Genomic DNA, 114,613 nt, shown 5'->3' with positions numbered 1-114,613 from the left:
TCTCCTGGGGTTGGGCACACGTATGAACGCGATCTTACCTGTACGGGTCGCCAACTACACTCTCCGGAGCGTCACGGTCCCGACACGATTTCGTCACACTTGCGTCAAGGCCGGTATGAACGCGGAATCGGCGGACCCGGCACCTGTCAGGGGCCTGTCACACGCCTGTCACCTGCCTGTCAGTGGCCTCTGGGGACTGTCTCCATGCAGCCTCCCGAGGCTGTCTACAGCGCAGCCAGGTACGCCTCGGCGTCCAGCGCGGCGCGGCAGCCCGAGCCGGCGGCGGTGATGGCCTGCTGGTAGTGCGAGTCCACCAGGTCACCGGCAGCGAAGACACCGGGCAGCGAGGTCGCGGTGGACGGCTCGGCGACCTTGACATAGCCGTTGTCCTGCAGCTCGACCTGGCCCTCGAAGACCGTGGTCCGCGGATCGTGGCCGATGGCGACGAACATGGCGTCCATCGGGACCTCACGGGTCTCGCCGGTGACGGTGTCCTTCAGCTTCAGGGCCCGGACGGTCCCCTCGCCGAGGACCTCCTCCACCGTGGCGTTCATGATCATGTCGATCTTCGGGTTGTTGCGGGCGCGCTCCTCCATGATGGCGGAGGCACGGAACTCGCCACGGCGGTGAATGATAGTCACCTTGTCGCCGAACTTGGTGAGGAAGTCGGCCTCCTCCATCGCCGAGTCGCCACCGCCGATGACGGCGATCTGCTTCTCCTTGAAGAAGAACCCGTCGCAGGTCGCGCACGCCGAGACGCCGTGGCCCAGCAGCGCTTCCTCGCCAGGAACACCCAGGTAGCGCGGAGCGGCACCGGTGGCGAGCACCACGGTGCGGGCGTGGAACTCCTCATCGTCGGTGAAGACCTTCTTGATGCCGCCGGCGAGCTCGACCCGCTCGACGTCCTCCATGCGCAGATCCGCACCGAAACGCTCGGCCTGGTTGCGCATGTCATCCATCAGCGCCGGGCCCATGATGGACGCCGGGAAGCCCGGGAAGTTCTCGACTTCGGTGGTCTGCATCAGCAGACCGCCGAAATCCATCCCCTCGAAGACCAGCGGCTTGAGTTCGGCGCGTGCGGCGTAGATGGCGGCGGTGTAACCGGCGGGGCCGGAGCCGATGATGATGATGTCGTGGACAGTGGGGGTGGAATCGCTCATGCAGATGATTCTAGCCATGTTGTCCAGCCCCCGAAGCACCTCGTGGTGAGTACGTCACCAGGCAGTCGCGAGTGACGCACGGCTCACTCCCCCGCTCACTCTTCGGTGAGCCGTTGTCGCAGATGCGCCCGGGCACGGGCACGCCGGGACTTCACCGTCCCCACCGGCACACCGAGATGCTCGGCTGTGCGGTCCAACGGCCAGTCGTGGACCTCGGTGCACATGAACACATCCCGTAGCCCCGGATGCAGGCTGTTCACCGCGTCATTCAGGACGAGACGCTGCACCGCGCGTCCGGCGTCCACCGCCCGACGGCACGTCAGCTCGGGCAGCGGAACATCCTGGTCGAGAGACTGGTGGGAGTCCTCGTTGCGCCGGGATATCCGACGGACGTGGCTCAATGCGGTATTGCGCGCGATGGTGCACAGCCAGGACGCCGCGGATCCGGCTCCCCGGAACGTCGCTGCGGTGCGGTGGACCTTCAGCAGTGCGTCCTGAAGCAGGTCGGCGCGGTCGTCGTACGGGACGCCCGCCTGGCTCAACGTCCAGTTCAACAGCACGCGGTGCCGGTCGACGAGCTGCGCGAACGCTTCCCCGCAGCCGGCGTGGTGGCGACGCAGTAGTTCGGCGTCGGACAGTTCAGGCGCAGATGGAACAGTCAATGCAATGGTCATGGTCACGAATCCCCCGGATTCTGTGTCTTCTCCCCTGCCCTCCACCGTCCCCGCGGTGAAGAGTCCTCCTACAGCACTTCTGCTGTGCCCTTCACTGTAGCGCGACTCTGCGGCCCGGTAAAGGTTTTGCGGAAAAATCTAGTTTTCGACTCCGCTGTCGTGCCCGGTCTCCCCGCTGAACTCCGGCTCCTCCATACCCGGCAGTCCGGCGACCTCCGAGGCAGAGACGGCCACCTGCGGATCCAGTGGTGAGCTCCACGTCCCCGCCGAGCCGAGCCATTCCACGGTGCGGCGGAAGGGGCGCAGCACCACACTGTCGGTGTCCAGGCCACGGAAGTAGGACGCCAGGTCCCCGGCAGTGGCCTCGCGCTCCTTCGTATCGCCTGTATCGCCTGTATCGCCTGCATCGCCACAGTTCCTGGTGCGGGTGGTTCCGTCAGGACGTCCCGAATCCAGATGCTCCAGCAGCCGCACCTGGCGGTCCACCGCACGCCGAACACGGCCGGGGTCTGCATCCGGAAGCTCCTGGTCCAGGTAAGCGAGATTACCGGCGGTATCGATGACCAGGGCCTCGGTCTTGCCCGGATGCGGAAGCATGGCCCGGCCGATCAGCTCGCGCAGTCGGGTCGGCGACCCGATATCGTCCAGCAAAACGATGTGGGTGATCTCCGGATCCGCGGCCGGCAGGGCATCGGTGTGCTCCGCCGGGTCGATCACCACCGTCCGCGCCAGCTCTCCGTCGATCCGGTGACCATGCTCCTCCAGGTAGGTCAACGCAGCGCTCTTCGCCGCAGCGTCCGAACCATCCACACCGGAGACGGACACGGTACGCGCCGGGACCAGCACCCCGGCCTCCACCGCATCCCCGGCGGTGAACTGGAATGTCGGCTGCCCCTCCGGCTGGCCGAACAGTGCGAACGTGCCCTGGTCGATCGGGTCGGGCGGGTTGCAGGTGAAGCCCAACAACAGTGCGTCGAAGTACTCGAACAGGACGTCGTGGGCACCCCGGACCGACGGAGCGGTCTCGTCCACCACCACCAGGTCGAAGAACCCCGGGCCGAACTCCAGACGCTCCACCCGGTCCATCAGCTGTGAATAGGTCATCGTGTAGATCCCCGGCCGGTCCAACTCCGCCAACGCAGTCCGGGCCCGCTCCAGGCGCCGGGCATCATCGGCCAGATAGGCGACCCGGTCGGCCCACCCGGCCTCGGCCAGCACGTCGACGATCGCCGCGGTGGTGGCCACCCGGCCCGTCCCCGGGGCCATGACCAGTAACGCCCCGCGTTGCCGGTGATCGAAGGCCGTCACCGTGGCCCTCACCGCCTGGCGCTGGTGGGCGGCGAGATCCTGAACCGCCGGACGCTGCGCGTCCGTACCGTCCGTACCGTCCGTACTGTCCGTACCGTCCGTACCGTCCGTACCGTCCGGTGCGTCCGACAGCACCTCAGCCAACGGCCGACCGCCCCGTCGCGCGACCAGATTCTCCAGCTCAGCGCGGGTGTAGAAGCCCTGCGTCCGACGCGGCGGATAGCCCTCCGTGTCATCCCACAGGTACGTGTCGACCCCGTTGGAGTAGAAGATCACCGGACGCACCCCGGACTCCTCGGCCAGCCGGTCGGCGGTCAGCCGCATCCGCCGACGCACCTCCCCCACCACCTCGCCGGTGCCGACCACCGCCAGCACGTCTCCCCCGGAGCCGGTGAGCTCATGGTCGGCATCCGCCGGGTCCGGATCCCACCCGGCCTCGTGCAGCAGCTCGTCCACCAGCACCCGACGGGTCGCCGCCTCGTAGTAGTCGTGCGTGTCACTGCCGGTGCGCCGCGCCCGCGCATCGGCGATCGCAGCACGCAGCTCCGTGATCTCCGCCTGTTGGCGTTCCGCCGTCCGCCGCAGGACGGTATGGTCGGCAGAACCCGTAGCGCCCGTACGGTCCGAGCTGATCCGCGACGGGCTGAACTGCGCATGCACCGGCACATCATCGGGGTGCACCGTGTAGCGCTGCGCCGCCCACACCACGACGTGGAACAACTCGTTGAGCAGCAGCCGGGCGGTGGCCTTCTTGACGTCTCCGCTGGCATGCACCGCAGTGTTACCGACCTTGCGCAGGACGTGGAACTTGTCGAGGATCGGCTGGTCGACGACATCCCGGAAAGGACGCGGACGCAGCAGGTTCAGGAAGTTCTTGTCGCGGACCCGCGGCAGGTCCTCGATGGTGTGGATCTCCTCGGCGACCAGCTCACCGGCCCTGCGGGCGTAGAAGCAGGCCGCCCGCGGATCCCGGGCCAGGTTCGCCTCGGCGCGGGTACAGGCATCGAAGATCCCGGGCCAGTCGTCCCGGATGAACCCGAAGTTGCTCACAAACCCGAAGCCTAACAGTCGCCCTGAACTTGCTCCGGGCAGGTGGCCTGACTAGGTTCAGGACAGTTGACACCCACGGAAAGTGGGTCCCAGAGGTACGACTTAAGGAGGTGGGGGCGCGAATGTCCAGTGACAGTATCCCGGATCGATCATCCAGCGCGCCCTCACGGCTGCACCTGGGCTGAGACCACACCTGGTCTTCACCGGCTTTGTTGCGTCATGGGGTGCGCGCGACCCCGACGTCCTGCGCTTTTCCCCGGATGATCCCCGGCACGGTAGCACCGTACAGCGCTCACCATGACAACAAGGACCGTGTATGACCACCCCGCAGAGCGATGTCATCGACCTCGTCGACACCATCGAGACCTTCATCGAGAACAAGAACCTTCCCGCGATCAGCGCCGCAATGACGGGGGTGACCCCGGATGAGCTGGCTCTGGTGCTGGAACGTCTGGCCGACAACGACCGCGCCATCGTCTACCGGCTGCTGCCGAAGGACCGGGCGATGGCCGTCTTCGACCTGTTCTCCCCCAATATGCAGGGTGATCTGATCCACGACCTGCAGGACGCCGAAGTCGCCGCCATCTTCGCCGAGCTGGATCCGGATGACCGCGTCTGGCTGCTGGACGAACTTCCCGCCACCCTGGCGCCACGGTTGCTGCGGGGCCTGTCGGCGAAGGAACGGGACATGACTTCCGAGGTCCTCGGCTACCCGAAGGGCTCGGTCGGACGCCGCATGTCCCCGGAGTCACTGAACCTCCGGGCGGACGCCACCGCCGGCGACACCCTGGAGCGGGTGCGCTCCGGACTCGACGATGCCGAGACGGTGTACGCCCTGCCCGTCCTCGACGACGCCCGCAAGGTCATCGGCATCCTCAGTCTCCGCGATGTGTTGCGCGCCGAGCCGGACACCCTGATCGGCGACATCATGCAGCGACCCGATGTGGCCTCGGCCTACCAGACCGCGGAGAGTGCAGCGCGAAAGTGCACCAACCTGGGACACTTCGCTCTCCCGGTCGTGGACAAGGAGGACCGTCTGGTCGGTGTGCTCACGTTGGACGACGCCGCCCAGATCCTCGAGCACGAGGAAACCGAGGACACCGCGCGTCAGGGTGGTGTGGAGCCGCTGCGTCGGCCCTACTTCGCCACCCCGGTGCGTTCCCTGGTCGGTTCCCGTGTGGTGTGGCTGTTGGTGCTCGCCATCGGAGCCACCCTGACCGTGCAGGTGATGTCCACCTTCGAGGACACCCTGGAACAGGTGACCGTCCTGGCACTGTTCGTGCCGCTGCTGATCGGCACCGGTGGCAACGCCGGCAACCAGGCGGCCACCACCGTGACCCGTGCCCTGGCACTGGGTGATGTGCATCCACGCGATGTGATGAAGGTGCTGCTGCGGGAACTGGGGGTGGGCGTCAGCCTCGGCGCCCTGTTGGGGACGCTCGGCGCGGTGATCACCGGACTGCTCTTCGAGCCGGACGTGGGCATCGTCATCGGCCTGACCCTGCTGGCCGTGTGTTCCATGGCCGCGACCATCGGTGGCGTGATGCCCATGATCGCCCGGGTGCTGAAGGTTGATCCGGCAGTGTTCTCGAACCCGTTCATCACCACCTTCGTCGACGCCACCGGCCTGATCGTGTACTTCCTCATCGCCCGCGTCGTGCTGGGGATCTAGTGCTGGGGATCTATGTTCCGGCACGGCGGACAGGGCGACGTTAGTTAGGTGGGATGGATCGTTGGCTTCTGGCGCAGATCACCGCAAATGATCCCACGGGTCTGACACCACTGATCCCACCTCTCCGACGTCTACTGGATACCGGTCACCGTCACCTCACCGACGCCCGCGGCGTCCGGCATCGGCAGCTCGGTGATCCACAGCAGCACCCGGTCGCCGGAGACCGCGTTCTCGAGCGCCTCGGCGTCAACGTCACCATCAGCACCCTCGGCGCCGTCACCACCGATGTCCTGCGAGAGCGTCATGGTCTCGCCCGACGCCGTCTGTGCATCCAGCAGCGTGGCCTGCTCCAGGGAGTCCAGGTCACCGCCGCGCGGAGCGAGCCGTAGCTCGATCCTGGTGCCCTCGGTCAGGCCCTCCAGCTCCACCTCCGTCACCGTGGTGGTGTCCGGCAGCTGCAACAGCAGGCCGATGCCCGGCTTCAACGACTCCGGACCGTCACCCAACTGGGCGAAGTACTCGGCGGAGCTCCACGTCGTCCCGGTGTCCCCGTCGATGATCAACGGGGCATCATCCGGATTGTCCAGCGTGCCGGTGCCGGCGTCCGTCGGGGCCCATTCCGCGGCCCACAGCGGGTCGATCTCCTCCGGGGTCGTGTTGCCCGGCGCCTCCGCCGTCGAGGAGGTCCCACCACCGCGGATCGAGTCGGTGGTCACCGGGGAATCCCGCCGGTCGCCACCGAAGAAGGCGACCGCCACCACGGCCAGCGCCACCACCAGGAAGATGCCACCGATGGTGATACCGGCGGACAGGGCGGTGCGTCCCGGCTTCTCCGGGGCAGCACCGAAGCCCGCCCGCTGCTCCGGGTCCGGTGCCACATCGACAGTGGTCACCAGGTCGGAGTCGAAAGTCTCGGTCGTCGCCTCACGCAGGCGTTTCGCCAGGGTGTGACCATCGATCCCGTCGACGTTCTGGGTGTCGTCGGCGATGGCACGTAGCCGCTCCGGCACCTCCGCCGGGTCCACCGAGGACAGCAGCAGATCCAGCGACACCCGGATCGCGTGGATGTCCTGGCGCGGCGAGCTGCTCGGCAGCACACCCGGGAAGGCCAGCACCGCACGGCCCTCGGAGCTGATCCGCACCCGGTTACGGTGGTCGATGCCGAGTGCGCCGTCGATGTCGGCGGCGGCGCCGGCGGCATCCGCCAGGTCCGCCAGGGCATGTCCGGCGGCCAGCGGGTCAGGGCCGGAGTCCGCGACGCGGGTCAGCGGCGCTCCTTCGGTCCAGTCGGACACCACGACCACCAGCGTGCGGGCGTCACAGATCTCCCGGATCGTCGCCACCGCCGGGGACTTCACCCGGGCCAGTGTGTCGGTGCGCTCCAGCAGTTCCCGGGGTCGGGCTCCGGCGAGCTGCGGGTCGAGGATGGTCAGGGCGACCAGGTCGCCGGACTCGTTGTCGCGGGCCTGCCACAGTCGGGCGGTCGGGGAACCACCATGGTCCGACAGCAGTCGGAACCGGCCGTGCAGGATCGGCGCACCCGGTACCAGGCGCGGGCCGCGGACCCGACCGGCGGACAGCGGCGGCATCGCCGCACCCACGACGTCCTGACCGGTCATCCCCGCCATACCGGACATGCCGGAAATGCCGGTGAGGTCCATCTCGGTGATTCGCGCACCCTGGCCGACCTCGGTGCCTGCCTTGGCTTCGGCGTCGGCGGTGGCGGCGCCGCGGAAGAAGCGGCCCACGCCCGGCAGGCGGGCGAAGGAGGCGCCGATGGTGCGGACCTCGGGCAGCTTGGTGAAGGACAGCAGCACCATCACGATCACCAGGAACAGCACACCGGTGATCAGGAGGCGGATCAGGAAGCCGAACGTGAAACCGTCCGGGATGAGGAAGCGGTCGACCAGTGCGTCGATCCGCCAGACGATCAGCGCGGAGATGACCGAGGCGCCCAGCGCCCATGCCGAGGTGCGCGCCACGCTCTTCATACCCAGGTGCCCCAGCGAGCGTTTCAGCAGCCGGTGGCCGATGATCGCACCGGCGACGAAGCCCATGCCGTTGGCGGCACCCAGCAGCACCACGACCAGGCGGGGTTCACTGGCGATATGCGGGGCGGCGAACGCCAGCGCCAGCTTGGTCACAGTAACGCCGGCGATGATGAACGTCGGTGTCCATACTTCCTCACGGGCGTAGAACACACGCAGGTGCAGCAGCACCAGGGCATAGGGGATCAGCGTGAAGGCGGAGAAACTGATCGTCCAGCCCAGGACATTCGCGGTCTCCATGGAGTACGAACCGTAGGCGAACAGTGCCGGCGCGATGAGGGTGCCGAAGGCGGTGAAGAAGGTGATGACCGGGACCAGGGCCAGCATCGTCAGCTTCGAGGCCATGGTCAGGTCCTTGACCACGGCCTTGTCGTCGCCGTCGGCGGCATTGCGCGACAGCCTCGGCATCACCGCAGTCAGCAGGGTCACGCCGATTACGCCGTAGGGCACCTGCAGCAGCTGCCAGGCCTGCATGTAGATGGTCGGGGCAGCACCCTGGTCCGATGCAATGCGGTTGTTGACGATCCAGCCCACCTGGGAGATCGCCACGTACACCACGATGGCCAGCGCCATCCCGCCGAACTGCTTGAGCCGGTCGTCCAGACCCCACAGCGGTCGCATGTCGATGCCGGCCTTACGCAGGTACGGCACCATGATGGCCGCCTGGACGATCACACCGACCGTGGTGCCCAGTCCGAGCAGCATGATGTGCGGGTCGGTGATGGTCACCGAGTCATTCGGCGAGAGTTTCGTGTCCCGTGGCAGGAGCCAGTAGATTCCCAGCACAGCCAGGGTCACACAGTTGTTGACCACCGGAGCCCATGCACCGGGTTTGAACACTCCCTTGGTGTTGAGGATCGCCATCATCACCGCGAACATCGCGTAGAAGACGATCTGTGGCAGCACCAGATAGGCGAAGGCTGTGGACATGCCGACATTCACGCCGCCGTCGGCGTCCAGTGAGACCCTGGTCAGTAAGGGTGCGGCGATGACGGCGATCACCGTGACCGTCATCATCAGGGTGAAGGTGATGGTCAACAGGCGTCTGATGAACGCTGCGCCGCGGTCCGGGTCCTCCTTCTCCGCGCGCACCAGCAGCGGCACCACCAGACTGGTGAGCACCGCACCGAGCACGAGCTCGGTGATCAGGTTCGGCAGGGTGTTCGCCGTATTGAACGCCGAGGCGATCTCCGCGCCGAGTGCGGAGCCGATGAGCACGGTCCGCAGGAAGCCGGTGATCCGGCTCAGCAGGGTGGCGATGGCCATTGAGCCGGTCGCGCTCACCACGTCCGTGTCGGACGCCTGGGTCACCGCGGAGCCTTCGTTGTCGACCGTTCCATCGGCGCCAGTGGCACCGCTGCCGGACGCACCGGCGGATCCACTACCCGACGCGGTGAGCGTCGCAGCGTCCGACCCACTGGCACGTAGCCGTGGGTCGGTTGCGGCGCGCTCGGCCGGAGACCTGTCCAGGTGTGAGTGGTCCTCGCCGGTCGCCCGTACGCCGCTCGCACCGCCGCCGGCTACGCCACCGGTCCCGGTGCCAGCACGCTGACCCGGGGCAGCCTTCTTCGGTGCCGGGACTTTCGCCGGAGGCATCGAGGCACGGAAACGGCCGCGTTCACCGGAGGAACCGGATCCTTCGGAGGTCTCTTGAGAATCAGTCACACGACCATCATCGTGTACGTTCCCGCTTTCCTGCCAACTCTCGACGGCGTTTCGTGACCCGGGACACGGCGAAAAGGCCGAAGACGAGCATCACCCCGACCACCACGGCCAGTGCCATCCCGCCCGGACCGGAGGCCAGACGCACCGTCACCGGATCAGAGATCTGCTGGTCATCGGGAGTCTTCAGCGTCATCGTCAGGTCGGTGTTCCGATTGCCCGAACCGGTCGTCGCCGTCATCTGGAGGGTCACACTGCCCTGCGCCGGAATCCTCTCCACCCCGGGCGTGTCCAGGGTGACATCCGAGTCCGACTCGTAGTCCACCCGCACCCGCACCGGCAGCGGTAGCCCGTTACGGGCCACGATGATCAGCGGGGCGCCGTCACTGGTGCGGGTGAGCACGCTGCCCGGCGGCAGCAGCGAGACGGAGGACCGCAGGGTCGACTCCAGCTCCTGCACCGTCTCCCGGCGTTGTTCGGACGCCCGCACGGTCGCCCGGTGCTCCGACTGCGCGTGCCGATGGGTGGTCGACACCGAGCGCAGGATGTCGTCGAACATCGGCCGGGTGAAGATCTGCGGGGTCAGGGCGAGGTTCTCGTCCTCCACCATGATCCGGGTGAACTGGTGCAGGTCCCCGGTGAGCTCCCGGGAGTCCTCACGCTCTGCGGCGCTGACCGGGGCGGGGTCGACGGCGGGGGCCACCGTCGTGCCGGGTTCGGCAACCCCGCGCAGGGCGGCACCGAAGGTGACCGGACGCGCCGAACCGTCCGACAGGTAGCGTCCGACGGCGCTGAGCCAGGTGGCCGCATCCTTGCCGTCGACCGTCCACTCCGCCGGCGGGACAGCGAGGACATTCGCCCCGGACGCGGTCGACCCGGCACCGCGCAGCTCCAGGTCAAGCACGCCGACGGCGGCAGCCATGCGCTCGGGGCCGGTGTCATCGTCGAGGGTCCGACGGTTACCCGGGTTGCCGTAGGCCGAGGTCGACGGCGTGTCCCCGGTCGCCGCCAGTGCGGTACCCAACTCCGCGGGGAAGCGCAGCGCCCGGGTGCCGCCGGGCAGGGTGACGACCCCGGCGGTGCTGCCCGGGGACGAGGTCGTGGACTGCACGGTGTTGTCCGCCACCAGGGTCGACAGCGGGGTCTCCCGCTCGGCCTCACCCAGCGCGGCGACCGTGGACTCCTCCAGGTATCCGGAGCCGGGGATGACGACCCCGTCGGCGGCATCGGTGCCGAGGACGTCCTCCACGGTGGCGGCACCGCGCGTGGAGAGCTCGGTCAGCCACGGGTCGTCGATGTCCGAGATGACGTTCGGGTCAGCCCCGCCGAACGGCAGCGGGACGATGCAGTGACCCTCGGTCAGTTCGCGCAGCTCATCGAGCCAGTCGGCGGCGGCCTCGGCCCCCGTGCCGGACTCCGAGGTGGTGCCCTCGGAGTCATCGGTCCACCGGTCACGCAGCCGGACGGGCTCCTCCACCGGGCTGGGGGCCTCGTCGGCCACCCGGTAGCCGCCGGCCATCCGGTCGACGGTCTCCAGCAGGTCGGGGTCGATGGCGATACAGGACGCCTCGCGCAGCTCATTGCCACCGGTGCCGGACAGGGCGTCGCGGTAGCTGGTCAGCAGGGTGGACAGCCGTCCGCCGGTGGCGAGCTCCTCGGCCAGTGTCTCGTCGGGGAGGTAGAGGGTGTTGGGGTCGGGGGCATCGCCGACCTGACCAGGGGTGGCGGAGGTGGCGGAGGACAGCGGCCACAGCATGGTGAGGCCCGACGGACGTGAGTTGTCTGTACCGTTCTGGTCGTCCCCGTCGTCCCGGACGGTGACCGTGGTCCGCGCCGCAGCGAGGAAGGACGTCCCGTCCTCACCATGGTCGGCGTTGAGGTTCAGCATCACCGGGTACACCCCGGAGTCGGTCACCCCCAGTCCGGGCAGGCTGCCCGAGCGGTCATCCACCGGCACCGTCAACCGGTACTGGCGGTCCTCGCCAGGGTCGATCGAGCCGTCCAGGTTCGCGAACGGCCCCACCCACGGGTACGCGCCCTGATTCGACAGCATCGACGTCGACACACCCGAGGAATCGTCCACGGCCTCCTGACGCTGGGTCCGCAACTGCAGATCGTCCACCGTCCGGTCGGAGGAGTTGCTGATGCGGACGGTCAGGTCCAGCGCACCGTCGAACCCCAGTACTGCTGGCTGCTGCGAGATGATCTCCACCGACACCCCGTTGTCCGGGTCCGCCGACCGTGCCTCCGGATTCGCCCAGCTTGGTCTGGTGCCGTCGGTGTCGACAGTGCCGTCTGTGCCGTCCATATCGACAGCGCCGCCGTCGCCCGGAGCGTCCTGCGCCACCGTCGCCGGGGCCAGCGCGATCCCGAGCGTCGCCACCAGCGCCGCCACCGCGGCGTACACCACCGGGACGCGCCCGCGGGAGTCACGCCAGCGCGGCCGCCACCTGTGCGCCGTCTGCGTCACGGACTGTGCCGCCGCGTGCCCCACCATCTGCCCCACTGCCTGCCCCACCGGCTACCGCGGGGTTCGACGTCCGGCCTTCGCCTCTTTACGGGCGAGGTCGGGCAGCTGGTCGTGGGCCTGACGGGCGAGCTTGCGCTCATCGGCGTAGGCGAGACGCTCCACCAGGTTGCTCACCGGCAGCCACGCCACCTCGGTGACCTCCGGATCCTCGTCGTTGAGGTCGCCGTCGACGTAGCGCAACAGGTGGTGGTGCACCGTCTTGTGGATCCGGCGGCCCTCGGAGACGAACCAGTAGTCGATGGTGCCCAGGTCACTGACGACCTCGCCGTACACACCGGTCTCCTCCCACACCTCACGCTCGGCGGTGGTGTGGCGGGACTCGTCCGGCTCGATGTGGCCCTTCGGGATCGACCACAGCAGCCGACCGCGACGGTCGAGCCGTCCGATCAGTGCCACGTACATCTTCGACAGGTCCACCGACCCGTCGCCGCGCACCGCCTCAGCCATGCCGGAGAGCACCAGGCCGCCGGCACTGGTCTCCACCGAGGTGGGTAGTTCACTGTGGTCACGCTGGTGGACCGGACGCGCCGGGGAGCGGCGGCTGTCCTGCCGCTGCCGGTTACGCGAGGACCCGCGGGACTCGCCCCGGGAATCTCCCCGGGAGGTGTCCGCAGATGTGCGTCGGCGCCGTTGGTTCATTGGGACAAGACTAGTGCCTTGGAGGCGGTTTGTGGCAACGCGGTGCGAACTGGTCCCCGCTGAGGGTGGCGCCGCGGTGTCCCTGCATTGTCCCCGCGGTATCCCCGCGGGCTCCCGGTGGCCGACTGCGCGCCGACTGGTGTCAGACGCTGTCCGGAGCGGACTGTAGAATCCGGGGGGTGACAAGCAGTGACAGGACCGCCGCGCAGATGCTCGCCACCGCCTGGGCGGCGGTGAAGGACGACGCCACCACCGACAGGACGCTCCGGAGCCTCGCCGGCGCCTTCGCCGCGGCCGGGTACCGGCTGTACCTCGTCGGCGGTTCGGTACGGGACGCCCTGCTCGGCCGCCTGTCCCACGACCTCGACTTCACCACCGACGCCCGGCCCGAGGCGGTCAGCGCGATCCTCGACGACATCGCCGAGACCGTGTGGGACACCGGCATCGACTTTGGCACGGTCTCCGCGATGTTCCAGGGCTCGATTGTGGAGATCACCACCTTCCGCGCCGACACCTACGACGGGGCGTCCCGAAACCCCGAGGTCACCTACGGTGACACCCTCGAGGGCGATCTGGTGCGCCGCGACTTCCGCTGCAACGCCCTGGCGCTGAAGCTGTCGGAGGAGGGCGAGCACGAGCTACGCGATCCGCTGGGCGGACTGGACGACATCGTCGACCGGGTGCTGGACACCCCGGCCGCCCCGGAGCAGTCCTTCCACGATGACCCGCTGCGTATGCTGCGGGCCTGCCGTTTCGCCTCCCAGCTGGGCTTCGACGTCCAGCCGCGGGTGCGCGAGGCGATGGTCGACATGTCCGGGCAGATCCAGCGGATCACCGTGGAGCGCGTCGCTGCGGAGCTCAACAAGCTGATGCTCGGCAGTGAGCCGTGGACCGGGCTCGACCTGGTGGTGGACACCGGACTGGCCGACCATGTTCTGCCGGAGCTGCCTGCGCTGAAGCTGACGCAGGACGAGCACCGTCAGCACAAGGATGTCTACGCCCACTCGCTGCAGGTGCTGCGCAATGCGACGGAGATCGAGGACAGGCTGCTCGGCGGGGAGTCCGACGAGGTGTCGGACGGTGCGTCCGGCAGTGAGGGTGCCGGTGACGGTGCCGGTACGTCCGGCGAGATCTCGGACGACGACCGTCTCGTCCTGCGGTGGGCGGCCCTGCTGCACGACATCGGTAAACCCGACACCCGCTCCTTCACCGACTCCGGCGCGGTGACCTTCCACCACCACGAGGTGGTCGGTGCGCGGATGACCCGTAAGCGCCTGAAGGCACTGAAGTTCCCCAAGCGGATGATCGAGGAGATCGGCCAGCTGGTGTTCCTGCACATGCGCTTCCACGGCTACGGCGAGGGCGCGTGGACGGATTCGGCGGTGCGTCGTTACGTCACCGACGCCGGGACGCTGCTGCCCCAACTGCAGGTCATCGTGCGTGCGGACTGCACCACCCGCAACCGACGCAAGGCCAACCGGCTGGCGCGTGCGGTCGAGGACCTCGACACCCGCATCGTGGAGCTCAAGGAGCAGGAGGACCTGGACGCGGTGCGTCCCGACCTCGACGGCAACGACATCATGACCATCCTCGACCTGCCGCCGGGACCGGAGGTCGGCAAGGCATGGGCGTTCCTCAAGGAGCTGCGGCTGGACCGCGGACCGATGGAGCGCGAGGAGGCCGTCGCCGAACTCAAGGCCTGGTGGGCGGCTCAGAACGGTACCGATAGCCCATGAGCGCGGGCGCTGAGGTCCGCAAGGGCATCGGCGACTCCTGGACCGTTGCTCTCGGGCTGATCCCACTGGGACTGGCCTTTGGCCTGCTGATGACGCAGATCGGGTTCGCCTGGTGGTGGACGCCGGTGTTCAGCATCGTCATCTACGCCGGCTCCATGGAGTTCCTGGCGATCTCCCTGGTCACCGGGGGTGTCGCTCCGCTGTCGGCGCTGCTCTACGGCTTCCTGGTGAACTTCCGGCACATCTTCTACGGGCTGAGCTACCCGGTGTCCGTGGTGCGCGGGCCGGTCGCGAAGGCCTACGGTATCTACTCGCTGACCGACGAGACCTACGCCATCCTGACGTCGAAGCGCGCCGCGGCATGGACGCAGCCGCGGGTGATCGCCGTGCAGCTGTTCTGCCAGTTGTCGTGGGTGGTTCCCGGGATCATCGGAGCACTCGCCGGCTCGGCCCTGCCCTTCGAACTGGAGGGTCTCGACTTCGCGCTGACCGCACTCTTCGTGGTGTTGGCGATCGAGGCGATGGACGTCAGCCGCGACATCTGGCTCCCGGTCGTCGCCGCGGTCGCCGGGATGGCCGGCTACCTCATCAGCGAGAGCCAGATGCTGTTGATCGGGCTGTCGGCCTACTTCGTGTACCTGGTGGGACGCTTCTTCTGGCAGCGCGCGCAGGGTTCGCAGGGTGAGGCAGGTGACCAGTCATGAGTGCCGGACTTCCCGAGGGCGTCGACCTGACCAACACCCTGCTGATCCTCGGCGGGGTCTGCGTGGTGACCCTGATCCTGCGCGCCCTCCCCTTCGCCGCGATGCGCTACTTCCGGGAGTCTGAGCTGGTCGCGTGGCTCGGCATCGCCATGCCGGTCGGCGTGATGACGGTGCTGGTGCTCTATACGCTGGTCGGTTCGTCCTCGAACCCCGGCGGCGTGGGCGCGGCACTGATCGCGGTGCTGTTCACCGTGGCCCTGCACCTGTGGCGACGTTCGGCGACGCTGTCGATCCTGCTCGGCACCGTGGTCTACGTGGTGCTCGTCAACTGGGTGTTCTGAGCGGCCCTGCAATGTGAGAGACCCGACCAAGAAGGCGGGCTCGCGGGCATGTCGGAAAGGTGGGGTAAATCGCTGCTCTCGGACGGAAGAAGCAGCATTTCATCCCACCTTTCTGACATCCGGAGCGATTCGGCTCCCCGCTTCCCTCCCCTAGCCCGGTCGGCGAAGTACGTCTGCGGCGTACCCTGATATCTATAGAACTACCCCAGAAGCAGGAAGGCACGACATGGCCAAGAAGAAGGACAAGAAGGACAAGAAGAACAAGAAGGACAAGAAGAAGCAGGCCAAGGCCCTGGGTAAGAGCAAGGGCCGCAACCTCGGCAAGATCGCGCTGGGTGCCTTCCTCGCCGGCGCAGGCATCGGGCACCTGACCGTCCTGCGCGACGAGTTCCAGGCACAGGTGCCGAGCTGGGTCCCCGCTGACCCGGACCTCGTGGTCCTCGGCTCCGGCGTGGCCGAGATCGGTCTCGGTGTCTCCAACCTGGCCGCCTGGCGTCAGCCCGCCAGGTCGCGGGTCGGGGCGCTCACCGCAGCGTTCTTCGTGGTGATCTTCCCCGGCAACATCGCCCAGTACCTCGAGCGTAAGGACGGTTTCGGCCTGGACACCGACGGCAAGCGGCTGATCCGCCTGTTCTTCCAGCCGCTGCTGGTGGCCGCCGCACTGAGCACCGGGGAGACCCGCAAGAAGCGCTGACCTCGGTGCCCAGGTGTTCGACCTTTCTGACATGCGCGGCGTTGTGGAGAAAGAGCAGCCGAGAAGAAGAGACGCTGGTCAGCTTCGTGAATGGGCTACCTGTTCTGAGTCTGACCCACCCCGACCCCGTGCGCAGTCCGAGAAGTGTCTGGTGAGTCCGCCGCGCTCCCGTCATGATCCTCACCGGACTCCGGGCCGCCCACACTGTGGTGGTCGGCGTGTGCCTGGCGGACGTGCCACAGGTTCCATGCGGTGACGCCGATCGCCAGCACCACGTGGATGATCGAGAGGACGTAGCGTCCCTCTACCCCGGTGACGACGAACTGCAGCGAGAACAGTCCCACCAGAAGCACCGCAGCCCAGCGGTGGAAACGGAGGGTGACCAGGATCGCCACACCCAGCAACGTCTGCGTCGCCGTCAGGGTGAACTCCTCGATCTGCCGGGAGTCCAACTGCATCGTCGCCGAACCGCCACCGAACAGGTGAGCCACCGGCAGGGAGCCGACCAGCAGGCTCCACTGGTTGATCTTCGAGGCGATGAGCGTGCCGATCGCGGCAGAGCCCATTCCGCGCAGGGCGAACAGCGCGGCCACGATGAACTCCGGGGACTCCGAGGCCAGCGGGGCCAACCACTGGACCAGCAGGTAGGAGTCGACGCCCAGCTGGGTCCCGGCTCCGACCAGGGCGTCCGCGAAAGGCTCGGCCGACATCAGGATGACCACCGCTGCGGCGATGAACATCGTGGCTACGGTGGCCTTGCGTACCCGGTCGGGAAGCTCGACGATCGCCGCGGACACCGAGACGTACTCGGGTTCCTCACTGCTCTCGGCCTTGGAGGCGACCGCGAGGTAGGCGATGAAGACGAGGATCAGCGCCACGCCGAACCACACGGGAATCGACCCGGTCAGCGGGATGAAGAAGCCTGCCAGGGCCAGGCCGCCGAGAACCAGCACGTCCCGACGCGAATCGTGCGGGAGGAGAAGTGTCTTCGGGGTGGGCATCCGGGTGGAACGACGGCGCCGCTTCACCGCCCACAGTGCGATCAGCACCACCAGCGGCCAGCCCAGGCCGAGCAACAGACGGTTGGAACCGTTCATGTTCGCCGAGGCATAGGAGATGTAGCTGTGGTCGGAGCCCGACTGGAAGGCGTAGTAGAGGTCCACGGCATACTCGGGCAGCACGGCGACCAGGGCGAGCAGTGCGATGGCCAATGGGCCGGAGATGTCACGGCGGGTCGCTTCGGCCGCCCAGGCCAGGACGAAGGACGCGGCGACGATGCCGGCGCCGTAGATCAGCATCTGCACGACGTCCGGGACGTTGTCGCCGAAGACTCCGAGGCGCAGGAGGATGGCGGGAACCGCGGCAGTGCCGCAGATCGCCAGAGGGCGGGTGAGCATGAGATGGTTCTCCGATTCCAGGTAGATCTTGGAGGAATCGAAGGTCTCGCTCGTCAGTCGGCCGGCGGAGCCTGTTCGGCCCGTTGCCGTGGTTTTGCTGACCCGGGCGCCGGGTCACCGATGGTGACCAGTGTGTCGACGTACCGGCAGATGGCAGGTCGTCGACCACGCCACCTGTGAGCTACTCCCCTTCGTCAGGGTGCCGCTGGCTGCGGCACCGTTTCCAGGTGTCTGCATGAGGTTGTGTTTGGTCGTCGGTGGCGGGACGCTCGAGGTTGTCGAGGGTGCCGTCCTGACGACCGGAAACAATGCTCGCAGCCTGATATCCGGTGAGTCGAGAGCCAGCGGGAAGTTTGAGCAGTCACATTTCCGGCTGAGACGGGTCGGATCGCGAAGTGTGACACGGGGTGCTGCAGCGGAGTGGTACGGCGGCTCAGTGCTGAGGGCGTACCCGCACCGCGGCCGCCACAGGTTCGGGCAGGTCGCGCTGGGTTCCGTCGACCTCCACGGTGACCGTGCCGATGGACGGTGCGGTGGTGATCATGCGGAGTCCGGCGGAGACCGTGATGCCGCGTCCGGTGAGGTAGCGGACCACCGCCGGGTCACTGTCCCGGATCCGGGTGACCGTCGCGTCCTCACCGTCGGGGAGCTGGGTCAGGGGCACCGAGGTCTCCTCGTCGGGCGACGGCATCTGGCCGTCCGGACCGGGGATCGGATCCCCGTGGGGATCGAAGGACGGGTTGCCGACCGCTGCCGACATGCGCTCGAGGACCCGCGCGGACACCGCGTGTTCCAGCAGGTCAGCCTCGCCATGGACCTCGTCGGGGCTCAGCCCGAGTGCTTCAGCGAGGTAGGTTTCGATTATCCGGCGCCGGCGCAGGACGCCCACCGCGATCGCGCGACCCGAATCCGTCAGGCTGAACCGGCCGTAGGGCTCGTAGTCGATGTGCCCTTCCCGGCTGAGCTTCTTCAGGGTGGCTGACACGGTGGAGGCCGTGACCCCCAACAGAGCGGACAAGTCACTGGTGGTGGCGGTGTCGTCCCACTCCTCCGACTTGAAGACGGCGGTCAGGTAGTCCTCGAACACCGGTGACACGTCGCCGGGAACCTGGGGCTGTTCTCTGTTCGTCACCTGGGACTGCCACCTTCCGTGGTTGTCAGGGGGTTTCTCGCGGGGGCTGATGAGACTTGGGTCCTGGCCTCGACTGCGCAGAGAACGAAGTTACCACTGCGTTTTGGCGGGTGGTCCGGTGACCATGTCAGAAAGGTGGGACCAAACGTCGTGATTTTTGCTGTCCACGACGTTTGGTCCCACCTTTCCGACAATCATGGGGCAGGCAGGGCCCGAGAGCCGCCTAGGAGGTGGCCTCCTCCAGCTGCGGCTGCAGCTCGTCGATGGCGTAAAGCATCGCGTCCGGGGTGCCCAGCGAGAAGGCGCTGGTCAGCTCCTCGTCGGCGACGATGCCGCGGCCGTCCTTCACCGCACCGATACGGTTCCAGCCGCTGGACTCCTCGAACTCCGTGGTATCGGAGCCGATCGGGAAGCCGATGACCACGTCGGAGTCGGTGACGTCGATGTTCTCCTCGGACAGGTCGACGTAGAAGTTGTCTTCGGCCATGTCGGCCACCTCGGAGTTCTCCTGGAAGCCCAAGGCGGTGACCAGGTCCATCCGGGCGTCCCCGGCGACGTACGCGCCCCAGCCGTCACCGAACTGCGTGACCACGGAGGCGGTCTTGTCCGACCAGTCCGGGTTGGCCTCCTTGGCCTCGTCGATCCGGCCGTTGACCTCGCCGATGAGCTCATCGCCGGTCTCCGGCAGGCCGAGGGCCGTGGAGATCATGGAGACCTGGTCCTCCCAGGTGGTGGTGAAGCTCTCGGAGCCCTCCGGTACCGACACGGTGGTGGCGATGTCGGAGAGCGTCTCGTAGGTGTCCTCGTCGCCGGCGGAACGGACGTCGAGGATCAGGTCGGGGTTGAGGGATGCGATCTCCTCGTACTCGACCTCCTCGGTGTCGAGGATCTCCGGGGACTCGTCGTAGGAGTCGTCGTTGAAGGGGCTGATGCCGTCGTTGTCCTCGCCGAAGCCGAGCCAGTCACTTGCGCCGACGGGCTGGACGCCCAGGTCGAGGGCGATCTCGGCGTCACCCCAGCCCAGTGCCACGACGCGCTGCGGGGCTTCGTCGATGGTGATCTCGCCGAACTTGGTGTCGACGCTGGTCGGGAACTCCCCGTCCGACGTTGCGGCGGAGTCGGCGGAACTTCCGCCGTCGCTGTCGTCGTCGGAGGAGCAGGCGGCCATTGAGACCGCGGTGGCAATGGCGGTGGCGGCTGCTGCCGCGCGGAGCAGTGTACGTCTCATGTAGGTGAGCCTACCGTCACCGGACGTGGTAGCGACAGTACTTTTGCAGTGGTCCCACAGAATTTACGCAGCGGGTGCACAGCGCATGTAAGGCACACCCGGTGCGTCCTGGACGAAGCCGGAATGACCCCGAGCGCGACCAGCACTAGACTCGTGCCCCATGGGAACCCCACCGTTCATCACCGAACTGCGCGAGAGCATCGGACACGCCCCGCTGTGGCTGCCGGGCGTCACCGCCGTCGTCGTCCGGGACGTCCCCGCCGACGCCCCCGTCTTCGCCACACCGGACGTCCTGCTGGTCAAGCGCGCCGACGACGGCCGATGGACGCCGGTGTGCGGCATCATCGAACCCGGTGAGGAGGTCTCCGCCGCCGCAGTGCGTGAGGTCGCCGAGGAAACCGGGTTGGAGGTCGAGGTGGACGCCCTGATCGGCACCGGCGCGGTCGGCCCGGTCACCTACCCCAACGGCGACGAGTGCAGCTTCATGGACACCACGGTGCGCTGCGTGGTCACCGGCGACACCCCCGAGACCACCGAACCGAGGGTCAACGACGAGGAATCCACCGAGGTCGGCTGGTTCCCCATGACCCAACTACCGCAGATGGACGCCAGGTTCCGCCTGGTCATCGCCGACGCCGTGGCCCAACTCAAACACCCCGCGGGTTTCCGGCCCCGGCTCGGGTACGTGAAGCGTTCCCGCCCGGTCACCGGCGACATCCGGGGCGTGTAGGCGCCGGGAAGAGAGAAGGGGGCGACAGCACCGTGGACCGCCAGCGCGCCCTGCCCCGGGACGTCTCCGAGGCACTCGACCGCATCCTCGACGGTGCGGTGGCCGATGACCTGGAGTCCGCCGTGCTCGACTTCAAGGAGGACCCGGCCCACACCCCCACGCGCAATCCTGAGCAGAAGGCGCACGACATGCTGGTCAAGACGTCCTGCTGCTTCGCCAACGGTTCCGCAGGACGCGGATTCATCGTCTTCGGCATCGCCGACCGGACCCCCGGGCCGGACGCCTTCAACGGCACCGAGCGCGACCCCGCCGAGATCGAGCACCTGATCTTCGCGGCGACCCGCCCGCACCTGACTGTCGACGCCTGGGCGGCCTACGCGCACGGTGCCCGCATAGTGGTGATCCGTGTACCCGCCGGGCTGGCGGTGCACACCGGGGTGGACGAAGTCGTCCGCCACCGCATCGGCGACGCTTGCCTGCCGCTCGAGGGACCGGCCCGCACCGCGTTGGAGAAAGAACGTGGCGATCCGGACGCCACCGCCGCCGCATCGGCGGTACCCGTGGCGTCCTACGATGCCGAAGCATTGGCGGAAGGACACCGCCTGCTGGACGCTGCGCGGGCCAACGGCTCCATGCCGGCGCGCTACGGCGCGGCGCCGGACCTCGGGGACGGTGGTTCTGGCCGTGGCTCCGGCGGACGGTCAGGTGCCGGTCGCCGTCGCGGCAGTCCCGACCAGACCCGCAGCGACATCGACCTGCTGAAGCAGCTCGACCTCTTCACCGACAACGGCGAACCGACGCTCGCCGCAGAGCTGCTCTTCCACCGTCGGGAGGACGCCCGTGTCCTCGCCCGGCACCTCTACCGCGCCGGGTCGACCGATGCGGCGAACCCGCCGACCGAGACCGAGTTGAACGACCCGCTGGTGCTCGCCGCCGGGACGCTGCGGGCGCTGGTACGCGCCCACGCGGACTCCGCGATCCCGGCGTCGGCGCAGGACGAGGCGCTGACCAATGCGCTGCTGCACCGCGACTGGACCCGTCCGGAGCCGGTGGTCGTGTACCAGTCCGCGCAGATGATGCGGGTCCACTCCCCCGGCGGCCTGCCCGGTGGGAGGACACCGGACCGGCTGCTGTCCGGGCCGTCGCAGCCGCGGAACCCGGCGTTGATGAATGCGATGCAGCTGCTGGGCCTGGACTCCTGGTCCTCGCGTGGTTTCGACCGGATGTGGCTGTCGATGCTCGCGGCCGGCTACGAGCCGCCGGTGGTCGACGCCTCGGGGTCGGCGGTGGACGTGGTCCTCTTCGACGGGGCTCCTGACCTGGAGTTCGTGGAGCTTCTGACCGCGATCCGGGCCGAGTACGGGCGCGGGGTGACCCGGGATGCGGCGACGCTGGTGGTGCTGCGCCACCTCATGGCGAAGGGGACGGTGGATCTGGAGATGGCGGCGTTGCTGCAGCAGGCCTCCGAGCCGGATGCCCGGACGCTGATGACCTGGCTGGCCCAGCGTGGGCTGCTGCAACGCACCGCCCGCCGCCGTGATGAGTGGAAGCTCTCGGAGCGGGTCGCCGCATTGGTGCCAGGTGTGGAGACCGAGGGCGTGCTGGACGCCCTGTGACGGCACGGGCACCGGCGTCCCCTCGTCAGAACTTTCTCACCCACAGTTCCGCAGCATCCCGGCCTATCGCACCTCTGCCGCACGATGCTCGGTGTCTGGAATGCCCTGACCTGCACTTATAGAGAGTCGTGTGGCGTTACCAATATTCCGATGTGCGATAATCCCGAATCGAACTGCTGGAATGGTGGTCTACTCACCGTGACGGCTACCGAAGCCACGGCAGCCCCCGCCATCAATTCATCACACCTCCCTGGATTCTCATATAGAGGGACGCGCAGGTCAGACGCTTATCATTGTCGGCGCTGCAACACCGCGGGTGTGATGGATGACCGGCAGCGAGCCAGGACAGGCCGCCGTCGGCCTATGGAGCCCTCCCGCGGCGTCCTCCCCCGCGGTCTACCAGGTGTTCTCTGGTTGCAGCTTCGCGTACTTCGCCGCACGCGAGGAGCAGATCATCAGCTGGATCTGGTGGAAGATCATCAGCGGCACGATGACCAGCCCGGCTCCCCCGCTGAACAGCACTGCGGCGATCGGCAGTCCGGAGGCCAGGGACTTCTTCGTCCCGCAGAACTGGATCGCGACCTGGTCCTTGTAGTCGAAGCCGGCACGTCGGGCCACGAAGGAGGTCAGCCACAGCATCGCGTACACGCCGATGACCGAGCCGATGCAGATGCCGACGATCGCCACCCACGACACCGACGACCACACGCCCATCACGATGCCCTCGGAGAAGGCCACGTAGACCACCAGGCCGATGGAGATCTTGTCGACGTAACTGGTCGGCTTCGCCCCGGCGACGGTCTTCACACCCGGCACCTTGCGCATCAACTGACCCAGGATGAACGGCGCGAGCAGCTGCAGTGCGATGTCGGTGAACACGGAGGTGTCCACGTGCATGCCACCGTTACTGCCACTCATCAGCAGCAGCACCAGCAGCGGGGTCGCGAAGACACCGATGAGGTTCGAGGCGGACGCACTGACGATCGCGCCGGGGATGTTGCCGCGCGCGATCGATGTGAACGCCACCGAGGACTGCACGGTCGACGGCACCAGGCACAGGAAGAGGATGCCCTGGTAGAGCTCGTCGCCGATGGCGTACTTCAGCGGCATCAGCGCCAGGCCGATCAGCGGGAAGACCACGAAGGTGAACGCCAGGATCAGCAGGTGGAGCCGCCAGTGCGTCAGACCGTTGAGGGCCTCGCGGGTGGAAAGACGGGCACCGTAGAGGAAGAACAGCAGCGCGATGGCGATCTTCACGACCCACTCCATGACATCGGCGAACCCGTCGCGGGCGGGGAAAACGAGCGCCACAACGACAGCCAGGACGATGAGCACGATCAGCAGATCGGGTCGGTATCCCAAGATGCGGTTAGTAAAGTTCCTCATGGTGAGACAGATTACCCGTGGAGGTGGTCTGACCGAAGTGCTTCCGTCAGGTCACCCGGTACCCCGCCTCCGGGGAGCGAAGGAACCGATGAGGGATACCCTCCATCTCATGGTCGCAGCGTTCCCGCGCTGGTTCCCAGTTCCCACAACGAGGAGACGGGCAATGCCCACATCCGGTCACCGAACCGGCCAGGTTCCGGCGCTGTCGACAGGACGATGCCGGCGATGAGCCGGTCTCCCAGCTCCTCCCGGAGGAACTCGAGGTGCCGGAAGTAGGTGGTTCGCACGGTCGACGATGCCTTGACCTCGATCGCGATCACCCGACCGTCGGCCAGTTCAATGAGGCAGTCGACCTGACGGTTGTTGCTGTTCCGGTAGGCATGCAGCCGGTAATCGTCCTCGGACCAGGTTTGCTGCCGGCGAAGCTCTGCTGCCACGAAGCCTTCGAGAAGCGCACCGAAGTACTCTTCGTGCGCTGTCAGTTGGTCCTCGGAGATGCCGGAGAGTTGCATTGCCAGCGCACTGTCCGGGAGGAAGACCTTCGGACGTCCGATCTCCCGGCGGGCAAGGTTGGGTGTCCACGGGGGAAGCTCGTCCGTGAGGTAAAGGGTGCGGAGCAGGGTGAGATAGGTGACCAACGAGCTCTCCGGGATTCCGGTCTGCTTCGAGATCCGCGCTCGGACCAGTTCCCCGGCCTGGTTCGCGGCCAACAGGCGCAGGGCCGACGTCACCCGAGCTGGATCGGTCAGGCGCATCAGTTCCGCCATGTCCCGGTTGACCAGGCTCGACACGTAGGCGTCCAGCCAGACGGACCGCATCCGGTTGGGCAATGAACGTAGTTCCGGGAAACTTCCGCGGGCAAGCAGTCCAGGGTAGTCCGACCTGGTGAGGGTGGCTGCTGACAGTGGTTCGGCCAGGGCCCCGGAGACGACGGCGTGGACGAAGTCCTCCCGAACATCGCGAAGTTCCCCTTGGCTGAAGCCGCCGAGTGTGACGGCGACGGAACGGCCGGCGAGACTGTCCGGGGTGCGCTCGATGCGGTGGAGGTCTGCGGATCCGGTGAGCAGGAACCGGCCGGGTTTACGGTCGGAGTCCACGGCCTCCTTGATTGCGAGGAGCAGTTCCGGGGCACGCTGGATCTCATCGATGACCAAGGGACTGTCGCTGTTCGGTACCCCGTGGACAGTCAGGAAGCCGGCGGGGTCGGTGGTGGCAGCGGTCCGGGCGTTGTCGTTATCCATCGTGACGATGTTGCCGTGGCGGTGTCCGGCGATGTCGGCAGCCAGGGTGCTCTTGCCGACCTGGCGCCCTCCCTGGAGGACGACGACCGGGAAATGGTCCAGGAGGTCACTGATCCACGGGGAGGCGTTGCGGTGGATGAGGTCATTCATAGTGCAAGTCTAGCGGATTCATTCCTTCACCGTGGATTTGCAGGAACCGACACCGTGGATTTGCAGGAAATGAATCGCCAGTTCAATAGGATAATCCTGGATATTTGGGACGAGTCACCGTGGATTTGGAGGCACTGGCACCGTGGATTTGCAGACAGTCCTGGCGCCGTCGCCTACTCGCCGTTTGTGCCGTCCTCGGCTCAGCTGTCCAGCTCCGTACATCGGCGGATGTCCTCGCGTCCGGCGTAGGACGCCGCCGCACCCCTCGAGCGCACCGCCAGGCTGCCCGCCGCGGACGCCAGCCGTGCGGCTTCACCGAGCGACTCCCCCTCGGCCAGTGACGCGGCCAGCGTGCCGCAGAAGGCATCGCCGGCCCCGGTGGTGTCCACGACCTGCGCCGAGTCTGTCCCCGAGTCGGTCGCGCCGACCGGAATGGCGTCGAGCATGGTCCGCTCACCCCCAGCGACGAGCAACGCGCCCTGGGCTCCCAGGGTCACCACGGCGGAGACCGCCAGGCCGCGTTCCACGGCGGCAGCGAAGGCGTCGAGCAGTTCGTCCAACAGGGCGTCGCGTGGCATACCGAGTACGTCGGCGGCCTCGGTCTCGTTGACGATCAGCGGGTCGGCGGACGCCAGCAGGTCCCGGTCGCGGGTGGTCACCGGCGCGAGGTTCAGGACGAACCGGGCACCCAGCCGCTCGGCCAGTGCGGGCAGTGCGGCGGAGTGCTCCGGGGTCAGCTCCCCCTGCGTCAGCAGTACCGCCGCGGAGTCCACGGCTGCTCCCCCACCCGAGTCCGGGTCAGAGTCTGCGCCGGAAGTCGCGCCACCGAGCGTCGCCGGGTTGGTGAGTGCATTGGCCCCGGAGGTCACCACGATGATGTTCTCCCCCGCCGGGTCGTTCATGATGAACGCCTGGCCGGTCGGGGCGTCGCCGGTGCGTCCCACTGCGGAGACGTCCACCCCGAACTCGGAGAGCTCGGCGACGGCGGAGTCACCGTCGCCGTCGGTGCCGACGGTGGCGTGGAACAGGACGTCCCCCTCACGGGCGGCATAGCGCGCCGCGGCGACGGCCTGGTTGGCCCCCTTGCCACCGAGCGCCGTGCCATTCGGGGCGGCGATGATGGTCTCCCCGGAGGTCGGGAACTGGTCCACGCCGACGAAGGTGTCGATGTTCACCGTGCCGCAGACGACGACCGCATACGTTGGCTCGCTCATTCCTCTGGGCTCCCGTCGGGATCGGCGTTCGGCGTGTTCAGGGTGTTCAGCTCCCACAGTACGGACAACGGCACCTCCCAGACCCGCTCGCCCAGACTGCGGTAGCCGCTCCCGTCAGCCCCGATGATGATGCCCGCGATGAACCGCTTCCCGAGGTTGTCGCGGAGAAACTCCAGGTCGGACGCCGCGTCCTCAGTGGGCGTGCCATTCTCACCGGGCACTTGGATCGCGATGACCCGACCGTCCCGCAGTTCCAGGATGGCGTCTGCTGCCCTACCGCTGCCGTTGCGGTAGGCGCGGATCCGGGACGGATCGTCAACGTCGACCAGTGAGGGGACGTCCCGGGTGACCAGATCGGTGAGATAGTCGCGGTACCAGCCGGCCGTGTCGCACGGATCAGACGGGTCGGTTGCGCCGAGACCGGGGTAGGACCCGCGGGCCAGCAGCTCCTGCCGGCCGGTGGGGGTCGGAGGAGGACGTGAGCAGGAACGTGCCGGGACGCCGGGTGTTCTCCGCGGCAGCGCGGACGGCATCGATGACCTCGCGGCCCGGAGTGGCATCGAAGATATCGTCGATGACCGTGAACCCGTGGCCCCGTCCCACGCCCGCGGAGGCGGCGCGCTCGGCGCGGGGTCAGCAGTTGCGGTTCACGTAGTTGTTGACGTTGATCGCGGCATCGCCTGCAGCTGCGGCCTCCGAGATTCCGGAGAGGACACCGCCGCCATTGCCATCGCCGTCGCCGCTGCCGCCGTCACCGTCAGAGTCCCCGTCCTCCTCCGAGGCACCGTCACCGAAAGTGTCGTTCAGCGTCTCGGTGTCCTCGAGGATGTCCTCCGGGGCGACCTTCGTCAGCTCCGGCCACATCCCCTGCAGGTCGGTGAAAGCGTCCGAGAACTGCGACATTCCGGTGTTGAAGTCCCCGCTACCCACGGTATTCATCGCACTGTCGAAGGACGCCCGGTTGTCGTCGATGACCTCGCAGAACGCCTCGACACTGCGCGTCTCACCGCAGGCAGTCAGCATCGGGACGGCGAGCCCCACCGCCGCAACGAGCACGGCCCCCTTGCGCACCGTGGGGCGCACGGTGGGTCGCACCGAGGTGCGGAACCCTGTGGTCAGCGTGTTCTTCTGCAGCGGCATACGGATGCTCCTTCGGTGATTTACTCCCCGTCGCGGGACGCCATGGCGCGCCGGGCGGCGTCCAGGTTCGGGGCGGGTGCGTTGGCGTGGGCATGACCGGCGTCCCCGCTGTCACCGCAGCTGCCGCAGCCGTCCCCGCAGCCACCGCCGGCGCTGCCGGAACCGCAGGACGACCCGGCCGCAGCGTCCGAACCAGCGTCAGCGTCCGACGAGCCGCCACTGGAGCAGCAGCCCGCGGCGGCGCGCGCCTGCTCCGCCTCCAACGCCTTGGCGTGGTCGATCTTCGCCAGCGTCTGTGCCGCCAGAGCGGCGCCCATGCCGATCAGGAATACCGCGCCGACGACCAGCAGCGCCACGATGATCCACATCCAGCCCCCCTGCAGGCTGACCACACCGGCGGCGATCAACGCCACACCCGCGCCAGTCCAGGTCGGGCCTGCGATGCGGTGCCCGGTGTCCCACATTTCGCGGTTCTTGCGGGCCTCCGGCACACGCAGGCCGACCCATTTGTTGCCGGGCAGCTTCGCCGTCAGAGCAAGCACCCCCGTGACCAGCACGGCAACACCGAAGACGAACAGCAGGACAGACAGAACGATCATGTCCCCCAGTCTATTACAATCAGTACCCATGACTAATTCTCGGAACAGTTCAGGCGAGGCCACCTCCTACCGCTACACCCCCGAACTCGCCGGCGCACTCGAGAACCGCTGGCAGCAGTACTGGCGGGACAACGGCACCTTCAACGCCCCCAACCCCGTCGGCGACCTCGCTGACCAGGACCAGGAACTGCCCGCGGACAAGCTGTTCGTCCAGGACATGTTCCCCTACCCCTCCGGAGCGGGCCTGCACGTCGGCCACCCGCTGGGCTACATCGCCACGGACGTCTTCGCCCGGTTCAACCGCATGCAGGGCCGCAACGTCCTGCACACCCTCGGCTACGACGCCTTCGGCCTGCCCGCCGAGCAGTACGCCGTGCAGACCGGCACCCACCCGCGCACCACCACCCAGGCGAACATCGACAACATGGAGCGCCAGCTGGGTCGGCTGGGTCTGGGCCACGACCGCCGCCGCGTCATCGCCACCACCGACACCGACTTCTACAAATGGACCCAGTGGATCTTCCTGCAGATCTTCAACTCCTGGTTCGATGTCGAGCAGCAGAAGGCCCGCCCGATCGCCGAGCTGGAGGAGAAGTTCGCCGCCGAGGGCGTCGACGGCACCGCGTGGGACGATCTGACGCCGAAGCAGCAGCAGGAGGCGCTCGACGCCCACCGCCTGGTCTACCGCTCCAACTCCACGGTCAACTGGTGCCCCGGCCTGGGCACCGTCCTGGCCAACGAGGAGGTCACCGCCGAAGGACGCTCCGACCGCGGCAACTTCCCCGTCTTCCGCAAGCGCCTGTCGCAGTGGATGATGCGCATCACCGCCTACTCCGACCGCCTCATCGACGACCTGGCGGACCTGGACTGGCCCGACAAGGTCAAGTCCATGCAGCGCAACTGGATCGGACGCTCCCGCGGTGCTGAGGTCGACTTCGCCGTCGAGCTGGCCGCGCCCAAGTCCGAGGCCCGCATCCGTGTGTTCACCACCCGCCCGGACACACTGTTCGGTGCGTCCTACATGGTGCTGGCGCCGGAGCACGAGCTGGTGGACGCCCTGGTCACCGACGCCCCCTACGCCGAGGGCACCAACCCGCTGTGGACCAACGGCGAGGCGACCCCGAAGGATGCCGTGGCGTCCTACCGCAAGGCCATTGCCGCGAAGTCCGACCTGGAGCGTCAGGAGAACAAGGAGAAGACCGGTGTCTTCACCGGCGCCTACGCCACCAACCCGGTCAACGGCGCGCAGGTACCGGTGTTCATCGCCGACTACGTGCTGACCGGCTACGGCACCGGCGCGATCATGGCCGTGCCCGCCCACGACGAGCGCGACCACGAGTTCGCCACGGTCTTCGGCCTGCCGATCCGCGAGGTCGTCGCCGCGCCGGAGTCCACCGGTGATGGTTCCTACGTGCAGGACGCCGCCTTCACCGGCGACGGTACCCTGGTCAACTCCACCAACGATCGCGGCCTGGCCCTCGACGGCAAGAACAAGACAGAGGCCATCGAGGCGACCATCGCCTGGCTCGTCGAGCAGGGCGCCGGTGAGGAGAAGATCCAGTACAAGCTGCGCGACTGGCTGTTCGCCCGCCAGCGCTACTGGGGCGAGCCCTTCCCCATCGTCTACGACGCCGACGGGGTCGCCCACGCGCTGCCGGACTCGATGCTGCCGGTGGAGCTGCCCGAGGTCGAGGACTACAAGCCGGTCAGCTTCGACCCGGACGACTCCGACACCGAGCCGCAGCCGCCGCTGGCCAAGGCCAAGGAATGGGTCGAGGTGACCCTGGATCTCGGCGACGGCGAGCAGACCTACTACCGCGACACCAACGTCATGCCGCAGTGGGCCGGTTCGTCCTGGTACCAGCTGCGCTACGTCGACCCGACGAACTCCGAGGCGCTGGTCGACATCGAGAACGAGCGGTACTGGACCGGCCCGCGTCAGGGCGTGCCCTCCGGTGGTGTGGACCTGTACGTCGGTGGTGTCGAGCATGCCGTGCTGCACCTGCTGTACAGCCGGTTCTGGCACAAGGTGCTCTTCGACCTGGGCCATGTCAGCTCGTATGAGCCCTACCACCGCCTCTACAACCAGGGCTACATCCAGGCCTACGCCTACACCGACGCCCGCGGCATCTACGTGCCCGCCGAAGAGGTCGAGGAGAAGGACGGCAAGTTCTACTACAACGGCGAGGAGGTGAACCAGGAGTACGGCAAGATGGGTAAGTCCCTGAAGAACTCCGTCTCCCCCGACGAGATCTGCGAGAACTACGGTGCCGACACCCTGCGCGTCTACGAGATGTCGATGGGGCCGCTGGACACCTCCCGTCCGTGGGCGACGAAGGACGTCGTGGGTGCGCAGCGCTTCCTGCAGCGCGCCTGGCGCCTGGTCGTCAACGAGGAGGACGGTTCGCTGGTCGTGTCTGGTGCTGGTGCTGCTGATAGCGCTGCGCTGACCGACGATGATCAGCGTGCCCTGCACCGCACCATCGCCGGTGTGCACGATGACTACACCAACCTGCGGGACAACACCGCCGTGGCCAAGCTCATCGAGTACGTCAACTACCTGACCAAGACCTACGCTTCCGCGGACTCGATCCCGCGGGACGCCGTGGAGCCGCTGGTGCTGATGCTCGCCCCGGTCGCCCCGCACATCGCCGAGGAACTGTGGTCCCGCCTGGGCCACGAGCAGTCGCTGGCGCACGAGGACTTCCCGACCTGGTCGGAGAAGTGGCTGGTGGATGACACCATCGAGCTGCCGGTGCAGGTCATGGGTAAGGTCCGCGGCCGGATCACCGTCGCCGCCGACGCCTCCCGTGAGGACATCGAGGCCGCTGCGCTGGAGGAGCCGAACGTGGCTTCCCACGTGGAGGGCAAGTCAGTGGCGAAGATCATCGTGGTGCCCGGCAAGATGGTCAACATCGTCGCGAAGTAGGCGCTGCGCTCCCCTGCCGACCTCAACCCAGGGCCGTCAGGTCCAGGGTCTCCGCGGTGTCGTTGAGCTCGACCGGCAGGGAGTTCCCCGAGACCTCAACCTCGTCACCGTTCCAGTGGAAGGTAGCGCTACCAGGCACATTCTCGTTCGCAGCGGCGGGCTGATCGCCATAGAAGGCGTAGTTCACCCGCACGGTCGCATCGTCGAGCCGCTCGACCGACTCAATGGCCCGGGCGAGGATCGGTGCAGGTTCGGTGACCATCTGCCCCTCGGCGAACAGCACCACGGTCTCCCGCGTGGCACCAGCCGTGCCGGCGGGACCTAGGTCGTGCTGCCCGTTGGCTCCTGACAGGGTGACCCAGTCGAGCCCCATGCAGGGGTCCGGCTGCTCTCCGTCCGGGGTGTAGTAGAAGCGTCCGTCGGTGTCGTCGATGCTGGTGAACACCACCGGGATGGGGGTGCCGCCGGTCAGCGGGTTGACCACCTCGGCGTCCCCACAGGAGGCGTCCGGATCCTGGCCAGGGTCGGATGCGTCCGACACCTCCGCCGACTCAGTGCTGTCGGGGCCCTCGCCCCCGGCATCCGCGTCTGACGACGGATCCGACTCCACGACGGTGCCGGTCACCTCGGTGGCAGCCCCGTCGGTGGCCGTCTCCCCCGAGCAACCGACCAGCAGTGCTCCGACGCATCCGAGCGTCGCCACTGAGGTGAGGAGGGATCGACGGCGGGAGGCATGTGTTCTCATGGCCCTAGGGTAGTCAGTTTTCCAGGGAGCCGGTCCCCTGTCCGACTTCTTGGGGCCGCAGCGCAGCAATCCATCACACCCGAGACGTTTTCTCACCGATCTCCACAATGCCCTGACCTGTAAGTCTCACATTGTGGGCAACGGGGCAGGTGTGATGGATGAAGGACGGGGCGGTGCGGAGAGACCGCAGGCGTCGCTAGTCCAGCATCAGCAGGGGAATCAGCGTGAAGTTGGTGAGCAGGAACACCGGGATCATCCACCACAGCAGGCCGATGAACGGCTGCCACCGCTGGTACCGGCGCCACTTGTACACCACCATGCCGATGGCGGTGCCCATGCCTACGAATGCGACCACCATCGGGACGACCTGGGTGATCACCCCTTCCCCCAAGGTGAAGTGCAGGATCATCCAGGACGCGATGATGACCAGCGGAAAGATGAGGCCGAGCCTGATGGCGAGCCTGTTGGATTCGCGCCGGTCGATGTCCTCGAGGTTCTCGAGCGGATCTGTGGGGTCAGGTGCGTTGGTCATGGTGCTTCCCGAGTCTACTGCCGGGACGGTCTGCGTTCCCACCCCGCGACCACGGCGCACCCCTCCCCTGACGCACACCCGTACCTGCCTTCACCCGGGCACACGAAAAGCGTGGAGGCCGTGAGGAGCACTCCACGCTGGGTTGATCGGCGCCTACACCGGGCTGACGAGCACCGGCGCCGGCGAGTTCGCCAGCAGCTGGTTGGTCGACGGCCCGATGAACACCCGGTTGAACGACCCGAGCACCGAGGAACCGACGACCAGCAGCTCCCCCTTCTTCCAGTGCACGTCGGACATCGCACCGGCCCAGCCCGGGCCGGACCCGACATCCGTGCTCACCTGCAGGTCGGGACGCCGCTCCAGCGCGCGCTCCTTCCCGCGGTCGAGGATCTCGAGGGCCTGGGTGCGCCACCGCTCATCGGCTTCTGCGGCATCGGGGTACGGCGTCAGCGTGGGATACATCGAGGCACCGGTGGGGCTGAACGCCACCAGGCGCAGCGGGACGCCCCATTTCGACGCCAGGTCGGTGGCCTTGCGCAGTGCCTGGTGGGATTGTTCATTGTCCACGTAGGCGCAGCTCACCCGGGTCACCCCGTGCTTGGACATGGTGGGTTGCCGGGGCACGGTGACGACCGGCAGTGGCGAGCAGTGCAACAGGGCGTCCGCGGTGGAACCCGCGCGGAACCGGCCGACGGGACTGCCGTGGCCGCCGTAGCGGGAACCGATGGCGATGACGTCGGCGTCGAAGTCCTCCGCAGCTTCGATCAGTGCGGTGGTCTCCGAGTGACTGTGCAGCAGGGTGTCGCTGGTGTCGATCATCTCGGCGGGCACCCCGGCGGCGGTGAGGGCGTCGCGGGCTGCGGCGTGGCAGGCCGAGGATTCGGCGGCGGCCCACTCCTGGAAGCGGGCTGCGCCGGAGGTGGCCGTGGCCTTGCGGTCCACGTCCTCCGGCCAGATTCGCGGGATCACCGTGACGGGTTTGACCAGGATATCCCTGGTCTTGGCCAGCCAGGACGCGAAGGCAGCGGTGTCTGCACCGCTGGTCGGACGCTGCGCGTCGTCCGTGGCGTCCGACTCACCGTCGGGTCGCCACGCCAGCAGTACCCGTAACGGGCGCGACCGGCGGGACGACTCAGCAGAGCCTGAGCCACGGGACGAGGAGCCACGGGACGCGGATCCCTGCGCCGGCGCCCCGAGGGCCGCGGAGACGCGGGGGCTCCTGTTGGCCGAGCCGGGCATCACGCCTGCTTCTCACCCATGCGGTGGCTGTCGAAGATGGCCATGCCTGATTCGAGGGTTGGCAGGAACTCCTCGAGCTTCTCGAGCTGGTCGGGCTCGAGGGCGGAGAGGATCCCGGTCATCTGCTCGTCGCGCTCGTCGCCGATGCGCTGCAGTTCGGACTCGCCCAGGTCGGTGAGGCGCACGCGCACGCCGCGGCGGTCACTGACATCGCGCACGCGCGAGACCAGCTCGAGGGACTCGAGGTGGTTGATCGCGTTGGACGCGGTGGGCATGCGGATCGACTCAAGTTCGGCGATCTGGCTGATGCGCAGTGCGCCGTGGGCCTTGAGGTTCATCATGATGGAGAGCTGTGCGGTGCTGATCGTGGACTTCGTCGTCTGACGGAAGTACAGGAGGTACATCCGGGTGATGACGGGTCGCAGACGCTTCGCGAGTTCGGAAGGAGTTGCGGTCATGTCCACCAACCTACCGTGGTTTGGCGCGGAAGAATATGTTACTACCAGTGTATTGTGACGGAAACAACAATGTTAGCGTGCTGACCAGTATGGATGTGAATACGGTTTACTTCGCGTTGATGAAATCTTCGAGGTCTGCGCGTCCCTTGTCGTCGGGATTCTGGATCCGCGGGGACTTCATCAGGTAGGTCGAGGCCGGGTCGACCGGGCCACCGATGCCACGGTCCTTCGCGATCTTCGCGGCACGCACCGCGTCGATGATGATGCCGGCGGAGTTCGGCGAGTCCCAGACCTCGAGCTTGTACTCCAGGCTGATCGGCACATCGCCGAAGGCGCGTCCCTCGAGGCGGATGAAGGCCCACTTGCGGTCGTCGAGCCACTGGACGTAGTCGGACGGTCCGATGTGGACGTTGCGGTCGTCGATCTTGCCGGCCAGCGGGCCGGTGAGGTTGGACGTCACGGCCTGGGTCTTGGAGACCTTCTTGGACTCCAGGCGGTCGCGCTCCAGCATGTTCTTGAAGTCCATGTTGCCGCCGACGTTGAGCTGGTAGGTCCGGTCGACGGTCACGCCGCGGTCCTCGAAGAGCTTGGCCAGTACGCGGTGGGTGATGGTGGCGCCGACCTGGCTCTTGATGTCGTCGCCGACGATCGGGACGCCGGCGTCCTCGAACTTCTGCGCCCACTCGGGGTCGGAGGCGATGAAGACGGGCAGGGCGTTGACGAAGGCCACGCCGGCGTCGATGGCGCACTGGGCGTAGAACTTGTCGGCGACCTCGGAGCCGACCGGCAGGTAGGAGACGAGCACGTCCGCGCCGGTCTCCTTGAGCAGGGCGACGATGTCCTCGGCCGAAGCGTCCGGCTCACCAGACTCCTCGATGGTCTCCTGGTAGTACTTGCCCAGGCCGTCGGCGGTGTGGCCGCGGGTGACCTTCACGCCGAGCTCGGGCAGGTCGCAGATCTTGATGGTGCAGTTCTGGCCGGATTCGGTGGCTTCGCCGGCGTCCTTTCCGACCTTGTCGGCGTCGACGTCGATGGCGGCGACGAGTTCGATGTCGCGCACGTGGTAGTCGCCGAAGCGGACGTGCATCAGGCCCGGGACGGTGCTGTCGTCCGGGGTGTCCTTGTAGTACTCGAGGCCCTGCAGCAGGGAGGTCGCGCAGTTACCGATGCCGACGATGGCAAGCTTGATGCCGTTGGCGGTGTTTTCCGTGGAAGTCATGGTGTCGGACGTTAGCCCTGTCCTCGGCGGAATACACCAGCTGAACGGGCTGATTGGCGGACTTGACCGTTCAACCCCGGAGCTTGACCGATTCAGCGTGGGGTGATCCCTGCCCCGACCAGGGGTGGCTACGGTGGCGGTTCGGTGGCGGCCCGGCGGGTCGTCACCGACCGGCCCGTCGGACAGGGCGGCGTTACACTGTGGGGACCATGCGTGAGCCGACCCGAATCTCCCACGACCTCGACCGCCGCCGGACGCTACGAGCGTTGCGCGCCGGCGAGTTGTCGCGCTCCGAGGTCTGTGACGCAGGTCGGGCACTGCGGTCCTCTGCGGAGGTGCTCGGCGTCCGCAGTGAATCTCCCTGCCCGCTGTGTGGCAGCTGTGAGGTGCGTGACGTGGCGTGGGTCTACGGGTCGGCGATAGCGGAAAAGTCAGGGACGGCGCGTAGTCTTTCAGAGATCAGGGCGATTCTCGCTACCCTGTTCCCTGACGGTGGCGTCCAGTCTGCTAAAGAGCTGACTGTCCACACCGTCGAGGTGTGCCTGCGGTGCGGATGGAACCACCTGCTCCGGGAAGACACGTACCGGGCAGGTACGGACCACCGCGAACATCAGTGAACATCAGTGAACAGAGATTGTTGACCACAGAAAGACCAGCAGAGAGACCAGCAAGGTGACTAACGACACGACCACAACAGCCGACGGCACCAAGCGCCAGCGGACCCGGAAGCGCAAGCCCGTGTGGCGGCGCCTCATCGCGTCCGCCGTCGCCGTGCTCGCGGTGCTCGTCATCGTGCCATTGGTGGCGTTCTTCGCCGCATACTCCGTCACGAAGGTTCCGGAGCCGGAAGAGCTGGTGACCAACCAGATCTCCCAGATCTACGCCAACGACGGCTCCACCGAGCTGGCCCGGATCGTCCCACCGGAGGGCAACCGGCAGAACGTCGACATCGACGAGATCCCCGAGGAGGTCCGCAATGCGGTCCTCGCCGCCGAGGACCGCAACTTCTACGACAACCCCGGATTCTCGATCACCGGTTTCGGACGCGCCGCGATCGGTCAGCTCACCGGTGACGACGCCGGTGGTGGTTCCACCATCACCCAGCAGTACGTGAAGCAGGCCGTGGTCGGTGACGAGCGCAGCCTGGTCCGTAAGGGCAAGGAGCTGGTGGTCTCGGCGAAGATGGCCAATGAGTGGTCGAAGGACGAGATCCTCGAGGCCTACCTCAACACCATCTACTACGGACGCAACGCCTACGGCATCTCCGCCGCGGCGCGCGCCTACTTCGCCAAGCCGGTCTCCGAGTTGACCGCGTCCGAGGGCGCGGTGCTCGCCGCGACGATCCAGCGGCCCAGCCAGCTCGACCCGTGGACGAACCGTCCGGAAGCCGAGCAGCGCTGGAACTACGTCGCCGACGGCATGGCCTCCATGGGCGCGATCAGCGACCACGCCCGTAGCGAGATGGTCTACCCCGAGGTCACCGACCCGTCACAGGACAACTCCGGCTCGGTCGCCGAGGGCACCAACGGGCTGATCAAGAGGCGGGTGCTCGCCGAGCTCAACGCCAACGGCATCACCGAGGAAGCGGTCAACACCGGCGGCCTGAAGATCACCACCACCATCGACGCGAACCACCAGCGGGCCATGGTCGAGCAGGTCCACGCGACGATGGAGAACCAGGCGGACTCCGTGCGTGCCGCCGGTGTGGCCATCGACCCGCGGACCGGTGGAGTGCGCGCCTACTTCGGTGGCGACGACCCGACCGGCCTGGACTGGGCGAACGCCGGCATGCAGACCGGCTCGACGTTCAAGATCATCACCATGGCCGCCGCCGTGGAGCAGGGCATCCCCACGTCCACGCCCTACGACTCCTCCCCCGTCACCACCGGTGCCACGGAGGTCGGCAACGTCGGCGGCGAGTCCTGCGGCACCTGTTCCATGGCCGAGGCTTTGAAGCGTTCGCTGAACACCTCGTTCATCCGTGTCGCCCGTGACCTGGAGAACGGTCCGCAGGACGTGGCGGACATGGCACACCGGCTCGGTGTCGCCAAGGAGCTCCCCGGCATCGGTGAGACGCTGCGCGAGAACGGCGGCACCCCGTACGAGGGCATCACCCTGGGTCAGTACCAGTCCCGTCCGACGGACATGGCGTCCGCCCTGGCGACGCTGACCAACCGTGGTTCGATGGTCCCCGCCCACTTCGTGTGGAAGGTCGAGACCGACGAGGGTGAGATGCTGATGGACAACACCGACATGGAGTCCACCCAGGTCATCCAGCCGGAGGTCGCCGACGAGGTGATCGGCGCGATGACCCCGATCGCCGGGTACTCGAACAACCACCAGCTTGCTGCCGGTCGGCCGAGTGCGGCGAAGACCGGTACCGCCCAGCTGGGTGACACCGGCCAGAACAAGGACGCCTGGATGATCGGGTCCACCCCGCAGCTGGCCACCGCGATCTGGATCGGCGACACCGCCGGCAACCCGTTGATCGACGCGACCCGCGGCGGATCGATGTACGGTTCCGGTGCCCCGTCCGACATCTGGCAGCGGTTCATGGACCAGGCGTTGGCCGACACCGAGATCGAGCAGTTCGAGTCCTCCGACGGCGTCGCCATCCAGGGCAGCGGATCCGGCGGCGGCGGAGACTGGACCGGCGGCGGCGCCGGAGAAGGCGACGCCGGTGACGGTGCCGGTGACGGCGGCGGCGACGGCGGTGGCGGTGACACCGGTGGAGACACCGGTGGCGGCAACGACGCTCCGCCGGCTGCCCCCGGTGGCCGCGGGAACGACGACTTCGGTCAGATGATCGAGGACTTCCTCAACAACTTCTAGCAGCGCCGACGGCGCCGTACCCGCGGGTGCGGCGCCGTTCGTGCGTCCTGCACCTTGTACTGCCCTGTGCATCCCGGTACTCCCCCGTACTCCCCCATACTCCCCCGTTGTCCCCTAGCTTCGTCCTGGGGGCCCTCCACCCCGTATAAATCGTGGAGGACCCAAAAAACACGACCCCGAAGGTGGACCCGTATCCATGTCGAGTGCTGAGCTGCTGATCACGATGGGCAGCGTTTTCATCGGATTCCTGCTGTTCGGAGGCGCCTTCGCCAGTTTCATGGCGAAGAAGCCGCCGAAGCAGGTCTGGTCCTTGTTCGCCGTGGCGATCATCTTCATCACCCTCGTCCCTGTGATCATCGCGGTATTTTGGGCGACCTGATATGCAGCGTGTATGCTGATCAGGTTGCTGACGCAACGAACCCTCCTGCCGTGCCCAACAGGGGTGCGGCCGAAAAAACACTAGACCACAGGAGGTGATGAGGTCCGTGCGTCAATACGAGATGATGATCATCATCGACCCGTCCCAGGATGAACGCACCGTTGCCCCGTCGCTGGACAAGTTCCTCGAGACGGTTCGCAAGGAAAACGGTACGGTTGACAAGGTAGACATCTGGGGCAAGCGTCGCCTGGAGTACCCGATCAACAAGCAGGACGAGGGCATCTACGCCGTCGTCGATCTGAACTGCGAGTCGGCTACCGTCCAGGAGCTTGACCGCCTGCTGAACCTCAACGAGATCATCATGCGCACCAAGGTGCTGCGCAAGGACGCCAAGTAGCCCACCGGCACTTCGCGGTCCTGATGGACATTCAGTCCCAGCATCAGCACCAACGTCGAAACAGGAGTCACTGACATGGCACAGGGAGATACCCCGATCACCGTCGTCGGAAACCTCGTCGCCGATCCCGAGCTGCGCTACACGCCCAGCGGGTCGGCGGTCGCGAACTTCCGCGTGGCATCCACGCCGCGGCGATACGACTCCCAGTCCGGCCAGTGGGTGGACGGCGAAGCACTGTTCCTCACCTGCAATGTGTGGCGCCAGGCGGCCGAGAACGTGGCGAACTCGCTCACCAAGGGTGACCGGGTGATCGTCAACGGTCGGCTCCGCCAGCGCAGCTTCGAGACCCGCGAGGGAGAGAAGCGCACCGTCTTCGAGGTCGAGGTCGACGAGGTCGGCCCGTCCCTGAAGTACGCGACCTCCCAGGTCACCAAGACCCCCCGTCAGGGCGGGAACTTCGGTGGCAACCAGGGCGGCGGTCAGGGCAACCCCGGTGGCCAGCAGGGCAACCAGGGCGGCTTCGGCGGCCCGCAGGGTCAGGGTGGACAGGGTGGCCGTCCGGGCAACCAGGGTGGTTTCGGTGGACGCAATGCGGCCGCCGACGATGATCCGTGGAACTCCGCACCGCAGTCCGGTTTCGACGGTGGCGACGAGCCGCCGTTCTGATGTCCGTGTAGATCTACGTTTTCGCCCCCAGATACAAAAACCATGAAAGGCAACGGATCATGAAGCTGATCCTCACCGCCGCCGTCGACAACCTCGGTGTCCCTGGTGACATCGTCGAGGTCAAGGCCGGCTACGGACGCAACTTACTGCTGCCGCGCGGCTACGCCATCCCCGCCACCCGTGGCGCGGAGAAGCAGGTGGAGAACATCCGCCGTGCACAGCAGGACAAGGTCATCCGCGACCTCGACCACGCTCGCGAGGTCAAGGCCGAGATCGATCACCTGAGCAACGTCACCGTCAACGTGCGTACCTCGGAGCAGGGCAAGATGTTCGGCTCCGTCTCCGCGGAGGACCTCGCTGTCGCAGTCAAGGCCGCTGGCGGCCGTCAGCTGGACAAGCGCACCATCGTCCTCAACAAGGGTGACGTGAAGAAGACCGGTTCCTACAACGTCGACATCAAGCTGCACCCGCAGGTTGTCGCGTCGCTGAACTTCAAGGTCGCCGCCGAGAAGTAGAGCCTTTCCGCGCTCTACGGTCCCGACAAAATCTTTAATGTCGCAGTACCGCATGGTGGGACGCCGCAGTACCGATTCATCACCGTGGACCTGACGGTTCACGCGTCGCCCGGACTAGACACCCGGGCGCACCCGCCGGCCTAGACACCCGGCAGAGTCGGTAGCATGGTGGCGTACATATCGTACGATGTCGCGACGACAGTCACTTCAACTGAGACAACAGCATCAGTGAGACCCGAGGGTCTCGCAGGGTCCGCCCCCGGACGAGTCATTCAGACTCGCCCGGGGGCGGACCTTTATGGTCCGTGTGGGGGTACGGGGGATGTGGGGGACGCGCTGGGACGTTGTGCACATCTTGTCCACAGTTGTCCACACTCGCTATGGCTCGGTGTGGACAACCAGGGGAGAACTGTGCATAATATGCGAATAGTTCACTCTGGGGGCACCTCGTGTTGACCTGCAGGTATCTCTGCGCCCCTCGATCTGACCTGTGAATTCGGAGACTTGTCCACCTTGTCCTGGTGTAAATATATCCAACTGCAACTTTCTGACCTGCGGGTATCCGAAAATCCGCAGGTCGGCGAGGGGTTGTCCACACGTTGTGCACACAGCGAGCAGGAGTGGAGGGCGAAGATGCACACAAGATCCACACATTGTCCACAATCGGTGTGGATAACTCCTGGAAGTCGGTGGGCTCGGGGCCTGCAGCGTCCGCTCGACGGCAAAGTGCACAGGTCCCGGACGTCCGGCAGCGTCGTTGATGTGGACAACTGATGTGGCACTCCCGCGGGATAGTTTCCTGTCCGTCGTGGGTACTAAGATGGCGGCCATGAGTGCACAGGAGATGGGTAGCGCGGGATTCGGGGACGCCGACGGGACGAGCGCGATCCCGCTGCCGCCCGAGCCCGGCCCCTGGGACGATGACGGTCCCGCGGGGGACTTCGGTGGCGGAAAGCGCCGTGGCGGCTTCCAGCGGTCAGGTCGCGGCGGCAACGACCCTGCAGCCTTCGCCGAGCCGCGGCAGATGCCGCAGAACACCGAGGCGGAGCAGGGCGTCCTCGGCGGCATGATGCTCAGTAAGGACGCCATCGCCGATGTCGTCGAGCGGCTCCGTCCCGACGACTTCTACCGTCCGGCACACCGCACCATCTACGAGACCATGCTCGAACTCTACGGCGAGGGCATGGAGGTCGACCCGGTGATCCTCGCCGGGCGGCTCGACAACAACACCCTGTTGGACGTCGTCGGTGGCGCACCCTACCTGCACGAACTGTCCTCGAAGGTGCCGACTGCGGCGAACGCCGGCTACTATGCCGACCTCGTCGCCGAGAAGGCCGTCCTGCGTCGACTGGTCTCCGCCGGTACCCGCATCGTGCAGTTCGGTTACTCCGGACTGGAGGGCCAGGAGCTGGAGAGCGTGGTCGACCGCGCCCAGCAGGAGATGTTCAACATCACCAACGAGTCCGCCAGCGAGGACTACATGGTGCTTCAGGACCTGCTGGAGTCCACCATGGACGAGCTGGACTCCCTGGAGAACGGCACTGGCGAGGGTGAGGGCGTCATGACCGGTTTCAGTGAACTCGACGAGATGACCAATGGGTTGCGCGGTGGTCAGATGATCATCGTCGCGGCACGTCCCGGTGTGGGTAAGTCCACGCTGGCGCTGGACTTCATGCGGTCGGTGTCGGTGCAGCAGAACAAGGCGTCGGTGCTGTTCAGCCTGGAGATGAGTAAGTCCGAGGTGATGATGCGTGTCTTCTCCGCCGAGGCGGAGGTGCCGCTGTCGGTGATGCGCGGCGGCAAGATGAACGACGGACAGTGGGACAAGCTGACCCGGCGGGTCACCGCGATCGAGAGCGCGCCGATCTTCATCGATGATTCGCCGAACCTGACGATGACCGAGATCCGCGCCAAGGCCCGCCGCCTGAAGCAGAAGCACGATCTGGGCTTGATCGTGGTCGACTACCTGCAGCTGATGAGTTCGGGTAAGAAGGTCGAGTCCCGTCAGCAGGAGGTTTCGGAGTTCTCCCGTCAGCTCAAACTGCTGGCCAAGGAGGTGGACGTGCCCCTGGTCGCCATCTCGCAGCTGAACCGTGGCGTGGAGTCCCGTGGTGATGACGCGCTGCCGAAGGTTTCCGACCTGCGAGAGTCCGGTTCGCTGGAGCAGGACGCCGATATCGTGCTGCTGATCAGCCGTCCGGACGCCCAGAACCGTGACCATGAGCGGGCCGGCGAGGCGGATCTGATCCTGGCGAAGCACCGTGGTGGCCCGATCGGCACGATCCAGGTCGCTCACCAGCTGCACTACTCGAAGTTCTCCGAGCTCAGCCGCGGCATCTAGCTGCGGCATCGAGGGCCGGTATCGAAGGGCTGGGGGCCAGCCGGGTCAGGCCTGTTTCGGTCCCGGATGTCGGAAAGGTGGGACGAATCGCTGGGATCTGACGGAAATCCCGACGATTCGTCCCACCTATTCGACACCCAGCAGACTTCCGGGGATGGATCGTGATGGCCCTGGGGAGTGGGGAATGCTGGGGGAGAGGGCGCGGTAGCCGGCTCAGTCCTCGAACTGCTCGAGGATCACGTCGAGTACCCGGCCGAGGTCCGCGGCCTGCTGCTCGTCCAGGCGGTCGATCATCAGGCGGCGCACCGAGTCCACGTGACCGGGGGCGGCCTGCTGGATCGTGGACAGGCCCGTCTGGGTCAGCACGATGAAGGCACCGCGACCGTCGGACTCGCAGGCTTCGCGGGTGAGCAGGTCACGCTTGATCATCCGGGAGATCTGGTGCGACAGTCGGGAGCGGTCCCAGGTCAGGGCATCTGCCAGTGCGGCGATGCGCATCCGGTAGTCCGGGGCCTCGGAGAGGTTGACCAGGACCTCGTAGTCGGACATCGACAGTCCGCTCTGCCGCTGCATGTCGCGGGCCAACTCGGAGTCGATCCGCCGGGAGGCGGCGAGCCACTTGCGCCACAGGCACTGTTCCTCGTCCGAGAGCCACCTGGGGGAGTTGTCCGTGCTGTTCGTCATGCATCCATTCAATCACACCGAGCAGTTGGTTGACACATCAACCAACCGGTCCTAAGGTGGTGTTCACCGGACGGCAACCGACCGGTCCTACCGTCGAGGTGGTGTCCGACCCGGAAACCGCCAGCGCGGGCCGCCCGGGGACAAAAGACACAATCAACACCAATCGCTTCCAAGGAGCATCACCACATGAGCACCGTCAACGACTACGCCGGCAACTTCACCATCGACCCCGCCCACTCCGAGATCGGCTTCACCGCCCGCCACGCCATGGTCACCAAGGTCCGTGGCTCCTTCAACGAGTTCTCCGGCACCGCCACAAGCGGCGAGAACCTGGCCGACGCCGCCATCTCCGTGACCATCGCAGCGTCCTCCCTCGACACCCGCAACGCCGACCGTGACGGCCACGTGAAGAGCGAGGACTTCTTCGACGTCGAGAAGTTCCCGGAGATCACCTTCACCTCCACCAGCGTCACCGCCGCCGGCGACGACGCTCTTGAGGTCACCGGTGACCTCACCGTCAAGGACGTGACCAAGCAGGTCACCGTCCCCTTCGAGTTCGACGGCGAGGTTGTCGACCCGTGGGGTGCCACCCGCGTCGGTTTCTCCGGTTCCACCACCATCAACCGCACCGACTTCGGCTTGACCTGGAACGCTCCGCTGAAGACCGACGGCGTGCTCGTCTCCGAGAAGATCACCCTGAACTTCGACATCTCGGCCACCAAGGACGCTTAAGTGTTCTAGCATCACGGGCATGAAGCCCGTCGATGTCACCACAAGCCGGGGCGCCGGGGTCCTCGTCTTCATTGGCGGGGCCCTCGGCGCCTTCCTGCGTTGGGCGTTCACCGTGGACACTGGAATCGAGGGCTCGCTGTGGCCCCTGCTGGTGGTCAACCTCACCGGTGCTTTCGCCCTCGGCCTGCTGGTCGGCTACCTCCCGCTGGTCAGCGACACGACGTCCTCCGGTAAGTCAGGACGTCGCGAACGCATCCGCCTGACACTCGGCACCGGCCTGCTCGGCGGCTTCACGTCCTACTCGGCGATTGCCGCCGCGACGGTGCAGGACGCAGGCGGTCCGCTCGGCCCGATCGTCTACCTGGTCGGCACCGTGGTGCTGGGCCTGCTGCTGGCCAAGGCAGGCCTGTGGTGTGGTGCGCGGATCAGCGGCGAGCCCTACGGCAACGAAACGAGCGGCAACAGCGCCAACAGCGCGTCCGGCCAGGCCGGCACAACCGGGGAGGTGACGGCATGATCGGCGAGATCTCCCTGGTGGCGGCCCTACTCGTCGCCTTCGGCGGCGGCACAGGTGCCTGGCTGCGCTGGCGGCTGGACCGCTACATCACCGACCGCACCAGCAGTGACCTGCTGGTCAGCCTGCTGGTGATCAACACTCTGGGTTCCCTGGTGTTGGGCCTGCTGTTCGGCCTCACCGACAGCTGGTGGCTCGTCGCGCTGATCGGCCGGCCTATGCGGTGGCTTCACCACCTTCTCCACGGTGTCGGTCGATGCCGTGGGCCTGTTCCAGCGCAAACTCACCGCCGCCGCGCTGATATCGGTGGTGGCGATGGCGCTGCTGACCGTCGCCGCCTTCGCGCTGGGCTACTACGCGGTGAACTGGATCTAGCACGCCCACCGCGCTACCGCGCTGGGCCCCGTGGCGTCTACACCGCCGTGTAACCGCCGTCGACCAGCACATAGGACCCGGTGATGAAGGACGCCTCGTCCGACAGCAGGAAACGCACCAGCGGGGCGATCTCCTCGGCCCGTCCCAGGCGACCCAGCGGGTGGCGGGAGATCAGGGCCTGCTTCTGCTCATCGGGGACGGCAGCCAGCAGGGGAGTGTCGATGTAGGCCGGCCCCACGGAGTTGACCCGCAGCCCGGCGGGGCCGTACTCCGCAGCAGCGTTCTTCGTCAGCCCGACGACCCCGTGCTTGGCGGCGGTGTAGGCGGCGTTGCCCGGGGCTGCGACGGCACCGTGGATCGAGGCCATGTTCACGATCGCGCTCTGGTCGGCCCCGGCCTCGAGCATCGCCGGCACCTGGTAGCGCATGCCGTAGAGCACCCCGTTGAGGTTGATCCCGATGACCTTGTCCCAGTCATCGGTCTCCAGGTCACCGACGGGGTTGGACGCCCCGGTGATGCCGGCGTTGTTCACCGCGTAGTTGAGCTGACCGTAGGTCTCGATGGCGAAGGCGACGGCGGCCTCGGCGTCCGCCGCACTGGAGGCGTCCGACTGCAGCGCGGTGGCCTGACCGCCGTCGGTGGTGATGGCTGCGGCCACCGACTGGGCGGCGTCCACGTTGATGTCGGCGACGATGACCTTCGCTCCGTGGGCGGCAAGGTCGGCGGCGATGGCGGCACCGATGCCGGAACCGGCACCGGTGACCAGGGCGACCCGGCCGTCAAAAGGCGCAGCGGAGTGGGCGGGGGAGTCAGGCATGGTGGGTCCTTTCCGTGTGGTGGGTGGTTCCACCGCAAGGGTAGACCCCGGTCCGGACACGGTCCTGCCAGATGGGGGTGGTGACCTCGCTGACCAGCGAGGAGTCGCCGAATCCTAGCGGGGCTTCTTCGCCGAGACCCACACGTCGATCTCGGCGGTGACCGGCTCGGCGCCGGCGTCGTCGAGCAGCTGGAGGTTCACGGTGATCAGCTGGCCGCCGGTCTCGCGGGTGAGGGTGGAGAAGTCCGGCCAGTCGGCGGTGGCGGTCACGGTCAATCCGCCGGTCGACTTGGCGGGGTAGTCAGCACGCATACCGCGGGGGAGCCACCGGTGGCTCGTGGGCACTGCGGCCTCGCACAGAGCCCCCATTGCGGCCTCCGCACCGTTGAGCGCGGCGATGACGTGGAAGGTCCCGATGTGGTTCTGCACTCCCCACCACTTGCCGATGCGCACCACGGCGCGCTCCGGGGTGACCTCGCGCACCCGCGGGAAGACGGTGCGGAAGTAGGGGGCCTTCAAGGAGTAACCGACCGAGAAGAGTCCCCGTCCCAGGGTGCTCGTCCCGTTCTTGGTGACCTTCTTCCAGAGCTTGTACGTGCCAGTGCTAGTCATAAATTCATAGTATAATGCAGTGGCCCGACGGATACCGGCGAACGGCGGTACGCTGGATGTGGAATAGCGGCAGCCGTCGGGGACGTTGTACCCCGTGTAACAGTCAATACACGCGAAAATGCAGAAGAGGTAGAGCCCATGGCCACCACGACGATCACCACCGAGAACTTCCAGGACACCATCCAGGGCGACGGCATCGTCCTGCTCGACTTCTGGGCGGACTGGTGCGGCCCGTGTAAGCGTTTCGCCCCGGTCTTCGAGAAGGCCTCCGAGGAGAACCCGGAGATCACCTTCGGCAAGATCGACACCGAGGCCAACCAGGACATCGCCGCCGCCCTGCAGATCCAGTCGATCCCCACGCTGATGGCCTTCCGCGACGGCATCCTGGTCTTCCGGGACGCCGGTGTGATGAACCCGAAGCAGCTCCGTGAGCTCATCGAGCAGGTCCAGGGCCTCAACATGGAGGACGTGCGCAAGCAGGTCGCCGAGCAGCAGAACAGCTAGTTCGTCTGGCCCGGGGTACCCGCGCCGGGTGCGCGGGTGACGGCGGGGCGGTCCGGGGGAGACCAGCCCGCCACACGCATCGCGGGAAAAGTGTTTATGCTGGGGAACTGACAGCACTGGCCGGACGATTCGACCGAAGCGTCCTTGAGGCCACGATGACGGCGACTTAGGAGCACGCGCAATGGCGAACCCCTTCTCGAAGGGCTGGAAGTACCTCATGCAGTCCCTCGACACCACCATTGAGGAGAACGCGGACCCGAAGGTGCAGATCCACCAGGCGACCGAGGCGGCGAAGAAGCAGCACCGTGAGGTCACCGAGTCCGCCGCCCGCATCATCGGCAACCGCAACCAGCTCGAGATGTCGCTGAACCGGCTGGTCAAGGACCAGGAGAAGCTGCAGAACAATGCGCGGGCCGCACTGCAGCAGGCTGATGCCGCCACCTCTGCCGGCGACCAGGCGAAGGCCGATGATCTCATGAACACCGCCGAGGTGTTCGCCACCCAGCTGGTGACGGTGGAGCAGGAGATAGAGAACACCAAGCAGATGCACGCCCAGGCGACCGAGGCGGCGAACCAGGCCCAGCAGCAGCAGAAGCAGTCCGAGATGCGGCTCAAGGAGCAGCTCGGACAGATCGACCAGCTCAAGGCGCAGGTCGACCAGGCCAAGATGCAGGAGAGCTCTGCCGAGGCACTGCAGTCGATGAAGGGCATCCAGGCTGACGACAATGTCCCGACACTGGACGGGGTGCGCAGCAAGATCGAGGCCCGCTACGCCAACGCCCTCGGCGCCCAGGAGCTCACCGAGCGCAGTGTGCAGGGCCGGATGGCCGAGATCGAGACGGCCGGCAATGACTTCGCCGCCTCGTCGCGCCTGGAGCAGATCCGTGCCGAGATGGGTGGCGGTGCCGGTGGTGCCGGCGAGCTGACCTCCAACGCTGCGGGCGGCGACGTCACCGGTGAGATCGAGGCGGGGGAGGACGCCGCGGACGCGACTGATGCCGCCGATGCTGCCGAAGCCTCCGCCGAGGACGTGACTGTCGATGGCGCCGGCGACCCGGACGGCGACCCGGACGGCGAGCAGACGACCTCCTCGTAGATCGGACACCCCGGGCGCCTCACCGGTGCGGTGCCCACTCTCACGCCCGCGTCCGCGCATGTCAGGCATCACACCTCCGACGATTCCCACATCATAAGACCTGCAGGTCAGAGTGCCGCAGCGGAGGAGGGGATCAAGGAACGGGTGTGATGGATGGCCCCGCGACGGCGGCAGCGTCCCACATCCTCCCGCCATGTGCCGCGCGTCCCACCGTATGCCGCCGTACCAGGGTTGCGACCCCGGCAGTCGACTCGTAGGATCATGTGGTTCGTGCCCGCAAACGTGGCGGACGCTGCCGCCCGGCACTCGTTGACCGGGACACCACGACCCGGTCCCTTGGAACGCTGGCACTTCGGAATCCTGGCATTTCGGAGTTATGGCCTCTCGGCGCAACGGCACCACCGTGTGACGTCCTGAGACCGCCGGTCCCGGCAGACTACTTTCGACGACGCCCTCGAGCTTTCGGGGGCTTCATTGTTGTGGTCTGGACAAACGCAGCGTCCTGCCCTGTTCCCGAGCGCGGCACAACACCGCTGCGACGAGTGAATCGCCGTCGCAGCCCGAACCCCGACGTTTGCACCCGCCACCAGCGGGAATGCCACGTCGGCGCAGTACTTGGGAGGACGACACCATGTCACATGACAGAGACACTTCCGGCGGAACGACCGCCGACCAGAGCGCGACCGACGCGCAGGCCACGGCTGCGGCCCAGGCAGATGCACAGGTAGAAGCCCAGGCGGGTACCCAGGCAGAAGCCGAGACCACGGCCGGAGGCGTCAACGCCGGCCTGCTGATCGGCATCCTCGTCGGCGCCGCCTTCGTCGCGATCCTCAACGAGACCGCGCTGTCCAACGCACTGCTGTCGTTGATGGCCGAGTTCTCCATCACCGAGGGCACCGCCCAGTGGCTGACCACGGTGTTCATGCTGACCATGGCGGTCGTGATCCCCACGACCGGTTACCTCATGGACCGGCTGACGCTGCGCTCGATCTACACGGTCGCCCTGTCGCTGTTCCTCGCCGGCGCTATCCTCGCGGCCGCGGCGCCGATCTTCGCACTGCTGCTGCTGGCCCGTGTGCTGCAGGCCGCCGGTACCGCGCTGATCATCCCGCTGCTGATGACCACGATCATGATGCTCATCCCGGTGGAACGCCGCGGTTCGGTGTTCGGCCTGGTCACCATCGTCATGGCGGTCGGCCCCGCGGTCGGCCCCACCTTCGCCGGTGTCGTGATGGAGCTGGCCAGCTGGCGCTGGATCTTCCTGGTGATGATCCCGCTGGCGCTGATCGCCCTGCTGCTGGGCCTGTGGCAGATCAAGAACTACAAGGAGCCGAAGAAGCCCCCGTTCGACCTGTTCTCGGTCCTCCTCTCCGCCATCGGTTTCGGCGCGACGATCTACGGACTCTCCGGCATGTCCGCCATCGCCGACGGCTTCCCGACCGTCGCCGTGATCAGCCTGACCATCGGTGTGCTGACGCTGGTGGTCTTCTTCCGTCGCCAGGGTGCGCTGATGCGCGCCGAGGCCGCCGGCGAGCACAAGGCCGCGCTGCTGAACATCACCCCGCTGAAGATCCGGGAGTTCTCCTGGTCGCTGGGCCTGATGCTGCTGAGCTTCGGTTCACTGTTCGGGTTCATCATCATCATGCCGATCTTCGGCCAGACCGTCCTGGGTCTCTCTGAGCTGCAGACGGGCCTGGTGACCCTGCCGGGCGGCATCATCATGGGTGTGATGGGCCCGATCGTCGGACGCATGTACGACCGGATGGGCACCCGCCCGCTGATCATCCCCGGTGGTGCGCTGCTGATGGTGGCCATGGGCATGCTGCTGATGCTCGACGAGAACAAGGACTTCTGGTACCTCACGGCCGTGGCCGTGGTGCTGAACATCGGGCTCTCCTGCCTGATGACCCCGCTGATGTCGAATGCGCTGGCCGCGGTGCCGGACACCATCTCCTCGCATGGTTCGGCGATCCTGAACACCCTGCAGCAGATCGCCGGTGCCGCCGGTACCGCCCTGTTCATCGCGGTGATGAGCTTCGGATCCGCGCGCTCCGACGCCGATGAGCCGGTGATGGCACTGGTCGACGGCGTCCATGGGGCGTTCTACCTGGGTGCCGGTATCTCGGTGGTGGTGTTCATGCTGGCGCTGGTGCTGCGCATCGACGCACGCGACATCCCGAAGGTGCAGCGCGGCAGCACTCCGGAGCGGATCGACGCCGAGTAAGACCGCGCGCTTGAGGTTGCGCCGCCTATGGTCGCGGCGCCTATGGTCGCGCCGCGTAAGATCGGTGGGGTGAATGGTGTGACCCCGCCCCCAGGCCTGTTCCCGTCGGACGACAACGAGTCCTCCGACGGGTTCGGTGCAGGTACGGACGGCGCGGGTGGCGCGGAGGCGAAGGATGCGCCGGGGTCCCGTCGCTACCGCAAGGCGCTGATCGCTATCGCCGTCTTCGCTGTCCTCGTGGCCGTCGGGGTGGCGGGGTTCCGCTGGTACTCGGAGTCCTATGTGGAGCGTCCCGGGGGCCTGGGGGAGTCCGCGGCGCGGGCAGCGTGTGAGGACGCCGTGCGCATCGAGTCCGGGTACGGGGACAATGCCGTCTTCGACACCTGGAGTGCGACGATCGTGCCCGGTGATGGTTCTGACAACGGTTCTGACAACGGTGCGAACGATGCCGACCAGTGGTTGGTCGAGGGGCAGGTATTCGCCGAGGCGGAGCGCGGGGTCGACGAGACCGACGGCTCCCGCACCGATGGCGAGGAGTTCAGCTGCACGGTGGGGGAGGACGACGCGGTCGTGATGATGCGCTGACCCTCCCGCTCTCGGGTGGTTTGACCCCCTTCAGACCACCCGGGAGCGGGAGTCTCGTGCTTCTCCGGCCAGCAACAGGCGTTGTCCGGGGCCCAGCCCTACGCCCGGGCGGCGAGTGCGGCCAGATCCACGCCGGTCGGCAGGGTGCCGTACTCCATGCCGCGGCTGGTGGGGTCGACTCGTCCGGCGAGGTAGGCCTCGGCGACGGGTGCGGGGGCATGGGCGAGCAGGATCTGGGCCTGCAGCGTCAGCGCCATGGACTCCACCAGCCGCCGGGCGATGGCTGGTGCGGCAGCGGGGGAGGAGGCCGCCTGGCCGAACAGGGACTTCGTCCGGGCCAGCTGCGCGTCATAACGCTCGTCGCGTCCGGCGGCGCCGTCCAACTCCGCGACGAAGGCCTCCGTGGCGGACGGCTGTTTCCCATCGCACGCAGGACGTCCAACGCGATCACATTTCCGGAACCCTCCCACACCGCATTCACCGGCGCTTCCCGGTAGCGACGGGCCAGGGGGAACAGCTCGGTGTAGCCGTTGGCGCCGAGGCACTCAAGTGACTCATAGGCGTGGTGGGGGCCGCGCTTGCACACCCAGTACTTGGACACCGCGGTGGCCAGCCGCCGGAAATCCTCCTGGTCATCGTCGTCATGGGCGGCGGCCAGGCGCAGGGCGGTCCACGTCGCCGCCTCCGCCTCGAGCTGCAGGTCGGCGATGACATTGGTCATCACCGGCTGGTCGATCAGCGTGGTTCCGAACGCGCAGCGGTGACGGGCGTGCCATGCGGCCTCGGCGACCCCCTGACGCAGCCCGGCAGCCGAACCGTAGACACAGTCCAGGCGAGTGCGGTTCACCATCTCGATGATGGTCCGCACCCCACGACCGGGCTCGCCGACCAGCCAACCGACGGTGCCGTTGAACTCCACCTCCGAGGAGGAGTTGGACTTGTTGCCGAGCTTGTCCTTCAGGCGTTGGACGTTGAACACATTGCGCTGACCACCAGGCAGGATGCGGGGTACGAGGAAGCAGGAGAGCTTCTCGGTGTCGTCGGAGTCGGCTGCACCGTCGGCACCGGTGTTCCCATCCACCGTGGTCTGGGCCAGGACCAGGAAGGCGTCCGACTGCGGGGCGGAGCAGAACCACTTGTGGCCGGTGAGCGTCCACGTGCCGTCCCCATTGGGCACAGCACGCGTGGTGTTCGCCCGGACATCGGAGCCGCCCTGCTTCTCGGTCATCGCCATACCGAAGATCACGCCGTCCTTGGTGGCGGGATCGCGCAGTTCCGGGTCGTAGCTGCGGGAGAGCAGGCGCGGTTCCCAGAACTCCGCGAGTTCCGGGGAGGTGCGCAGGGCGGGCACCGCGGCGTGGGTCATCGACACCGGGCAGCCGTGGCCGGGCTCGATCTGGCTGGTCAACATGAATCCGGCCGCCCGCAGCACATTCGCGCCGGGACCGGGGTTCGCCCACGCGGAGGTGTGCAGCCCCTGGTTGATGGAGTAGCCCATGATCCGGTGGTAGGCGGGGTGGAATTCGACATCGTCAACACGGTTGCCCCAGCGATCGTGGCTGTGGTGCACCGGGGTGATGGTGTTCGCCAGCCCGGCATCGTGCTGGTAGGACGCACTGCCGACCTCGTCGCCGATAGCGACGAGGTGGTCGGTGGCTGCGGTGGGCAGTGTCGGGGCGAAGGTGGCGACCGCCTCGGTCAGGGCGATGTTGGAGGTGTACTCGTTGACGTCGACCCGCGGTGCGGACTGGTTGACGACGGTGTGGGTGGTCATGGCGGAGTTCATGGCTACCCCACCTCCACCGTCGCCAGCTGCGGCTCGAGTAGGCGCTCCCACAGGTCCTCGCGGCCGCGACGGAACAGCCCCATGTGGCCGATCGACTCCTGCCCCAGCTCCTCCGGTGTGTAGCGCTGAGCGTCCAGGTCCGTGCCGGTGTAGTAGCTCTCCAGGTGTGCGCTGGCCTTGGCGGACATGGTCTTGTCGTCGGTGAAGGTGATGCTGGTGACCGGGATGGTCACGTCAGCGAAGGTCGTGATGCGTTCCGGGTGCACGCCGAAGAGGTACTCGGGGTCGCGGCAGAACTTCGCCCACTGCAGCATGACCGGCCCGGGGATGTCACCAAGCAGCTTGATCTTCTTGCCCGGGTAGTAGCCCAAGGCCTTCACCAGCGCCGGGGCCACGGCCCACCACAGCAGCGGGGCGATGTAGTAGTCCGGCTTGTCTGCGTTCTTCCACCAGCCGGTGCCACCGCAGGTGATGATGCCCTTGTCCAGTTTGTTGTGGTCGGTGAAGGGGAGGAACTGGCAGCCGAGGCTGTGTCCGATCCACGTCAGGGGCACGCTGGCCTGGCCCTGTTCGTCAAGGTCGGCCCGGACGGCGTCGACGGCGCGTGCGGCGTCCCGCGTCCAGGTGAAGTAGTCGGCGGTGACGTCCTTGAGCGGGGTGTGGGCCGAGGCGCCGTAGCCCTGGTAGTCGAAGGAGTAGACGGTGAAGCCGCGGGAGGCGAGCCACTCACTCACGGCCCGGTAGTAGCTGGCTTTCGTCGCCATCGCCGGTGAGATGACCACCGCGCCGCGCGGGGTGTCGTCCTGCGAGCGGGTGCGGTTGATGACGATGGGTTCACCGTTGTCGGCTGAGATGGTGAAAGTGGTGGCGGCGCTTGCCGGGGTGGGGCTCATGAGGGGTTCCCTTCTGTTCGGGTGGCGTTGAGGCGGATGAGCATCAGGACGACGGCATCGGCGGTGGTGTCGTCGAACTGTTCACCGAGGGCTGCTTTCTCCAGCGCGAGGCCGAGGATCGCGGCCCAGAATCCGCGGGTGATGTCGCCCGGGGTGGCGTGGTTGTTCCAGTTGGTGCGGGCGAAGGTGTCGACCATGGCTGCTTCGCCGGCGTTGTAGAGCTCGGTGGTGGTGTCGGTGATGAGTTGCTGGAGTTCTGGGGTGCGTCGGGCCGTGAGCATCGCCTCGGCGAACATCATGACCTCGGGTGCGCCGGGCCCCAGCAGGTAGGTGACCAGGTCGCGTGCGTGTTCGCCGGGTGTGGCGGAGTTCCGGGTGAGCTGCTCGGCCTGGTGGGCGGTGCGCAGGATGGCGTGGCAGGCGGCGTGGACGAAAAGTCCTTCCTTGCTGTGGAAGTGGTAGGTGACCTGGTTGGGGTAGGCATCGGCGGCACGCGCGATCTCGGCGAGGGAGACGTGCTCGATGCCGCGGTCCCGGAACAGTGGGACGGCGGCATGCAGTAGCGCGGCGCGGGTGTCACGACGAGCGGTGACCGTGCGGACGGCCTTCTTGTATGCCATACAAGTCAGTGTAACCGGCAGCGACGGCCGCCGCTGTGGAACGGGCGATTTCGCCGAGTTGGTGAGATCGCAGTCACATCCGGTATGGTGTGGTCCCATCTAGTTATCATTTCAGAAGAGGTCGTGACAGGGCGCTGTCGTAGACGGCGACCACTGCGAGAGAACGGCCTTCAGACGTTATGATTCCGTCAGAATGATCCATGACTTATCGCCGCTATTGACAAGCGACAATCTGTAGGAGACTGAGAGACCATGCCTATCCCGCCCCCGCCGCCCGGCGCACCGCGGATGCCCGAGCCGGGCAACCAGCCCGAGGCAGCCAAGGTGAACCCCGAGGGTCAGGACGCACCGGCACAGGACGCAGTGGTTGACGACGCTGCCCAGTCCGCCGCCCAGGCCCCTGCCGCCTCTACCGAGACTCCCGCAGCGCCGGACGCTCCGGCTGCACCGGAAGCACCGTCCGCCGATGCGCCGGCCGCTCCCGCAGCTCCGGCTCCGGGCGAGCCGATCAAGCTCGGCGGAGCCGGCGCTCCCGGCGCTCCCGGCGCCCCGGGTGCGCCTGGTGCTCCCGCTGCACCTGCAGCTCCGGCCGCACCTGCTGCCCCCGCCGCTGACGCTGCCCCGGCAGCTCCGTCCGCGCCGTCCGCGCCGGGTGCCCCGTCCGCACCTGCAGCACCGTCTGCGCCGGGCGCCCCTGGTGCGCCGAGTGCGCCGTCCGCACCTGCAGCACCGTCTGCCCCTGCTGCTCCGGGCGCCCCCGGCGCTCCCGCCGCTGGTGCTCCGGGTGCTCCGGCCGCCGCAGCTCCCGGCGCCCCTGGTACCCCGGCTGCCGGCGCTCCCGCAGCGGGCGCACCTGGTGCTCCTGCCGCTGGCGCCCCGGGCGTCCCCGGTGCCCCGGCCGCAGCAGGCGCAGCCGCCGCAGGTGCTGGTGCCGCAGCAGCGGCCACCGCCACCAAGGCGAAGCCCGCCGCAAAGAAGGAGAAGAAGAAAGAGCCGATCATGATCGGCGAGAAGTCCCTGGGCGAGTGGGGCAAGCTGGCCGGCATCGGCCTGGGCATCGCTGTCGTCCTGGCTGCCGTCGTGGTCTTCATCTCCAAGTGGATCTACGGCCTCGACAGCGTCCAGTCCTGGATGGAGGACTACCCGGGCGAGTACCACCTGCCCGACTTCGTCGAGGACGGATTCCCGGCCTGGGCCCGCTGGACCCACTTCCTGAACTTCTTCTTCCTCTTCCTGATCATCCAGTCCGGTCTTCGGGTGCGCCGCCAGGCGAAGCCGCCGGCGGTCTGGCAGCCGAAGAAGGGTGGCAAGAAGATCAGCATCCACCTGTGGCTCCACACCTCGCTCGACCTGCTGTGGATGCTCAACGGTCTGATCTTCATCGTCCTGCTGTTCGCCAGCGGGCACTGGGCACGTATCGTCCCGACCAGCTGGGACGTGTTCCCGAACGCGCTGTCGGCGATCCTGCAGTACACCTCGCTGAACTGGCCGGCCGAGAACGGCTGGGTCAACTACAACTCCCTGCAGCAGCTGATGTACTTCGCCGTGGTCTTCATCGCAGCGCCGCTGTCGATCATCTCCGGCCTGCGCCAGAGCGAGTGGTGGCCGAAGGAAGCCAAGACGCTGAACAAGATCTACCCGGCACCGGTCGCCCGTGCGATCCACTACCCGACGATGCTGTTCTTCGTCCTGTTCGTCATCGCCCACGTCTTCCTGGTCTTCGCCACCGGCATGAAGAAGAACCTGGACCACATGTTCGCCGGAAACCCCGACGGAGGTTGGGGCGGCTTCTTCTGGTTCGTTGCCGCGATATTCCTCAGTATCGCCGCACTGTTCGCAGCCCGGCCACTTGTCATCGCGCCCATCGCGAAGCTCTTCGGCCAGGTCAGCGCCCGCTAGCCGCACCGCAGAACCGCGTCGCCGTACCGGCGCAGCAGGGACACCGTTTCCACGGTGTCCCTGCTTTTTCGTGCGTCGGGGAGGACGCCCCGCTGCCACACAGGGGAGTGACGGGGAAGTCACATCATTGTGATTGCAGTCACTATAGGGGGTTACTACTGTGGCGGAAGTCCACGTCCGCAGCCTCGCCCTCGCCCTGACAAGGAGCAACCGCCATGCCCCAGCACGACACCGAACAGAACCAGCCGAACGGCGCATCCCCCGGCCAGGTTGCCGTTGTCCCGCAGGTCACGAGCGCCCGCGGTTCCTGGTGGGGTCCGGTCGACGTCTCCGGGTTGGACGGTCTGTTCACCCCGGAGGAGAGGGACCAGGCACTGCGGGTCCGTACGTTCGTCGACAATGAGATCCGCCCGAACATCGCAGAGTGGTTCTCCGCCGGACACTTCCCCCGCGAGATCGTGCCGGCTCTCGGCACGCTCGGGGTGCTGGGCATGCACCTGAAGGACTACGGCTGCGCCGGACGCAGTGCCGTGGAGTACGGCCTGGCGGTCCAGGAACTCGAGGCCGGGGACTCGGGTCTGCGCACCTTCGTCTCGGTGCAGGGATCGCTGGCGATGAGTGCGATCTACAAGCACGGATCCCCGGATCAGAAGCAGGAGTGGTTGCCGAAGATGGCCACCGGCGAGGCGATCGGCTGCTTCGCGCTGACCGAGCCGGACAGCGGTTCCGACCCGTCGTCGATGAGCACCAATGCCCGGCATGAGCCCGGTGGCGACTGGGTGCTCAACGGGAAGAAGCGGTGGATCGGCCTGGCGAACCTCGCGGACGTCGCGATCGTCTGGGCGCAGACCGAGGAGCCCGGAAAGGGCCGGGGTGTGCGAGGCTTCGTGGTGCCGACCGACACCCCGGGGTTCACCGCGACGGTGATCGAGCAGAAGATGTCGATGCGGGCCTCGGTGCAGTGCGAGATCGAGCTGGACAATGTGCGCCTTCCCGCATCCGCATTGCTGCCGGCGGACACTGCGGTGGGTCTGTCGGGCCCCTTCCAGTGCCTCAGCGAGGCCCGCTACGGGATCCTCTGGGGTGCGGTGGGTGCCGCGCGGGACTCCTTCACTGCCGCACTGGAGTACGCCAACCACCGCACCCAGTTCGGCACTCCGCTGACCCACTTCCAGCTCACCCAGGCCAAACTGGCGAATATGGCCGTGGCGATCAACAAGGGCTACCACCTGGCGCACAACATCGGCCGGGCGAAGGACGGCCCGGGTGTCACCCCGGAGATGATCTCCACCGGCAAGCTCGACAACACCCGGACGGCGATCGAGGTGGCACGGGAGGCCCGCGCGATGCTCGGCGGCAACGGCATCACCTTGGACTACTCGCCGCAGCGTCACGCTAACAACCTGGAGGCCGTCCGGACCTACGAGGGCACCGACGAGGTCCACCTGCTGACCCTGGGCCGGTCGATCACCGGCGTCGGGGCGTTCCAGGCCCCCGGTGCGCAGGCAGGAGGTGCGAAGTAATGGCATTCGCGACAGAGGACTTCGAGACCATTCTCGCCGAGGTCACGGACCGCACCGGCGTGATCACCGTGAACCGGCCGGAGAAGCGCAATGCGTTGTCCCGGACCGTCCTCTCCGAGATCTCTGCGGTGCTCGATGCCTGGCAGGACGACCCGGCGGTGCAGGCGGTGGTGTTCACCGGCGCCGGGGAGAAGGCCTTCGTCGCCGGGGCGGACATCGCCCAGTTGAAGAACTACGACCTGGCCTACGGGCTGGCCGGTTACATGCAGAAGCTCTTCGACCGGATCGAGGACTTCCCCAAGCCGACCATCGCCGCGGTGAACGGTGTCGCCCTCGGCGGTGGGCTGGAGTTGGCCATGAGCTGCGATATCCGCATCTTCGCCGAGAATGCGAAGGTGGGTCTGCCGGAGACCACGCTGGGTGTGCTGCCCGGTGCCGGTGGGACGCAGCGGCTGTCCCGGCTGGTGGGCACCGGCCGGGCGGTGGAGATGATCCTCACCAGTCGCATTCTCACTGCGCAGACCGCCCACGAGTACGGGCTGACCACGCAGGTCGTCCCGTCCGACGGACTGTCGAACGCGGTGGCCGAGACGGTGGGGATGATTCTGTCGAAAGGCCCGCTGGCCACCCGGTTGGCGACGATGGTCGTGCGCGCCGGGGCGGACACCGACCAGCGCACCGGCCTGCTGCTGGAGCGACTGGCGCAGACGCTGCTCTACACCACCGAGGACAAGGCCGAGGGCGCGGCGGCCTTCCTGGTCAAGCGCACCCCGGACTTCCAGGGCAGGTGAGCATGATGAATGCAGCGAACGCGAACACCGCGAATACCGTGCAGAACATCGCCGTGATCGGCTCGGGCACCATGGGCCGCCAGATCGGCATGGCCGCCGCCGTCGCCGGGTTCACCGCCGCGGTGCAGGACGTCTCCGCCGAGGCCGCGTCCGCCGCCGAGGCCGATATGCGGTCCTGGCTCGACGGCCGGGTCGCGAAGTCCCGGATGACACAGTCGGACGCCGACGCCGCCGGGTCGAGGATCCGGTTCACCACCGATCTCGCCGATGCGGTGGGTCAGGCGGACCTGGTGATCGAGGCGGCGACGGAGAAACTCGAGGTCAAACGCTCGATCTTCGCCCAGCTCGGCGAACTCGCCCCGGCACATGCCGTCTTGGCGACGAACTCCTCGACCTACGGCTCCTCAGAGGTCGCCGAGGCCTCGGGTCGTCCTGCCCAGGTGTGCAATATGCACTTCTTCAACCCGGCGCTGGTGATGAAGGCGGTGGAGATCGTCCGGCACGGCGGTACCGGCGCGGACAGCACTGCCACCAGCGATGCCACCGTCGCCACCGCGACCGCCGTGGTCGAGGCGATGGGCAAGCAGCACGTCCTGCTGACCAAGGAGGTCCCCGGCTTCGTCGCCAACCGCCTGCTCTGGGCGATCCGCGCCGAGGCGTTGGACCTGGTCGCCAACGACGTGGCGTCCTACCAGGACATCGACGCAGCGGCGAAGACCGCGCTCGGTCACCCGATGGGGCCCTTCGAACTGATGGACCTGGTCGGCATCGACGTCACCTACGACATCCGGCGGGCCGCCTACGAGATCACCAGGGATGAGAAGGACAAGCCCCATCCACTGATCGCCGAGAAGTACGCCGCCGGCGACTACGGACGCAAGACCGGGAAAGGCTGGTACAGCTACGAGTGAGCCCTCGGCGGCTGGCCCACAGGCTGATCCACGCGCCGTCACTGAAGGTCACGAATACATCAACCCCCGTCGTCTCCCAAGAGAGACGACGGGGGTTGATGCAGTGAACGCTGCTGTTATTAGAACAGGCCGGCGACAGCGTCGACGAAGCCGGTGATGCCCTCCTGGAGCAGGCCGACGACGGAGGAGAAGAAGGTGGCGATGGTGTCGATCATAGTGATCATCCTTTCGAATTCAGGCGTCCCGGGATGTTCCCGGCGTGACACAGACCCTAACCGATGACCGTGACCCAATCGTTACACTCCTCGATGAGGCACCCCCGACGGCCACCCCTGCGTGCCCGCCGCGGTATCGCTCAGGTGCAGTTCCGACGGTGATTCTCCTGGCGACAAGGGCCCTGCGGCGACGAGCGTGTCCGGCGTCCCGTCGTGTGCCGCAACGGGTCGCGCGTGACACGACGGCAATCCGACGCCAGGTCGCTCGCGAAGTCTCCGCCAGCAGATATACGAGCATGAAATTTCCCCGTGACAACTGTGAGACTTTCGGTATACAGATCAGAAACCTGGCCACCTCGACATCGGCTATCGGTCTTAACCCTGGGGAAATGGACGAGCAATCTCCCGAGATCAGGATGAGAGTTACTCAGATACCCTCACTTCAAGGAGAAGATCTTGGAACGGTACAGCCTCACCAGGAGGTCCTTCCTCACCCGATTCGGAGTCCTCGCCGGGACCGGAGCAGCATACGGTGCCATGTCCACCCTCGGGATGGCGCCCTCGGTCGCCGACACCGACACGGCACGTCAGGCCTTCACCCCGATCCGCCCCGGGCACCTGATCGACAAGGTCAACGGCAAGGCCCCGAAGGTGCTGATCCTCGGCGGAGGACCAGCCGGCCTGGTCAGCGCCTATGAACTGCAGAAGGGCGGGTACAAGGTCGAGATTCTCGAGGCCCGCAGCCGCCCCGGCGGCCGCGTGTGGACCGCACGAAAAGGCGTGACCGAGACCGACCTGGACGGCGAGACCCAGACCTGCGACTTCTCTCCGGGCCACTTCTACAACGTGGGCGCCACGCGAATCCCCCAGCACCACATCACCGTCGACTACTGCCGGGAGCTCGGGGTCGAACTGCTGGCGTTCGGCAACCAGAACGCCGACTCCCTGGTCTACTACGACGGCGACACCCCGCTGAACAACAGTCCCGTCACCTACCGCCAGGCCAAGGCGGACACCTACGGCTATGTCTCCGAGCTGCTCACCAAGGCTATGAACAATGGGGCCCTGGACCGGGAGCTCTCCAAGGACGACAAGGACGCACTGTCCGAGTTCCTCTCCCGCTTCGGTGACCTCTCGGCGCAGGGGGCCTACAAGGGGTCCAGTCGCGCCGGGTACGTCGGCGCCTCGCCCGGTGCCGGTCTGGACTACGGCGAACAGCGGACACCGGGTGCACTCAGCGATGTGATCCAGTCTGGCATCGGACGCAACCTCTCCTTCGAATTCGGACATGACCAGGCGATGATGATGTTCAGCCCGGTCGGCGGCATGGACCGCATCTACTACCGGATGGCGGAGGCCATCGGAGCCAACCACATCAAGTACGGGGCGGAGGTCACCGGATTCTCCACCGGCGACAACTCCTCGAAGCCCTGGGCGACCTACACCCGCAACGGCCAGGAGGAGAAGGTCGAGGCCGACTACATCATCTGTGCTCTGCCGCCGCACCTGGTCTTACGTCTCGACACGGACCTGCCGAAGGACCTCACCACCGCGCTCAAGGAAGCGAAGCCCTTCAGCTCAGGAAAGCTGGGGATCGAGTACTCGCGCCGCTGGTGGGAGGAGGACCAGCGGATCTACGGCGGTGCGAGCAACACCGACCTCGCCATCGAGCAGATCATGTATCCCTACGACCACTACAACTCAGATCGTGGTGTCGTCGTGGCGTACTACAACAACGGCGACAACCACAGGGAGTTCGAGAAGCTCACACACAAGGAACGACTCAACAAGGCCGTTGACCTGGGCAAGAAGATCCACGGTGACGAGTACGGCAAGAACATCTCCTCGTCCTTCTCCGGCTGCTTCATGAAGACCAGGTACTCCGAGGGTGCCTGGGTCGACTGGGAGGGCGGCTCGCACTCGCACAACGAGTCGGACGCCTACAAGAAGGCGCTGAAACCCGTCGGACGCATGTACTTCGCCGGCGACCACCTCTCGAACTCCATTGCCTGGCAGCAGGGCGCGCTCGAATCCGGACGTGCCGCGGTGACCGCCATCCACGACCGTGTCACCGCCTGATCCGCAGTATCCCCGCAGTATCTCCGCATCGTCTCCGCACCACCGACTGTCCGACCATGAAAGGTCCACACATGCACCGCTCTTCCCGTGCCACCACCCGTACCCGTTCCGGTGACTCCCGCACCACCCGCTCCGCCCGCCCCACTCGCATTGCCCGCAGCACGGCCGCCATCGCAGCAGCAGGCTCCCTGCTACTGGGTGTCGCGGCCTGTTCCGACAGCGACGACGGTTCGGACGAGACGTCCTCGGCCGGGGCCGACGAGAACACGGCCTTCGAGAGCAGGTTGGACGCCGAGGCCAACCCCACTGCCATGCTGGCTGACGGCGTGAGCATCGCGCCGGGAAGCACCCTGTTCAAGACCGCAGGAATCGGCCCGGCCGCACTGAACGACAATGCCGAGGAGGGCGACCCACTGCAGTTCGTCGACCCGGCGCTGCTGGTCGACGGGGAGCTTCCGGACGGCATGACCCCGACCGAGGCGCAGGGACTGGTAGTGCTGGCGCAGATCCGGGAACAGCTGCAGGATGAGGGGTTGGACGTCCAGGACGTCGCCACCATGCGGGTGTTCCTCGCCGGGGACGGCGACGAGGACCCGGACTTCGCCGGCTGGAACCGTGCGTACAAGCAGTACTACGCCAACACCGACCTGAGCACCGGTGATCCGCAGCAGCTCGCCCGCGGGACCTCCGAAGACGAGTCGGATCCGCTGGTGGTCAACCCGACCCGTCCGACCCGTTTCGCCTTCGGCATCTCCGCCATGGCGGTCGACGGCTGGCTTGTCGAGGTCGAGGTGGACGCCTACTCGCCCGCCGAATAGTACCCGGTTACATCAGTGCGGCGAGTCCGCGGCGCAGGAGGTTCTCGGCTGAGGTGTCGTGATCGCCGTGCAGCCGCGCGTACACCGGTGCCGCGTGCGCGTCGACGTCCAACTCCCGTTCCGATCCGGTCATCGGCGCGGTCAGTGCACTGCCGATGACGTAGTTCGACAGGCTGTAGGCCGTCCCGAGTGGGTCGGGCGCCCCGCCCTCCTCCAGCAGTCGGCACATCAGCTCGGAGACCCTCAGGTAGTGTGGCCCGCGCGGGGCACGTGCGGCGAGTACCTGGCAGGCCCACCGGTGGTCGGCGAGGTGCCGGAAGTAGACGACGAGTAGCTCGGTGAGGTCCGGGTCGTCCCGCTGCACCTGCGAGCTGACCTGGGGGTCCTGCCCCAGTGCGTGGTCGAGGGCGAGGTCGAAGAGGTCGTCGACCCCGGAGATCCGCGAGTACAGACCCGACGGCGAGACCCCGCAGTGCTGGGCGACGGCCCGGATGGTCAGGCTGCGGGGTCCTTCGCTGTCCAGCAGTTCGACGGCGGCCCGTGCGATGTCCTCGGGATCGACGGCGCGTCGGCGTTGCACCGTCCGGGAGGTCGTCCAGTAGCTCATGGTCACTGGATTCTACCGTCCCATCCGCGAATTAACTAGACAGTGTATGTTTAAGGCATGATCGACCGGACTTTACTCCCACTGGCCAGCACCACGCCTGCAGCGCGGCTGCGTCCGATGCGCGAGTCGGACGCCGCGTCCTACGCCGACGGCACCACCGACCCGGACGTCCGCCGCTACGCACACCTCCCCGAATTCCGGTACACCGAGGCGTCGGTGCAGGAGATAATCGCTGGCGTCGTCGAAGCCGGACTGACCAGGGGCGATCTTGCTGTTCTCGCCATAGCCGACGCCACCACGGACGCCTTCGCCGGCAGCCTGGTGATCTTCGACGTCACCGATGACTCGGCCGAGGTCGGCTTCTGGATCCACCCCGACCACCGCGGACGCGGGCTGGCCGGAGCGGCGTTGGGACTCGCGGCCGAGCTGGCCTCCGGCAGTGGACTGACGACGTTGACCGCGCGGACCGTGCCCCACAACGTGGCGTCCCGCCGCATCCTGGAGTCCGCCGGATTCCTCAACCGTGGCACCGTGCGCGGTACCGCGCCATCAGGGCAGGACGTCGACCTGGTCCACGTCGAGCGTCGGCTGGACCCGCCCACGGGACCGGTCGAGCTGCCACTGACCACCGACCGGTTGAGCCTGCGTCCTCACCGCGACGGCGACGAGTCGTGGCTGCAGTCGCTGTATGCGCGTGATGACGTGGCCCGGTACCTGCTCGACGACCCGTGGACGCCCGAGGTTGCACGGAAGAAGCTGGATGCACGGTGCGGCCAGACCGACCTTGCGGGGCCGTCCGGCACCCTGGCCCTGGTGATCGAACATGACGGGGAACCGGTGGGGGACGTCCTGCTGTGGCTCGACGGTGACGGCAATGGTCCGGGCCGGTGCGCCGAGATCGGCTGGGTACTGCACCCCGACCACGGCGGACGGGGATACGCCTCCGAGGCGGTGCGGGCGGTCCTGGAGCTGGGCGTCGGGCACTACCGGCTGCACCGGATCATCGCCCGGATGGACGCCCGCAACACCGCCTCCGCGCGCCTCGCCGAACGGCTCGGGATGCGGCAGGAGGCGCACTTCCGGCAGGACTGGTGGAGCAAGGGGGAGTGGACGGACACGCTGGTCTACGCGCTGCTCGAGTCGTAGGAGGCGTGTTCACCCCCGGCTCCGGATCTGGGCGATCCGCTCGTGCTACCAGGGCGTCCCCAGTGAGGATGACAGTCGCCGCAGGACGTCCGAGAGCACCTCGCGGTCATTGTCGCTGAGCCCTTCCAGCAGCTCGGCCTCGCGGGTGAAATGCTCCCGGGCCAGCCGGTTGATCAGTTCCTCGCCGGCCGGGGTGAGCCGAACCTGCACGCTACTACGGTCGGTGAATCCCCGGATCCGGTCGATGAGGCCGGCATCCTCCAGGCGGTGGAGCTGTGAGGGAATGTCACTGGTGCTGACCAGAGCTTCCTCGGCCAGCGCGGCGGCGGCGACGGGTCCGCCCTGTCCGGAACGCTTCAGCGCAGCGAGCACCTCGAAGTCGGACTGGGTGATGTTGAACTCGGCGCATGTCTGGTCCATGATCCTGCTGTACTTCAGGTACACCCGGTGCAGTCGACCGAAGATGTCCAGCGGCCTCACGTCGAGCTCCGGGTCCGCCGCGGACCACTGGGTCATCACCCGGTCGATGTAGTCCTGGTCGTCGGCGCTCATCGGGGTCCTTCCGGAGGTTGCAGTGGCGTTAGCGATGTCAGAGTTTCCTGCGCTGTCCGCGCTGTGTGGGACATCAGCGACGTCAGCGATGGCGTCGATCTCCACGGACGCACCGTAGGGCAGCGAGGAGACCTCGAGGAACGTGCGCGCGGCGCCGGTTCCGGCGAACTTCTCGGCGAACTGCTGGTTCGCCTCCTCGCGCAGCGACAGGTCGGTGACGAAGTAGGTGAGTTTCACGACATCGGCGGTTGTTCCGCCCTCCGTGGACAGCCGCTCTGTCATCCGGTCCAGTGCGGCGTCGAGGGCCTCGCGTCGCCCGGTCACCGGCTGGTAGTCGGCGTCGACGGAGAGCGCTCCGGAGACGTAGACGGTCGACCCCACCCGCTTGGCTGGACTGTACGGATGGTCGGGGGTCGTGCCTGGCATTGTTCCTCCTCGGTCCTGTGCGATCAGTGTGTTTCACATACGAAACAATGTAACCCACAGTGATGTAGGTCACTAAAGTTATGGGGTATCGGGGGAGGGCCTGTAGCTTCTTCGGCACGCGTATTATTGAGCGTGAGAGATGATCAGCACAGGTGAACCGGCTGGAGGGTGCCGTATGAACCAGGATCAGCGGAGAGTGCCTGCCTCCGACCTTGACAGAGCCATGATCAGTTCCCTGCTCGACAAGGCACAGCGCGGGGGCCAGTTGAGTTCGGGGGAGCACGTACGTCGCAGCGATGCCGCCGGTCGGGCCGCCACCAGGGGACAGTTGCTCCAGCTGATCGAGGACCTGGAGACCGAGACCCCGGCGTTCACCCCGGCGAGCCCCTCCCGGAGAGGCTTCGGGTTTTCCCTGCCCGACCCCTCACGCGGAGGTCCGGGTTCCACGGGCTCGGGTTCCAGGGGCCCAGGGGCCAACGAGGTTCCCATGCACGGCCCGGGCTCGGAGGCCTACGGGTCACCGAAGAATCTGGCACCGACCACCTGGACCGGGGTGCCGTCGATGAGGGAGGGGCGCTCCTATTTCAAGGAAGGGGCGGCTGTCCTGGGGTTTGTGGCGGCTGTTGCTGTCGTCATCGCGGTTGTCGCTGTGATGATGAACGACGGCGGCGGCTCCGGTTCCGGCGGTGACGGCACGGAAATCGAGGCTGAGATCTACGCCGGTACCGGTGAAAATGCGGAGGTTCCCGTCGGACGCCTGGAGTTGTCGCTGTGGAGCGAGTACCTGGAGGAACGGGGCGGCGGGACTCACGACTTCACCTGTGACGCTGACCTTCCTGCCAAGCTCGATGCCTCGGTGGAGTGCACGGTGATCGACCAGGCTGGGGAGTATCCGGCGACGGTTACCGTCACCGAGGTCGAGGCCGGTGAGGTCACCTATACGGCGATCGTTGAGGACGCTGACGCTGACCCCGCCTGACCCCGCCGGACTCTTGTCAGGTGCCGTCGGACGGAGTCGCTACTGCAGCGCAGCTTCGATTGCGGTGGTGACGTCCGGGTCGTCCGGAACGGTCTGCGGACGGAACCGGGCACGCACTTCGCCGTCGGCGCCGACGAGGAACTTCTCGAAGTTCCACTCGATGTCACCGGCGGTGCCGGAGGCGTCGGGCGTCTGCGTCAGCGCCTCGTAGAGCGGGTGTCGGTTCTCCCCGTTGACCTCGGTCTTCTCCAGCAGGGGGAAGGTGACACCGTAGGTCGTGGAGCAGAACTCGGCGATCTCTTCGGACGATCCGGGTTCCTGGCCCATGAACTGGTTGCATGGCACACCGATGACGGTCAGCCCGCGCGGGCCGTAGTCCTTCGCGAGCTGTTCCAAAGCGGTGTACTGCGGGGTCAGGCCACATTTCGATGCCACGTTGACGATGAGCAACGGGCCGTCGTGATCGGCCAGCGAAAACTCGCCGCCATCGAGGGCCCGGACCGGGATGTTCTTAATGGAGGTGGTCATGTCCGCCAGGGTAGCGGAGCTACAGTCAGCTGACGGCGACGAAAGCGTTGTCAGTGAACATGCCGGGGGATACGGCAAGAACACCTTCGCTAACGGTGTCGGCGGGGACGACCAGCGAGACATTGCCGGTGGTGGAGCCTCCGGCGTACAGGTCAGAGACGGTATCCAAGGCGTCGGGCGTGACTCCGGACTGTGAGATCGTGTTGCCGTCCACGGTCACGTACTCGATGGTCGTCCAGGGCATCTCGCCTTCATCCGAATCGCCGGTGTAAGCGATGGTCGCATTGACCATGATGTAGGTCATTCCCTCCGGGGCCGGCTCATTGAACTGGTTCTCAGCAGCGATCGCGTCGTTGGCGTCGAGATCCACACTGTTGATCGTCACGCTCCACCCATCGCCGGAGACCGTGCTGCCCAACGGGTGAGGGTTGGAACGGGTTCCGGCGCCATCGCCACTCGGCTGATCACCATTATCGCCTCGGTCTTCGAGGGAGACCTCGGTGTCCGGAAGTGCCTCATCCACTGCGTCGGCGACCACGACGAAGAAGACACCGACACCGATGATGACACCCAGGATCGACAGGGCCAGGGCAGTGAATCCCGGCCACTGCTTCTTCCCGCGCTGGAACAGGGAGACGAGGGAGAGGATGAAAGCGATCGGAAGGAGGACCCATCCGATGATCAGGGCGCCGGGGATGCAGGCGAAGATGAAACCGATGATTGCCAGGACCAGGGCGATGATCCCGATCGTGTTCTTCTGCTTCGGTGCCGGTCCCCCGTTCATCTCGGGGGAAGGCTGCTGGGGTGCTCCCGGGTAAGGAGTCTGGATGTTTGTGCTCATGATGAACGTCAGAGTCTCTCTCGTGAAAAGTGGACGGCCGCCGCACGGATCGTCGTCGGCCGGTAAAGCTGTCCTCTCCTCAAGGACATGACTGATCATCACATCTGCTCCGGACACGAAAATTCCCGTTCGAACGGATTGTTCGAACGGGACAGTGGAAGTGCGTCGGAGAGGTCACTGGAGAGCCCGAATGGTGACCTCTCCGTCTATGTTGCGGATCGGAGCCTGTTCGGACCGCCATCCGCCTGATCACCAGGCCGGACCCGGTCAAATGATGAGGTTCAGCAGCAGCACCACGCCCAGGGCCACCACCGACAACACCGTCTCCATCAACGACCAGGTCTTCAAGGTCTGCGGGACGGTCATCCCGAAGTACTCCTTGACCAGCCAGAACCCGGCATCGTTGACATGCGAGAAGAACACCGAGCCAGCGCCGATCGCCAGCACCATCAGCGCGACCTCGACCGAACCCATGTCGGTCACGACCGGGGCCATGATGCCCGCCGCCGTCACCGTCGCCACCGTCGCCGAGCCGGTCGCCAAGCGGATGAACACCGCCACCAGCCAGCCGGCGACCAACGGCGAGACCGGTGCGTCCTGAACCCACTGGCCGACAACGTCGGCCACACCGGTGTCCACCAGTGTCTCCTTGAAACCACCACCGGCACCGACGATGAGGATCACTCCGGCGATCGGGCCGAAAGCGCTGCCGACCTGGTCAGAGACCTCCTGGCGGGTGCGTCCGATGCCGAAGCCCAGGAAGTACATCGCCAACAGGACCGTGGCCAACAGCGCCACGATCGGTTCGCCGAGGAACTCGAAGGTCGTGAAGACCGCCGAATCCTCCGAGATCTGCAGCGACTCCACCAGCGTGCGCGAGAGCATCATCACCACCGGCAGCAGGACCACGGTCAGACCGCGGCCCACCGACGGCTTCGGCCCCTCGGTGGAACTCAGCTCGGTGATGTCCTGGCCGGAAATCGTCATCGGCGCCGGGATCGGCACCCACCTGGCCATGAGCTTCGCCGACAACGGGCCGGCGATCGCCACGACCGGCACCGACACCAGCAGGCCCAATGCCAGGGTCAGACCCAGGTTCGCGTTCAGGGCGTCCACCGCGATCAGTGGGCCCGGGTGCGGCGGCACCAGCGCATGCAGAGCGGACAGTCCGGCCAGCGCCGGAATGCCCAGCACCATCACCGGCAACTGGGAACGTCGGGCGGCAAGCATTACCACCGGGATCAGCAGCACGATCCCGACCTCGAAGAACAGGGGGATACCCAGCAGCATCGCGAGTCCCGCGATCACCCAGGGGCGCAGGGCGGGTGCGGTGCGGTCCAGGAAGGCGTCGACGATACTGTCCGCCGCGCCCGACTTCACCAGGAACTGGCCGATCACCGCACCGAGGGCGATCAGCACACCGACGCTGCCGATGGTGCCGCCGAAACCGGCGGTGAAGCTCACGAACGAGTCCACCAGCGGGATGCCGGCCACCAGCGCCAGCACGACCGAGCCGATCATCAGCGCCAGGAACGGGTTCAGCTTCGCCCAGACGATCAGCGCGACGATCAGGGCGATGCCGACCAGGGCGGCGACGACGAGCTGGCCGTCGCTGGCGGTCGTGGCATCCTGCGCGAGTACCTGGGTCGCGTCCTGTGCGAGGATCAGGGCGTTCACCGCTCCGCTCCCGCGGCGTCCGCGGCAACGTCGCCGCCGGCAGTGGCGTCAGTGGCATCAGTGACGGCGTCACCGAAGTCGCCGACCAGTTCGAGCACCTCCCGGGCGATCTCCTCCGGCGTGGCGGTGGCGTCCACCGTCCAGCCGTCCTCGTCGCTGGTCAGCGGCTCGAGGGTGTCGAGCTGGGAGCGCAGCAGTGAGACGGGCATGAAGTGCCCCTTGCGGGCGGCCATCCGTTCGGCCAGGACCTCCTGCGGTGCGTCGAGCAGGACGAAGTGCTTCTCACCCTCGGCCTCACGCAGCACGTCCCGGTAACTCTTCTTCAATGCCGAGCAGGTCACGATGGTCGAGTGACCCGCGGTGGCCTGCGCGGTCATCCAGTCGCGCAGTTCGTGCAGCCAGGGCCACCGGTCGTCGTCGGTGAGGGGTTCGCCGGACGCCATCTTCTCCTTGTTGGCGGCCGGGTGGAACTCGTCGGCCTCGGCGTAGGGCACGCCGGTGTGTGCGTCGATGAGTTCGGCGACAGTGGTCTTCCCGCTGGCGCTGACACCCATGATGATGAGGTGGGTGGGCATGAGGTGCTCGTTTCCTGGGTTGGGAGATGTCGGAGAGGTGAAACTCCTGCTGCCGTGACTCTACCGGGCACAATCAGAACTGTGAACAGTTGGTTATGTGACTGTTTGTATTTGATCGCATGTGATTCTCCATCAGGGGTGGGCTTCCCCACAGGGCGCTTGACCCGGGGCGACGAAGCCGGTTGCGTACAAGGACATGGAGAACACGCAGACCTCGAGCGTCCTGGTCATCGGCGCCGGCGTCCTCGGGCTGGCCGCCGCCCGCGAACTGGCCGTCCGCGGCAACCAGGTCACCCTGGTGGACGCGGCGGGCCCGGACCAGCCGCTCGCCGGGGCGAGCCACCGGTCCTTCGCCTGGATCAACGCCAACAACAAGCCCCCGGCCGCCTACCACCGGCTCAACGCCCGGGGTATCGCCGAGCATCACCGGTTGCAGCAGGAACTCGACGGAACCTGGTTCCACCAGTCCGGATGCGTGTTGGTCGCGTCGGCAGACGTTGCGGACGCCCGTGTCGACTGGCTCCGCAGCCAGGACTATCCGGTGTCTCCGGTGCCGCGCACGGATCTGGCCGGGGTGGAACCGGCGGTGGACTGGTCGACGCTGCCCGGATCCGCACTGCACCTGCCGTCCGAGGGCCACCTCGACGCCGATCTCTTCGCTGCCGGGCTCGCCGCCGACCTTGCCGACCGTGGTGTTGAGGTGACGAAGGGTCTGGTCACGAAGGTGTCTACCGGTGCCTCCGGCTCTGCCGGTGCCCGGGTGCTGCTCGACGACGGCACCGAACTCACCGCGGACACCGTGGTCATCGCCGCAGGTGCAGCCTCCCGCGACCTCGGCCTTCCGGTGGCCGCGGTGGACGTTCCGAGGCCCCGGGTGCAAAGTCTCATCGGGCTCACTGCCGCCACCGAGGTTCCGCTGGGGCACGTGGTGATCTCCGAACGAATCAACCTGCGCCCACGCCACGATGGACGCCTGTGGGTGCAGCTGCCGGGGGTGGAGCACCGCGTCGTCGAGGCCGCCGAGCCCGGCGAGCCGGTCGATCCTTCTCTGCAGGACGCCCTGCTCGACGACGTCCGCCGGATCATGGAGTCCGAACTCCGCGAGGTGCTGGGGTCAGATATTGCTGTTGACCAGGTGTTCCTCTCGTCCCGCAGTTTGCCGGAGGACGGCTTCCCGCTCGTCGGGTTCACGGACAGCTCCCGGCGGATCTACTCCCTGGTCACCCATTCCGGGATGACACTCGCCGCCCTGCTCGGCCGCCTCGCCGCAGTCGAGATCACCGCGGAACGCGCGGGGACTGGCGGGCAGGACGGTGAGTTGGCCGACGCGTCCGACCTGCTGGCGTCCTTCCGTCCCGACCGGGAGCAGGCGGCGATCCCCGCGCCGTCCACTCCGTTCGTGGGTCGGCAGTAGCCGGGCGGCGGAAGGACCACGGACACCGTCGCATACTGGAGGTATGGACACCGCCGACACCGCCACCACCGCCGCTACCACCGCCGCCACCATCCCCACCACCATGCACGCCTGGCAGGTCACGACACCCGCACCGGTCGCCGGCCCCACCCCACCACTGGAGCTGGTGGAGAAGCCGGTGCCGACACCCGGGCCCGGCGAGCTGCTCGTCCACGTGCACACCTGCGGGGTGTGCCGCACCGACCTGCACGTCACCGAGGGGGACCTGGACGTTCACCATGACCGGGTGACGCCGGGCCATGAGATCGTCGGACGGGTCGTCGCCACCGGTGACGGGGTGCCCGCACAGTGGCAGGACGCCAGGGTCGGTGTCGCGTGGTTGCGTTCCACCTGCGGGGAATGCCGGTGGTGCGCGACCGGACGCGAGAACCTCTGCCCGAACTCGACCTACACCGGTTGGGACGCCGACGGCGGATACGCCGAGTACACCGTGGTGCGTGCCGACTTCGCCTACCGGCTGCCGGAGGTGGAGAACGCCGACAGTGCGTCCGACACAGCCCTGGCACCGCTGCTGTGCGCCGGCATCATCGGCCACCACGCCCTGCAGCGCGCCGGGCTGCCGGCGTCCACGCCGGAGCGTCCTGCCCGGCTGGGGCTCTACGGCTTCGGCGGATCCGCCCACCTGTGCGCCCAGCTCGCCCTGGCCGACGGCGCACAAGTACACGTCCTGACCAGGGACAAAGCCGCCCAGGAACTTGCCCTGTCGCTGGGCTGCGCCTCGGCGGCGGGGGCCTACGACATGCCACCGGAGCCGTTGGACGCCGCGGTGCTCTTCGCCCCGGTCGGCGACATCGTGCCGGTGGCGATGCGGGCGCTGGACCGCGGTGGCGTGCTGTCCATCGCCGGGATCCACCTGTCCGACACCCCGCCGCTGAACTACGAGAACGAGCTCTTCTACGAGAAAGAGATCCGTTCGGTCACCTCGAACACCCGGGCACAGGGGCGCGAGTTCCTTGAACTGGTGGAGCAGCACGGGGTGTCCGCGACGACGCACGAGTACCCGATGAGTCGGGCGCTGGACGCCCTGCAGGACCTCAAGGCAGGACGCTTCGACGGGGCAGCGGTGCTGGTCAATGACTTCTGATCCTTCGGAGACTGCGCACCTCATCGGCGGGGTCGGCTGCGAGCACTGGAACTCCCCGCTGGACGTCGTGGCGATCCGGTTCCACTGCTGCGGGAGGACCTACCCTTGCCTGCATTGCCATGATGAGGCGTCCGACCATCCGGTGACACCCTGGCCGACCGACACCTCCGATGACCTCGCCGTTGACGCGGTGATGTGCCGGTGCTGCGGAACCTGGCTGAGTGTGGGGGAGTACCTGTCGCTCTACGCGGGATCGGCACAACACCCCGAGCGTCCCGCATGCCCCCACTGCGCCGCACCCTTCAATCCCGGCTGCGCCCGGCACACGCACCTCTACTTCCAGGTCTGATACTTCCGGGCCTGACCGGCAGCCTGACCGGAGTTGTACGCTGGCACAGATGAATCACAGCCGGACACAGTCGACCTCCGCCACGGCCGGCATGTCGCCCGGCATGAACAACACTCCGGCTACCGGACGCTCCCTCGCCGCGGCCGCGTACGTCTTCGCGGTCGTGATGATGGGCACCACGATGCCCACACCGCTGTACCCGGAGATGTCGGAGGCCTTCGGGTTCGGGGATGCGGCGACCACCGTGCTCTTCGCCATCTACGCCATCGGTGTCGTCGCTGGCCTGGTGATCTTCGGCCGGCTCTCCGACACTCTCGGACGCCGACCGGTCCTGGGCGTCGCCGTGGTGCTGTCGATGCTGTCCGCCGGCCTGTTCCTGATCGCCGGGACGGGGGACGGAACGACCGTCGGACTGGTTCTGATGTACATCGGCCGGGTACTGTCCGGTCTCGCCGCAGGTATCTTCACGTCCACCGGCACAGTCACCGTCATGGAGAACGCGCCAGCCGGACGGGAGACCCTGGCAGCTGCACTGGCCACCGCGGCGAACATCGGTGGGCTCGGCCTGGGGATCCTGATGTCCGGAGCGGTCGGCTCGGTGGTGGACACCCCGCTGACCGCACCGTTCATCGTGCACGCGGTCCTGCTGGCCTTCGCCGCAGTCCTGTTGCCCGCCGTACGCGACCGGGTGGTCCGCGACCGTACCGCCGGATGGTTGCCACGGCCCCAGGTTCCGGGGATGCCCGTCGCTGCGCGTCGGCTGTTCGCCGCAGCCCTGCCAGGTACGGTCGCCGGCTACACGATCTGCGGACTGTATTCGTCGATCACCCCGAACTTCATGGCCGCTGAACTGGGCATATCCGACTCGGCGGTGATCGCGTCGGTCGTGTCTTCCCTGTTCCTGGCCTCGGCACTGGGACAGATTCTGCTGCGGAGTGTGGGCGACAGGGTTCTGATGGCCGGCGGCTCCGCGCTGCTGGTGCTGTGCGGGGTTCTGCTTGTCGCGGCGGTGGAGGTGGGGACGTTGCCGCTGCTGATCGTCTCGTCGGTGGTGGGTGGCCTTGGCCAGGGACTGGTGTTCATGACCGGTATGAGGGCAATGACGGCGGCGGTTGCGCCGGAGGAGCGCACCGCAGTGACCACGAGCTACTTCATTGTCGGTTACCTGTCACTGACCGTGCCGGCGATGCTGGCCGGCATGCTGACCGTTCCCCTTGGTCTGGTGGGCAGTTCCGTCGTGTTCAGTGTGGCCACGGTAGTGCTCGGTAGCGCAGGAATGCTTCTGGCCCGGCGCTTCTGAGCGGCTGCGCCTGATGAGTCCCTATTGCAGGTGGTGGGATGCTGACCTGACCACAGACGGGGGCATGCTTTCTCCCTTCTGTCAGGCACCCCCGCCCCTTGCACCGGTGATACGGGTAGAAACGGGAGTATGAGCCACACCACACCGGACACCGCAGCTTCCGAATCCGCCACCGCCTCACCCGCCGCATCCCTCCCGCTCGAGACCCGCGCCGGCCTCGGCTCCGGCCAGAACTTCTGGCAGACCAAGGAGGCCGACGGCGTCCCCTCATTCACCCTCACCGACGGGTCCCACGGCCTGCGCAAACAGGAGGGATCCTCCGACCACCTCGGCCTCGCCGGCAGCGTGAAGGCCACCTGCTTCCCGCCGGCCGCCGGTCTGTCGCAGAGCTGGGACCCGGAGCTCGTCGAGAAGGTCGGTGCGGCACTCGCCGAGGAAGCGCAGGCGGCGGACGTCCAGGTCCTCCTCGGGCCAGGTGTGAACATCAAGCGCTCCCCGCTGGGTGGACGAAACTTCGAGTACTACTCCGAGGACCCGCATGTCACCGGGGTGCTCGGCACCGCCTGGGTCCGTGGACTGCAGGGCGGTGGGGTAGGTGCGTCGCTGAAGCACTTCGCGCTGAACAACCAGGAGGACGACCGGATGCGCATCAGCTCCGACATCGACCCCCGACCCTTGCACGAGGTCTACCTGCGCGGCTTCCGACGCATCGTCGAGGACGCCCAGCCGTGGACAGTGATGTGCTCCTACAACGCGGTCAACGGGGTACCGGTCCGCCACAGCCGCTTCCTGCTCACCGACATCCTGCGAGGTCAATGGGGCTTCCGGGGTGCGGTGGTCTCCGACTGGGGTGCGGTCGGTGGTCGTGTTCCCGCTGTCCAGGCAGGCCTTGACCTGCAGATGCCCTTCGACGGTGGTGCGTCGGACGCCGAGGTCGTCGCCGCCGTCGCCGACGGCTCCCTGGATGAGCAGGACGTCACCCTCGCCGCCTCCCGCGTCGCCGAACTCGCCACCACCGCAGCGACGAACCGCCGGCAGGACGCCACTTTCGACGAGGACACCCAGGCTGCCCACCATGAACTGGCCCGACGTGCCGCTTCGCAATCCGTGGTCCTGTTGAAGAACGATGGCGCCGATGGCCGCCACGTCCTACCGATCGACGCGAACGGGGTGACCGGCTCGGTCGCCGTCATCGGCGCCTTCGCCGAGACGCCCCGCTACCAGGGCGGCGGATCGTCCCACGTCAACCCGACCAGCATCGACGTGCCGCTGGAGGAGATCAAGGCGCGCCTGGCCGCGCCGGTGACCTACGCCCGCGGCTTCGACACCGACGGTTCCGGGCCGGACACCGAGCAGACCGTCGCACTGCGCGATGAGGCGGTGGAGGACGCCCGCCACGCCGACATCGCCGTGGTGTTCCTCGGATTGTCGGATGCCCAGGAGTCCGAGGGCTTCGACCGCACCGACATCGACGTGCCCGCCGAGCAGCTCGACCTGCTGGCCGCGGTGCGGGAGGTCAACCCGCGGGTGGCGGTGGTGCTCTCGCACGGTGGCGCACTGTCGCTGGACGAGGTGGAGGAGTACACCGGGGCGATCGTCGACGGCAACCTGCTGGGCCAGGGCGGCGGTGCGGCGATCGCCGACGTGCTCACCGGCGCGGTCAACCCGTCCGGCAAGCTCACCGAGACGTTGCCGGTGCGACTGGCGGACACCCCCGCCTACCTGGACTTCCCCGGTGAGCGTGGCCATGTGCGCTACAGCGAGGGCCTGTTCGTCGGCTACCGATGGTACGACGCCCGCCATCTGCAGGTCGGCTACCCGTTCGGGCACGGCCTGAGCTACACCACCTTCGAGTACGACCAGATCTTCGGCCAGCCCGATGACGATGGTGAGGGTGTGACCGTCACCGTGCGGGTGACGAACACCGGCAAACGTGCCGGACGCGAGGTCGTCCAGGCCTATGTCGCCGTTCCGGAGTCGGACCAGGTCAGGGTGCCGAATGCGCTGGCCGGTTTTGGTTCGGTGTTCCTGGAGCCGGGGGAGTCGGCGGAGGTGGAGATCCACCTGGACCGCCGCGACCTCGAGTACTGGGACGTGAGGGTGGAGCGCTTCGTGCTGGAGCCGGGCACCTATGTGGTGTCGGTGGGTTCCTCGAGTCGTGACCTGCGCGGATCGGTGGAGGTCGACGTTGAGGGCGAGACGGTGAACGTGCCGTTGACCTTGGAGTCCTCGCTGGCTGAGGCGATGGCGAACCCGGTCGTGGCCGAGGCGCTGGGCGGTGCGCTGGCTGCGTTCAACGGTGGTGCGGCGCCGGATGCGAGTGCCGGTGATGCCGCTGATGCCGGGGACGCCCTCGGGGTGGACCTGGAGAAGATGGTGGGTAGCGTCCCGCTGGACCGGATGATCGGATTCTCCGGTGGCGCTATCACTGCGGAACAGATGGAGCAGTTGCTGGCAGCCGCCACCGCTCAGCAGTAGGCCCCGGTTTCGCGGGGCCACCAGGTCACCAGGACGTCGGGTCACCAGGAGACCAGGTCACATGGGGTGGCCGCGGCGTCCGGCGCGTTCGGCGAACTCGTCCAACAACTCCAGTACCTCCGGGCACCGCCATGCGCGTCGGTTCTTCTCGACCTGGGAACTGATGAGGATTCCTCCATTTTCCAGCCGGTCCAGCGCTTTCCGGGCGTTCGCGGGAGACACGCCCAGCTCGTCACGGACAGCTACGGCATCGAGTACCGGTCGCCGGACGAGAAGGTCGAGGACCCGCCAGTCGGCAGCATCGCGGCGTGCATGCACGAGCCCGTCCCACGAGTCCTTGAGCTCGATGAGTTCGGAACCCAGCCATTCGCCGAGTTCAGCGCCACGCAGTGTGGCGTTGGCGATCAACCAGACGATGGCGTTGAGATCACCGGTGCGGTAGGCGTCCAATGCTCCGAAGTAGATGTCAGGGTCTTCCAGTATTCCCGCAGCCAGCGGAAGAATCCCGTTCCTCGAGACCCCTTTGTGTCGCAGGATCGCGTGCATCAGGGCACGTCCAGTCCGTCCGTTGCCGTCGACGAAGGGGTGGATCGTCTCGAACTGGGCGTGGCTGAGCGCAGCGAGGACCAGGGCGGGGACATCGCTGCGGGCCATGAACCCCTCGAGATCATCCATCAGTTCAGGGACTCGGCCCGGCGCAGGGGGGACGAAGAGCGCGTCGATCGGGTGAGCATCGCTGTCTCCGACCCAGACCGGGTCGGCACGGAGCACTCCGGCAATGTCCGGGGCGCTGGTCTCGAGCAGCAGCTGGTGCAAGGTGAGGATGGAGTCGACGGTTGGGGTTTCCGTGGATTGAATCGCTTCGTTCATCTGGCTGGTTGCTGCGACGATGAGACCGGCATTGCGCTGGGACGCTCCCAACAGCTCGGCCTCCATGACCTTGCGCGCCGTGGACGTGAGTTGCTCGATCCGGGACGAGGCCACCGACTCGCCCCGGAGCAGCAGTGGGGTGAATGGGAGTACGGCGGCGGCCTGAGTCGCGTCGAAGCGGGCGGCAGTGATGGTGGCCCGGTCAGCAAGGCGAGGGTGTCGGCAGACAGGTGGGAGGCGATGTCGGGGATGTCGGCGATCAGCGGGGGAGTGGCTGACTGATACTCGGTCGGCTGACGGTGGCGCGCTCGTTCGGACATGGGCGCGCGTGAATCCCAGGGAGGGTTTCGGAAGAAACGATCGGCCAGGAGCTCATGACGATCGATTATACAAGGAGCCAATCGCGGATAGGAGGAAAGAGAATGGATAACGCCTTATCCATTCGCCACGGGGAGAACGACGAAAGGATAGGCTCTATCCATTGATCATGATGGTGCCGACCGCGGAGGGGGCGCACATTCGAGCCTCGCGGTGGCAGTGTAAATGGTTCCCTGGTCAGTGTAAACGGCCAGGAATCACCCCAGAATCGGCCATCTACACTGACCACTCGGACATTTACGATGCCACCCCGCTCCCATAGGGCGGCGTTGAGCGTAGTGGGGTGAGCCAAGGCGCCGCCGGGCGTGGGCGGGCTGGCCCCTGGGCCCGGGCGCCTCACAAAGACGGCAATTTGCTCAGAGCACGTCGGTGTCCAGCCCGGTGAACAGGGCGTCCGGCGCGCCGAGGCGGTCCAGCACCGGGTCGACCTTGGGCAGTTCACGGCTGAAGAAGTAGGACGCAGCGGCCGCCTTGCCGGCGGCGAGCGTCGCGTCCGCACCAGCAGCAGCGGCGTCCTGCATGTCCAACCAGATCCAGGCGACCACGATATGCCCGGTGGCCTCCAAGTAGTCGGTGGCGTGGGCCAGTGCGGATGTCGGGTCACCGTCCTGCCACAGCACCCCGGTCACCTCCACCAGCCGGTCCAGTCGACCAGACAGCGCCGCAGCCTGCTCCGGGAAGCGCTCCGAGGTGCGTGAGATCGTCGAGCGCACGGTCTCGACCAGCAGCTTGAGACCCGCGCCCTTCTGCATCACGACTTTGCGTCCCAGCAGGTCCTGGCCCTGGATGCCGTGGGTTCCCTCGTGGATCGGGTTGAGCCGGTTGTCGCGGTAGAACTGCTCCACGTTGTAGTCGCGGGTGTAACCGGCCCCGCCGAGCACCTGGATCGCCAGGTCATTGGCCGCTGGGCCGTACTGGGAGGGCCAGCTCTTCACCACCGGGGTCAGCACGTCCAGCAGCAGCTCGTACCGGGCGCGCTCGTCGCCGGTGGACACCGTGGCCTTGTCCACCAGGTTCGCCGCGTACAGGCACAACGCCATCGACCCCTCGGCATAGGCCTTCTGGGCCAACAGCATCCGGCGCACATCGGCGTGTTCGACGATCGCGACCTGCGGCTGCGCGGGATCTTTCGCACTGATCGGACGCCCCTGCGGACGCGAACGCGCATACTCCAACGACTCCAGGTAACCGGTCATCGCCAGTGCCGCGGCGCCGGTGCCGACCCCGATCCGGGCCTCGTTCATCATGTGGAACATGTACTGCAGGCCGCGGCCCTCCTCGCCGATGAGGTAGCCGACCGCACCGGCCTCCCCACCGGGGGTGTGTGCACCTTCGCCGAAGTTCAGCAGGGTGTTGGTGGTGCCGCGGTAGCCCATCTTGTGGTTCAGTCCGGCCAGCACGACATCATTGCGCTCGCCGGCGGACGGGCCCTCCGCCAGCACCTTCGGCACGATGAACAGGCTGAGGCCCTTCGTACCGGAGTCGGCGCCACCGGTGCGGGCCAGCACGAGGTGGATGATGTTCTCCGACATCTCGTGGTCGCCGCCGGAGATCCACATCTTGGTACCGGTGATCCGCCAGGTGCCGTCGGACGCTGCGTCGGACGCCGCGTCGGACGCACCGGCAGCACTCGGTGCGTCCTGCCGACGGGCACGGGTCCGGACGTCCGACAGCGACGAGCCGGCGTGCGGCTCCGACAGGCACATCGTCCCGAAGAAACGTCCGGCGAGCTGCGGTTCGACATAGGTGGCGATCTGCTCCGCCGAGCCGTGGGCGAGCAGCAGTGCGGCATTGGCCATGGTCAGCATGGGGTAGGCCGCGGTGGCGATGTTCGCGGCCTGCGGCCAGGCGAAACAGGCCCGCGCCACGGTCAGCGGCAGGTTCACCCCGCCGTAGGTCTCGTCGAAGGTCGCCGCGAGCAGCCCGGAGGCGGAGAAGGCGTCGAGGGCAGGACGCACCGCTTCGTGGGTGGTCACCCGCTGCCCGTCGAAGGTCGGTTCATCCAGGTCAGCAGCCCGCATATGTGGCCGGAACAGGTCCACGGCAATCTCGCGGGACGCCCCGAGCATCGCGTCGAAGGTCTCCCGGGAGTGCTCGGTGAACGGGGCGTGGTCGGTGAGTTCCTCGACCCGCAGCCAGTCGTGCAGCAGGAACGAGAGGTCATGGGCGTCGAGGATGTCGGCAGTGCTCATAACCCGGACAGTACCGGAGCAGAAAAAGTAGTTTCGAGGAATAGGACGAGCCGGAAGAACCGGAAGAGTCGGATGAGCAAGGACAGGGAATCTCAGAATGCAGAACAATGAAAGTGCTGACGGCACTGACGGCACCGTAGGTTTCGCCGGCCAGGTCGCCGTGGTGACCGGTGCGGGTGGCGGACTGGGCCGGGCCCATGCCCTGGCGTTGGCGGCCCGCGGAGTGACGGTCGTGGTCAATGACCTGGGCAATGCCGCCGACGTGGTCGAGGAGATCATCGCCGCCGGGGGAGAGGCCGTGGCCGATACGTCCGACATCGCCGACCGGGCGGTTGCCACGACGATGATCGAGGACACCGTCGCGAGGTGGGGACGCATCGACATCCTCATCAACAACGCCGGCATCCTGCGCGACAGGTCCTTCGCCAAGATGGATCTCGACGACTTCGACAAGGTCATCGACGTCCACCTCAACGGTTCGGTGAACTGCACCAAGGCGGCATGGCCGTACATGGTGAAGCAGGGGTACGGACGCATCCTGATGACCACCTCGGCGTCCGGCATCTACGGCAACTTCGGCCAGGCCAACTACGGCGCGGCGAAGTCTGCACTGGTCGGACTGATGAATGTGCTGGCCATCGAGGGTGAGCGCAAGGGCATCCGGGTCAATGCGCTGGCCCCGACCGCGGCCACGCAGATGACCGACGGCCTGATCTCCGAGGACGCCGCCGCCCGTCTGGGCCCCGACACCGTCGCCCCGGCCGCGGAGTTCCTGGTGTCGCCGGACGCCCCGACCGGGGTGATCCTCGGCGCCGGCGGTGGCGTGTTCGCCGTCTCGCAGATGCGCGAGGCCGCCCCGGTCGCGTTGGCCGCGGAGGACTGCACCGCTGAAGGGATCGCGGCGCACTGGGACCGGATCTCCGATATGTCCGACACCCACACCCTGGGTTCCGCCTTCGACCAGACCGACCTCTACGTCCGCGCCCTCGCCGGTGCAGAGGACGGCGCAGAGGACGCAGCAGAAAAGGACCAAGCATGAACCCCTTCGACATTTCCGGACGCACCGTCCTGATCACCGGCGGAGCCCGTGGCATCGGTCGCATGCTGGCCGAGGGTCTGCTGCGTGCCGGGGCGAACGTCCTGGTCACCACCCGCCGACCGGACGCCGCCGCCGAGGCCGAGCGCGAGCTCGCCGAGATCGCGGACCAGGTCGTGGCATCCGACGGTGCCGCCGCATCCGTCCGCGCCATCGCTGTGGACATCTCCACCGAGGAGGGCTGCCAGGAGCTGCTCGAACGGGTCACCGAGTACACCGACGAGCATTCCGTCCGGCTGGACGCCCTGGTCAACAACGCCGGTGCGACCTGGGGTGCGGACTTCGACGACTTCCCGCCGGAGGCCTGGGACAAGGTGCTGGGGGCGAACGTCAAGGCGCCGTTCCGTCTGGCGCAGCTGCTGCGTCCGCTGCTCGACGCGCGCGCCGCGGCCGGCCTCGACCCCGCCCGCATCATCAACATCGGGTCGATCGACGGCCTCGCTGTGCCCAACTACGAGAACTACTCCTATGCGGCGTCCAAGGCGGCGGTGCACCACCTGACGAAGGTGATGGCGGCGAAGCTGGTACCGTCGATCCTGGTCAACGCGATTGCGCCGGGACCGTTCCCGACCCGGATGATGTCGTGGGTGCTCGACGAGCGCGGCGAGGAGGTCAACGCCGCGAACCCCCTGGGACGCATCGGACGCCCGGAGGACATCACCTCGCTGGTCACGTTCCTGCTGGCACCGGGCAGTTCCTACATCACCGGGACGACCATCCCGCTGGACGGCGGGCTGACGTCCACCATGTCCGTGGCCATGTACGACGAATAAGCGACCGAATAAGTGACCGGGTACGCGACAGAAGAGGAAACACCATGAGAGAAGCAGTGATCGTCTCGACCGCCCGCACCCCCATCGGCAAGGCCTACCGGGGTGCCTTCAACGACACCCAGGGCCAGGAACTGGCCGCCCATGCCATCGCCGCCGCCGTCGAGCGCGCCGGTGTCGAGCCGGCGGACGTCGAGGAAGTCATCCTGGGCTGCGCCATGCAGGAGGGCACCACCGGTTACAACACCGCCCGACAGGCCGCCCTACGTGCGGGGCTGCCGGTGACCGTGCCGGGAATGACCGTCGACCGCCAGTGCGCCTCCGGGCTGATGGCGATCGCCACCGCCGCCAAGGAGATCATCACCGATGGTCTGAAGGTCGCCGTCGGTGGTGGCGTGGAGTCGATCTCCCTGGTGCAGAACGAGCACCAGAACACCTACCGGGCGGCCGACCCGTGGCTCAAGGAGAACGGCCACGAGGTGTACATCCCCATGTTGCAGACGGCGGAGATCGTCGCCGAGCGTTACGGTGTGACCCGTGAGGCCCAGGATGCCTACGCCCTGGAGTCGCAGGGGCGCACCGCCGCCGCACAGGATGCCGGCATCTTCGACGAGGAGATCGTCCCCGTCACCGTCACCAAGCTTGTCGCTGGCGAGGATGGGCAGCCGGTCTCCCAGGAGGTCACCCTGGCCCTGGACGAGGGCAACCGGCCGTCCACCACCGCCGAGGGATTGGCGAAACTCAAGGCTGTGCTGCCGGACTCCGACACCCACGCTGCGACGGTCTCGGCGGGCAATGCCTCACAGCTCTCCGACGGTGCCGCGGCCGTGGTGCTCATGGAGAAGGACGAGGCCACCCGGCGTGGCCTGGAACCGCTGGGGACCTACCGCGGTATCGCCGTCGCAGGCTGTGAGCCCGACGAGATGGGCATCGGCCCGGTGTTCGCCATCCCGAAGCTGCTGGAGCAGCACGGTCTGAGCGTCGACGACATCGACCTGTGGGAGCTCAACGAGGCCTTCGCCTCGCAGGCGGTGTACTGCCGCGACACCCTGGGCATCGATCCGGAGAAGTACAACGTCAACGGGGGTGCGATCGCCATCGGCCACCCCTACGGCATGAGTGGGGCGCGCATGGTCGGTCACGTGCTGCGCGAAGGCCGCCGCCGTGGTGCCCGCTATGTCGTGGTCACCATGTGCATCGGCGGCGGCATGGGTGCCGCGGGGCTGTTCGAGCTGGAGTAGTCACTCGCTTTCCGTGTGGAACCGGCGCAGCCGCAGCGAGTTCGACACCACGAACACCGAGGAGAACGCCATCGCCACCCCGGCGAGAATCGGGTTGAGCAGCCCGATCGCCGCGACCGGGATCAGCGCCACGTTGTAGGCGAAGGCCCAGAACAGGTTGCCGCGGATCGTGCCCAGCGTCCGGCGCGACAGCTGGATCGCGTCGCCGGCAGAGCGCAGGTCGTCGTTCATCAGCGTGATGTCGGACGCCTCGATCGCCACATCAGTGCCGGCACCCATCGCCAGGCCCAGGTCGGCGGTGGCCAGGGCGGCGGCATCGTTGACCCCGTCGCCGACCATCGCCACGCGCCGGCCCTCACCCTGCAGTCGTTCGACCTCGGCGACCTTGTCATCCGGCATGACTCCGGCGATGACGTTCTCGGCGGCGATACCCACCTCGGCCGCCACGGCCTTCGCCGCACCGGCATTGTCGCCGGTCAGCAGCCACGGGGTCAGGCCCAGTTCCTTGAGTTCGGCGACGGCTGCGGCCGAGGATTCCTTCACCGTGTCGCGCACGGTGATCACCCCGGCAGGCGACCCGTCGACCTCGACGACGACGGGCGTGCCGCCGGACTGCTGCGCGGAGTCGAAGGCGTCCTGCAGTCCGGACGGGAGGTCCGCGCCGGGGCGTCCGACGGTGACGGTGCGGCCGTCGACCGTGCCGGAGACGCCGCGTCCTGCGGTGGTGGTGAAGTCGCTGACCTGTGGGAGGGCAGCGTCCTGCGCGGTGTCCCGCCCGGTGTTCTCGGCGCTGTTCTCGAGCTCCTCCCGCGCAGCACGGACGATCGCCTGCGCGATCGGGTGCTCCGAGCCGGACTCCACGGCCGCAGCCAGGACCAGAACATCACCGGTGGCATCGCTACCTGCACTGACGTCGCTGACGCTCATCACACCGGAGGTCACCGTGCCGGTCTTGTCCATGACGACCGTGTCGACCTTGCGGGTGGACTCGAGGACCTCCGGGCCCTTGATCAGCAGGCCCAGCTGCGCGCCGCGCCCGGTACCGACCAGCAGTGCGGTCGGCGTCGCCAGCCCCAGTGCACACGGGCAGGCGATGATCAGCACGGCGACCGCGGCGGTGAACGCCGGGGCCACGCCGCTGCCCGTCGCGATGTGGATGATCAGGGTGGCGATGGCCACGATGACCACGATCGGCACGAAGTACTGGGAGATCCGGTCGACCAGACGCTGCACCGGCGCCTTCTTCGACTGCGCGTCGGTGACCAGCTTCGCCATCTGCGACAGGGTCGTGTCCGAGCCGACTCGGGTGGCTCGCACCAGCAGGCGCCCCGAGGTGCTGATCGTCGCACCGGTCACCTTGTCGCCGGCAGCGACCTCGACCGGCACGGACTCGCCGGTGAGCATCGACTCGTCCACCGCGGAGGTGCCCTCGGTGACCTCACCGTCGGTGGCGATCTTCTCGCCGGGGCGGGTGACGAAGACGTCCCCTACCTGTAGCTGACTGATCGGCACGCGCACCTCGGCACCGTCGCGGATCACCGCGGCGTCCTTGGCGCCCATGTCCAGCAGCGTGCGCAGCGCCTCGGAGGACTGCCCCTTGGCGCGGGTCTCGAACCAGCGTCCCAGCAGGAGGAAGGTGATGACCACGGCGACGGACTCGAGGTAGATCTCGTCCATCGTGGTGTGCGAGGGCAGCAGGTGCATCTCCATGGTCATGCCCTCGTGCCCGGCGTTGCCGAGGAACAGCGCCCACAGCGACCAGAGGTAGGCCGCGGTGGTGCCGAGGCTGACCAGCGTGTCCATGGTGAAGGCGCCGTGTCGGAGGTTCGCCCAGGTGGCCTTGTGGAACGGTGTGCCGCCCCAGAAGTACACCGGGGTCACCGCGGTCAGGACCGCCCACTGCCAGAAAGTGAACTGCAGCGCGGGGATCATGCTGACCAGCACGACAGGCACGGTGATCAGTGCGGAGATGATGGTGCGCTTCTTCAGGTCGGACGCTTCGGCGTCGCGCGCCGCGTCGATCTGCGCCTGCCCGGACGCTGCGGCGTCCCCGCCAGCTCCGCTTCCAGCGCCGTTGGCGCCGCTACCGGTGCCACCGTCACTGCCGGTGCCGTCACCGGCACTCGTCGGGGCCGGTGCGTCCTGCTGCGCGGCCATGGCGAAGGCGTCGTAGCCGGCGCCCTGCACGGTGCTGATCAGCGTGCCGGTGTCGACCTTGGACGGGTCGTAGGACACGGACGCGGACTCGGTGGCGAAGTTGACGGTGGCGTCCACGCCGTCGAGCTTGTTGAGCTTGCGCTCCACCCGGTTCGAGCATGAGGTGCAGGTCATGCCGGTGACGCCGAGATCCAGCTGGATGAGGTCGGCGGCGGGGTGTGTCTGTGTCATGACGGTCCAGTCCTGGTGACGGTGCGGGTTGGTACGGGTTGGTGCGGGTTGGATGGTGCGGGCTACTTGACGGCGTAGCCGGCCTCGCCGACGGCGGCGGTGACCTGCTCGTCGGTGAATTCGCCGGTGACAGCAACATTGCCGGTGGCCAGGTCGACCTCGACGCCGGTGACACCGGCGATCTCGGAGACCTCTTCCTCGACCGATGCCTTGCAGTGTCCGCAGGTCATACCCTCGACGGTGTAGTTCTTGGTTGCCATGATGCTTCAGTGCTCCTTGCCCGGTGTTCATTGTGCGTTTCCCGTGCTCGCGTGGAGCACCTTCCACTGCCGATGTTATACCCATAGGGGGTATGACGCAAGGGTGTTTCCAGATGCGGGGCGAGGCGGCCGGACCGAAGCATGGCGAAATCGCACTTCCACTGCCAGCGGGACCCTCGATCCGTCGTGATTCGGCCCGCTTTCCCCGCCCTCCCCCCTGGATCCGCCCCAGACACAAAACATCACACCTCCGACGATTCCCACCTGATGATACATGCAGGTCAGGACGTTGCGCGCACGAGGAGCGCAACGGCGGAGGTGTGATGGATTCTTGGTAGGACGCACCGGCGGCGATGGTGGGCAGCCGCGGATCGCAGGCCAAAGATGGCCGCGGAGCGACCTACAGCGGCAGGCGGCGCACCACGAACTGCGGCAGGTTCTTCAGGATCAGCATGATCCAGCGGAACAGCGGGTGGATCCAGATGACGGCCTTCTTGCCGTCGACACCTGCGACGACGGCCTTCGCCGCGTCCGACTTGTCGACGGTCAGGGGGGCGTCGTCCAACCCTTGCGTCATGTTCGTGCGCACCTGGCCGGGGCGCACGGTCAGCACCCGCACGCCGGTTCCGCGCAGTGCCTCACCGAGCATGCGGTAGAAGCCGTCGGTGCCGGCCTTGGTGGAGCCGTAGACGAAGTTCGAGCGGCGTACCATCTCGCCGGCGACCGAGGAGAACACCACGATCTGCCCGTGGCCCTGCTGCTTCATCCGGTCGGCCAGCAGCACACCCGCCGACACTGCACCGGTGTAGTTGACCTGCGCGGCGAGCACGGCCTTCTTTTGGTCGGTCCACTGCTCCTCATTGTCGCCGAGCACACCGAAGGCCACGATGGCCAGGTCGATGTCGCCCTTGGCCCAGATGTGGTTGAAGACGTCCTCGTGGGAGTCGAAGTCGGTGGCGTCGAAGTCGATGGTGTCCACGGTGGACGCACCGGCGGACTCCATGCGCTCGATCGCCGGCGAGAGGTCCTCGCCGCCACGAGCGGCCAGGACGACCCGCGCCGGACCACGGGTGAGGAACTCCTCGACCACGGCCAGGCCCATGTCGGACGCACCGCCGAGCAGCAGGATGGACTGGGGCTTGCCCACAGCATTGATCATTGAGTATCTCCTAAGGGGTGTGCGCTAGTTCAGCTCGAGGCGGCGGGACATGTCCGAGGCGAAGACCCCGGTCGGGTCGATCTCGTGGCGGGTGTCCAGCCAGCCGGCCAGCCCCGGGTACATCTGGTGGAAGTTCTCCGCGGTGGTGCGGGACTCCTTGGCCAGGTAGAGACGTCCACCGAACTCCATGACCCGCTTGTCCAGCGAGTCGAGGAAGGTGCCCAGGCCCTTGCGGATCGGGAAGTCGACGCACACGTTCCAGCCCTTCATCGGGTAGCTCAGCGGCGCCCGGTTGCCTTCACCGAAGAGCTTGAAGACGTTCAGCGCGGAGTAGTGGCCGGACTTCTGGATGTCGCGGATGATCTCCTTGAACGGCTCCACGGCCTCGGTCGGCACCACGAACTGGTACTGCAGGAAGCCCTTCGGACCGTAGCCGCGGTTCCACTCACCGAACAGGTCGAGCGGCTGGTAGAACTGCGTCAGGTTGTTGATCTTGTTCCGCGCCGGCGCACCCATCGTGTAGTACGCGATGCCGACGGCCGACAGGGTCAGCTTGTTCATCGTGAAGGACGGGAAGATGTCCGGCACGGTCATCAGTTGCGGGGCGTTGAACTTCAACGGGTCCTTCGCCAGCTCCGGGGCGTACTCCTTGAGCTGGTCCAGGGTGGCCAGGGAGCCGCGGGAGATGGTGGAGCGTCCCAGCTTCGGCTCCGGCGAGATGCAGTCGAACCAGGCCGAGGAGTAGGTGTAGTTGACCTCGGAACCGTCGGAGTGGATCGCGATCGTCTCGTCCAACGTGTCCGTGCGGTCGGTGTCGGCGATGAAGTAGGCGGTCTCGGTCTTGGTCATCCGGATCGTCGCGCGCAGGATGACACCGGTCAGGCCCATGCCGCCGACGGTGGCCCAGAACAGGGTGCCGTCCGGGTCGTCCGCGGAACCTTCCGGCTCCAGGTGCAGGATGCGGCCGTCGGCGACGAGCAGTTCCATGGAGGTCACGTGGTCGCCGAAGGAGCCGGCGGAGTGGTGGTTCTTGCCGTGGATGTCGGGGCCGATCGCGCCACCGATGGTGACCTGGCGGGTGCCGGGCAGCACCGGGACCCACAGGCCGTAGGGCAGCGCGGCCTTCATCAGCTGGTCGAGGGTGACTCCGGCGTCCACGTCGACCAGGGCGGTGTCCGGGTCGATGGAGTGGATCTGCTTGAGTTCCTGCATGTCGATGACCAGACCGCCGGCGTTCATGGCGGGGTCGCCGTAGGAGCGTCCCATGCCGCGGGCGATGACGCCGCGCTTGAGGTGGTCGGGCTTGTCGGCGTTGCTGTCGGCGACCTGCGCGACGGCGGCGGCGATGACATCGACGTCAGGGGTGGAGAGGACCTCGGCCGTGGTGGGTGCGGTGCGGCCCCATCCGGTGAGTGTCCGGGTGTGCGTCTTCAGTTCCATAATTGACCACCCTACCGCCGGGGGTGGTCGAGACATGCCATAGTTGGGCTATGGATTGGGTGGATGATTCACAGGATGTGACCTCGGTCGCACGACGGTGGGAGTCGTTGCGGGGGCGGCGCGTGCGCGGCGAGGTCGCGGAGGACGTCTACCTGCGTCAGTGTGAGGACCTCGCGGATTTGCTGAGAGTTGGCGGTGAATCTGGTGACCATCGGGGTGTCGGGGTGGCTGCGGAGTCTGCTGCGGGTGCCTCTGCGGGTGCCGAGGAGCTCGCCTACCGCATCGACCTGCTGCGCCTGTTCGAGCGCGAGGCCCGTGGGGACGGCCTGTCTCAGGTGCTGGAGTTGCTGCCCCGGTTGTGGCGGCTGCACCGCACCGACCCGGTGCGTTTCCCCGCCCACCCGGATGCGGTCGGCGGTGCTGTCGGGCAGGCGTTGGACGGCGGTCAACTACCGAATGTCTTCGTGCTGGTCTGGCAGGACGTCATCCTCAACGCCGCATTGTCCCCGGCGGTCAGCGCCACACGCCTGGAGGAGCTCAACGGGCAGGCCTTCGAGGCGTTGGCCCAGCTGGGGCTGCCGGAGGAGGAGATCTCGGAGCTGCGGGTCCGCGTCCTGCTGGCGTCCGGGGACTTCGCCGGCGCGCAGGCGCTGATCCGCATGCTGGACACGCCCTCGCTGCCGGACGCCCCGGAGTGGGACGATGCCTACCGCTTCCAGCGGGACATGGACGTCCGCGCGATGACGGCGTTGCAGTGCGGTGACCTGGAGGGTGCCGCGGCACTGGTGGACGAGATGACGGCGGCGCCGGAGACCCGGTCGCAGCCGACGGTGATCGTCGCGGAGTCGCTGATTCCGCTGGCCGGGGTGCTGCCGCCGGAGACCACGGCGTCCAGGGCGTGTTTCGTCGCCGACCGGGCGGCGGGCGAACCGATGCTGTCGGACGCGATGCTGCAGGTCGCGGAGTTCCTCGCCCAGACCGGGCGGGAGCGCACGGCGTTGGGCCTGGTCGATCGGCTGCTGCCGGTACTGGGCCTGGAGCGCCGCGCGGCCGAAGGGGACATCCACCTGCTCGCCGGGCTGCACACGGTGTACGAGGCGGGCGTGGCGGCGGGTTTCGGCGAGGTGCGCCCGGCGTTCGCGTCCCTGCCGGTGGTGTCGCACTGGCTGTCCCGCATCGGGTGGGACGCTGCGGGTGCCGGCTCTGTGCCGGGTGCGGCGTCCGGCACGGCGACGGGGAGCGCGCCGACGGTCGCGCAGCTGGCGGCGTGGACCGGCCAGACCGCCCGCGAGGCCGCGGCGGCACTGGACCTGCGTAATGACAATGACTCGGAGTCCACGATCGGTCTCGGCCTGCACGTGATGCCGGAGGGCGACTCGGTGACGGCCCTGTCGGATACCGCGGAGACCAGGTTGAACTCCCCGGTGCTCACGGCGATCCCACCGATGCCGCCGCGTCTGCCGGGCTGGATCGACCACGACCAGCTGGAGTTGCCGGCCGAGGTCGCGGACTTCTCCGGCGAGCTGTCCGGACGCCCCACACCTGAGGTGCCGGTGGCCGGTCCGGTCGACGTCACCGACTTCGGGACGGAGGACGGCCTGTTGGCCACGATGCTCTACTCGACGCTGGGCCTGGCTGACGCGGTCGCGGTCGGGGTGGACCGGCTGATCGAGCTGCGCGACGCCGGCGGCGACGGGGAGTATGCGGTGCTGTTGACGGAGCTGGTGAACCGCTACGAGCGGGCCATCGCGGCCTTCGAGGATGAGGATGAGGACGAGGACGGTGACGGTGACGGTGACGGCGGCAGTGACCTCGATGCCGAAAGCGACGTCGACAGCGATGTTGACAGCGACGCCGACCCGGAGCGTCCGACCGACCCCGTGATCGTCGAGATCGACCATGTCCTGAGCCTGCGGCAGGACGCCCAGGACGAGGCGGAGGACGCCGGTGCGCCCCCGGTGGAGATCCTGACCAACCGGGTCCATGCCATCGCTGGCGAATGGGAGGGGTCGTGCCGGATCGTCCGGGAGATCATCGAGCAGGACATCCTCATGGGCGGGGTGTTCCCCGACCTGCACGCGCTGTCGCTGGGGCTGCGGGCGCTGCGTCGGGTGACCCGCTTCGCCCCGCGGGCGGTCCCGCAGGTCGGCACCGGGCTGATGGTTGGTATCGCCCAGCTCGACGCCACCGCCAATGAGGCGCTGTACGCCGTGGCGCAGTACACCACCGCCGTGGCCCTGGCGCTGCCGCCGGTCCCGCCTGCGTCTTCGGCGGACGGTGCGACCGGGCCGGACGGAACCCCCGTCGCCGCGCCGCAGCTGGGCGGGGAGGACGCCCCTGATCTGCTGGACGACCTGGGTCAACTGGGTGTGGCGATGGCTGGCAGTGGGGTGTATTTCGAGGCACTGGCCATCTACGACCGGGCGCTGGAGTTGGTGGAGCAGGCGCAGGCTGAGCGTCCTGCGACGGATCCCGGCGGCGGTGGCGCCGACACAGATGCAGGCGCCAGCACCAGTACCGAGGACGCCGTGGATGGCGTCGATGTGGAGGACGACCTCCGTACCCGACGCATCCGACTGCTCTCCGGCCGCGGGGATACCCTGTCCGCCCTGGGCAACCACCGGGTGGCCGCGGAGACCCACTCCGAGGCCGCGGCGGCCGCCGAGCACTGGGGATTGTGGGAGTACGCCGCGGAAAGCCAGGTCAGGTGCGCCGCCGCCTGTCTCGACGACCGTGACTTCCCGCGTGCGGCGATGATCATCGAGGGCTTCGACGAGGTCGAGGAACTGGACTGGATGCGTTTCCCGGCGACCCGTTTCCGCCGCGAACTACAGGCCACCCGGCTGGCGACCGCGCTGACCGCGGAGCATTTCGACTCCGAGTGGCCTGTGCAGTGCGCCCGCCTGGCCGAGGCGCACGAGTACCTGGCGCAGGCGACGAGTCCGCAGCGGGCGGCGAGCGAACTGGTCGACGGGGTGCTGGTCATCAACCGGGGCCTGGTGCACGCTGAGCGGGTCGACACTGCCCTGGAGCTCACCGGGTGGGCGGCCGGGGAGGCGAAGGCCGCGGAAACCGCCGGGAACACCGCTGGTAGAGCGTCCGACACGGGTGCAGGCGCAGCCGCTGGGGACACCGCCGAGGACTCTGCTGCGCGCACCGGCGGGGCCCGGCTGGAGGCGTTGACCGAGGAGGCGTTGCTGCTGCACGTGCAGGGCCGGGACGATGCGGCGTTGACGATCTTCGAGTCGGTGGTGCAGCAGGCGCGTCGGGCCGACACCCCGTGGCTGGTGGACGCGGTGTCGCACCGGATGGCGGCGGCATCCCGCTATGCCGAGGACGAGCAGGTGCGACAGCGTTACGCGGATCTGATGCGCGAGCTGTCGCTGGACTGAGGTGGAAGGGCGCTGCCTAGAACCCCTAGAGCCCCTAGAACCCCTAGAACCCCAGGATCTCCTGGACGGTCTCCGGCAGTTCGGCCACGCAGGTGATCTGCGGTTTCCCGGCCTCCTTGTGCTCGCGGAGCTCCTGGTTGATGATGCGTCGGCTGACGGAGTCCAGCACCGGCAGTTCCTGGGCGAGCAGGCGGACCATGAACTCGTTCATCGGCGCCTCGGCGTGCTGGGCGGCCTCGTAGTGCTTGTCCTCCACGGTGCCACCGACCACGCTGGTCTCCGCGCGGGCGCCCTTGGAGCCGGCCGGTTCGCCCTTGGTGGCCTTGGCGATGTTGCGGCGCATCCGCTGTTTGGCTTTGTCGCGCTCGCCTGTGCCTTTATCTCGTCCGAACATGGTCACTGACGATACCCCGTGTCCGGACGCTCACCTAGACTCGGGGAAGAACCCGGCCGACCCCGATCAGTGCCGACCGCGACCAGTACAGGAGCGCCACACCGATGACCGACCCGTCCGCAGCGACGCCAGTAGCCGCACCGCCGAGCGCCAACGAGCCGATGCCGCCCGCCCAGCTTGCGACCCTCGTGACGGCCACCCTGGGCTACTACGGGTTGCGGGACGCTGTGTCGACACCGTGGCTGCGCCGCGCCGGGCAAGCCGTGGTCCTCGTCGGCGCGGTCGCCCCGGTTGTCGTCGGCGAGTTCCGGTCGACCCCGGAGGAGACCCGGGAGGAAATCTCGGCGAACTTCGCTGAAGCTGCGGCGACCTGGCGTAAGCAGTCCGTCGCGAAGCGGGTGTCCAATGCCGTGATGGTCTTCGGCGCGGTGGCCGGACCGGTCGCCCTCACTGCCTGGCTGACGGAGAAGTTCGACGCGGTCGGGGAGTCGGCGGTGCGCAAGGTTGGCGGACGCCTGCCCCTCGTCGGAGCGCTGTGCCGGAAGGCACCGAATACGGTGAACGGGCTGCTGCAGGCCGGGGTGGCCGTCGGGGTGAACACGGTGTTGACCAGCCGCCAGGCCGGTCGCACCGGGAATGGGAAGGCATGATGAGCGAAAACCCGGCACAGTCAGCACAGTCGGAGCAGTCCCAGGCCTCCCAGGCCTCCCAGGCCGGGGCGACCCGTCCCCAGGACCCGCCGTTGCTCGTCGCGGCGACTGTCGGGGAGTCCACGGCGGTGTGGCAGGTGGAGGTTGACGCCCGCGTCCTGCTCGGTGACTTCAGCGGCGCCTGGCTGGTCGACCAGGATGGTGTCCACGGTTTCGCCGCCGACGCCGACTGGATCGAGCAGCGCGACGACCGGGATGCGGTGCTGGAACTGCTGCTGGCGCGTCCGGTCGTCGTCGCCGGTGACACACAGGACGCCACCCTCGCGAGACTGCCGCAGTCCGCACAGGTGGTGGACCTGGAGGCGACGCTGGAGAATGCGACGGCGGAGCTGGAACGCAACAAGGAGCAGTTCGCCGAGGAGAATCCGGGCAAGCGTCAGCCGGCGTGGGGCGAGATCTCCTTCGCCGCGCAGGACGGCCCGGCACCGCAGGGGCTGACCGGGGATGCGGCGGCCGCGGTCACCGCCTGCATGGCGACCGCCCGTGGGGTTCGGTGGCTGGTCAGGGACTGGAATGCCGCGGAGAAGCTGCGCGCCCAGCGGCTCGGTGGTGAGCTGCGGGCCCTGCCGGTGGTGCTCCGCTAGCCGCATGGGACGCACATTTGCTACCCCGCCACCAGCCCACTGCTGCCCCGCGTGGGCGACAGTTCATCCCCGGCACAGTGTGGCCAACCCCGCTACCCTTGGGTGGCATGAACGCACGGCATGCTCCCTGGCCCGACCGCGCCCGCGGCGCGTCGGTCAGTGACGGCTTGGCGTCGGTAGTGCCGCTACCGCTGCTGAACGCGGTCGAAAATACAGCGCGGAGCGCGTCACGGCGGGGATCGGACGGCGGCGGTGATTCCGACGGTGAGGCAGGCAACGACACCAACGACACCAATGATGAGGACGTCACCCTCCTTCTCCTGGCCGAGCACCACCGGCCCGGTGAGGGGTACTTCACCAGGGCACTGGGTGTCAACAGTGCGATGTCGGTGGCCGAGACGGTCCGCGCTGTACTGATCGCCTTCTCCTGGCCGGGTGCGGTGCGGATGCTGCAGGACGCCGGGGACACGGTGGTCGGTGGCGCGGTCTCCGGATCAGCGGCGATGCGGCCGACGACAGCGTCTGCCGCATCTTCTGCAGCGTCCTCCCGGGTGACTTCTCCACCGGACGGGGTGGCCTGGGCGGTACGCGCCCGCCGCCGCGACCGCCTGCGGGTCTACAGTCGCACCGCCGCCCCGATCGCCACCCCACTTCGGGAGGCACTGGGACGCGATGGCACAGCCACGCTCGTCGCCGACGGTGCAGTGTTCAGCGTCACCGCCGCCGGCTCCATGACCAGGGACGACCACACCCCGGAGGCGGTGTGTCTCGCCGGTGATTTCATCCCTGAGCAGGGCATCCGAACCGGGGACGGACGGCAGGACGGTGCGTCCGGCATCCCGAGAGACGTCGACCTGGCGGCGGTGAACGTGACGCTGACCGGCGAGGAGACCGTCGAACAGATCCTGGCGGGCATCACCCCGGAACTGCGCGACCTGCTGCTCGCCGGGGACCTGTACGAGTTCACCCCGTTGTTGCAGGCGCTGGATCTGGAGCGTCCGGCGCAGGTCTCCGACGGGATCCAGTCGGTGTTGTCGACATTGCCGGCGGAGACGACCCCGGTCGGGCGCGCCGCCGCATGGGCCCGGATCGTGGCGCTGTCGACACTGTCGGACCGGGCCGCATCCGACGAGATCAGCGAGATGCTGATGGCCGCCCTGGGATTCACCCGGGCGGACGCCGACTTGGCCCCGGATGTCGGCAAACTGTCGTCCGACCCGCTGGATGCCGCGGAGATCCGCCAGCTGTCCGCGGCGACCGGGCATGTACTGGCCACCTGCGGCGCGGACGTGTGGGGGCAGCGGGATGCCACGGTGTCCGGGGTGACGCCGCTGGTGAGGCGGTGCAGCCTGGTGGAACGACTCGAGATGTACCGCTACCTGCTCCAGCGGCGGGACTGTCACGCCGATGACGCCGATGACGGTGGTGGCGGTGCTGACGGTGCCGCGGACGTGCCCGGGGGACGCCCGTAGTCGAAAAACACTGCCGGGGGCAGTAGCGTATGACCGACAACGACCGGCTGACTACCGGTGCCTGCAGGTATGACGAAATGGATCCGACTCACGTGACTGATGCCCTGGCCGAACGGCCCGACTCCGCCGATGATGACGGCTCCGCGGGCCCCGCGGCAGACATCGTCGATGGCGGGTCGAGCGCGGTCCAGCGTGCTACCGAGCACACCCGTCGGCTCGTCCGGCAGTTCACCAAGTTCGGCATCGTCGGGGCGTCCGGCGTGGTCGTCAATGCCGGGGTCGTGGTCGTGGCGAACAAAGCCACCCAGTGGCTGTGGGACCACGACGGCCACGAGGTCTTCGCCAACCTGCTCGGCACCAACTACAACATCCGCTGGTACCACGTATTCGCCGTGCTGGCGTTCGTGGTGGCGAACCTGTGGAACTTCAACCTCAACCGGCGGTGGACGTTCCGGACGGCCGGCAAGTCCTCCTGGTTCAAGGAGATGTTCTCCTTCATGCTGGTCGGTGTCGGTGGCCTGCTGGTCACGCTGCTGGTGCAGACGGCGATGATCAACCCGGAGTCGCCGATCCACCTGTCGCGGGAGGTCTTCGACGGGTCGTCCGGCCTGCGTGACCCGATCTACTGGGGCAACCTGATCGGCGTCATCGTGGCGATCCCGGTGAACTTCCTGATCAACAAGATGTGGACGTTCCGCGCCGCCCGCGACCACCGGGTGACCACGCATGTGACGCCGCTGCCAGCCGATGGTAGTACTGACGCGAGTGCCAACTCCGGCAACAATTCCAAGGAGGACATGTGACCGAGCAGGTCAACGCGAGCGGCGACAAGGGTGCGTCGGGCGAATCCGGTGCGTCCGATGCTCCCGGGCAGGAACCCACCCAGACGCCCGCGTATGCCCCGGCCGGTTCGGACACCCCGGTCGGCGAGGTCGTCCGCCTGGACCTGAAGACCCAGCTGTTCCGCTTCGTGCTGACTGGTGGGCTGTCGGCGGTGGTGGACCTGGGGCTGCTGGCACTGTTCCAGTTGGTCTTCGGTTTCCCGGTCCCGGTGGCGCGCACCATCAGCTTCATTGCCGGTACGACCACGGCCTACATGATCAACCGTCGGTGGACGTTCCAGTCGGAGGCCTCGAAGAAGCGCTTCCTTGCTGTCGTGGTGCTCTATGCGTTGACTTTCGTGGTCAACATCGGGCTGCAGACCGGTTGTGACCACCTGTTCACCGGGTGGGGCTGGGCAGATCCCATCGCCATGACCGGCGCGTTCATCATCGCGCAGGGGACGGGCACGGCGATCAACTTCATCGTCCAGCGCACGATCATCTTCAAGAACTAAGCGCCTGCCCGCCCCGGCTCACTGCACCCTGCCGCCCCGCCGCGGAGGTCATCCCGATGCCCCGTCGCTCTCCCGGACTCGAGAAATCCCCATGCCTGGAGGTACGCTCCGACCTCGGTCAGCGTACCTCCAGGCATGGGGATTTCACATGACAGGGCGCAGTGGAAGCGGAGACGAGACGGTCCGGTCGGGAGGGGTGGAACGGTGGGCGGCCCCTAGCCGTCAGCGCCCTTGGTCTCGGGGCTGTCGTATTCGTGGGAACAGGCGTCGTCCCACTCCGGCGGGTCGGTGAGGGACTGATCACCGCTCTTGTGCGGCTTTCCCATGACGATCCTGCCCTGCTGGTCGAGGAGTCGTTCCATGGTGGCCTCCCCGCCCCGGAACTGCTCGTCTGCGCCGGGATCGTGTTGGGAGACCTCGACGGTGATGGTGGCGTTCGGATCGGCGGTCATCGCGGCATCCTGAACCTCGGACGAGGCGTCCCACCCTGAAGGCGCAGGCTCGCCGAGCGTGAAGGACTGCGCGCCGGAGAACGGAGCGTCCGGAACGAAGGTGGCGATCGTGTCGTCGTCGGACGCGACGGCAACCTCGTCGATGTCGTAGCCGCAGGTGTGTACGAAGACGGTCATGGCGCCCTCGGCATCCACCATGGTGCCGACTTCGCCGACGTAATCCGGCGGGGAACTGCAGGACGCCAGGGCAGCAACGGCGACAACCGCCACCGTCACAGCCACCGCGCGCCGCCGAACACTCATGGCCGGTAGAACTTCTCCGCCCGGCCCTTGGCCTGCAGCGACAGCCACTCGCGGAAACCCTTCACATCGCGACGCTGCACCAGGAAGAACCAGGCGAACCGGGCGTACTCCTGCGGCAGCAGCCGTCGCATCCCCGGCTGGTTCATCAGGTAGCCGCGGTTGCGGTAGGTGAAGTAGCGCTTCGACTCATTGTCCGGGTACTGCGTGTGCATCCGCCCACCGAGGATCGGCTTGAACTCGTCCGCACCGTCCGGGTGCAGGTAGGACGTGGTGAGACAGGTGCCGAACGCCAGCCCGGAGCGCACCAGCCGGCGGTGGTACTCCACCTCGTCGCCGCGGATGAACAGCCGGTAGTCCGGCACCCCGATGACCTCCATCGCCTTGGCGCTGAGCAGCGCGCCGTTGAACAGGCTGGCGATGCCGGGCAGGAAGTCGCCCTCCAGTTCGTGCAGGTAGCGACGCCACACCACACCCTGGCGCAGCGGGAACGCCAGACGCTCCGGCTCGGTAATGTTGCACACCGCCGGGGAGACCTCCGCCAGTTGGTGGCGGGCGGCGACGTCGTAGAGGGTGGCCAGGACGTTCTCGTCGGCGGGCCGTCCGTCATCGTCGGCGCACCACACGGCGTCGACCCCGAGCGAGAGTGCGGTGAGGAAGCCGAGGGCGAACCCGCCGCCACCGCCGAGGTTCGTCTTCGAGGGGACGTACACCGCACGGTCGCCGGCGAGGTCCTCGAGCAGGACGCGCACCTCGTCCTGGCAGCCGTTGTCGACGACGATCACCTTGTCCACCGGGTGGGTCTGGTCGCAGACCACCTTCAGGGAGTGCTGCAGCAGCTCGACACGGTTGTAGGTGACGATGACGGCGGCGGTGGTGCCTGACGGGTTCAGGACGGCTGCGGAGGGTTCGGACATGGAGATCATTGTGCCATGTAGGGCCAGTGGAACCGGTGTGCGGCTCGTCTGGCCAGGACCGTCACCACCGGATAGGTGAGCGGACGGGAGAACTCTGGCGCCACAGGGAAGGCGGAGGACGCGGGTGCGAACAGGACGGTCATGGGCTGTCCGGTCACGGTGGAGGGGGTGAGAATCCCCTCGACCTGCGGGGAGTTGCCGACGGCGAGCTGGTCGTGAATGCTACGGGACCACGATCGGCAGATGGCCTTCGTCGCTTGGGGAAGCGTGGCACTGACACCCTGACGGATGGCCCAGTCCGACTCCGGCATGAGATTGAGTAGTCGCAGCGGACGCGACGGGGTCCAGGCGGTCATCAGTCGGTCGCCGCTGAGCACGATCGTCCTGAGTCCCTGGAAGACCTCGGCGAAGGCGGTGTCGGGGTCACCGGCACCGTAGTAGACGCCGTGGTCGGGGAAGGTGTCGCGCGGACCGGGGTGTGGGTCCCAGCGCATCGACGTCAGCGGTCCATATTCGCGGAACTGGTCCCACCGGGTGGGGTGGTTTCTGCGACTGGTCCGGACGCTGTGGATGCGCCAGATCGGGGAGTCGACGAGGACGAGGTCGCCCGCCTCCATGCTCAACGGCCGCCGTGGCGACCGCGGGTTCTTGGGGTGGTTCACCACATGTCCAGTTCGTCGGCGAGCTCAGCGACCAGAGTGGCTGATCCGCCGGCGCAGAGCCAGTCGACCGGGCTTGCACCGCCGAGCGCCTCGGTGGGCGTGGTCATGAAGGTCTCGATGACCCGCGGCGGCAGGTGGTCAGGCAGGGCAGGCAGGACGGTTCGGAGCCCGGGGACCGCCCGGGCATCCCCGGGGAACTGCCAGGTCGGGAACCGCAATGAGGTTCCTCGGACGCCTGCGCTCACCCCGTAGAGGTCGCCCTGCAAGCGGGAACGTCGGACGTTCGCCTCGGCGCGTCCGAGAAAGAGGGCGACCTCGGCGGTCGTCATCGACTCCTCCTCCACCTCGGCGGCGGCGAGTGCCTTTCCGGTGGCGGCACCGCTCACCGCGCGTTGCTGGGCGGGGCTGTTGAGGTCGTCGGCGGTGAGGTCGGCGTCCTCCAGCAGGAAGTCCCGTTCGCCACGGGTGAGGGGTTCAGCGGCACGGCCGACTTCGCCGAGGATGCCGATGAACTCCTCGGCGCCCATCGGCGACCCGTGCCGGAGCAGGGCGCGCTCCAGGGCCTCGATGTCGTCGAATGCTGCGCTGGTCACGGCATGAATGATGCGCGAGGATACGCCGTATCGCCATGGTGAACCGTGGGCGGTCGACCTCGGGTCAGCGGATGCCGCGCAGAGCCTTGCCGTAGGAACCGGTGCTTGTCGCGATCATGATGAACTGTGCAATGACGAGGCAGATGTGGAACGCCAGGACGATCCACCCCAGTACCGGGATGATGGTCAGCACCGCAAGCACCAGGTGCCAGATGCCCTTGCTGGTCTGCCCGAGGTAGAAGTTGTGGATGCCGAGGCCGCCGAAGAGGAAGCACAGAATCAGTGCGGCAACCATGGACTTCGGCTGGGCGGGAACCATCGGCTGCCCCTGCGGCTGGTGGGCGAGGTGCTGGGCCTGCTGGGCCAACGGGGTCGGCGGGGTCGCAGACTGCGGGCCGTACTTCGGGGCCGCCGAGGGCGCGGTCGACGGTGCGGACGTGGACGCCGGAGAAGGTGCGGGTGCTGCCGGACGGTCGAAGGTGTTGTTGGCGTTGGGGTTCTGTGCGTAGGGGTTGGTCATCTGGTGGCCTTTCTGGAGATGAGGGGTGATGTCCCTGGTGTCTGATGTTCAGTTGTTCACCGTATGGAACGGGTCGGACACGAAATCCTCGACTCGTCACTATGTTCGACATGGACGGCCTGTTACTCCCCACCGGCCCGAAGTAGGCATACCTGGAGGTACGGGAACCGCCCGGAACCCGTACCTCCAGGTATGCACATTTCACGCAGGCCGGGGTGCTGCCCTCAGTCGTTCTTCCCCGACTCGCTGAGCACGGCGTTGGTGTGGCGGACCATGGAGTGCGCCAGCTTCCGGTTCGCCCGCGCGCCCAGCACCGCACCGACACCCAACGGCAGCATCTTCGCGAAGGCGGCCCCGGTCATCCGGTGTCGCAGCTGGCGGAAGGCGATGCGTCCCAGTCGTGAGTTGATGTTCCGCTTCTCGGCCTCGCTGGCACCGCTCAGCTTCCGCAGGCCCTTGACCCCCCTCGCGCCCGACGCCGCAGACACCGCCTCATTCCCGGCCGCCCCTGCGATGCTGAACAGGATCAGACGTCGACGCGCTTCCCGGTGGTTGATGTCGATGCCGCGCAGCCGGGCGCTCGACAAGGTGTAGAGCGCGAAGACCTCGACGATGCCGAGCGCCTCGCCGCCGGCCGCACCCATGCTCAGGAGCGTCCCGATACCGGGGAAGAAGGCCAGCGCTCCGGTTCCCGCCCCGGTGCCGGTCGCCAGCGTGAGGAAGTGCCGGTCAATGACCTTCTGCTGCTCATCGACCATTTTTCTCCCGTGCCAGCGCTGGATGTGGTCGACGTACTTCTCGATCGCCGGGGCCTGGACCTCGGAGGCCTTGTCGACTACCGTGAAGAACTGACGGGCGAGCTTTCCGTCCGGCTCGTCCAAATCCGCGATGCCTTTGAGGGCTTCCCTGGATTCGGGAGACAGCTCGTCCTCACTGACGTCGGCGGATGTCCCGGCTGTTCCCGCTCTCCCCGCGGCCGCGGTGCCGGAATCGGTGGACGCATCGGTCCTGCGTAGACGGGAGATGTGCTTCAGGCGCTTCACACCCCTCAGGGTAGCGCCATCGCTACGCTACGGCAGCACACGTGCAGTGTTATCGGGATGCCGCAGCCGGACTACGACCGCACCTCACGCCGCCCTAAAGCCGGACTGCAGCCGTCCTATAGGCGCGCTACAGCCGCCCCAGGTCCCGCAGCACATTGCGCACGTGCTCCTGCGCCCCCGGCCCCTCGTACTGCCCGACGATCTCGTCGACCGGCCCGCAGGACCGGATCGACCCGTGGTCGACCCACAGTGCGGAGTCGCACAGCTGCGCCAGGAACTCATTGGAGTGTGAGGCGAACACCAGGATGCCGGACTTCTCCACCAGCGCCTGCAGCCGGATGCGGGCCTTCTCCATGAAGGACGCGTCGACCGCGCCGATGCCCTCGTCCAGCAGCAGGATCTCCGGCTCGATGGAGGTCACCACGCCCAGAGCCACACGCACGCGCATGCCGGTGGAGTAGGTGCGCAGCGGCATGGCCAGGTAGTCGCCGAGCTCGGTGAACTCCGCGATCTCGTCCATCTTGCGCTCCATGGACTTGCGGGACTCGCCGAGGAACAGGCCACGGACGATGATGTTCTCGAAGCCCGAGATCTCCGGGTCCATGCCCACACCCAGGTCGAAGACTGGGGCGACACGGCCCTTCACCACGGCAGACCCGCGGGTCGGCTCGTAGATGCCGGAGAGCAGGCGCAGCAGGGTGGACTTGCCGGCACCGTTGTGGCCGACCAGCCCGATGCGGTCGCCCTCCTTGAGGTGCAGGTTGATGTCCTTGAGTGCCTCGACGACGACGGTGTTGTCGGCGTTGCGTCCGATGGCGCCGCCCGCCGCACCGAGGAAGGCCTTCTTCAGGGAGCGGGACTTCGCGTCGAAGATGGGGAAGTCGACGCAGGCGTTGTAGGTGTCGATGGAAACCATGATTCTCTTCTCTCCTGCTTTCCTAGACCCAGTAGCTCACACGGGAGCGCCACTGGCGCATGAAGACCATGGCGAACAGGGTGCCCAGCACGGTCAGTGCGATCACGATCAGCCAGGAGCGCAGCTCGACTGGCTGGTCGATCATCGGGCCACGGACAACGGCCATGTAGTGGTACAGCGGGTTGAGCTCGGCCAGGTAGGCCTTGTTGCCGAGCTCACCTATGCGGTCCTTCAGGGTGGAGTCCATCCACACGATCGGGGTCATGTAGAACAGCAGCTGCACCAGGGACTCCAGCAGCGGGGCCACGTCGCGGAAGCGGGTGGCGATGATGCCGAAGAACATCGACACCCACACGCCATTGGCCACCAGCAGGGCCAGGCCCGGGATGGCCAGCAGCACCTCCCACCCGACCGGGATCTGGAAGATCGCCAGCAGCACCAGCCAGATCACCAGGTTGTGCAGCAGGAACAGGAACTGCCGCCACACCAGCCGGTAGACGTGCACGCTCAACGCACTGGGAAGCTGCTTGATCAGGCCCTCGTTGGTGATGAACACCTGGGAGCCCTCGTTGATGCAGCCGGCGATGAAGCTCCACAGGATCAGGCCGACGGCGACGTGCGGCAGGAACTCCTTCAGCTCGATGTTGAACAGCAGGGAGTACAGCAGACCCAGGGCGGTGGCCATCACACCGGTGGCGATGGTGATCCACACCGGACCCAGGACGGAGCGGCGGTAGCGCTGCTTGATGTCCTGCCAGCCCAGTACGAGCCAGAGTTCGCGCTGGCCGAAGCCGCGTTTCAGGTCGTCCCACGCGGCGCCGAGAGTCTGGGACTTCGACACAGGTGTGGAGTCGCCTTCGGGAGCGGCGACGAAACGCTCGTACTCCGCTGAGGTGGCGACGGGGGTTTTCTCGGAATCGGACACGGGATTACGGTACCCCGCGGTGGGGCCGGGGAGGGAAACTCACGCGAACCGGGGTGGTGGGTGCGACCCGCTCCGCGACCACTCCGCGACCACTCCGCGACCACTCCGCGACCACTCCGCGACCACTCCGCGACCGCTCCGCGCTTGCGCCGCGCCGGCCTTGCCGACAGACATCTTCTACCGATGTCCGGCCCGGGATGTAGTATCAGTGGCGGTCGAGACAGCAATGGAAAGGGGTCGACGGACAGTGTTCGACATCGCCAGGGTGCGTGGACTCTACGAATCGTCGTCCGAGGGCTGGACATATCTGAACGCAGCTCAGCGGGCGCAGCTGCCCGAGAAGGTCAGCTCCGCGGTGGCGCGCGCCTTCCGCGCCGCGCCGCTGCAGGGGGAGTCAGGACGTCCCCGCGGCGATGCCGCGGTGACCGCCGCGCGCGAGGCGATCGCCGACCTGGTCGGTGCGTCCCCCGAGTGTGTGGTGCTGGGCCCGTCGCGGGCGGCCCTGCTGGGAACCCTGGCGACCGCGGTGCCCCGCAAGCTGCGGATGGGACGCGGGGTCGTCCTGTCACGCATCGACGACCCGGCGAACTCCACCCCCTGGAAGCTCGCCGCGGACCTCTACGGTGCGACGGTGCAGTGGGCGGAGGCCGACCTGACCAGTGGCGCTCTCCCGGCCTGGCAGTACACCAGCCTGATCAGCATGGACACCTCCATCGTGGCGGTGCCGGCGGCGAACTCGCACCTGGGTACGGTCACCGACATCCGGGCGATCTCCGATACGCTGCGCGCGAAGTCGCACGGTTGGCTGGTCGTCGACGCCGGTGCCTACGCCCCCTACCGCCTGATCGACATGGCGGCCTGGGGTGCGGACGTCGTCGCCCTCGACATTGCTCCGCTGGGCGGCCCTGAGGTCGGGGCGCTCGTCTTCCGTGACCCCTCCCTGCTCGCCGAACTGCACACGAACGAGGCGCGCCGCGGACGCCACGCCACCCCGGACCCGCAGGCCCTGGCCGCGCGCCGGGTCGCCGCGCTGGAGCGCGACGGCATCTCACCGGGTCTGCTCGGTGGTGTGCCCGCCGTGGTCAACCACCTCGCCGAGTTGGACGAGGACGCCACGGGTACCCGACGTGAGCGCCTGGCGACGTCGCTGGCCTCCACCTCGGAGTACCTGGGGGGCCTGGCCGACTACCTCATCGACGGGCTGCGGGACCTGGACCGGGTGCACGTCATCGGTGTCGACGGGGAGTCCGACGGCGCCCACGACGATTCCACCTGGGGACGCCAGGGAAACCACGTCGACCGCCTGCCGCGGGTGAGTTTCCTGGTGCAGGGCATCGAGGCGGCAAGCGTGGGGGAGCGGTTGCTGAGCAACGGTGTCGTCGCCCAGACCGTGGGTCTGGAGGAGAGTGCGCTGTTCGACCAGATGGGTGTCGCAGAGATGGGCGGGGCGGTGTGCGTGGCCCTGGCCCCGCACAACACCCAGTTCGACGTGGACCTGCTGGTCCGCATCGTCGGCGGGATGGTGTAGCGGCCTACAGGCCGGCGACCTCGAGCACGACCTTGCCGGTGATCTCCCCGGCGAGCAGCGCCTTGTGGGCGTCCGCGGCATCCTGCACGTCGAAGACCCGGTCGACGTGGTGGGTGATCGTGCCGTCGGCCAGCAGCGGCCACACGTTCTCCACGGTCTCGGCGACGATCCGGGCCTTGTCCTCCCGGTCGCGGTAGCGCAGGCCGGTAGCGGAGACGTTGCCGCGCTTGCTCAGCAGTTTGGCGATGTTCAGCTCGCCCTTCACACCACCCTGCATGCCGATGATCACCAGGTGACCGTCCGGCGCCAGGGCCGAGATGTTGCCGTCGAGGTACTTCGCGCCGATGATGTCGAGGATCACGTCGGCCCCACCGATGCTCTTGACGACGGCGACGAAGTCCTCCTCGCGGTAGTTGATTAGCACATCCGCCCCGTAGCGGGTGCAGACGTCCAGCTTCTCCTGGCTGCCGGCGGTGACCGCCACCTGCACGCCGAGCGACTTGGCCAGCTGGATGGCGAAGATGCCCACCCCACCGCCACCACCGTGGATCAGCAGGGTGTCGCCCTCCTCGAGGTGCGCGGTCATCATCAGGTTCGACCAGACCGTGCAGGCCACCTCGATGACACTGGCGGCCTCGGCGAGGCTGAAACCGTCGGGGATCGGGACGAGCTGGCCGACCGGCACGGTGGTGTACTCGGCGTAGGCGCCGCCGGAGAGCAACGCGCCGACCTCGTCGCCGACCTCGTAGGGGGTGCCGTCCGGACGGGTACAGCCGTTCGGGTCGGAGATCATCCCGGTGGCCTCCAGGCCGAGGATCTCGGACACCCCGTTCGGCGGTGGGTAATGGCCCTTGGCCTGCAGTGTGTCTGCGCGGTTCAGCCCGGCGGCGGCGACCTGCACCAGCACCTCGCCCTCGTGCGGTGTGGGGGTGTGGGTCTCCTGCCAGGACAGGGAGTAGGGGTCGTTCAGGTCAGTCTGGATGATGGCCTTCATACTCCCCAGCGTACGGATCATCGGGCGTCGTGGGGGCCCGTCGGAGCCTGGGGGGGGTCAGCCGCCGGAGCGTCGGCGGCGGACCACCCGCAGGATCATGGGGTTGATGATCAGCGCGACACCGGGGTACACCAGCAGCCCGAGGCCGAAGATCACCGGCTCTCCGGCGTCCTGGCGTCCGAACCACATGCCCAGCACCACCAGGACCGCGCCGGCGATCACCTGCCACAGCGTCGCCCGGTGACGGGTGCTGAGCCCGGTACCATTGACGATCCCACCGAGGATCCCCCAGGAGAACAGCAGCCAGGTCAGGGGGATGAGCACGAAGGCGGTGTCAGCCGAGCTTGTGGCGCCCACCCGTGCCGCGATCGGCAGCAGGATGAAGGACGCCACGACCGCGACACCGCCGATGATCGCCCATGTCCGGGACGGGACGCCTCCGGGGTCGTGGTCAGCTGAACGGGCGGCTGATCTGTTCATGGGACCGTTCTACCCCAAAACCGTGTTCCGCCGCTGTGGCACAGCCGCGAGTCGGGGAGGCAGACCCGGGGATCGACGGCTGTACGAGGTGGTTCGGTGTTTCCCGGCGCCGGTGCGATACACTGGGTCCGCTGCGACGGCCCAGGCCAGATACGCAGCGTTGGAGATGTGGCAGAGCGGCCGAATGCACTGGTCTTGAAAACCAGCGACGAGAGATCGTCCAGGGGTTCAAATCCCCTCGTCTCCGCCAAACTTTGTCGTGGGGGACAACCGGCTACGGACCGGCTACAGGCCGGCTACACCACCTGCACCATGTCGCCGACCTGCAGGTGGTTGAAGAAGGCGACGGCGTCGTCGTGCCACAGTCGGACGCAACCGTGCGAGAGGACCGTCGGGGCGCCCTCGTGGAAGGCGATCCCGATGTCGTGCGGGTAGGTCGACCCGGCGGAGAAGTACACCGCATACGGCATCGGCGCGTTGTAGGGGCGCGACCACTCGTCGACCACCTTGCGGGTGACCCGGGTCGTCCCCGGCGGGGTCTCGAACCCGGGCTTGCCGGTGCTGACCTGGACCGGACCGCGCACGACATTGCCGGCGCCGTCCTGCAGCCACGCCTGCTGGCTGCCGAGGCTCACGCAGGCCCGGGCCTGGGCGGAGCAGGGCGTCGACGGAGCCGACCGAGACTGAGGCTGCGGCTGCGGCTGTGGTGCGGGGGACGGGGCAGGTGCCTGTCCACCGGGTCGGGGCAGCGACCCGGGCAGTGCGTCCTCGATGGAACTCTGCAGGTCGGAGACGCCCGAGAGGTCACGCACGTCCGGCAGGTCACCCAGGCCCGGGATCGACGGCAGCGACTGGGCGACCGTCTGGGTCTGGGTGGCCGTGGCGCCGGGGGAGCCACCGTCACCACCGTCACCTGGGGCAGCGGTCGCTGCCGGGGCGACGGCGAACGCGGCCACCATGGCGACGGCACCGATGAACAACTTCATGAGTCGACCGATGGTGTTCATCGGAACTCACCTTCACTTTCAGGCACTCCCGTGCGTTTTGGTGTCGAGGATGTCGTTACTTCCACCGTACGCGCCCGGCAAAATGTTTCATCTCACTCCAGCACCGTGATGCGTTCGAGCTCCGGCAGTCGCAGCGTGGTCCCGTCGGCCAGCTTCACCCGGACGTCCTCCCCGACCTCGGCGGTCACCAGCGATATCCAGCGGAAACTGTCCCGGTCCACTGCGCGCCGGGAGACGTCGAACAGCCACAGTGTCCGGTCGACCACCAGGCTCGCCCCAGCGAACTCATCGCCGACGAGCTGCAGGTGGTAGACGTGCCCGTCGAGCGCATCGCGCCGCAGTCCGCTCAGCGAGGTCACCGGGCCAGCCGGGGCGTCCACTGCGCTGATCCGGCTGACCAGCCCGAACCGGTGGACGAAGCCGTCGGTGTCGAGGATCGTCAGCGGCCCGCCGACACTCGCCGCGCGCACCCCGCCGTGGCGCCACACCGTGGGCTGCGGCATCTCGGCACTGACGGAGCCGCCGGAGCCCCTCTTGCGCCCGGCCCGCGGTGTCGGTCCGGACCGCGCCGGACGCACCGCTGCCCAGGTGTCGTCGATGGTGACCCGGTGCGCGGGCTGCTCGGTGTCGATGAGGAAGCGCCCCGACCCGCCGGAACCGACCGTCAGGTCCGCCGGCAACCGTGCCGGACGCTCGGACGCCAGAGCGTCCAACACCTCCACTACCTCCTCGTCGGTGGAGTTCCAGGCGATGCCCCTGGTCTCGAGGATGCCGTAGACCTGCGGCAGGGTCAGGTCGGGCTGGGCCTCCCAGACGCTGCGGACAGCGTCGAGGACTCGGGGAATACGCAGGGGGTCTTTCACGGTCACCAACGCTACTCGACGGGGACGTGATCCCCCGCGACCCGGACCGCCGGCTCCCGACCCGGACCGCCGGCTCCCGACCCGGACCGCCGGGGACCGCGACCAGAACAAAGCCGACGGAGAGGTCACTTATCGTCCTCGAAAATGACCCCTCCGTAGCCTTAGTTCCCCAGCCCCCGTAGACGTGTCGGATAAGTGGGACGGATCGTCGCCCTGGCCCGGGTAACCCATCGAATGGTCCCACCTATCCAACATCACCCGACCTCACCCCACATCGCCGGAGACCACTTGACGCCGCCCGACATCATCTGACATCGCCCGACACCATCCCGCAGGAGCAGAGGTAGGTGTATGCGGCGAAGATCGCACCGGGAATGCAGGCCGGGTGACGCACCAGAAACTGCCCGTTAACGCACCCGAAATAATCGTGCCACATAATGAGACTTCCGCATTGTGCGCCAGTTGGACGAGCTGGTGCAGGCAGGCGTCCGCACCCTGACCGGTGCGACACAAAAGGACGTCCCGATCCACGAATGGAGGTTGACTACCCCCGTGACCAGAACAGAGGCACGACACCCGAACGCTGAGGCACGCACCGCAGGTCGAGAAGAAAGCACCGCCCGAACGGTAGCCACGACAGCACCCGGTCCCCAGGGCCTGTACCACCCGAGCCGCGAACACGACGCCTGTGGTGTCGCGTTCGTCGCCGACATGCACGGCCGGGCCACCCACGACATCGTGGACAAGGGCATCCGGGCACTGGTGAACCTGGACCACCGCGGTGCCGCGGGTGCCGAGAAGAACACCGGCGACGGTGCGGGCATCCTGCTGCAGGTCCCCGACCGCTTCTACCGGGAGGTCCTCGCCGAGCAGGGCATCGAGCTGCCCGCCGCCGGCACCTACGCCACCGGTATCGCCTTCCTCCCGGCCTCCCGCATGGCCGCCCTCGACGCCATGCGCGCCGTGGAATCCATCATCGCCGAGGAGCAGCTCGACCTCATCGGCTGGCGTGAGGTCCCGGTCGACGACTCCGCTCTGGGTGCGATGGCCCGCGACGCTGAGCCGATCTTCTACCAGCTCTTCCTCTCCGGCACGGACGCTGCCGGCAACGTCCTGGAGGGCATCGAGCTGGACCGCCGGGTGTGGTTCGTCCGCAAGCGCGCCGAGCGCGAGCTCGGTTCCAAGGGCCCGGGCTCCGGCACCGGCGCAGACACCATCTACTTCCCGTCGCTGTCCGCCCGGACCATCGTCTACAAGGGCATGCTGACCACCCCGCAGCTGCGGGACTTCTACCTTGACCTGCAGGATGAGCGTGTCGAGTCCGCCCTGGCGATCGTCCACTCCCGTTTCTCCACGAATACCTTCCCGTCCTGGCCGCTGGCGCACCCCTTCCGTCTGCTCGCGCACAACGGCGAGATCAACACGGTGCGCGGCAACGAGAACTGGATGCGTGCCCGCGAGTCCCAGATCCGTTCGGAGGCCCTCGGCGACATCGAGCGCGTCCTGCCGATCTGCGACCCCGCCGGCTCCGACACCGGACGCTTCGACGAGGCCCTGGAGCTGCTCCACCTCGCCGGACGTTCCCTCCCGCACGCGGTGATGATGACCGTCCCGCAGGCCTGGGAGCGCCACCGCAACATCGACCCGGACGTCCGCGCCTTCTACGAGTACCACTCCTCCCTCATGGAGGCGTGGGACGGCCCGGCCGCCCTGGTGTTCACCGACGGCACCGTCATCGGCTCGGTGCTCGACCGCAACGGCCTGCGTCCCGGACGCGTGTGGGTCACCCGCGACGGCCTGGTCATCGGTGGTTCCGAGACCGGCCTGCTGCCCGTGCCGCCGGAGGAGATCGTCCAGCGTCGCCGGATCGAGCCCGGCCGTATGTTCCTCGTTGACACGAAGCAGGGGCGCATCATCCCGGACGAGGAGATCAAGACCGCCCTCGCCGACAAGCCCTACCGTCAGTGGGTCGAGGAGAACCTGGTGCGCTTCGGTGACCTGCCGCAGGCCCAGTACGACCCGATGAGCCACGAGCGTGTGGTGCTGCGTCAGCGCGTCTTCGGTTTCACCGAGGAGGATGTCGACCTGCTCATCGCGCCGCTGGCCAGGACCGGTGCCGAGGAGCTCGGCTCGATGGGCACCGACACACCCATCGCCGCGCTGTCCGACCGTCCCCGGATGCTCTTCGACTTCTTCGCCCAGCGCTTCGCCCAGGTCACCAACCCGCCGCTGGACTCCATCCGCGAGAAGATGGTGACCAGCATGTTCACCCAGTTGGGACGCCAGGTCGACATCACCACCGAGGTGCCTGAGGCCGCCCACCGGATCCACCTGGACACCCCCGTCCTGAAGAACTCCGCCCTGCTCACCCTGCGTGAGGCCGGCCGGCACGAGGGCCTCGGCGACTTCCGCTCCGCGGTGATCTCCGGCCTGTACCCGGTCGCCCATGGCGGCCGCGGCATGCGCGAGGCCATCGAGCGCGTCCGTCGTGAGACCTCCCAGGCCATCGCCGACGGCGCGACCCTGATCATCCTCTCCGACCGTGAGTCGGACGAGCGCCTCGCCCCGATCCCCTCCCTGCTGCTGACCAGCGCCGTCCACCAGCACCTCGTCGCCGAGCGCACCCGCACCCGGGCGTCGCTGATCATCGAGTCCGGTGACGCCCGCGAGGTCCACCACCTCGCCATGCTGCTGACCTTCGGCGCGGACGCGATCAACCCCTACATGGCCATGGAAACCATCGACGAGCTGCGCATCCGTGGTGAGCTCGGCGAGCTGACCACCGGTGAGGCCTGCGACAACTTCGTCGCCGCCGCCACCGCCAGCGTGCAGAAGATCATGTCCAAGATGGGCATCGCCACCGTGGCGTCCTACCGTGGCGCACAGCTCGCCGACGTCACCGGCCTGCACCAGCGCGTCCTCGACGACTACTTCACCGGCTGCTTCAGCCCGATCTCCGGCATCGGCCTGGACGAGATCGCCGCCGACGTCGCCGTGCGTCACCGCTTCGCCTTCCTGCCGCGGCCCGAGGAGGCTGCCCACCGGGAGCTCGAGATCGGTGGCGAGTACAAGTGGCGCCGCGAGGGCGAGTACCACCTGTTCAACCCGGAGACCGTCTTCAAGCTGCAGCACGCCACCCGCACCGGCGCCTACCGCATCTTCAAGGAGTACTCCGAGAAGGTCGACAACCAGTCCAAGCGCCTGGCCACCCTGCGTGGCCTGTTCGAGTTGCACTCCGACCGCCCGTCGATCCCCGTCGAGGAGGTCGAGCCGGTCAGCGAGATCGTGAAGCGGTTCTCCACCGGCGCGATGAGCTACGGCTCCATCTCCGCCGAGGCCCACGAGACCCTCGCCATCGCGATGAACCAGCTCAAGGGCATGTCGAACTCCGGTGAGGGCGGCGAGGACCCCGCCCGCTTCGAGCCGGAGGCCGACGGCACCTGGCGTCGTTCGGCGATCAAGCAGGTCGCCTCGGGACGCTTCGGCGTGACCAGCCACTACCTCAACAACTGCACCGACATCCAGATCAAGATGGCCCAGGGAGCCAAGCCCGGTGAGGGCGGCCAGCTGCCGCCGCACAAGGTCTACCCGTGGATCGCCGAGGTGCGTGTCACCACCCCGGGTGTCGGCCTGATCTCCCCGCCGCCGCACCACGACATCTACTCCATCGAGGACCTGGCGCAGCTCATCCACGACCTGAAGAACGCCAACCCGGACGCCCGGATCCACGTCAAGCTCGTCGCCGAGCAGGGCGTGGGCACCGTCGCCGCCGGTGTCTCCAAGGCACATGCGGACGTGGTGCTGATATCCGGGCACGACGGCGGAACCGGTGCGTCCCCCCTGAACTCGCTGAAGCACGCCGGTGGTCCCTGGGAGCTCGGCCTCGCCGAGACCCAGCAGACCCTGCTGATGAACGGCCTGCGTGACCGCATCACCGTCCAGTGCGACGGCCAGATGAAGACCGGACGCGACGTCATCGTCGCCGCCCTCCTCGGCGCCGAGGAGTTCGGCTTCGCCACCGCACCGCTGGTCGTCGAGGGCTGCATCATGATGCGCGTCTGCCACCTGGACACCTGCCCGGTGGGCGTGGCTACCCAGAACCCGGACCTGCGCAAGCGGTTCACCGGCCAGGCCGAGCACGTCGTCAACTTCTTCACCTTCATCGCCGAAGAGGTCCGCGAGTACCTCGCCGAGCTCGGCTTCCGCAGCGTGGAGGAAGCCGTCGGCCACTCCGAGTGCCTGCGCGACGGCAGCAGGGAGATCACGGGCACCGGCGGCAGCGACGGTAAGAGCCACAAGACCGCCGGCGCGCTGGACCTCTCCCCGATCTTCCACCAGCCCGACAGCCCCTTCATGCACCAGGACCGCCACCGCACCAAGGAGCAGGACCACAGCCTGGAGGGCGCGCTGGACAACCAGATCCGCGCCGCCGCCGAGGAGACCATCCGACGCGCCGCCGCCGGTGAGGGCACCAGCATCGACCTGGCGTACCCGATCGCCAACGTCAACCGCTCGGTCGGCACCATGACCGGCTCACTGATCAGCCGGGTCGCCGGACGAGACGGACTGCCGGACGGCACCGTGAACCTCACCTTCACCGGCTCGGCCGGAAACTCCTTCGGAGCCTTCGTGCCCAAGGGCATGACCCTGACCCTGTTCGGCGACGCCAACGACTACGTCGCCAAGGGACTCTCCGGTGGCACCATCGCCATCCGCCCCGACGACCGGGACGCCGCGGTCGGCGAGCACCAGGTCATCGCCGGCAACGTGCTCGGCTTCGGCGGCGTCTCCGGTGAGATGTTCATCCGCGGTGCGGTCGGCGAGCGCTTCTGCGTCCGCAACTCCGGCGTCACCGCCGTGGTCGAGGGCATGGGCAACCACGGCTGCGAGTACATGACCGGCGGCCGGGTGATCAACCTCGGCCCGGTCGGCGAGAACTTCGGCGCCGGCATGTCCGGCGGTATCGCCTACCTGCTGGACGACGGCACGGGCCTGGACGGCATCGCCAAGCGCATCAACCCCGAACTCGTCGACGTGGAGCTGGTCGGCAGCCGGGCCGACACCGCCGACCCCGCCGAGCTCGACTGGCTGGTCGACACCATCGGCCGCCACCGCCAGCTCACCGGATCCACCATCGACGTGGACCCCTGCGCACTGATCAAGGTCATGCCGCGCGACTACCGGCGCGTCCTGCAGACCATCGAGGCCGCCCGCGATGCCGGCCTCGACACCGACGGCATCAACGCCGCCATCATGGAAGGAGTGAAGTAATGGCTGACCCGCACGGATTCATGAAGTACCGCCGTAAGGAGGCGGCCAACCGTCCCGTCCCGCTGCGCCTGCTGGACTTCAAGGACGTCCACGAGCACATGGCCGACAGTGACGTCGAGACCCAGGCCGCACGCTGCATGGACTGCGGTGTGCCCTTCTGCCACGACGGCTGCCCGCTGGGCAACATCATCCCCGAGTGGAATGACCTGGTGCGCCGCGGCCGCTGGGAGGAGGCCTACAACCGGCTGCACGCCACGAACAACTTCCCCGAGTTCACCGGACGCATCTGCCCCGCCCCCTGCGAGGGTGCCTGCGTGCTCGGAATCGAGGGCATCGGCGCCGGCGCCGGGATCGGCGAACCGGTCGCCATCAAGACCGTGGAGCTGCAGATCGTCGAGCACGCCTACGAGCACGGCTGGGTGAAGCCGGTGACGGCCAGCTTCTCCACCGGCCAGTCCGTGGCCGTGGTCGGCTCCGGTCCCGCCGGTCTGGCCGCCGCCCAGCAGCTCACCCGCGCCGGGCACCGGGTCACCGTCTTCGAGCGGGACGACCGCATCGGCGGCCTGCTGCGCTACGGCGTGCCGGACTACAAGCTCGAGGCCCGCTATATCGACCGGCGTATCGAGCAGATGGAGGCCGAGGGCACCATCTTCCGCACCAGCATCTCCCCGTCGGTGGAGGACCTCGCCGGCTTCGACGCCGTGGTCATGGCCGTCGGCGCGACCGTCCCGCGTGAGGTTTCCTTCGCTGGCCGTGAGCTCGACGGCGTTCACCAGGCGATGGACTACCTGCCGCAGGCCAACCGGGTCGTCGCCGGTGATATTGAGGAGCCGGAGATCACCGCCCGTGGCAAGAACGTCGTGATCATCGGCGGCGGCGACACCGGCACGGACTGCTTCGGCACCGCCCTGCGTCAGGGTGCCGCCTCGGTCCGCCAGTTCGACTACAACCCGACGCCGGGGGAGAACCGCACCGCCGGTAACCCGTGGCCGGTGTGGCCGAAGATCTGGCGCGTGGCCACCGCCCATGAAGAAGGCGAGTACACCATCACCGGTAACGAGTCCGCCGATGAGATCGCCGCACTGGGGCTGGCGTCGCGGGCCCCGGGTGAGCCGCTGGGTCACCGGGACTTCCGTATCAACACCGTGGAGCTCACCGGTGAGGACGGTAAGGTCACCGGCCTGCACGCCGCGCAGTGCGAGCGGACGCCGGACGGCATGGTCAACCTGCCGGGCACCGATGTCGTGATGGACGCTGACCTGGTGCTGCTGGCCGTCGGCTTCACCGGTGCGGACCAGAAGGGCATCGTCTCCGAGCTGGGGCTGCCGGTGGATGCGCGTGGCCGGTTGGTCCGCGACGACAACTACCGCAGCTGGTGGCCGGAGACCCCGGGGATCCGCGAGGCCGGTTTCGACGCCCCGGTGTTCTCCACCGGTGATGCCGGACGTGGCGCGTCGCTGATCGTCTGGGCCATTGCCGAGGGCCGTGCCTGTGCCGCGGAGGTCGACCGGGTGCTGATGGGCGAGACCGCGCTGCCGAACCCGGTCGCCCCGTCGGACGCGCCGCTGAGCGTGTAGCGCGGCTGGGCTGAACCCCGCGCTGCTGAGCCTGGCACAACGCAACATAGACGGAGAGGTCACTCTGAGCCCTGAAAAGTGACCTCTCCGTCTATGTTGCGTGCTGCCGTGGTTGGACTGCCGTCGGACTACCGTAGGTCGCCGCAGAGGGGGCCGGCGCACTGAGTACACTGACCTCATATGACCAGCGCCGCCCTCCTCAGCATCCTCGTCGCCTGGCTGCTGGCTATCGCCTCGCCGGGTCCGGACCTGGTGCAGATCCTGCGGCTGGGGGCGGTGCGGCGCAACGGTGTCGCCTGCGCCCTGGGCATCATGACCGGCAACACCCTGTGGATCGTCGCCAGCATGCTCGGGCTGTCCACCCTGGCCAATACCGTGGACTGGGTGCTGACCGTCCTCTTCCTCGTCGGCGGTTCCTTCCTGATGTGGATGGGACAGGGCGCGTTGCGCTCCGGGCTGGCCGAACGCCGGTCGGCTCGCACCGTGGTCGCTGCCGGGCAGGACGGGCAGGATGGGCAGGACGCAGTGATGGGGGACGCAGCGTCCGACAACACCCCGACCGCCACCACCCTCCGCGTCACCACCGCCCAGGCCTGGCGTCTCGGTCTTGCCACCAACCTGGCGAATCCGAAAGCGCTGGTGTTCTTCGGCGCGGTCTTCGCCGGCTTCGTCCCGCCGGACACCAGCTGGGCGATGCGCGGCATCATCCTGGTGATGCTGCTGGCCACAGGTATAGCCTGGTTCGTTGCCGTGGCGTGGATGGTGTCGGTGCCGCGCCTGTCCCGCGCCCTGCAGCGCGCGGGCGCCTGGATCGACATCGTCGCCGGTGTGGTGTTCCTGCTCCTCGGTGCATTCCTGGTGTTCGAGGGAATAATCGGGGCAATCT

General features: G+C 67.5%; 98 protein-coding genes, 1 tRNA gene and 2 pseudogenes. 49 read left to right on the top strand and 52 right to left on the bottom strand.

Going from position 1 to position 114,613, the window contains the following annotated elements; translation table 11 throughout:
- Positions 1-224: 224 nt before the first annotated feature.
- The 3 genes from trxB to ACTXPP_RS06115 form a co-directional block, all read right to left on the bottom strand.
- Positions 225-1,160, bottom strand: a complete 936-nt coding sequence (gene trxB, locus ACTXPP_RS06125; RefSeq protein ID WP_301494926.1) for a thioredoxin-disulfide reductase — start codon at positions 1,158-1,160, stop codon at positions 225-227.
- A 95-nt stretch (positions 1,161-1,255) separates the two neighbouring features.
- A complete protein-coding gene (locus ACTXPP_RS06120; protein WP_301494924.1) occupies positions 1,256-1,834 on the bottom strand; it encodes an RNA polymerase sigma factor in 579 nt (192 codons plus the stop codon).
- A 138-nt stretch (positions 1,835-1,972) separates the two neighbouring features.
- Positions 1,973-4,192, bottom strand: a complete 2,220-nt coding sequence (locus ACTXPP_RS06115) for a DEAD/DEAH box helicase family protein (protein WP_443341338.1) — start codon at positions 4,190-4,192, stop codon at positions 1,973-1,975.
- Between the two features lie 316 nt (positions 4,193-4,508).
- Here ACTXPP_RS06115 and mgtE point away from each other — a divergent pair, with 316 nt between their 5' ends.
- Positions 4,509-5,864 carry a magnesium transporter gene (mgtE, locus tag ACTXPP_RS06110; protein WP_301494921.1) on the top strand — a complete coding sequence of 452 codons (1,356 nt, stop codon included), beginning with the start codon at positions 4,509-4,511 and terminating at the stop codon, positions 5,862-5,864.
- Positions 5,865-5,995: 131 nt separating this feature from the next.
- Here mgtE and ACTXPP_RS06105 read toward each other — a convergent pair whose 3' ends face one another.
- From ACTXPP_RS06105 to ACTXPP_RS06095, 3 genes are read right to left on the bottom strand one after another with little or no spacing between them, the layout of a single operon-like run.
- A complete protein-coding gene (locus ACTXPP_RS06105; RefSeq protein ID WP_443341337.1) occupies positions 5,996-9,577 on the bottom strand; it encodes a murein biosynthesis integral membrane protein MurJ in 3,582 nt (1,193 codons plus the stop codon).
- A 7-nt stretch (positions 9,578-9,584) separates the two neighbouring features.
- On the bottom strand, positions 9,585-12,092 hold the full coding sequence (locus ACTXPP_RS06100) for a hypothetical protein (protein ID WP_443341336.1): 2,508 nt from the start codon (positions 12,090-12,092) through the stop codon (positions 9,585-9,587).
- A 3-nt stretch (positions 12,093-12,095) separates the two neighbouring features.
- On the bottom strand, positions 12,096-12,929 hold the full coding sequence (locus ACTXPP_RS06095) for an NUDIX hydrolase (RefSeq protein ID WP_301494916.1): 834 nt from the start codon (positions 12,927-12,929) through the stop codon (positions 12,096-12,098).
- Between the two features lie 23 nt (positions 12,930-12,952).
- Here ACTXPP_RS06095 and ACTXPP_RS06090 point away from each other — a divergent pair, with 23 nt between their 5' ends.
- The 4 genes from ACTXPP_RS06090 (at position 12,953) to ACTXPP_RS06075 (ending at position 16,218) form a co-directional block, all read left to right on the top strand.
- Complete coding sequence (locus ACTXPP_RS06090; RefSeq protein ID WP_443341345.1) at positions 12,953-14,479, top strand: CCA tRNA nucleotidyltransferase; 1,527 nt, start codon at positions 12,953-12,955, stop codon at positions 14,477-14,479.
- A complete protein-coding gene (locus ACTXPP_RS06085; RefSeq protein WP_301498179.1) occupies positions 14,476-15,183 on the top strand; it encodes an AzlC family ABC transporter permease in 708 nt (235 codons plus the stop codon). The genes ACTXPP_RS06090 and ACTXPP_RS06085 overlap by 4 nt, the downstream gene beginning before the upstream one ends.
- Positions 15,180-15,524 carry a branched-chain amino acid transporter permease gene (locus ACTXPP_RS06080; protein WP_301498177.1) on the top strand — a complete coding sequence of 115 codons (345 nt, stop codon included), beginning with the start codon at positions 15,180-15,182 and terminating at the stop codon, positions 15,522-15,524. The genes ACTXPP_RS06085 and ACTXPP_RS06080 overlap by 4 nt, the downstream gene beginning before the upstream one ends.
- Positions 15,525-15,750: 226 nt before the next feature.
- Positions 15,751-16,218 carry a DoxX family protein gene (locus ACTXPP_RS06075; RefSeq protein WP_301520272.1) on the top strand — a complete coding sequence of 156 codons (468 nt, stop codon included), beginning with the start codon at positions 15,751-15,753 and terminating at the stop codon, positions 16,216-16,218.
- 95 nt (positions 16,219-16,313) lie between these two features.
- Here the strand turns inward: ACTXPP_RS06075 and ACTXPP_RS06070 are convergent, their stop codons facing one another.
- From ACTXPP_RS06070 to ACTXPP_RS06060, 3 genes are all read right to left on the bottom strand, one after another.
- On the bottom strand, positions 16,314-17,615 hold the full coding sequence (locus ACTXPP_RS06070) for a calcium:cation antiporter family protein (RefSeq protein WP_443341335.1): 1,302 nt from the start codon (positions 17,613-17,615) through the stop codon (positions 16,314-16,316).
- 433 nt (positions 17,616-18,048) lie between these two features.
- On the bottom strand, positions 18,049-18,747 hold the full coding sequence (locus tag ACTXPP_RS06065) for a metal-dependent transcriptional regulator (protein ID WP_301498172.1): 699 nt from the start codon (positions 18,745-18,747) through the stop codon (positions 18,049-18,051).
- 223 nt (positions 18,748-18,970) lie between these two features.
- Positions 18,971-19,975 (bottom strand): iron-siderophore ABC transporter substrate-binding protein, encoded by a 1,005-nt coding sequence (locus tag ACTXPP_RS06060; RefSeq protein WP_301499067.1) that lies wholly within the window; start codon positions 19,973-19,975, stop codon positions 18,971-18,973.
- 160 nt (positions 19,976-20,135) lie between these two features.
- Here ACTXPP_RS06060 and ACTXPP_RS06055 point away from each other — a divergent pair, with 160 nt between their 5' ends.
- Positions 20,136-20,705: an NUDIX hydrolase gene (locus tag ACTXPP_RS06055; protein WP_301520407.1), complete on the top strand. Its 570-nt coding sequence runs from the start codon at positions 20,136-20,138 to the stop codon at positions 20,703-20,705.
- A gap of 32 nt (positions 20,706-20,737) precedes the next feature.
- Entirely contained in the window at positions 20,738-22,321 is a 1,584-nt protein-coding gene (locus ACTXPP_RS06050) for an RNA/DNA-binding domain-containing protein (RefSeq protein ID WP_443341333.1), read from the top strand.
- A gap of 396 nt (positions 22,322-22,717) precedes the next feature.
- On the opposite strand, the gene ACTXPP_RS06045 is transcribed toward ACTXPP_RS06050, so the two are convergent.
- From ACTXPP_RS06045 to ACTXPP_RS06020, 6 genes are all read right to left on the bottom strand, one after another.
- Positions 22,718-23,707, bottom strand: coding sequence for a bile acid:sodium symporter family protein (locus tag ACTXPP_RS06045; protein WP_443341332.1), 990 nt, complete (start codon positions 23,705-23,707; stop codon positions 22,718-22,720).
- A gap of 107 nt (positions 23,708-23,814) precedes the next feature.
- Positions 23,815-25,098 carry an ATP-binding protein gene (locus ACTXPP_RS06040; protein ID WP_443341331.1) on the bottom strand — a complete coding sequence of 428 codons (1,284 nt, stop codon included), beginning with the start codon at positions 25,096-25,098 and terminating at the stop codon, positions 23,815-23,817.
- A gap of 200 nt (positions 25,099-25,298) precedes the next feature.
- The gene (locus ACTXPP_RS06035; RefSeq protein WP_443341330.1) at positions 25,299-26,312 is read right to left on the bottom strand and encodes a ribokinase; all 1,014 of its coding nucleotides are present in this window, start codon (positions 26,310-26,312) and stop codon (positions 25,299-25,301) included.
- A complete protein-coding gene (locus ACTXPP_RS06030; RefSeq protein ID WP_443341329.1) occupies positions 26,309-26,872 on the bottom strand; it encodes a hypothetical protein in 564 nt (187 codons plus the stop codon). Before ACTXPP_RS06030 ends, ACTXPP_RS06035 begins: the two co-directional genes overlap by 4 nt.
- A 73-nt stretch (positions 26,873-26,945) precedes the next feature.
- Entirely contained in the window at positions 26,946-27,452 is a 507-nt protein-coding gene (locus ACTXPP_RS06025; RefSeq protein WP_443341328.1) for a hypothetical protein, read from the bottom strand.
- Between the two features lie 20 nt (positions 27,453-27,472).
- The gene (locus ACTXPP_RS06020; RefSeq protein WP_301520403.1) at positions 27,473-28,051 is read right to left on the bottom strand and encodes an SdpI family protein; all 579 of its coding nucleotides are present in this window, start codon (positions 28,049-28,051) and stop codon (positions 27,473-27,475) included.
- A gap of 28 nt (positions 28,052-28,079) precedes the next feature.
- Here ACTXPP_RS06020 and leuS point away from each other — a divergent pair, with 28 nt between their 5' ends.
- Positions 28,080-30,980: a leucine--tRNA ligase gene (leuS, locus tag ACTXPP_RS06015; RefSeq protein WP_443341327.1), complete on the top strand. Its 2,901-nt coding sequence runs from the start codon at positions 28,080-28,082 to the stop codon at positions 30,978-30,980.
- 22 nt (positions 30,981-31,002) lie between these two features.
- Here leuS and ACTXPP_RS06010 read toward each other — a convergent pair whose 3' ends face one another.
- From ACTXPP_RS06010 to ACTXPP_RS05990, 5 genes are all read right to left on the bottom strand, one after another.
- Entirely contained in the window at positions 31,003-31,725 is a 723-nt protein-coding gene (locus ACTXPP_RS06010) for an LppP/LprE family lipoprotein (protein WP_443341326.1), read from the bottom strand.
- A gap of 196 nt (positions 31,726-31,921) precedes the next feature.
- Positions 31,922-32,257 carry a hypothetical protein gene (locus ACTXPP_RS06005; RefSeq protein ID WP_301497971.1) on the bottom strand — a complete coding sequence of 112 codons (336 nt, stop codon included), beginning with the start codon at positions 32,255-32,257 and terminating at the stop codon, positions 31,922-31,924.
- 153 nt (positions 32,258-32,410) lie between these two features.
- The gene (locus ACTXPP_RS06000; protein WP_301497969.1) at positions 32,411-33,496 is read right to left on the bottom strand and encodes a universal stress protein; all 1,086 of its coding nucleotides are present in this window, start codon (positions 33,494-33,496) and stop codon (positions 32,411-32,413) included.
- Positions 33,496-33,954, bottom strand: a complete 459-nt coding sequence (locus ACTXPP_RS05995; RefSeq protein ID WP_301497967.1) for a MarR family winged helix-turn-helix transcriptional regulator — start codon at positions 33,952-33,954, stop codon at positions 33,496-33,498. Before ACTXPP_RS05995 ends, ACTXPP_RS06000 begins: the two co-directional genes overlap by 1 nt.
- Before the next feature lie 106 nt (positions 33,955-34,060).
- Complete coding sequence (locus ACTXPP_RS05990) at positions 34,061-35,173, bottom strand: inositol-3-phosphate synthase (RefSeq protein ID WP_301520401.1); 1,113 nt, start codon at positions 35,171-35,173, stop codon at positions 34,061-34,063.
- A 209-nt stretch (positions 35,174-35,382) separates the two neighbouring features.
- Here ACTXPP_RS05990 and ACTXPP_RS05985 point away from each other — a divergent pair, with 209 nt between their 5' ends.
- From ACTXPP_RS05985 to dnaB, 7 genes are all read left to right on the top strand, one after another.
- Positions 35,383-35,790, top strand: a complete 408-nt coding sequence (locus ACTXPP_RS05985) for a DUF5318 family protein (RefSeq protein ID WP_301498679.1) — start codon at positions 35,383-35,385, stop codon at positions 35,788-35,790.
- Between the two features lie 55 nt (positions 35,791-35,845).
- Entirely contained in the window at positions 35,846-38,005 is a 2,160-nt protein-coding gene (locus ACTXPP_RS05980) for a transglycosylase domain-containing protein (protein ID WP_443341322.1), read from the top strand.
- Positions 38,006-38,201: 196 nt separating this feature from the next.
- Positions 38,202-38,384 carry a hypothetical protein gene (locus tag ACTXPP_RS05975; protein ID WP_301520497.1) on the top strand — a complete coding sequence of 61 codons (183 nt, stop codon included), beginning with the start codon at positions 38,202-38,204 and terminating at the stop codon, positions 38,382-38,384.
- A 97-nt stretch (positions 38,385-38,481) separates the two neighbouring features.
- Entirely contained in the window at positions 38,482-38,781 is a 300-nt protein-coding gene (rpsF, locus tag ACTXPP_RS05970; RefSeq protein WP_301520496.1) for a 30S ribosomal protein S6, read from the top strand.
- Between the two features lie 75 nt (positions 38,782-38,856).
- A complete protein-coding gene (locus tag ACTXPP_RS05965; RefSeq protein WP_301520495.1) occupies positions 38,857-39,447 on the top strand; it encodes a single-stranded DNA-binding protein in 591 nt (196 codons plus the stop codon).
- Positions 39,448-39,506: 59 nt separating this feature from the next.
- Positions 39,507-39,962, top strand: a complete 456-nt coding sequence (gene rplI / locus ACTXPP_RS05960) for a 50S ribosomal protein L9 (RefSeq protein WP_443341321.1) — start codon at positions 39,507-39,509, stop codon at positions 39,960-39,962.
- Positions 39,963-40,806: 844 nt separating this feature from the next.
- The gene (gene dnaB / locus ACTXPP_RS05955) at positions 40,807-42,303 is read left to right on the top strand and encodes a replicative DNA helicase (protein ID WP_489926914.1); all 1,497 of its coding nucleotides are present in this window, start codon (positions 40,807-40,809) and stop codon (positions 42,301-42,303) included.
- Positions 42,304-42,516: 213 nt separating this feature from the next.
- Here dnaB and ACTXPP_RS05950 read toward each other — a convergent pair whose 3' ends face one another.
- Positions 42,517-42,987, bottom strand: coding sequence for a MarR family winged helix-turn-helix transcriptional regulator (locus ACTXPP_RS05950; protein WP_301494999.1), 471 nt, complete (start codon positions 42,985-42,987; stop codon positions 42,517-42,519).
- Positions 42,988-43,173: 186 nt separating this feature from the next.
- Here ACTXPP_RS05950 and ACTXPP_RS05945 point away from each other — a divergent pair, with 186 nt between their 5' ends.
- Together ACTXPP_RS05945 and ACTXPP_RS05940 are read left to right on the top strand one after the other, a co-directional pair.
- On the top strand, positions 43,174-43,719 hold the full coding sequence (locus tag ACTXPP_RS05945) for a YceI family protein (RefSeq protein ID WP_443341319.1): 546 nt from the start codon (positions 43,174-43,176) through the stop codon (positions 43,717-43,719).
- A 19-nt stretch (positions 43,720-43,738) separates the two neighbouring features.
- The gene (locus tag ACTXPP_RS05940; RefSeq protein WP_301494995.1) at positions 43,739-44,236 is read left to right on the top strand and encodes a FluC/FEX family fluoride channel; all 498 of its coding nucleotides are present in this window, start codon (positions 43,739-43,741) and stop codon (positions 44,234-44,236) included.
- 26 nt (positions 44,237-44,262) lie between these two features.
- On the opposite strand, the gene ACTXPP_RS05935 is transcribed toward ACTXPP_RS05940, so the two are convergent.
- Positions 44,263-44,478, bottom strand: coding sequence for a hypothetical protein (locus ACTXPP_RS05935; protein WP_443341318.1), 216 nt, complete (start codon positions 44,476-44,478; stop codon positions 44,263-44,265).
- A gap of 1 nt (position 44,479) precedes the next feature.
- On the opposite strand from ACTXPP_RS05935, the gene ACTXPP_RS05930 reads away from it, so the two are divergent.
- Complete coding sequence (locus ACTXPP_RS05930) at positions 44,480-44,608, top strand: hypothetical protein (protein WP_443341317.1); 129 nt, start codon at positions 44,480-44,482, stop codon at positions 44,606-44,608.
- A gap of 37 nt (positions 44,609-44,645) precedes the next feature.
- On the opposite strand, the gene ACTXPP_RS05925 is transcribed toward ACTXPP_RS05930, so the two are convergent.
- A complete protein-coding gene (locus ACTXPP_RS05925) occupies positions 44,646-45,425 on the bottom strand; it encodes an SDR family NAD(P)-dependent oxidoreductase (protein WP_301494992.1) in 780 nt (259 codons plus the stop codon).
- 114 nt (positions 45,426-45,539) lie between these two features.
- Positions 45,540-46,037 carry a hotdog fold domain-containing protein gene (locus ACTXPP_RS05920; protein WP_301494991.1) on the bottom strand — a complete coding sequence of 166 codons (498 nt, stop codon included), beginning with the start codon at positions 46,035-46,037 and terminating at the stop codon, positions 45,540-45,542.
- Between the two features lie 63 nt (positions 46,038-46,100).
- Here ACTXPP_RS05920 and trxA point away from each other — a divergent pair, with 63 nt between their 5' ends.
- From trxA to ACTXPP_RS05900, 4 genes are all read left to right on the top strand, one after another.
- Entirely contained in the window at positions 46,101-46,541 is a 441-nt protein-coding gene (gene trxA / locus ACTXPP_RS05915) for a thioredoxin (protein ID WP_301495005.1), read from the top strand.
- A gap of 181 nt (positions 46,542-46,722) precedes the next feature.
- On the top strand, positions 46,723-47,637 hold the full coding sequence (locus ACTXPP_RS05910; protein ID WP_443341315.1) for a PspA/IM30 family protein: 915 nt from the start codon (positions 46,723-46,725) through the stop codon (positions 47,635-47,637).
- Positions 47,638-48,268: 631 nt separating this feature from the next.
- Positions 48,269-49,861, top strand: coding sequence for a DHA2 family efflux MFS transporter permease subunit (locus tag ACTXPP_RS05905; protein WP_443341314.1), 1,593 nt, complete (start codon positions 48,269-48,271; stop codon positions 49,859-49,861).
- 78 nt (positions 49,862-49,939) lie between these two features.
- Positions 49,940-50,446: a hypothetical protein gene (locus ACTXPP_RS05900; RefSeq protein WP_443341312.1), complete on the top strand. Its 507-nt coding sequence runs from the start codon at positions 49,940-49,942 to the stop codon at positions 50,444-50,446.
- A gap of 98 nt (positions 50,447-50,544) precedes the next feature.
- Here ACTXPP_RS05900 and ACTXPP_RS05895 read toward each other — a convergent pair.
- The 3 genes and pseudogenes from ACTXPP_RS05895 to ACTXPP_RS05885 all read right to left on the bottom strand — a co-directional run bounded on the left by ACTXPP_RS05895 (position 50,545) and on the right by ACTXPP_RS05885 (position 53,745).
- Positions 50,545-52,220 (bottom strand): annotated as a pseudogene (locus ACTXPP_RS05895) (acyl-CoA dehydrogenase family protein).
- Between the two features lie 14 nt (positions 52,221-52,234).
- Positions 52,235-53,125 (bottom strand): alpha/beta hydrolase family protein, encoded by an 891-nt coding sequence (locus ACTXPP_RS05890; RefSeq protein ID WP_443341311.1) that lies wholly within the window; start codon positions 53,123-53,125, stop codon positions 52,235-52,237.
- Positions 53,122-53,745: a TetR/AcrR family transcriptional regulator gene (locus ACTXPP_RS05885; protein WP_301494986.1), complete on the bottom strand. Its 624-nt coding sequence runs from the start codon at positions 53,743-53,745 to the stop codon at positions 53,122-53,124. Before ACTXPP_RS05885 ends, ACTXPP_RS05890 begins: the two co-directional genes overlap by 4 nt.
- Before the next feature lie 252 nt (positions 53,746-53,997).
- Here ACTXPP_RS05885 and ACTXPP_RS05880 point away from each other — a divergent pair, with 252 nt between their 5' ends.
- The 6 genes from ACTXPP_RS05880 to ACTXPP_RS05855 all read left to right on the top strand — a co-directional run bounded on the left by ACTXPP_RS05880 (position 53,998) and on the right by ACTXPP_RS05855 (position 61,981).
- Complete coding sequence (locus ACTXPP_RS05880) at positions 53,998-55,644, top strand: cytochrome b/b6 domain-containing protein (protein ID WP_443341310.1); 1,647 nt, start codon at positions 53,998-54,000, stop codon at positions 55,642-55,644.
- Positions 55,645-55,859: 215 nt separating this feature from the next.
- Positions 55,860-57,167, top strand: coding sequence for an acyl-CoA dehydrogenase family protein (locus ACTXPP_RS05875; RefSeq protein ID WP_443341307.1), 1,308 nt, complete (start codon positions 55,860-55,862; stop codon positions 57,165-57,167).
- Positions 57,167-57,958, top strand: coding sequence for an enoyl-CoA hydratase/isomerase family protein (locus tag ACTXPP_RS05870; protein WP_443341306.1), 792 nt, complete (start codon positions 57,167-57,169; stop codon positions 57,956-57,958). Before ACTXPP_RS05875 ends, ACTXPP_RS05870 begins: the two co-directional genes overlap by 1 nt.
- A gap of 5 nt (positions 57,959-57,963) precedes the next feature.
- The gene (locus ACTXPP_RS05865; protein WP_443341304.1) at positions 57,964-58,869 is read left to right on the top strand and encodes a 3-hydroxyacyl-CoA dehydrogenase family protein; all 906 of its coding nucleotides are present in this window, start codon (positions 57,964-57,966) and stop codon (positions 58,867-58,869) included.
- Between the two features lie 752 nt (positions 58,870-59,621).
- Complete coding sequence (locus ACTXPP_RS05860; RefSeq protein ID WP_443341303.1) at positions 59,622-61,163, top strand: flavin monoamine oxidase family protein; 1,542 nt, start codon at positions 59,622-59,624, stop codon at positions 61,161-61,163.
- A 71-nt stretch (positions 61,164-61,234) separates the two neighbouring features.
- Positions 61,235-61,981: a Rid family hydrolase gene (locus ACTXPP_RS05855; protein WP_441583610.1), complete on the top strand. Its 747-nt coding sequence runs from the start codon at positions 61,235-61,237 to the stop codon at positions 61,979-61,981.
- Positions 61,982-61,988: 7 nt separating this feature from the next.
- Here ACTXPP_RS05855 and ACTXPP_RS05850 read toward each other — a convergent pair whose 3' ends face one another.
- Positions 61,989-62,588, bottom strand: coding sequence for a TetR/AcrR family transcriptional regulator (locus tag ACTXPP_RS05850; protein WP_441583611.1), 600 nt, complete (start codon positions 62,586-62,588; stop codon positions 61,989-61,991).
- A gap of 57 nt (positions 62,589-62,645) precedes the next feature.
- Here ACTXPP_RS05850 and ACTXPP_RS05845 point away from each other — a divergent pair, with 57 nt between their 5' ends.
- Positions 62,646-63,734, top strand: a complete 1,089-nt coding sequence (locus ACTXPP_RS05845; protein WP_441583612.1) for a GNAT family N-acetyltransferase — start codon at positions 62,646-62,648, stop codon at positions 63,732-63,734.
- Positions 63,735-64,364: 630 nt separating this feature from the next.
- On the opposite strand, the pseudogene ACTXPP_RS05835 reads toward ACTXPP_RS05845, so the two are convergent.
- Positions 64,365-64,712, bottom strand: a pseudogene (locus tag ACTXPP_RS05835) (RidA family protein); the annotation flags it as partial.
- Positions 64,713-64,851: 139 nt separating this feature from the next.
- On the opposite strand from ACTXPP_RS05835, the gene ACTXPP_RS05830 reads away from it, so the two are divergent.
- Positions 64,852-65,691 carry a DUF1707 domain-containing protein gene (locus ACTXPP_RS05830; RefSeq protein WP_443341302.1) on the top strand — a complete coding sequence of 280 codons (840 nt, stop codon included), beginning with the start codon at positions 64,852-64,854 and terminating at the stop codon, positions 65,689-65,691.
- Between the two features lie 39 nt (positions 65,692-65,730).
- Here the strand turns inward: ACTXPP_RS05830 and ACTXPP_RS05825 are convergent, their stop codons facing one another.
- From ACTXPP_RS05825 to ACTXPP_RS05810, 4 genes are all read right to left on the bottom strand, one after another.
- Entirely contained in the window at positions 65,731-66,219 is a 489-nt protein-coding gene (locus tag ACTXPP_RS05825; protein WP_301496966.1) for a glutathione peroxidase, read from the bottom strand.
- Between the two features lie 25 nt (positions 66,220-66,244).
- Positions 66,245-67,060 carry a hypothetical protein gene (locus ACTXPP_RS05820; protein ID WP_443341301.1) on the bottom strand — a complete coding sequence of 272 codons (816 nt, stop codon included), beginning with the start codon at positions 67,058-67,060 and terminating at the stop codon, positions 66,245-66,247.
- A 267-nt stretch (positions 67,061-67,327) separates the two neighbouring features.
- Positions 67,328-68,737, bottom strand: coding sequence for a GntP family permease (locus ACTXPP_RS05815; RefSeq protein ID WP_443341300.1), 1,410 nt, complete (start codon positions 68,735-68,737; stop codon positions 67,328-67,330).
- A complete protein-coding gene (locus ACTXPP_RS05810) occupies positions 68,734-69,312 on the bottom strand; it encodes a gluconokinase (RefSeq protein ID WP_443341299.1) in 579 nt (192 codons plus the stop codon). Before ACTXPP_RS05810 ends, ACTXPP_RS05815 begins: the two co-directional genes overlap by 4 nt.
- 196 nt (positions 69,313-69,508) lie before the next feature.
- On the opposite strand from ACTXPP_RS05810, the gene ACTXPP_RS05805 reads away from it, so the two are divergent.
- The 5 genes from ACTXPP_RS05805 (at position 69,509) to ACTXPP_RS05785 (ending at position 75,997) form a co-directional block, all read left to right on the top strand.
- On the top strand, positions 69,509-70,726 hold the full coding sequence (locus tag ACTXPP_RS05805) for an NAD(P)/FAD-dependent oxidoreductase (protein ID WP_443341298.1): 1,218 nt from the start codon (positions 69,509-69,511) through the stop codon (positions 70,724-70,726).
- Between the two features lie 103 nt (positions 70,727-70,829).
- Positions 70,830-71,870: a zinc-binding alcohol dehydrogenase family protein gene (locus ACTXPP_RS05800; RefSeq protein ID WP_301524711.1), complete on the top strand. Its 1,041-nt coding sequence runs from the start codon at positions 70,830-70,832 to the stop codon at positions 71,868-71,870.
- Entirely contained in the window at positions 71,860-72,219 is a 360-nt protein-coding gene (locus ACTXPP_RS05795) for a CHY zinc finger protein (protein ID WP_301495896.1), read from the top strand. The genes ACTXPP_RS05800 and ACTXPP_RS05795 overlap by 11 nt, the downstream gene beginning before the upstream one ends.
- 49 nt (positions 72,220-72,268) lie before the next feature.
- Positions 72,269-73,519 (top strand): MFS transporter, encoded by a 1,251-nt coding sequence (locus tag ACTXPP_RS05790; RefSeq protein WP_301495894.1) that lies wholly within the window; start codon positions 72,269-72,271, stop codon positions 73,517-73,519.
- A gap of 129 nt (positions 73,520-73,648) precedes the next feature.
- The gene (locus ACTXPP_RS05785; RefSeq protein WP_443341296.1) at positions 73,649-75,997 is read left to right on the top strand and encodes a glycoside hydrolase family 3 C-terminal domain-containing protein; all 2,349 of its coding nucleotides are present in this window, start codon (positions 73,649-73,651) and stop codon (positions 75,995-75,997) included.
- Positions 75,998-76,054: 57 nt separating this feature from the next.
- On the opposite strand, the gene ACTXPP_RS05780 is transcribed toward ACTXPP_RS05785, so the two are convergent.
- Positions 76,055-76,981 carry a Fic family protein gene (locus ACTXPP_RS05780; RefSeq protein WP_301495890.1) on the bottom strand — a complete coding sequence of 309 codons (927 nt, stop codon included), beginning with the start codon at positions 76,979-76,981 and terminating at the stop codon, positions 76,055-76,057.
- 620 nt (positions 76,982-77,601) lie between these two features.
- Positions 77,602-79,437, bottom strand: coding sequence for an acyl-CoA dehydrogenase family protein (locus ACTXPP_RS05775; protein WP_301495888.1), 1,836 nt, complete (start codon positions 79,435-79,437; stop codon positions 77,602-77,604).
- Between the two features lie 97 nt (positions 79,438-79,534).
- On the opposite strand from ACTXPP_RS05775, the gene ACTXPP_RS05770 reads away from it, so the two are divergent.
- Genes ACTXPP_RS05770 through ACTXPP_RS05760 form a run of 3 tightly spaced genes read left to right on the top strand, consistent with a single transcriptional unit; the run spans position 79,535 to position 82,544 of the window.
- On the top strand, positions 79,535-80,476 hold the full coding sequence (locus ACTXPP_RS05770) for an SDR family NAD(P)-dependent oxidoreductase (RefSeq protein ID WP_301520563.1): 942 nt from the start codon (positions 79,535-79,537) through the stop codon (positions 80,474-80,476).
- Positions 80,473-81,306 carry an SDR family oxidoreductase gene (locus ACTXPP_RS05765; RefSeq protein WP_301495885.1) on the top strand — a complete coding sequence of 278 codons (834 nt, stop codon included), beginning with the start codon at positions 80,473-80,475 and terminating at the stop codon, positions 81,304-81,306. Before ACTXPP_RS05770 ends, ACTXPP_RS05765 begins: the two co-directional genes overlap by 4 nt.
- Positions 81,307-81,350: 44 nt before the next feature.
- A complete protein-coding gene (locus ACTXPP_RS05760) occupies positions 81,351-82,544 on the top strand; it encodes an acetyl-CoA C-acyltransferase (RefSeq protein ID WP_301495884.1) in 1,194 nt (397 codons plus the stop codon).
- On the opposite strand, the gene ACTXPP_RS05755 is transcribed toward ACTXPP_RS05760, so the two are convergent.
- The 4 genes from ACTXPP_RS05755 to dprE1 all read right to left on the bottom strand — a co-directional run bounded on the left by ACTXPP_RS05755 (position 82,545) and on the right by dprE1 (position 87,791).
- A complete protein-coding gene (locus tag ACTXPP_RS05755; RefSeq protein ID WP_443341295.1) occupies positions 82,545-84,932 on the bottom strand; it encodes a heavy metal translocating P-type ATPase in 2,388 nt (795 codons plus the stop codon).
- Between the two features lie 62 nt (positions 84,933-84,994).
- A complete protein-coding gene (locus tag ACTXPP_RS05750; protein ID WP_301495880.1) occupies positions 84,995-85,192 on the bottom strand; it encodes a heavy-metal-associated domain-containing protein in 198 nt (65 codons plus the stop codon).
- A 400-nt stretch (positions 85,193-85,592) separates the two neighbouring features.
- Positions 85,593-86,351 carry a decaprenylphospho-beta-D-erythro-pentofuranosid-2-ulose 2-reductase gene (gene dprE2, locus ACTXPP_RS05745; protein ID WP_443341294.1) on the bottom strand — a complete coding sequence of 253 codons (759 nt, stop codon included), beginning with the start codon at positions 86,349-86,351 and terminating at the stop codon, positions 85,593-85,595.
- Between the two features lie 24 nt (positions 86,352-86,375).
- Positions 86,376-87,791 carry a decaprenylphosphoryl-beta-D-ribose oxidase gene (gene dprE1 / locus ACTXPP_RS05740; RefSeq protein WP_301496670.1) on the bottom strand — a complete coding sequence of 472 codons (1,416 nt, stop codon included), beginning with the start codon at positions 87,789-87,791 and terminating at the stop codon, positions 86,376-86,378.
- A 59-nt stretch (positions 87,792-87,850) separates the two neighbouring features.
- Between dprE1 and ACTXPP_RS05735 the strand changes: the two genes are divergently transcribed.
- The gene (locus tag ACTXPP_RS05735) at positions 87,851-91,183 is read left to right on the top strand and encodes a hypothetical protein (protein WP_443341293.1); all 3,333 of its coding nucleotides are present in this window, start codon (positions 87,851-87,853) and stop codon (positions 91,181-91,183) included.
- A 43-nt stretch (positions 91,184-91,226) separates the two neighbouring features.
- Here the strand turns inward: ACTXPP_RS05735 and ACTXPP_RS05730 are convergent, their stop codons facing one another.
- A complete protein-coding gene (locus ACTXPP_RS05730) occupies positions 91,227-91,577 on the bottom strand; it encodes a hypothetical protein (protein WP_301496674.1) in 351 nt (116 codons plus the stop codon).
- Positions 91,578-91,681: 104 nt separating this feature from the next.
- On the opposite strand from ACTXPP_RS05730, the gene ACTXPP_RS05725 reads away from it, so the two are divergent.
- From ACTXPP_RS05725 to ACTXPP_RS05705, 5 genes are all read left to right on the top strand, one after another.
- Positions 91,682-92,227 carry a hypothetical protein gene (locus ACTXPP_RS05725; protein ID WP_443341292.1) on the top strand — a complete coding sequence of 182 codons (546 nt, stop codon included), beginning with the start codon at positions 91,682-91,684 and terminating at the stop codon, positions 92,225-92,227.
- Entirely contained in the window at positions 92,227-92,871 is a 645-nt protein-coding gene (locus tag ACTXPP_RS05720) for an N-acetylglucosamine-6-phosphate deacetylase (protein ID WP_301496677.1), read from the top strand. Before ACTXPP_RS05725 ends, ACTXPP_RS05720 begins: the two co-directional genes overlap by 1 nt.
- Before the next feature lie 107 nt (positions 92,872-92,978).
- A complete protein-coding gene (locus tag ACTXPP_RS05715) occupies positions 92,979-94,343 on the top strand; it encodes a hypothetical protein (RefSeq protein WP_443341291.1) in 1,365 nt (454 codons plus the stop codon).
- Positions 94,344-94,420: 77 nt separating this feature from the next.
- Positions 94,421-95,146, top strand: coding sequence for a GtrA family protein (locus tag ACTXPP_RS05710; protein WP_367618704.1), 726 nt, complete (start codon positions 94,421-94,423; stop codon positions 95,144-95,146).
- 137 nt (positions 95,147-95,283) lie between these two features.
- On the top strand, positions 95,284-95,679 hold the full coding sequence (locus tag ACTXPP_RS05705; RefSeq protein ID WP_301520471.1) for a GtrA family protein: 396 nt from the start codon (positions 95,284-95,286) through the stop codon (positions 95,677-95,679).
- Positions 95,680-95,894: 215 nt separating this feature from the next.
- Here the strand turns inward: ACTXPP_RS05705 and ACTXPP_RS05700 are convergent, their stop codons facing one another.
- The 8 genes from ACTXPP_RS05700 to wzm all read right to left on the bottom strand — a co-directional run bounded on the left by ACTXPP_RS05700 (position 95,895) and on the right by wzm (position 102,007).
- Positions 95,895-96,434 carry a hypothetical protein gene (locus ACTXPP_RS05700; RefSeq protein ID WP_301498019.1) on the bottom strand — a complete coding sequence of 180 codons (540 nt, stop codon included), beginning with the start codon at positions 96,432-96,434 and terminating at the stop codon, positions 95,895-95,897.
- Positions 96,431-97,348 (bottom strand): galactofuranosyltransferase GlfT1, encoded by a 918-nt coding sequence (gene glfT1 / locus ACTXPP_RS05695; protein ID WP_301498021.1) that lies wholly within the window; start codon positions 97,346-97,348, stop codon positions 96,431-96,433. Before glfT1 ends, ACTXPP_RS05700 begins: the two co-directional genes overlap by 4 nt.
- Positions 97,349-97,353: 5 nt before the next feature.
- Positions 97,354-98,010 (bottom strand): RES family NAD+ phosphorylase, encoded by a 657-nt coding sequence (locus ACTXPP_RS05690; RefSeq protein ID WP_301498023.1) that lies wholly within the window; start codon positions 98,008-98,010, stop codon positions 97,354-97,356.
- A complete protein-coding gene (locus tag ACTXPP_RS05685) occupies positions 98,007-98,603 on the bottom strand; it encodes a hypothetical protein (RefSeq protein ID WP_301498025.1) in 597 nt (198 codons plus the stop codon). Before ACTXPP_RS05685 ends, ACTXPP_RS05690 begins: the two co-directional genes overlap by 4 nt.
- Before the next feature lie 64 nt (positions 98,604-98,667).
- Positions 98,668-99,123, bottom strand: coding sequence for a TM2 domain-containing protein (locus ACTXPP_RS05680; RefSeq protein WP_301498027.1), 456 nt, complete (start codon positions 99,121-99,123; stop codon positions 98,668-98,670).
- A gap of 224 nt (positions 99,124-99,347) precedes the next feature.
- Entirely contained in the window at positions 99,348-100,166 is an 819-nt protein-coding gene (locus ACTXPP_RS05675; protein ID WP_443341287.1) for a hypothetical protein, read from the bottom strand.
- A gap of 127 nt (positions 100,167-100,293) precedes the next feature.
- Positions 100,294-101,082 carry a galactan export ABC transporter ATP-binding subunit Wzt/RfbE gene (wzt, locus tag ACTXPP_RS05670; protein WP_301498030.1) on the bottom strand — a complete coding sequence of 263 codons (789 nt, stop codon included), beginning with the start codon at positions 101,080-101,082 and terminating at the stop codon, positions 100,294-100,296.
- 22 nt (positions 101,083-101,104) lie between these two features.
- A complete protein-coding gene (wzm, locus tag ACTXPP_RS05665) occupies positions 101,105-102,007 on the bottom strand; it encodes a galactan export ABC transporter permease subunit Wzm/RfbD (protein ID WP_443341285.1) in 903 nt (300 codons plus the stop codon).
- Positions 102,008-102,254: 247 nt separating this feature from the next.
- On the opposite strand from wzm, the gene ACTXPP_RS05660 reads away from it, so the two are divergent.
- Positions 102,255-103,535 carry an aminotransferase class V-fold PLP-dependent enzyme gene (locus ACTXPP_RS05660; protein ID WP_443341282.1) on the top strand — a complete coding sequence of 427 codons (1,281 nt, stop codon included), beginning with the start codon at positions 102,255-102,257 and terminating at the stop codon, positions 103,533-103,535.
- 4 nt (positions 103,536-103,539) lie between these two features.
- Here ACTXPP_RS05660 and ACTXPP_RS05655 read toward each other — a convergent pair whose 3' ends face one another.
- Positions 103,540-104,529: an NAD(P)H-quinone oxidoreductase gene (locus ACTXPP_RS05655; RefSeq protein ID WP_301498532.1), complete on the bottom strand. Its 990-nt coding sequence runs from the start codon at positions 104,527-104,529 to the stop codon at positions 103,540-103,542.
- A 57-nt stretch (positions 104,530-104,586) separates the two neighbouring features.
- Positions 104,587-105,009, bottom strand: a complete 423-nt coding sequence (locus tag ACTXPP_RS05650) for a hypothetical protein (RefSeq protein WP_443341279.1) — start codon at positions 105,007-105,009, stop codon at positions 104,587-104,589.
- A gap of 162 nt (positions 105,010-105,171) precedes the next feature.
- Between ACTXPP_RS05650 and ACTXPP_RS05645 the strand changes: the two genes are divergently transcribed.
- A tRNA-Ser gene (locus ACTXPP_RS05645) sits at positions 105,172-105,259 on the top strand.
- A 46-nt stretch (positions 105,260-105,305) separates the two neighbouring features.
- On the opposite strand, the gene ACTXPP_RS05640 is transcribed toward ACTXPP_RS05645, so the two are convergent.
- Together ACTXPP_RS05640 and ACTXPP_RS05635 are read right to left on the bottom strand one after the other, a co-directional pair.
- Positions 105,306-106,016 carry a L,D-transpeptidase gene (locus ACTXPP_RS05640; protein WP_443341277.1) on the bottom strand — a complete coding sequence of 237 codons (711 nt, stop codon included), beginning with the start codon at positions 106,014-106,016 and terminating at the stop codon, positions 105,306-105,308.
- 92 nt (positions 106,017-106,108) lie between these two features.
- Complete coding sequence (locus tag ACTXPP_RS05635; RefSeq protein ID WP_301498217.1) at positions 106,109-106,879, bottom strand: hypothetical protein; 771 nt, start codon at positions 106,877-106,879, stop codon at positions 106,109-106,111.
- A 657-nt stretch (positions 106,880-107,536) separates the two neighbouring features.
- Between ACTXPP_RS05635 and gltB the strand changes: the two genes are divergently transcribed.
- From gltB to ACTXPP_RS05620, 3 genes are all read left to right on the top strand, one after another.
- Entirely contained in the window at positions 107,537-112,150 is a 4,614-nt protein-coding gene (gene gltB, locus ACTXPP_RS05630) for a glutamate synthase large subunit (protein WP_443341344.1), read from the top strand.
- Entirely contained in the window at positions 112,150-113,727 is a 1,578-nt protein-coding gene (locus ACTXPP_RS05625) for a glutamate synthase subunit beta (RefSeq protein WP_301497220.1), read from the top strand. The genes gltB and ACTXPP_RS05625 overlap by 1 nt, the downstream gene beginning before the upstream one ends.
- Positions 113,728-113,907: 180 nt before the next feature.
- Positions 113,908-114,613, top strand: a 706-nt coding sequence (locus tag ACTXPP_RS05620; RefSeq protein WP_301497222.1) for a LysE family translocator, incomplete at its 3' end; no start/stop codon positions are given.

Source organism: Candidatus Corynebacterium faecigallinarum (assembly GCF_052264515.1).
Classification (GTDB): domain Bacteria; phylum Actinomycetota; class Actinomycetes; order Mycobacteriales; family Mycobacteriaceae; genus Corynebacterium; species Corynebacterium faecigallinarum.
This window is presented reverse-complemented; position numbering and strand designations above follow the sequence as displayed.

Excerpts from the sequence above, each read along its gene's own strand:
- ACTXPP_RS05760 (WP_301495884.1), top strand. The coding sequence starts at position 81,351 with ATGAGAGAAGCAGTGATCGTCTCGACCGCCCGCACCCCCATCGGCAAG.
- ACTXPP_RS05945 (WP_443341319.1), top strand. The coding sequence starts at position 43,174 with ATGAGCACCGTCAACGACTACGCCGGCAACTTCACCATCGACCCCGCC.
- ACTXPP_RS06075 (WP_301520272.1), top strand. The coding sequence starts at position 15,751 with ATGGCCAAGAAGAAGGACAAGAAGGACAAGAAGAACAAGAAGGACAAG.
- ACTXPP_RS05730 (WP_301496674.1), bottom strand. The coding sequence starts at position 91,577 with ATGTTCGGACGAGATAAAGGCACAGGCGAGCGCGACAAAGCCAAACAG.
- ACTXPP_RS05750 (WP_301495880.1), bottom strand. The coding sequence starts at position 85,192 with ATGGCAACCAAGAACTACACCGTCGAGGGTATGACCTGCGGACACTGC.
- ACTXPP_RS05755 (WP_443341295.1), bottom strand. The coding sequence starts at position 84,932 with ATGACACAGACACACCCCGCCGCCGACCTCATCCAGCTGGATCTCGGC.
- ACTXPP_RS05715 (WP_443341291.1), top strand. The coding sequence starts at position 92,979 with ATGAACGCACGGCATGCTCCCTGGCCCGACCGCGCCCGCGGCGCGTCG.
- ACTXPP_RS05860 (WP_443341303.1), top strand. The coding sequence starts at position 59,622 with ATGTCCACCCTCGGGATGGCGCCCTCGGTCGCCGACACCGACACGGCA.
- ACTXPP_RS06080 (WP_301498177.1), top strand. The coding sequence starts at position 15,180 with ATGAGTGCCGGACTTCCCGAGGGCGTCGACCTGACCAACACCCTGCTG.
- ACTXPP_RS06025 (WP_443341328.1), bottom strand. The coding sequence starts at position 27,452 with ATGCCGCTGCAGAAGAACACGCTGACCACAGGGTTCCGCACCTCGGTG.
- glfT1 (WP_301498021.1), bottom strand. The coding sequence starts at position 97,348 with ATGTCCGAACCCTCCGCAGCCGTCCTGAACCCGTCAGGCACCACCGCC.
- rpsF (WP_301520496.1), top strand. The coding sequence starts at position 38,482 with ATGAGGTCCGTGCGTCAATACGAGATGATGATCATCATCGACCCGTCC.
- ACTXPP_RS05865 (WP_443341304.1), top strand. The coding sequence starts at position 57,964 with ATGAATGCAGCGAACGCGAACACCGCGAATACCGTGCAGAACATCGCC.
- ACTXPP_RS05725 (WP_443341292.1), top strand. The coding sequence starts at position 91,682 with ATGACCGACCCGTCCGCAGCGACGCCAGTAGCCGCACCGCCGAGCGCC.
- ACTXPP_RS06020 (WP_301520403.1), bottom strand. The coding sequence starts at position 28,051 with ATGATCGTTCTGTCTGTCCTGCTGTTCGTCTTCGGTGTTGCCGTGCTG.
- ACTXPP_RS05825 (WP_301496966.1), bottom strand. The coding sequence starts at position 66,219 with ATGACCACCTCCATTAAGAACATCCCGGTCCGGGCCCTCGATGGCGGC.
- ACTXPP_RS05910 (WP_443341315.1), top strand. The coding sequence starts at position 46,723 with ATGGCGAACCCCTTCTCGAAGGGCTGGAAGTACCTCATGCAGTCCCTC.
- ACTXPP_RS05820 (WP_443341301.1), bottom strand. The coding sequence starts at position 67,060 with ATGAGCACAAACATCCAGACTCCTTACCCGGGAGCACCCCAGCAGCCT.
- ACTXPP_RS05680 (WP_301498027.1), bottom strand. The coding sequence starts at position 99,123 with ATGACCAACCCCTACGCACAGAACCCCAACGCCAACAACACCTTCGAC.
- ACTXPP_RS06005 (WP_301497971.1), bottom strand. The coding sequence starts at position 32,257 with ATGACCAACGCACCTGACCCCACAGATCCGCTCGAGAACCTCGAGGAC.
- ACTXPP_RS06010 (WP_443341326.1), bottom strand. The coding sequence starts at position 31,725 with ATGAGAACACATGCCTCCCGCCGTCGATCCCTCCTCACCTCAGTGGCG.
- ACTXPP_RS05700 (WP_301498019.1), bottom strand. The coding sequence starts at position 96,434 with ATGAGTGTTCGGCGGCGCGCGGTGGCTGTGACGGTGGCGGTTGTCGCC.
- ACTXPP_RS05975 (WP_301520497.1), top strand. The coding sequence starts at position 38,202 with ATGTCGAGTGCTGAGCTGCTGATCACGATGGGCAGCGTTTTCATCGGA.
- ACTXPP_RS05875 (WP_443341307.1), top strand. The coding sequence starts at position 55,860 with ATGCCCCAGCACGACACCGAACAGAACCAGCCGAACGGCGCATCCCCC.
- ACTXPP_RS06040 (WP_443341331.1), bottom strand. The coding sequence starts at position 25,098 with ATGAATGACCTCATCCACCGCAACGCCTCCCCGTGGATCAGTGACCTC.
- ACTXPP_RS05950 (WP_301494999.1), bottom strand. The coding sequence starts at position 42,987 with ATGACGAACAGCACGGACAACTCCCCCAGGTGGCTCTCGGACGAGGAA.
- ACTXPP_RS05965 (WP_301520495.1), top strand. The coding sequence starts at position 38,857 with ATGGCACAGGGAGATACCCCGATCACCGTCGTCGGAAACCTCGTCGCC.
- ACTXPP_RS06120 (WP_301494924.1), bottom strand. The coding sequence starts at position 1,834 with ATGACCATTGCATTGACTGTTCCATCTGCGCCTGAACTGTCCGACGCC.
- ACTXPP_RS05785 (WP_443341296.1), top strand. The coding sequence starts at position 73,649 with ATGAGCCACACCACACCGGACACCGCAGCTTCCGAATCCGCCACCGCC.
- ACTXPP_RS05655 (WP_301498532.1), bottom strand. The coding sequence starts at position 104,529 with ATGAAGGCCATCATCCAGACTGACCTGAACGACCCCTACTCCCTGTCC.
- ACTXPP_RS05940 (WP_301494995.1), top strand. The coding sequence starts at position 43,739 with ATGAAGCCCGTCGATGTCACCACAAGCCGGGGCGCCGGGGTCCTCGTC.
- ACTXPP_RS05830 (WP_443341302.1), top strand. The coding sequence starts at position 64,852 with ATGATCAGCACAGGTGAACCGGCTGGAGGGTGCCGTATGAACCAGGAT.
- ACTXPP_RS05640 (WP_443341277.1), bottom strand. The coding sequence starts at position 106,016 with ATGAACACCATCGGTCGACTCATGAAGTTGTTCATCGGTGCCGTCGCC.
- mgtE (WP_301494921.1), top strand. The coding sequence starts at position 4,509 with ATGACCACCCCGCAGAGCGATGTCATCGACCTCGTCGACACCATCGAG.
- ACTXPP_RS05985 (WP_301498679.1), top strand. The coding sequence starts at position 35,383 with ATGCGTGAGCCGACCCGAATCTCCCACGACCTCGACCGCCGCCGGACG.
- ACTXPP_RS05850 (WP_441583611.1), bottom strand. The coding sequence starts at position 62,588 with ATGAGCTACTGGACGACCTCCCGGACGGTGCAACGCCGACGCGCCGTC.
- ACTXPP_RS05770 (WP_301520563.1), top strand. The coding sequence starts at position 79,535 with ATGCAGAACAATGAAAGTGCTGACGGCACTGACGGCACCGTAGGTTTC.
- ACTXPP_RS05920 (WP_301494991.1), bottom strand. The coding sequence starts at position 46,037 with ATGACTAGCACTGGCACGTACAAGCTCTGGAAGAAGGTCACCAAGAAC.
- ACTXPP_RS06035 (WP_443341330.1), bottom strand. The coding sequence starts at position 26,312 with ATGAGCGAGCCAACGTATGCGGTCGTCGTCTGCGGCACGGTGAACATC.
- ACTXPP_RS05925 (WP_301494992.1), bottom strand. The coding sequence starts at position 45,425 with ATGCCTGACTCCCCCGCCCACTCCGCTGCGCCTTTTGACGGCCGGGTC.
- ACTXPP_RS06085 (WP_301498179.1), top strand. The coding sequence starts at position 14,476 with ATGAGCGCGGGCGCTGAGGTCCGCAAGGGCATCGGCGACTCCTGGACC.
- dnaB (WP_489926914.1), top strand. The coding sequence starts at position 40,807 with ATGGGTAGCGCGGGATTCGGGGACGCCGACGGGACGAGCGCGATCCCG.
- ACTXPP_RS05775 (WP_301495888.1), bottom strand. The coding sequence starts at position 79,437 with ATGAGCACTGCCGACATCCTCGACGCCCATGACCTCTCGTTCCTGCTG.
- ACTXPP_RS05905 (WP_443341314.1), top strand. The coding sequence starts at position 48,269 with ATGTCACATGACAGAGACACTTCCGGCGGAACGACCGCCGACCAGAGC.
- ACTXPP_RS06000 (WP_301497969.1), bottom strand. The coding sequence starts at position 33,496 with ATGCCCGGCTCGGCCAACAGGAGCCCCCGCGTCTCCGCGGCCCTCGGG.
- ACTXPP_RS05880 (WP_443341310.1), top strand. The coding sequence starts at position 53,998 with ATGCCTATCCCGCCCCCGCCGCCCGGCGCACCGCGGATGCCCGAGCCG.
- ACTXPP_RS06060 (WP_301499067.1), bottom strand. The coding sequence starts at position 19,975 with ATGAGACGTACACTGCTCCGCGCGGCAGCAGCCGCCACCGCCATTGCC.
- trxB (WP_301494926.1), bottom strand. The coding sequence starts at position 1,160 with ATGAGCGATTCCACCCCCACTGTCCACGACATCATCATCATCGGCTCC.
- ACTXPP_RS05855 (WP_441583610.1), top strand. The coding sequence starts at position 61,235 with ATGCACCGCTCTTCCCGTGCCACCACCCGTACCCGTTCCGGTGACTCC.
- ACTXPP_RS05990 (WP_301520401.1), bottom strand. The coding sequence starts at position 35,173 with ATGACTTCCACGGAAAACACCGCCAACGGCATCAAGCTTGCCATCGTC.
- ACTXPP_RS05995 (WP_301497967.1), bottom strand. The coding sequence starts at position 33,954 with ATGACCGCAACTCCTTCCGAACTCGCGAAGCGTCTGCGACCCGTCATC.
- ACTXPP_RS05885 (WP_301494986.1), bottom strand. The coding sequence starts at position 53,745 with ATGGCATACAAGAAGGCCGTCCGCACGGTCACCGCTCGTCGTGACACC.
- ACTXPP_RS05765 (WP_301495885.1), top strand. The coding sequence starts at position 80,473 with ATGAACCCCTTCGACATTTCCGGACGCACCGTCCTGATCACCGGCGGA.
- ACTXPP_RS05810 (WP_443341299.1), bottom strand. The coding sequence starts at position 69,312 with ATGCCCACCCACCTCATCATCATGGGTGTCAGCGCCAGCGGGAAGACC.
- ACTXPP_RS05870 (WP_443341306.1), top strand. The coding sequence starts at position 57,167 with ATGGCATTCGCGACAGAGGACTTCGAGACCATTCTCGCCGAGGTCACG.
- ACTXPP_RS06070 (WP_443341335.1), bottom strand. The coding sequence starts at position 17,615 with ATGCTCACCCGCCCTCTGGCGATCTGCGGCACTGCCGCGGTTCCCGCC.
- ACTXPP_RS05800 (WP_301524711.1), top strand. The coding sequence starts at position 70,830 with ATGCACGCCTGGCAGGTCACGACACCCGCACCGGTCGCCGGCCCCACC.
- ACTXPP_RS05845 (WP_441583612.1), top strand. The coding sequence starts at position 62,646 with ATGATCGACCGGACTTTACTCCCACTGGCCAGCACCACGCCTGCAGCG.
- ACTXPP_RS05795 (WP_301495896.1), top strand. The coding sequence starts at position 71,860 with ATGACTTCTGATCCTTCGGAGACTGCGCACCTCATCGGCGGGGTCGGC.
- dprE2 (WP_443341294.1), bottom strand. The coding sequence starts at position 86,351 with ATGATCAATGCTGTGGGCAAGCCCCAGTCCATCCTGCTGCTCGGCGGT.
- rplI (WP_443341321.1), top strand. The coding sequence starts at position 39,507 with ATGAAGCTGATCCTCACCGCCGCCGTCGACAACCTCGGTGTCCCTGGT.
- ACTXPP_RS05805 (WP_443341298.1), top strand. The coding sequence starts at position 69,509 with ATGGAGAACACGCAGACCTCGAGCGTCCTGGTCATCGGCGCCGGCGTC.
- ACTXPP_RS05890 (WP_443341311.1), bottom strand. The coding sequence starts at position 53,125 with ATGAGCCCCACCCCGGCAAGCGCCGCCACCACTTTCACCATCTCAGCC.
- ACTXPP_RS05790 (WP_301495894.1), top strand. The coding sequence starts at position 72,269 with ATGAATCACAGCCGGACACAGTCGACCTCCGCCACGGCCGGCATGTCG.
- leuS (WP_443341327.1), top strand. The coding sequence starts at position 28,080 with ATGACTAATTCTCGGAACAGTTCAGGCGAGGCCACCTCCTACCGCTAC.
- ACTXPP_RS05625 (WP_301497220.1), top strand. The coding sequence starts at position 112,150 with ATGGCTGACCCGCACGGATTCATGAAGTACCGCCGTAAGGAGGCGGCC.
- ACTXPP_RS06045 (WP_443341332.1), bottom strand. The coding sequence starts at position 23,707 with ATGAGGAACTTTACTAACCGCATCTTGGGATACCGACCCGATCTGCTG.
- dprE1 (WP_301496670.1), bottom strand. The coding sequence starts at position 87,791 with ATGGAACTGAAGACGCACACCCGGACACTCACCGGATGGGGCCGCACC.
- ACTXPP_RS05720 (WP_301496677.1), top strand. The coding sequence starts at position 92,227 with ATGAGCGAAAACCCGGCACAGTCAGCACAGTCGGAGCAGTCCCAGGCC.
- ACTXPP_RS05650 (WP_443341279.1), bottom strand. The coding sequence starts at position 105,009 with ATGAACAGATCAGCCGCCCGTTCAGCTGACCACGACCCCGGAGGCGTC.
- ACTXPP_RS05710 (WP_367618704.1), top strand. The coding sequence starts at position 94,421 with ATGGATCCGACTCACGTGACTGATGCCCTGGCCGAACGGCCCGACTCC.
- ACTXPP_RS06055 (WP_301520407.1), top strand. The coding sequence starts at position 20,136 with ATGGGAACCCCACCGTTCATCACCGAACTGCGCGAGAGCATCGGACAC.
- ACTXPP_RS06090 (WP_443341345.1), top strand. The coding sequence starts at position 12,953 with ATGCTCGCCACCGCCTGGGCGGCGGTGAAGGACGACGCCACCACCGAC.
- wzt (WP_301498030.1), bottom strand. The coding sequence starts at position 101,082 with ATGGTTTCCATCGACACCTACAACGCCTGCGTCGACTTCCCCATCTTC.
- ACTXPP_RS06030 (WP_443341329.1), bottom strand. The coding sequence starts at position 26,872 with ATGCCACTCCGGGCCGCGAGGTCATCGATGCCGTCCGCGCTGCCGCGG.